Source organism: Schumannella sp. GW821-FHT10F01 (assembly GCF_058809295.1).
In genome coordinates this window covers 388,186-498,149 of the sequence record NZ_JBXASM010000001.1, presented here as the reverse complement: position 1 = coordinate 498,149, position 109,964 = coordinate 388,186, and the positions used below count along the sequence as shown (strand labels likewise).

Annotated in this window: 109 protein-coding genes and 1 tRNA gene (1 of these 110 running past the window's edge); 60 read left to right on the top strand and 50 right to left on the bottom strand. The window is 72.8% G+C overall.

Features of this window, described 5'->3' with window-relative positions; all coding sequences use genetic code 11:
* Positions 1–157: 157 nt before the first annotated feature.
* Positions 158–619 carry a winged helix-turn-helix transcriptional regulator gene (locus AC1RSJ_RS02495; RefSeq protein ID WP_493116743.1) on the bottom strand — a complete coding sequence of 154 codons (462 nt, stop codon included), beginning with the start codon at positions 617–619 and terminating at the stop codon, positions 158–160.
* Positions 620–675: 56 nt separating this feature from the next.
* Here AC1RSJ_RS02495 and AC1RSJ_RS02490 point away from each other — a divergent pair, with 56 nt between their 5' ends.
* A complete protein-coding gene (locus AC1RSJ_RS02490; RefSeq protein WP_493116742.1) occupies positions 676–1,878 on the top strand; it encodes an MFS transporter in 1,203 nt (400 codons plus the stop codon).
* A gap of 56 nt (positions 1,879–1,934) precedes the next feature.
* Positions 1,935–2,651: an SDR family oxidoreductase gene (locus AC1RSJ_RS02485; protein ID WP_493116741.1), complete on the top strand. Its 717-nt coding sequence runs from the start codon at positions 1,935–1,937 to the stop codon at positions 2,649–2,651.
* A 6-nt stretch (positions 2,652–2,657) separates the two neighbouring features.
* Here AC1RSJ_RS02485 and AC1RSJ_RS02480 read toward each other — a convergent pair whose 3' ends face one another.
* Positions 2,658–3,530: an NAD-dependent epimerase/dehydratase family protein gene (locus tag AC1RSJ_RS02480; RefSeq protein WP_493116740.1), complete on the bottom strand. Its 873-nt coding sequence runs from the start codon at positions 3,528–3,530 to the stop codon at positions 2,658–2,660.
* Between the two features lie 157 nt (positions 3,531–3,687).
* Here AC1RSJ_RS02480 and AC1RSJ_RS02475 point away from each other — a divergent pair, with 157 nt between their 5' ends.
* The 10 genes from AC1RSJ_RS02475 (at position 3,688) to AC1RSJ_RS02430 (ending at position 12,246) form a co-directional block, all read left to right on the top strand.
* Positions 3,688–4,404, top strand: a complete 717-nt coding sequence (locus AC1RSJ_RS02475; protein ID WP_493116739.1) for a response regulator transcription factor — start codon at positions 3,688–3,690, stop codon at positions 4,402–4,404.
* Between the two features lie 221 nt (positions 4,405–4,625).
* Positions 4,626–5,168: a hypothetical protein gene (locus AC1RSJ_RS02470; protein WP_493116738.1), complete on the top strand. Its 543-nt coding sequence runs from the start codon at positions 4,626–4,628 to the stop codon at positions 5,166–5,168.
* Between the two features lie 78 nt (positions 5,169–5,246).
* Positions 5,247–5,420, top strand: coding sequence for a hypothetical protein (locus AC1RSJ_RS02465; RefSeq protein ID WP_493116737.1), 174 nt, complete (start codon positions 5,247–5,249; stop codon positions 5,418–5,420).
* Positions 5,421–5,542: 122 nt separating this feature from the next.
* Complete coding sequence (locus tag AC1RSJ_RS02460) at positions 5,543–6,229, top strand: GAF and ANTAR domain-containing protein (protein ID WP_493116736.1); 687 nt, start codon at positions 5,543–5,545, stop codon at positions 6,227–6,229.
* 29 nt (positions 6,230–6,258) lie between these two features.
* Positions 6,259–6,996 (top strand): ANTAR domain-containing protein, encoded by a 738-nt coding sequence (locus AC1RSJ_RS02455; RefSeq protein ID WP_493116735.1) that lies wholly within the window; start codon positions 6,259–6,261, stop codon positions 6,994–6,996.
* A gap of 39 nt (positions 6,997–7,035) precedes the next feature.
* Positions 7,036–7,674 carry a Pr6Pr family membrane protein gene (locus AC1RSJ_RS02450; RefSeq protein ID WP_493116734.1) on the top strand — a complete coding sequence of 213 codons (639 nt, stop codon included), beginning with the start codon at positions 7,036–7,038 and terminating at the stop codon, positions 7,672–7,674.
* 338 nt (positions 7,675–8,012) lie between these two features.
* Positions 8,013–9,332 (top strand): LuxR C-terminal-related transcriptional regulator, encoded by a 1,320-nt coding sequence (locus AC1RSJ_RS02445; protein ID WP_493116733.1) that lies wholly within the window; start codon positions 8,013–8,015, stop codon positions 9,330–9,332.
* Between the two features lie 80 nt (positions 9,333–9,412).
* Complete coding sequence (locus AC1RSJ_RS02440) at positions 9,413–10,138, top strand: hypothetical protein (protein ID WP_493116732.1); 726 nt, start codon at positions 9,413–9,415, stop codon at positions 10,136–10,138.
* Entirely contained in the window at positions 10,135–10,647 is a 513-nt protein-coding gene (locus AC1RSJ_RS02435; protein ID WP_493116731.1) for a GNAT family N-acetyltransferase, read from the top strand. The genes AC1RSJ_RS02440 and AC1RSJ_RS02435 overlap by 4 nt, the downstream gene beginning before the upstream one ends.
* A gap of 15 nt (positions 10,648–10,662) precedes the next feature.
* The gene (locus tag AC1RSJ_RS02430) at positions 10,663–12,246 is read left to right on the top strand and encodes a sulfatase-like hydrolase/transferase (protein WP_493116730.1); all 1,584 of its coding nucleotides are present in this window, start codon (positions 10,663–10,665) and stop codon (positions 12,244–12,246) included.
* On the opposite strand, the gene AC1RSJ_RS02425 is transcribed toward AC1RSJ_RS02430, so the two are convergent.
* Positions 12,243–13,214 (bottom strand): DUF6807 domain-containing protein, encoded by a 972-nt coding sequence (locus AC1RSJ_RS02425; protein ID WP_493116729.1) that lies wholly within the window; start codon positions 13,212–13,214, stop codon positions 12,243–12,245. The genes AC1RSJ_RS02430 and AC1RSJ_RS02425 overlap by 4 nt on opposite strands.
* 81 nt (positions 13,215–13,295) lie before the next feature.
* Between AC1RSJ_RS02425 and AC1RSJ_RS02420 the strand changes: the two genes are divergently transcribed.
* The 3 genes from AC1RSJ_RS02420 (at position 13,296) to AC1RSJ_RS02410 (ending at position 15,959) form a co-directional block, all read left to right on the top strand.
* Complete coding sequence (locus AC1RSJ_RS02420; protein ID WP_493116728.1) at positions 13,296–13,616, top strand: DUF7882 family protein; 321 nt, start codon at positions 13,296–13,298, stop codon at positions 13,614–13,616.
* Between the two features lie 205 nt (positions 13,617–13,821).
* The gene (locus AC1RSJ_RS02415) at positions 13,822–14,772 is read left to right on the top strand and encodes a manganese catalase family protein (protein WP_493116727.1); all 951 of its coding nucleotides are present in this window, start codon (positions 13,822–13,824) and stop codon (positions 14,770–14,772) included.
* 23 nt (positions 14,773–14,795) lie between these two features.
* A complete protein-coding gene (locus AC1RSJ_RS02410) occupies positions 14,796–15,959 on the top strand; it encodes an AI-2E family transporter (protein WP_493116726.1) in 1,164 nt (387 codons plus the stop codon).
* Between the two features lie 124 nt (positions 15,960–16,083).
* Here AC1RSJ_RS02410 and AC1RSJ_RS02405 read toward each other — a convergent pair whose 3' ends face one another.
* From AC1RSJ_RS02405 to AC1RSJ_RS02370, 8 genes are all read right to left on the bottom strand, one after another.
* A complete protein-coding gene (locus AC1RSJ_RS02405) occupies positions 16,084–18,030 on the bottom strand; it encodes a cation:proton antiporter (RefSeq protein ID WP_493116725.1) in 1,947 nt (648 codons plus the stop codon).
* Between the two features lie 23 nt (positions 18,031–18,053).
* Complete coding sequence (locus AC1RSJ_RS02400) at positions 18,054–19,223, bottom strand: sialate O-acetylesterase (RefSeq protein WP_493116724.1); 1,170 nt, start codon at positions 19,221–19,223, stop codon at positions 18,054–18,056.
* 3 nt (positions 19,224–19,226) lie between these two features.
* On the bottom strand, positions 19,227–20,216 hold the full coding sequence (locus tag AC1RSJ_RS02395; protein ID WP_493116723.1) for a family 43 glycosylhydrolase: 990 nt from the start codon (positions 20,214–20,216) through the stop codon (positions 19,227–19,229).
* Positions 20,203–21,810 carry a type 2 periplasmic-binding domain-containing protein gene (locus AC1RSJ_RS02390; RefSeq protein ID WP_493116722.1) on the bottom strand — a complete coding sequence of 536 codons (1,608 nt, stop codon included), beginning with the start codon at positions 21,808–21,810 and terminating at the stop codon, positions 20,203–20,205. Before AC1RSJ_RS02390 ends, AC1RSJ_RS02395 begins: the two co-directional genes overlap by 14 nt.
* 48 nt (positions 21,811–21,858) lie before the next feature.
* A complete protein-coding gene (locus AC1RSJ_RS02385; RefSeq protein ID WP_493116721.1) occupies positions 21,859–22,800 on the bottom strand; it encodes a carbohydrate ABC transporter permease in 942 nt (313 codons plus the stop codon).
* Positions 22,801–22,822: 22 nt separating this feature from the next.
* On the bottom strand, positions 22,823–23,842 hold the full coding sequence (locus AC1RSJ_RS02380) for an ABC transporter permease (RefSeq protein ID WP_493116720.1): 1,020 nt from the start codon (positions 23,840–23,842) through the stop codon (positions 22,823–22,825).
* A 151-nt stretch (positions 23,843–23,993) separates the two neighbouring features.
* Positions 23,994–24,989 carry a LacI family DNA-binding transcriptional regulator gene (locus AC1RSJ_RS02375; protein ID WP_493116719.1) on the bottom strand — a complete coding sequence of 332 codons (996 nt, stop codon included), beginning with the start codon at positions 24,987–24,989 and terminating at the stop codon, positions 23,994–23,996.
* A gap of 170 nt (positions 24,990–25,159) precedes the next feature.
* The gene (locus AC1RSJ_RS02370) at positions 25,160–26,290 is read right to left on the bottom strand and encodes an ROK family protein (protein WP_493116718.1); all 1,131 of its coding nucleotides are present in this window, start codon (positions 26,288–26,290) and stop codon (positions 25,160–25,162) included.
* A gap of 143 nt (positions 26,291–26,433) precedes the next feature.
* On the opposite strand from AC1RSJ_RS02370, the gene AC1RSJ_RS02365 reads away from it, so the two are divergent.
* The 5 genes from AC1RSJ_RS02365 (at position 26,434) to AC1RSJ_RS02345 (ending at position 32,819) form a co-directional block, all read left to right on the top strand.
* Complete coding sequence (locus AC1RSJ_RS02365; RefSeq protein ID WP_493116717.1) at positions 26,434–27,375, top strand: carbohydrate ABC transporter permease; 942 nt, start codon at positions 26,434–26,436, stop codon at positions 27,373–27,375.
* 11 nt (positions 27,376–27,386) lie between these two features.
* Entirely contained in the window at positions 27,387–28,268 is an 882-nt protein-coding gene (locus AC1RSJ_RS02360) for a carbohydrate ABC transporter permease (RefSeq protein WP_493116716.1), read from the top strand.
* 58 nt (positions 28,269–28,326) lie between these two features.
* Positions 28,327–29,661, top strand: a complete 1,335-nt coding sequence (locus AC1RSJ_RS02355) for an ABC transporter substrate-binding protein (RefSeq protein WP_493116715.1) — start codon at positions 28,327–28,329, stop codon at positions 29,659–29,661.
* 90 nt (positions 29,662–29,751) lie between these two features.
* Positions 29,752–31,248 (top strand): glycoside hydrolase family 36 protein, encoded by a 1,497-nt coding sequence (locus AC1RSJ_RS02350; protein ID WP_493116714.1) that lies wholly within the window; start codon positions 29,752–29,754, stop codon positions 31,246–31,248.
* 68 nt (positions 31,249–31,316) lie between these two features.
* Entirely contained in the window at positions 31,317–32,819 is a 1,503-nt protein-coding gene (locus AC1RSJ_RS02345; RefSeq protein ID WP_493116713.1) for a DUF4832 domain-containing protein, read from the top strand.
* A gap of 42 nt (positions 32,820–32,861) precedes the next feature.
* On the opposite strand, the gene AC1RSJ_RS02340 is transcribed toward AC1RSJ_RS02345, so the two are convergent.
* The 4 genes from AC1RSJ_RS02340 to AC1RSJ_RS02325 all read right to left on the bottom strand — a co-directional run bounded on the left by AC1RSJ_RS02340 (position 32,862) and on the right by AC1RSJ_RS02325 (position 36,168).
* On the bottom strand, positions 32,862–34,025 hold the full coding sequence (locus tag AC1RSJ_RS02340; RefSeq protein ID WP_493116712.1) for a glycoside hydrolase family 99-like domain-containing protein: 1,164 nt from the start codon (positions 34,023–34,025) through the stop codon (positions 32,862–32,864).
* 2 nt (positions 34,026–34,027) lie between these two features.
* Positions 34,028–34,531 carry an SRPBCC family protein gene (locus AC1RSJ_RS02335; RefSeq protein ID WP_493116711.1) on the bottom strand — a complete coding sequence of 168 codons (504 nt, stop codon included), beginning with the start codon at positions 34,529–34,531 and terminating at the stop codon, positions 34,028–34,030.
* Positions 34,528–34,896: an ArsR/SmtB family transcription factor gene (locus tag AC1RSJ_RS02330; protein WP_493116710.1), complete on the bottom strand. Its 369-nt coding sequence runs from the start codon at positions 34,894–34,896 to the stop codon at positions 34,528–34,530. Before AC1RSJ_RS02330 ends, AC1RSJ_RS02335 begins: the two co-directional genes overlap by 4 nt.
* Before the next feature lie 108 nt (positions 34,897–35,004).
* Positions 35,005–36,168: an MFS transporter gene (locus tag AC1RSJ_RS02325; RefSeq protein WP_493116709.1), complete on the bottom strand. Its 1,164-nt coding sequence runs from the start codon at positions 36,166–36,168 to the stop codon at positions 35,005–35,007.
* Between the two features lie 175 nt (positions 36,169–36,343).
* On the opposite strand from AC1RSJ_RS02325, the gene AC1RSJ_RS02320 reads away from it, so the two are divergent.
* From AC1RSJ_RS02320 to AC1RSJ_RS02305, 4 genes are all read left to right on the top strand, one after another.
* Positions 36,344–38,011, top strand: coding sequence for an ABC transporter transmembrane domain-containing protein (locus AC1RSJ_RS02320; protein WP_493116708.1), 1,668 nt, complete (start codon positions 36,344–36,346; stop codon positions 38,009–38,011).
* Positions 38,008–39,816, top strand: a complete 1,809-nt coding sequence (locus AC1RSJ_RS02315; protein WP_493116707.1) for an ABC transporter ATP-binding protein — start codon at positions 38,008–38,010, stop codon at positions 39,814–39,816. The genes AC1RSJ_RS02320 and AC1RSJ_RS02315 overlap by 4 nt, the downstream gene beginning before the upstream one ends.
* Before the next feature lie 21 nt (positions 39,817–39,837).
* Positions 39,838–41,190 carry an alpha-L-fucosidase gene (locus AC1RSJ_RS02310; protein ID WP_493116706.1) on the top strand — a complete coding sequence of 451 codons (1,353 nt, stop codon included), beginning with the start codon at positions 39,838–39,840 and terminating at the stop codon, positions 41,188–41,190.
* 70 nt (positions 41,191–41,260) lie between these two features.
* Positions 41,261–42,127 carry a serine hydrolase domain-containing protein gene (locus AC1RSJ_RS02305; protein ID WP_493116705.1) on the top strand — a complete coding sequence of 289 codons (867 nt, stop codon included), beginning with the start codon at positions 41,261–41,263 and terminating at the stop codon, positions 42,125–42,127.
* 19 nt (positions 42,128–42,146) lie between these two features.
* Here AC1RSJ_RS02305 and AC1RSJ_RS02300 read toward each other — a convergent pair whose 3' ends face one another.
* Together AC1RSJ_RS02300 and AC1RSJ_RS02295 are read right to left on the bottom strand one after the other, a co-directional pair.
* A complete protein-coding gene (locus AC1RSJ_RS02300; RefSeq protein ID WP_493116704.1) occupies positions 42,147–44,279 on the bottom strand; it encodes an alpha-galactosidase in 2,133 nt (710 codons plus the stop codon).
* Between the two features lie 150 nt (positions 44,280–44,429).
* The gene (locus AC1RSJ_RS02295; RefSeq protein ID WP_493116703.1) at positions 44,430–45,002 is read right to left on the bottom strand and encodes a CGNR zinc finger domain-containing protein; all 573 of its coding nucleotides are present in this window, start codon (positions 45,000–45,002) and stop codon (positions 44,430–44,432) included.
* 126 nt (positions 45,003–45,128) lie between these two features.
* On the opposite strand from AC1RSJ_RS02295, the gene AC1RSJ_RS02290 reads away from it, so the two are divergent.
* The 3 genes from AC1RSJ_RS02290 to AC1RSJ_RS02280 all read left to right on the top strand — a co-directional run bounded on the left by AC1RSJ_RS02290 (position 45,129) and on the right by AC1RSJ_RS02280 (position 46,885).
* Positions 45,129–45,959 carry an alpha/beta fold hydrolase gene (locus AC1RSJ_RS02290; protein ID WP_493116702.1) on the top strand — a complete coding sequence of 277 codons (831 nt, stop codon included), beginning with the start codon at positions 45,129–45,131 and terminating at the stop codon, positions 45,957–45,959.
* Positions 45,960–46,034: 75 nt separating this feature from the next.
* Complete coding sequence (locus AC1RSJ_RS02285; protein WP_493116701.1) at positions 46,035–46,454, top strand: tautomerase family protein; 420 nt, start codon at positions 46,035–46,037, stop codon at positions 46,452–46,454.
* Between the two features lie 59 nt (positions 46,455–46,513).
* Positions 46,514–46,885: a YdeI/OmpD-associated family protein gene (locus AC1RSJ_RS02280; RefSeq protein WP_493116700.1), complete on the top strand. Its 372-nt coding sequence runs from the start codon at positions 46,514–46,516 to the stop codon at positions 46,883–46,885.
* A gap of 5 nt (positions 46,886–46,890) precedes the next feature.
* On the opposite strand, the gene AC1RSJ_RS02275 is transcribed toward AC1RSJ_RS02280, so the two are convergent.
* The gene (locus AC1RSJ_RS02275; protein WP_493116699.1) at positions 46,891–47,256 is read right to left on the bottom strand and encodes a VOC family protein; all 366 of its coding nucleotides are present in this window, start codon (positions 47,254–47,256) and stop codon (positions 46,891–46,893) included.
* Positions 47,257–47,317: 61 nt separating this feature from the next.
* On the opposite strand from AC1RSJ_RS02275, the gene AC1RSJ_RS02270 reads away from it, so the two are divergent.
* The 4 genes from AC1RSJ_RS02270 (at position 47,318) to AC1RSJ_RS02255 (ending at position 49,573) form a co-directional block, all read left to right on the top strand.
* A complete protein-coding gene (locus tag AC1RSJ_RS02270) occupies positions 47,318–47,788 on the top strand; it encodes a MarR family winged helix-turn-helix transcriptional regulator (protein WP_493116698.1) in 471 nt (156 codons plus the stop codon).
* 20 nt (positions 47,789–47,808) lie between these two features.
* Positions 47,809–48,105, top strand: coding sequence for a DUF2277 domain-containing protein (locus AC1RSJ_RS02265; RefSeq protein WP_493116697.1), 297 nt, complete (start codon positions 47,809–47,811; stop codon positions 48,103–48,105).
* Positions 48,106–48,182: 77 nt separating this feature from the next.
* Positions 48,183–48,413, top strand: coding sequence for a hypothetical protein (locus tag AC1RSJ_RS02260; protein WP_493116696.1), 231 nt, complete (start codon positions 48,183–48,185; stop codon positions 48,411–48,413).
* Positions 48,410–49,573: a N(5)-(carboxyethyl)ornithine synthase gene (locus AC1RSJ_RS02255; protein ID WP_493116695.1), complete on the top strand. Its 1,164-nt coding sequence runs from the start codon at positions 48,410–48,412 to the stop codon at positions 49,571–49,573. The genes AC1RSJ_RS02260 and AC1RSJ_RS02255 overlap by 4 nt, the downstream gene beginning before the upstream one ends.
* On the opposite strand, the gene AC1RSJ_RS02250 is transcribed toward AC1RSJ_RS02255, so the two are convergent.
* Both AC1RSJ_RS02250 and AC1RSJ_RS02245 read right to left on the bottom strand, forming a co-directional pair.
* Positions 49,555–49,992 carry a RidA family protein gene (locus AC1RSJ_RS02250; protein WP_493116694.1) on the bottom strand — a complete coding sequence of 146 codons (438 nt, stop codon included), beginning with the start codon at positions 49,990–49,992 and terminating at the stop codon, positions 49,555–49,557. The genes AC1RSJ_RS02255 and AC1RSJ_RS02250 overlap by 19 nt on opposite strands.
* A gap of 38 nt (positions 49,993–50,030) precedes the next feature.
* Positions 50,031–50,543: a MarR family winged helix-turn-helix transcriptional regulator gene (locus tag AC1RSJ_RS02245; RefSeq protein WP_493116693.1), complete on the bottom strand. Its 513-nt coding sequence runs from the start codon at positions 50,541–50,543 to the stop codon at positions 50,031–50,033.
* A gap of 112 nt (positions 50,544–50,655) precedes the next feature.
* Between AC1RSJ_RS02245 and AC1RSJ_RS02240 the strand changes: the two genes are divergently transcribed.
* Positions 50,656–51,594, top strand: a complete 939-nt coding sequence (locus AC1RSJ_RS02240) for an NADP-dependent oxidoreductase (protein ID WP_493116692.1) — start codon at positions 50,656–50,658, stop codon at positions 51,592–51,594.
* Positions 51,595–51,648: 54 nt separating this feature from the next.
* Here AC1RSJ_RS02240 and AC1RSJ_RS02235 read toward each other — a convergent pair whose 3' ends face one another.
* Entirely contained in the window at positions 51,649–52,296 is a 648-nt protein-coding gene (locus tag AC1RSJ_RS02235; protein WP_493116691.1) for a GNAT family N-acetyltransferase, read from the bottom strand.
* A 156-nt stretch (positions 52,297–52,452) separates the two neighbouring features.
* On the opposite strand from AC1RSJ_RS02235, the gene AC1RSJ_RS02230 reads away from it, so the two are divergent.
* Together AC1RSJ_RS02230 and AC1RSJ_RS02225 are read left to right on the top strand one after the other, a co-directional pair.
* Entirely contained in the window at positions 52,453–52,938 is a 486-nt protein-coding gene (locus AC1RSJ_RS02230; RefSeq protein WP_493116690.1) for a pyridoxamine 5'-phosphate oxidase family protein, read from the top strand.
* 199 nt (positions 52,939–53,137) lie between these two features.
* Positions 53,138–53,362 carry a hypothetical protein gene (locus tag AC1RSJ_RS02225; RefSeq protein ID WP_493116689.1) on the top strand — a complete coding sequence of 75 codons (225 nt, stop codon included), beginning with the start codon at positions 53,138–53,140 and terminating at the stop codon, positions 53,360–53,362.
* On the opposite strand, the gene AC1RSJ_RS02220 is transcribed toward AC1RSJ_RS02225, so the two are convergent.
* A complete protein-coding gene (locus AC1RSJ_RS02220; RefSeq protein WP_493116688.1) occupies positions 53,359–53,985 on the bottom strand; it encodes a hypothetical protein in 627 nt (208 codons plus the stop codon). The genes AC1RSJ_RS02225 and AC1RSJ_RS02220 overlap by 4 nt on opposite strands.
* Positions 53,986–55,152: 1,167 nt before the next feature.
* Between AC1RSJ_RS02220 and AC1RSJ_RS02215 the strand changes: the two genes are divergently transcribed.
* The 3 genes from AC1RSJ_RS02215 to AC1RSJ_RS02205 are packed head-to-tail and all read left to right on the top strand — an operon-like array spanning position 55,153 to position 58,647.
* Positions 55,153–56,223: an ABC-three component system protein gene (locus tag AC1RSJ_RS02215; RefSeq protein WP_493116687.1), complete on the top strand. Its 1,071-nt coding sequence runs from the start codon at positions 55,153–55,155 to the stop codon at positions 56,221–56,223.
* Entirely contained in the window at positions 56,220–56,711 is a 492-nt protein-coding gene (locus AC1RSJ_RS02210) for a three component ABC system middle component (protein ID WP_493116686.1), read from the top strand. Before AC1RSJ_RS02215 ends, AC1RSJ_RS02210 begins: the two co-directional genes overlap by 4 nt.
* Positions 56,712–56,715: 4 nt before the next feature.
* Entirely contained in the window at positions 56,716–58,647 is a 1,932-nt protein-coding gene (locus AC1RSJ_RS02205) for a DUF3732 domain-containing protein (RefSeq protein ID WP_493116685.1), read from the top strand.
* 78 nt (positions 58,648–58,725) lie between these two features.
* Here the strand turns inward: AC1RSJ_RS02205 and AC1RSJ_RS02200 are convergent.
* A tRNA-Arg gene (locus AC1RSJ_RS02200) sits at positions 58,726–58,798 on the bottom strand.
* Between the two features lie 95 nt (positions 58,799–58,893).
* Between AC1RSJ_RS02200 and AC1RSJ_RS02195 the strand changes: the two genes are divergently transcribed.
* Positions 58,894–59,307 carry an ACT domain-containing protein gene (locus AC1RSJ_RS02195; protein ID WP_493116684.1) on the top strand — a complete coding sequence of 138 codons (414 nt, stop codon included), beginning with the start codon at positions 58,894–58,896 and terminating at the stop codon, positions 59,305–59,307.
* Positions 59,308–59,714: 407 nt separating this feature from the next.
* A complete protein-coding gene (treS, locus tag AC1RSJ_RS02190) occupies positions 59,715–61,964 on the top strand; it encodes a maltose alpha-D-glucosyltransferase (RefSeq protein ID WP_493116842.1) in 2,250 nt (749 codons plus the stop codon).
* 263 nt (positions 61,965–62,227) lie between these two features.
* Here the strand turns inward: treS and AC1RSJ_RS02185 are convergent, their stop codons facing one another.
* Positions 62,228–62,848 carry a TetR/AcrR family transcriptional regulator gene (locus AC1RSJ_RS02185; RefSeq protein ID WP_493116683.1) on the bottom strand — a complete coding sequence of 207 codons (621 nt, stop codon included), beginning with the start codon at positions 62,846–62,848 and terminating at the stop codon, positions 62,228–62,230.
* Between the two features lie 102 nt (positions 62,849–62,950).
* Between AC1RSJ_RS02185 and AC1RSJ_RS02180 the strand changes: the two genes are divergently transcribed.
* Both AC1RSJ_RS02180 and AC1RSJ_RS02175 read left to right on the top strand, forming a co-directional pair.
* Positions 62,951–63,622: a DUF998 domain-containing protein gene (locus AC1RSJ_RS02180; protein WP_493116682.1), complete on the top strand. Its 672-nt coding sequence runs from the start codon at positions 62,951–62,953 to the stop codon at positions 63,620–63,622.
* Positions 63,623–63,719: 97 nt separating this feature from the next.
* Positions 63,720–63,968, top strand: coding sequence for a hypothetical protein (locus AC1RSJ_RS02175; RefSeq protein ID WP_493116681.1), 249 nt, complete (start codon positions 63,720–63,722; stop codon positions 63,966–63,968).
* 82 nt (positions 63,969–64,050) lie between these two features.
* Here the strand turns inward: AC1RSJ_RS02175 and AC1RSJ_RS02170 are convergent, their stop codons facing one another.
* Positions 64,051–64,443: a four-helix bundle copper-binding protein gene (locus AC1RSJ_RS02170; protein WP_493116680.1), complete on the bottom strand. Its 393-nt coding sequence runs from the start codon at positions 64,441–64,443 to the stop codon at positions 64,051–64,053.
* A gap of 183 nt (positions 64,444–64,626) precedes the next feature.
* Here AC1RSJ_RS02170 and AC1RSJ_RS02165 point away from each other — a divergent pair, with 183 nt between their 5' ends.
* The 3 genes from AC1RSJ_RS02165 to AC1RSJ_RS02155 all read left to right on the top strand — a co-directional run bounded on the left by AC1RSJ_RS02165 (position 64,627) and on the right by AC1RSJ_RS02155 (position 68,107).
* Positions 64,627–65,475: a sulfurtransferase gene (locus AC1RSJ_RS02165; RefSeq protein WP_493116679.1), complete on the top strand. Its 849-nt coding sequence runs from the start codon at positions 64,627–64,629 to the stop codon at positions 65,473–65,475.
* A gap of 99 nt (positions 65,476–65,574) precedes the next feature.
* Entirely contained in the window at positions 65,575–66,864 is a 1,290-nt protein-coding gene (locus AC1RSJ_RS02160; protein WP_493116678.1) for a HupE/UreJ family protein, read from the top strand.
* Between the two features lie 31 nt (positions 66,865–66,895).
* Positions 66,896–68,107 (top strand): NAD(P)/FAD-dependent oxidoreductase, encoded by a 1,212-nt coding sequence (locus tag AC1RSJ_RS02155; protein WP_493116677.1) that lies wholly within the window; start codon positions 66,896–66,898, stop codon positions 68,105–68,107.
* Position 68,108: 1 nt separating this feature from the next.
* Here the strand turns inward: AC1RSJ_RS02155 and AC1RSJ_RS02150 are convergent, their stop codons facing one another.
* Together AC1RSJ_RS02150 and AC1RSJ_RS02145 are read right to left on the bottom strand one after the other, a co-directional pair.
* Positions 68,109–68,864 carry a phosphotransferase gene (locus AC1RSJ_RS02150; protein ID WP_493116676.1) on the bottom strand — a complete coding sequence of 252 codons (756 nt, stop codon included), beginning with the start codon at positions 68,862–68,864 and terminating at the stop codon, positions 68,109–68,111.
* Positions 68,861–69,277 carry a VOC family protein gene (locus AC1RSJ_RS02145; protein ID WP_493116675.1) on the bottom strand — a complete coding sequence of 139 codons (417 nt, stop codon included), beginning with the start codon at positions 69,275–69,277 and terminating at the stop codon, positions 68,861–68,863. The genes AC1RSJ_RS02150 and AC1RSJ_RS02145 overlap by 4 nt, the downstream gene beginning before the upstream one ends.
* A 240-nt stretch (positions 69,278–69,517) precedes the next feature.
* Here AC1RSJ_RS02145 and AC1RSJ_RS02140 point away from each other — a divergent pair, with 240 nt between their 5' ends.
* From AC1RSJ_RS02140 to AC1RSJ_RS02130, 3 genes are all read left to right on the top strand, one after another.
* Positions 69,518–71,428 (top strand): MDR family MFS transporter, encoded by a 1,911-nt coding sequence (locus AC1RSJ_RS02140; protein WP_493116674.1) that lies wholly within the window; start codon positions 69,518–69,520, stop codon positions 71,426–71,428.
* Positions 71,429–71,495: 67 nt separating this feature from the next.
* Positions 71,496–72,095, top strand: coding sequence for a TetR/AcrR family transcriptional regulator (locus AC1RSJ_RS02135; protein ID WP_493116673.1), 600 nt, complete (start codon positions 71,496–71,498; stop codon positions 72,093–72,095).
* An 84-nt stretch (positions 72,096–72,179) separates the two neighbouring features.
* Complete coding sequence (locus AC1RSJ_RS02130; RefSeq protein WP_493116672.1) at positions 72,180–73,652, top strand: NAD-dependent succinate-semialdehyde dehydrogenase; 1,473 nt, start codon at positions 72,180–72,182, stop codon at positions 73,650–73,652.
* 12 nt (positions 73,653–73,664) lie between these two features.
* On the opposite strand, the gene AC1RSJ_RS02125 is transcribed toward AC1RSJ_RS02130, so the two are convergent.
* Positions 73,665–74,891, bottom strand: coding sequence for an FAD-binding protein (locus tag AC1RSJ_RS02125; protein ID WP_493116671.1), 1,227 nt, complete (start codon positions 74,889–74,891; stop codon positions 73,665–73,667).
* 47 nt (positions 74,892–74,938) lie between these two features.
* Here AC1RSJ_RS02125 and AC1RSJ_RS02120 point away from each other — a divergent pair, with 47 nt between their 5' ends.
* On the top strand, positions 74,939–76,579 hold the full coding sequence (locus AC1RSJ_RS02120) for an alpha-L-arabinofuranosidase family protein (protein WP_493116670.1): 1,641 nt from the start codon (positions 74,939–74,941) through the stop codon (positions 76,577–76,579).
* Between the two features lie 119 nt (positions 76,580–76,698).
* On the opposite strand, the gene AC1RSJ_RS02115 is transcribed toward AC1RSJ_RS02120, so the two are convergent.
* From AC1RSJ_RS02115 to AC1RSJ_RS02105, 3 genes are read right to left on the bottom strand one after another with little or no spacing between them, the layout of a single operon-like run.
* Entirely contained in the window at positions 76,699–78,204 is a 1,506-nt protein-coding gene (locus tag AC1RSJ_RS02115) for a sulfatase-like hydrolase/transferase (protein ID WP_493116669.1), read from the bottom strand.
* On the bottom strand, positions 78,201–79,694 hold the full coding sequence (locus AC1RSJ_RS02110; protein ID WP_493116668.1) for a sulfatase family protein: 1,494 nt from the start codon (positions 79,692–79,694) through the stop codon (positions 78,201–78,203). The genes AC1RSJ_RS02115 and AC1RSJ_RS02110 overlap by 4 nt, the downstream gene beginning before the upstream one ends.
* 19 nt (positions 79,695–79,713) lie before the next feature.
* Complete coding sequence (locus AC1RSJ_RS02105; protein ID WP_493116667.1) at positions 79,714–81,315, bottom strand: arylsulfatase; 1,602 nt, start codon at positions 81,313–81,315, stop codon at positions 79,714–79,716.
* 71 nt (positions 81,316–81,386) lie between these two features.
* Here AC1RSJ_RS02105 and AC1RSJ_RS02100 point away from each other — a divergent pair, with 71 nt between their 5' ends.
* Together AC1RSJ_RS02100 and AC1RSJ_RS02095 are read left to right on the top strand one after the other, a co-directional pair.
* Positions 81,387–81,986, top strand: a complete 600-nt coding sequence (locus AC1RSJ_RS02100; protein WP_493116666.1) for a PadR family transcriptional regulator — start codon at positions 81,387–81,389, stop codon at positions 81,984–81,986.
* A 165-nt stretch (positions 81,987–82,151) separates the two neighbouring features.
* Positions 82,152–82,433 carry a hypothetical protein gene (locus AC1RSJ_RS02095; protein WP_493116665.1) on the top strand — a complete coding sequence of 94 codons (282 nt, stop codon included), beginning with the start codon at positions 82,152–82,154 and terminating at the stop codon, positions 82,431–82,433.
* 23 nt (positions 82,434–82,456) lie between these two features.
* On the opposite strand, the gene AC1RSJ_RS02090 is transcribed toward AC1RSJ_RS02095, so the two are convergent.
* From AC1RSJ_RS02090 to AC1RSJ_RS02015, 16 genes are all read right to left on the bottom strand, one after another.
* On the bottom strand, positions 82,457–83,173 hold the full coding sequence (locus tag AC1RSJ_RS02090; protein ID WP_493116664.1) for an SDR family NAD(P)-dependent oxidoreductase: 717 nt from the start codon (positions 83,171–83,173) through the stop codon (positions 82,457–82,459).
* A gap of 16 nt (positions 83,174–83,189) precedes the next feature.
* Complete coding sequence (locus tag AC1RSJ_RS02085) at positions 83,190–84,599, bottom strand: NtaA/DmoA family FMN-dependent monooxygenase (protein ID WP_493116663.1); 1,410 nt, start codon at positions 84,597–84,599, stop codon at positions 83,190–83,192.
* Entirely contained in the window at positions 84,596–85,846 is a 1,251-nt protein-coding gene (locus AC1RSJ_RS02080; protein WP_493116662.1) for an acyl-CoA dehydrogenase family protein, read from the bottom strand. Before AC1RSJ_RS02080 ends, AC1RSJ_RS02085 begins: the two co-directional genes overlap by 4 nt.
* Positions 85,847–85,856: 10 nt before the next feature.
* On the bottom strand, positions 85,857–87,518 hold the full coding sequence (locus AC1RSJ_RS02075; protein WP_493116661.1) for a dipeptide ABC transporter ATP-binding protein: 1,662 nt from the start codon (positions 87,516–87,518) through the stop codon (positions 85,857–85,859).
* Complete coding sequence (locus AC1RSJ_RS02070; RefSeq protein WP_493116660.1) at positions 87,515–88,396, bottom strand: ABC transporter permease; 882 nt, start codon at positions 88,394–88,396, stop codon at positions 87,515–87,517. Before AC1RSJ_RS02070 ends, AC1RSJ_RS02075 begins: the two co-directional genes overlap by 4 nt.
* Entirely contained in the window at positions 88,393–89,334 is a 942-nt protein-coding gene (locus AC1RSJ_RS02065) for an ABC transporter permease (RefSeq protein WP_493116659.1), read from the bottom strand. Before AC1RSJ_RS02065 ends, AC1RSJ_RS02070 begins: the two co-directional genes overlap by 4 nt.
* A gap of 64 nt (positions 89,335–89,398) precedes the next feature.
* A complete protein-coding gene (locus AC1RSJ_RS02060; protein ID WP_493116658.1) occupies positions 89,399–91,048 on the bottom strand; it encodes an ABC transporter substrate-binding protein in 1,650 nt (549 codons plus the stop codon).
* A gap of 170 nt (positions 91,049–91,218) precedes the next feature.
* Positions 91,219–92,001: a TIM barrel protein gene (locus AC1RSJ_RS02055; protein WP_493116657.1), complete on the bottom strand. Its 783-nt coding sequence runs from the start codon at positions 91,999–92,001 to the stop codon at positions 91,219–91,221.
* Positions 91,998–93,233, bottom strand: coding sequence for an MFS transporter (locus tag AC1RSJ_RS02050; RefSeq protein ID WP_493116656.1), 1,236 nt, complete (start codon positions 93,231–93,233; stop codon positions 91,998–92,000). Before AC1RSJ_RS02050 ends, AC1RSJ_RS02055 begins: the two co-directional genes overlap by 4 nt.
* A gap of 90 nt (positions 93,234–93,323) precedes the next feature.
* Positions 93,324–93,671, bottom strand: coding sequence for a gamma-glutamylcyclotransferase (locus AC1RSJ_RS02045; protein ID WP_493116655.1), 348 nt, complete (start codon positions 93,669–93,671; stop codon positions 93,324–93,326).
* Positions 93,672–93,890: 219 nt separating this feature from the next.
* Positions 93,891–94,067, bottom strand: a complete 177-nt coding sequence (locus AC1RSJ_RS02040; protein WP_493116654.1) for a CsbD family protein — start codon at positions 94,065–94,067, stop codon at positions 93,891–93,893.
* A 23-nt stretch (positions 94,068–94,090) separates the two neighbouring features.
* Positions 94,091–94,672: a hypothetical protein gene (locus AC1RSJ_RS02035; RefSeq protein WP_493116653.1), complete on the bottom strand. Its 582-nt coding sequence runs from the start codon at positions 94,670–94,672 to the stop codon at positions 94,091–94,093.
* Positions 94,669–95,232 (bottom strand): hypothetical protein, encoded by a 564-nt coding sequence (locus tag AC1RSJ_RS02030; protein WP_493116652.1) that lies wholly within the window; start codon positions 95,230–95,232, stop codon positions 94,669–94,671. The genes AC1RSJ_RS02035 and AC1RSJ_RS02030 overlap by 4 nt, the downstream gene beginning before the upstream one ends.
* Entirely contained in the window at positions 95,229–95,519 is a 291-nt protein-coding gene (locus AC1RSJ_RS02025; protein ID WP_493116651.1) for a hypothetical protein, read from the bottom strand. The genes AC1RSJ_RS02030 and AC1RSJ_RS02025 overlap by 4 nt, the downstream gene beginning before the upstream one ends.
* 14 nt (positions 95,520–95,533) lie before the next feature.
* On the bottom strand, positions 95,534–95,722 hold the full coding sequence (locus AC1RSJ_RS02020; RefSeq protein WP_493116650.1) for a DUF2273 domain-containing protein: 189 nt from the start codon (positions 95,720–95,722) through the stop codon (positions 95,534–95,536).
* Positions 95,719–96,132 (bottom strand): Asp23/Gls24 family envelope stress response protein, encoded by a 414-nt coding sequence (locus tag AC1RSJ_RS02015; protein ID WP_493116649.1) that lies wholly within the window; start codon positions 96,130–96,132, stop codon positions 95,719–95,721. The genes AC1RSJ_RS02020 and AC1RSJ_RS02015 overlap by 4 nt, the downstream gene beginning before the upstream one ends.
* 125 nt (positions 96,133–96,257) lie before the next feature.
* On the opposite strand from AC1RSJ_RS02015, the gene AC1RSJ_RS02010 reads away from it, so the two are divergent.
* From AC1RSJ_RS02010 to AC1RSJ_RS01980, 7 genes are read left to right on the top strand one after another with little or no spacing between them, the layout of a single operon-like run.
* Entirely contained in the window at positions 96,258–96,809 is a 552-nt protein-coding gene (locus tag AC1RSJ_RS02010; protein ID WP_493116648.1) for an RNA polymerase sigma factor, read from the top strand.
* Positions 96,806–97,381, top strand: coding sequence for an Asp23/Gls24 family envelope stress response protein (locus AC1RSJ_RS02005; protein WP_493116647.1), 576 nt, complete (start codon positions 96,806–96,808; stop codon positions 97,379–97,381). Before AC1RSJ_RS02010 ends, AC1RSJ_RS02005 begins: the two co-directional genes overlap by 4 nt.
* Complete coding sequence (locus AC1RSJ_RS02000) at positions 97,378–97,683, top strand: hypothetical protein (RefSeq protein WP_493116646.1); 306 nt, start codon at positions 97,378–97,380, stop codon at positions 97,681–97,683. Before AC1RSJ_RS02005 ends, AC1RSJ_RS02000 begins: the two co-directional genes overlap by 4 nt.
* A 55-nt stretch (positions 97,684–97,738) precedes the next feature.
* Positions 97,739–98,821: a LacI family DNA-binding transcriptional regulator gene (locus tag AC1RSJ_RS01995; RefSeq protein ID WP_493116645.1), complete on the top strand. Its 1,083-nt coding sequence runs from the start codon at positions 97,739–97,741 to the stop codon at positions 98,819–98,821.
* 57 nt (positions 98,822–98,878) lie between these two features.
* A complete protein-coding gene (locus AC1RSJ_RS01990; RefSeq protein WP_493116644.1) occupies positions 98,879–99,856 on the top strand; it encodes an ROK family protein in 978 nt (325 codons plus the stop codon).
* Positions 99,853–101,664 (top strand): class I mannose-6-phosphate isomerase, encoded by a 1,812-nt coding sequence (locus AC1RSJ_RS01985; RefSeq protein ID WP_493116643.1) that lies wholly within the window; start codon positions 99,853–99,855, stop codon positions 101,662–101,664. The genes AC1RSJ_RS01990 and AC1RSJ_RS01985 overlap by 4 nt, the downstream gene beginning before the upstream one ends.
* A 41-nt stretch (positions 101,665–101,705) precedes the next feature.
* Positions 101,706–104,873: a glycoside hydrolase family 38 N-terminal domain-containing protein gene (locus AC1RSJ_RS01980; RefSeq protein WP_493116642.1), complete on the top strand. Its 3,168-nt coding sequence runs from the start codon at positions 101,706–101,708 to the stop codon at positions 104,871–104,873.
* A gap of 9 nt (positions 104,874–104,882) precedes the next feature.
* Here the strand turns inward: AC1RSJ_RS01980 and AC1RSJ_RS01975 are convergent, their stop codons facing one another.
* Together AC1RSJ_RS01975 and AC1RSJ_RS01970 are read right to left on the bottom strand one after the other, a co-directional pair.
* Positions 104,883–106,025, bottom strand: a complete 1,143-nt coding sequence (locus AC1RSJ_RS01975; protein WP_493116641.1) for an epoxide hydrolase family protein — start codon at positions 106,023–106,025, stop codon at positions 104,883–104,885.
* The gene (locus tag AC1RSJ_RS01970; protein WP_493116640.1) at positions 106,012–107,778 is read right to left on the bottom strand and encodes a GH39 family glycosyl hydrolase; all 1,767 of its coding nucleotides are present in this window, start codon (positions 107,776–107,778) and stop codon (positions 106,012–106,014) included. Before AC1RSJ_RS01970 ends, AC1RSJ_RS01975 begins: the two co-directional genes overlap by 14 nt.
* A gap of 102 nt (positions 107,779–107,880) precedes the next feature.
* Between AC1RSJ_RS01970 and AC1RSJ_RS01965 the strand changes: the two genes are divergently transcribed.
* Complete coding sequence (locus tag AC1RSJ_RS01965; RefSeq protein WP_493116639.1) at positions 107,881–108,177, top strand: hypothetical protein; 297 nt, start codon at positions 107,881–107,883, stop codon at positions 108,175–108,177.
* 41 nt (positions 108,178–108,218) lie between these two features.
* On the opposite strand, the gene AC1RSJ_RS01960 is transcribed toward AC1RSJ_RS01965, so the two are convergent.
* The gene (locus tag AC1RSJ_RS01960) at positions 108,219–109,016 is read right to left on the bottom strand and encodes a hypothetical protein (protein ID WP_493116638.1); all 798 of its coding nucleotides are present in this window, start codon (positions 109,014–109,016) and stop codon (positions 108,219–108,221) included.
* A gap of 118 nt (positions 109,017–109,134) precedes the next feature.
* On the opposite strand from AC1RSJ_RS01960, the gene AC1RSJ_RS01955 reads away from it, so the two are divergent.
* Positions 109,135–109,761: a nitroreductase family protein gene (locus tag AC1RSJ_RS01955; protein WP_493116637.1), complete on the top strand. Its 627-nt coding sequence runs from the start codon at positions 109,135–109,137 to the stop codon at positions 109,759–109,761.
* 96 nt (positions 109,762–109,857) lie between these two features.
* A protein-coding gene (locus AC1RSJ_RS01950; RefSeq protein WP_493116636.1) for a hypothetical protein crosses the window boundary here: on the top strand, positions 109,858–109,964 show its 5' portion. Its footprint extends 883 nt past the window's final position; 107 of the gene's 990 nt are visible here — the first part of the coding sequence; it begins with the start codon at positions 109,858–109,860; the stop codon falls past the right edge of the window.

Below are 109,964 nucleotides of genomic sequence, written 5' to 3'. Positions count from 1 at the left end.
ATCGCCCGGGCGCCGCGCTCGCGGCCGACGCCCGGTCCGGCGTCAGCGTAGCGACGCGCAGACCCGCCGCGCGGGGTCCACCCGGCGGCTCGCGGACCGCTGGCCGAAGCCGACCGGATGCTGGCCGGAACGCGCCGATCAGGCCGGTGCCCGCCGATCAGGCGCGGGGCAGCGCCCCGGGTCCGCGCGTCGTGGTGACGCCGTCGATCCCGACCGGCGCCCCCTGCTCGTCGACGAACGCGAGATGCACCGGGCGCCCGTCGGCCGCGACGTAGCGCGTGGCCGGGCCGTGCTCGCTCGGCACGTGCCGGTCGCCCCACTCGGTCAGGGCGGCGAGCACCGGCAGCAGCTCCTCCCCCGCGACCGTCAGCACGTACTCCTCGCGCTCGCGCGCGCCCTGCTCGCGGTACGCCCGCCGCTCGAGCACGCCGAGCTCGACGAGCTTCGCGAGCCGGTCGGCGAGCACGTCGGGCGCGACGCCGAGCCGCGCGCGAAGGTCGCTGAAGCGGCCGATGCCGAAGCGCACATCGCGCACGATCAGCAGCGCCCACTTCTCGCCGAGCACCGTGAGCGAGCGGGCGATCGAGCAGCGCTGGTTGACGGGCGTCGGCGTCTTCATGCCCTCATCCTATCCTGAATCTGTTTTTCCTACTCAGTTGCGCTACTGTCCTCTGCATGCCCGCTCTCAGCCCTCGCGCCTCGTTCTGGACCGCCGCCGCGGTCGCCGGACTCGCCCTCTGGGCGAGCGGCGCCCCGTCGATCGTCTACCCGCTGTACGAGTCGAGGTGGCACCTCACGCACGCCGCCTCGACGCTGATCTTCGCGATGTACCCGATCGCGCTCGTGCCGACCCTGCTGCTGCTCGGCAACCTGTCGGATCACCTCGGGCGCCGCGCCGCGATCCTGCTCGGACTCGCCGCCCTCGCCGCCGGCACCCTCGCCTTCGGGCTCGCCGCCGGGCTGCCGCAGGTGCTCGTGGGCCGCGCGCTGATGGGCGTCGGCGTCGGCCTCTCGCTGAGTCCTGCGACCGCCGCGATGATCGAGTTCGGGGGCGCCGAGCGGGCACCGAGGGCCAGCTCGACGACGACCGCCGCGACCGCCGGCGGCCTCGCCCTGGCCACCCTCGTCGGCGGCGCGCTCGTGCAGCACGCGCCGGATCCGCTCCACCTCACGTTCTGGGTGCTCCTCGGGGTGATCGCGATAGTGGCCGCGGTCGCCGCGCTCCTCCCCCGCACGCGCGATCCGCTCGCCGGGCGGTGGCGTCCGCGGGCGCCGCGGGTGCCGGCCGGCCTCCGCCTCCCGTTCGCCGCCGGCGCGCTCGGCATCGCGGGCGCGTACGCGGTCGGATCGGTGTTCCTCGCGCTCGGGGCGCAGGTCGCGCGCGACCTCGTCCGCTCCTCCGACGCCCTGGTCGACGGCGCCGTGCTGTCCGTCTCGGCGGTCGCCATCGGCGTCACCGCGGTGCTCGCGCGGCGGCTCGCACCGCCGCGGGCGCTGACCGCCGGCCCGGCTGCGCTGCTGGTCGGCCTCGGCGCGCTCATCGCGGCCGGGTCGCTGCACTCGCTGCCGCTGTTCCTCGCCGCCTCGATCGCGACCGGCGCCGGCTACAGCCTCCTGTTCTCCGGCGGCCTCGGGATGATCACGTCCACGGCGCCGGCGCACCACCGCGGCGCCGTCATCTCCGCCGCGTACACGGTCGGCTACCTCGTGCAGGCCGCGGCCGCGCTCGGCCTCGGCGGCATCGCCACGTCCGCCGGGCTCCTCACCGCCATCGAGCTCGGCGCCGTCGCCCTGCTCGCGATCGCCCTGGCCGCGGCCGTGCTCGCCGTCATCGGGCGCCGGGCGCGCACCGCCACCGGACCCGTCGCCGTCCGCTGACCGGCGGACCGACCGCGTCCGCCGGCCGGCGGACGACCCCACGAGAGGACATCACCATGACCGCCATCGCCGACTCCGTCGTGCTCGTCACCGGCGCGAACGGCGGACTCGGGCTCGAGTTCGTGCGCCAGTCGCTCGCCCGCGGCGCCCGCCGCGTCTACGCCACCGCCCGAACGCCGCGCGGCTGGGACGACGAGCGGATCGTGCCCCTCGCGCTCGACGTGACCTCGCCCGACTCGATCGCCGCAGCAGTCCGCACCGCAGACGGCGCCTCGATCGTGATCAACAACGCCGGCATCGGCGGCGCCCGCGGTCCGCTGCTCGCGCAGACACCCGACGATGTGCAGCGGCTGTTCGCGACGAACGTGTTCGGCGCGCTCCAGGTGGCGCAGGCGTTCGCGCCGGTGCTCGCCGCGAACGGCGGCGGCGCGCTCGTCGACATCCACTCCGTGCTGAGCTGGCTCGCGACCGGCGGCGTCTACTCGGCCACGAAGGCGGCGCTGTGGTCGCTGACGAACACGCTGCGCCTCGAGCTGCGGCCGCAGGGCACCCAGGTGCTCGGCGCGCACCTCGGCTACACCGACACCCCGCTCACCGCGTGGCTGCCGCCGGAGGTGCCGAAGGCCGATCCCGCCGACATCGTCGCGGCGATCCTCGACGCGCTCGAGGCCGGCGAGCACGAGGTGCTCGCCGACCAGGTCAGCGCCGACGTGCGCGCCGCCTTGTCCGCGCCGCTGACCGCGCTCTACCCGGAGCTCGCGGCCGGCTCCTGACGCGGTCTACTCCGGGATGCGCCCCGGCGCCCGGAGCGATGCCACGTCCTCGCCGGCGGCGTCGCGCCGCTGCAGGTCGCGCACGAACTCGACGAAGTCGTGCTCGGGCCGCCACCCGAGCACGTCGGCGGCCTCGGACAGGTCGTGGTGCTCGACCTCGTCGGGGAACGCGACGCCGTGCTTCTCGAGCAGCGCGGTCGCCCCGGGCACCTGCGCCTCGACCCACGCTGCGCCGCGGGTGCCGAACGCGCTGCGCACGTCCTCCGGCATCCCGTGGTCGCTGTGCACGATCGTGCGGAAGACGCCGAGGCGCCGCGCGAGTACGGCCTCCGTCGCGGCGGCGGTCGCGGTGGCGATGTCGCGCACGTCGACCCCGTTCCGGAGCAGCCGCTCGCCCCAGCGCAGATACGGCTCGGGCACGAAGCCGTGGTAGCGGAGCAGGGCCACCGAGCCGCCGGTCACCTCGTGCCACATCTTCCAGAGGTCCTCGCCGAGCACCTTCGTGACGCTGTAGACGCTGCCCCAGCCGTACGCCATCGAGGAGGCCCAGACGACGCTCTGCACGCCGGCGTCGCGGCAGGCCTGCGTCACGTTGAAGGTGCCGTCGACGTTGACCGCGAAGATCGTCGCGTCGCTGACGGTCGGCCGATGGGCGTTGTGCCACGCGGCCAGGTGCACGACGGCGTCGACGCCCTCGACGGCCTCGCGCACGTCCGAGTAGGTGCGGGTGTCGACCCGCAGGAACTCGCCGACGTCGTCGAGCGGATCCGGCGACGGCGCCACGTCCGCGCGGCGGACGGTGTGCCCCGCTGCGGCGAGCAGGCGCGAGGTCGCGCGGCCGGCGACGCCGGACGCACCGGTCACGAGGATGGTGCTCACGATGCTTCTCCCGCTCCGCCCCGCGTCGTCGCCGGGCACACGCGTCCGACGCTAGCGGAGCGCGTGCGGCCGGCGCCGGGCGATCTCCCACCCCCGTCCCAGCCGACTACTCCCGCGGGATGACGCGGAGCGCTCGCGCCCGGCGGAGCGTTGGAACATGGACACCGACCGACCGATCAGCACCGCCCGCCCGCGCGAGACGGACCGCCCCCTGCGGGTCCTCGTCGTCGACGAGGAGGAGCCCATCACGCACATCCTCACGCTGGCGCTCGAGATGGAGGACTGGGAGGTGTCGGTCGCGCACTCCGCGGCCGAGGCGATCACCAGCGACTTCGACCCCGACATCGTGCTGCTCGACATGATGCTGCCGGACCGCCTCGGCACCGAGGTCGTCGCCGAGCTCCGCCGCAGCGGCTCGCGAGCGCACATCATCTTCCTGACCGGGCGCGACGACCGCGACGACCGGATCGCCGCCTACACCGCCGGCGGGGACGGGTATCTGACGAAGCCGTTCGGCGTCGAGGAGGTCGTCGACCACCTTGAGGTGCACCGCCGCCAGCTCGGGCTCGCGCCATCCAGCCGCCGCGTCGACGACCTCGTGCTCGACGTGCAGGAGGGCGCGGCCTGGCGCGGCGCCGATCGGCTGCCGCTGTCGTCGCTCGAGATCGCGCTGCTCCGCGAGCTGGCGGAGCGCCGCGGCGAGCGCCTCAGCTCGGGTGAGCTCGTGCGCGCCGCGGCCGCGCACGACGTGCCGGTGCCGCTCGGCATGGCCGGCCGGCTGCTCGAGCGCCTGCGCGCGGTCGTCAACGACTTCGGCACGACGTTGATCACCGTGGAGGACGGGCGCTGGGCGATCGGCGCCGCGGCGGACTGACCGGGGCGCGGACGCTGGGCACCGCCTGGGCATGACCGGCAGCCGGGGAACGGCGTGGACTCCGGTGTTAGCTTTCGAGCATCGCCCCAGGACCCCGGTCGATGATCCGGATGCGTCCCGTCGGAGTGCGCACGGATCGTCAGCACCGCCTCCCGGTGGCCCGCCGCCATCCGCCTCTCCCTGGCATCGGCGGCTCCCCATCTCGAACGGAACGAGTTCCCGTGTCCCCCCGCAACACCGTCATCCGCAGTCTCCACGACCTCGGGCTCGCCGCCTGGTTCGGCGGCACCCTCATGGGCGTCGTCGGCCTCAACGGCGCCGCCACTCACGCGCTCGAGCCGTCCGAGCGTCTTCGGATCAGCTCGATCGGCTGGGCGCGATGGGCCCCGGTGCAGCTCGCCGCGCTCGCCGTGCACGGTGTCGGCGGACTGGGCCTCATCGGCGCCAACACGGCCCGCCTCGCCGCCCAGCCCGAAGGACGCGCCAACACGGTCGTGAAGATCGCCGTGACCGTCGCGGCCGGCGGGGCGACGCTCTACTCGGCGCTCCTCGGGCGCCGCATCAGCGCGCGCTCCGACGAGGGCGCCGACGGCGTGACGGAGCCCGGCGCCGACTCGTCCGTCGAGCTGGCCTCCGCCCAGCGCCAGCAGCGGGTCGTGCAGTGGATCGCCCCGGCGCTCACGGCCGTGCTGATCGTGCTCGGCGCGCAGCAGGGCGAGCAGCAGCGGCCCCTCGCGGGACTGCTCCACCGTCTCCGCGGCTGAGGGAGCACGTCAGCGGCTCGCCGAGCCGCTGCGACCACGCCGCCGGGATCGGCGGCACAGCACGAGAAGGAGCACCCCATGAGCGACCCCACCACCGCACCGGCCGACCCGGACACCGACCAGCCGGTGACCACGGACCCCGACGGCAGCCCGTCGACGCCCGACGACTCGCCGGCGGGCAACCCGTCCGGCGCAGCGGACCCGGAGACGGGCGCGGACACCGCGTCCGGCGGAGCACCCGAGCCGGCCTGACCGGTCACGATCCCGTCGACGGCGGCCGGCGCCCCAGATCGCCGGACGCCGTCGGCGCCCACTAGGCTCGTGCCGATGTCCTGGACTCAGGCCACCACGCATCAGCGGGAATGAGGCCGGACATGCCGACGTCCGAGCGCGTCATCGCCGTCACCGCGGAGCTCGCGTCCGCCGCGGAGGACCCGGCCGGGCTGAGCGCCCCCCTCGCGGCCGCGCTGGCGGTGCGGTCGGTCACGATCTCGACGCTCGCCGGCCCGTTCGACGTCGAGGTGATCGGCGCGACGGACGAGTCGGCGGCTGAGCTCGCGAGGCTCCAGATCGATCTCGGCGAGGGGCCGTCGTGGCGCGCGCTCGACCGGAGGACGCCCGTGCTGCTGCCGGATCTCGCGGACGTCGCCGAGTGGCCGCTGCTCATGCCCTCGATCGCGGCGGCGGGGATCCGCGCCGTCTACGCGTTCCCGCTCGCCGTCGGCGCGCTCGGCATCGGGGCCGTCGACCTGCACTCCGACGAGCCCGGCTCGATGGGACGGGCGGACCTCGCCGACGCCGTCGAGCTCGCCGGCGTCCTGTCGGTCCTCATCCTGCACCGCGAGCTCGCCCGCATCGTCGACGCCGACGCGGACGATCCCGCCCCGGGCAGCACCGGCCGCCGCCGCGTGCACCAGGCGACCGGGATGCTCGTCGCGCGCTTCGGCGTCCCGGCGGACGAGGCGCTGCTCATCCTCCGAGCGCACGCCTTCGGACTCGGCCGCCCCGTCGAGGAGGTCGCGGCCGACCTCGTCGCCCGCCGGATCGAGTTTCCCGCGTGACCGGCGACGCCGGTCCGTATGCTGAGGGCATGACGGGGTCGAACCGTGAGAGCGAGCTCGCCGCCACGTTCGTCCAGCTGGCGGACACGCTGGTCGGCGGCTACGACGTCGTCGACCTGCTGCATGTGCTCGTCGAGCGCTGCGCGTACTTCCTCGACGCGACCGACGCGGGCATCCTGCTGCCTGACGTCGACGGCGCGCTCGAGGTGGTGGCATCGACCAGCGAGCGCGGCCGGCTCATCGGGCTCCTCCAGCTGGCCGCCGACGAGGGCCCCTGCGTCGAGGCGTTCCGCACCGGACAACTGGTCACGGTGGAGACCATCGAATCGACCCGCGACCGCTGGCCCCGCTTCGCGGCGCGCGCCGCCGACCTCGGGTACTCGTCGACCCACGCGATCCCGCTCCGACTGCGGTCGGAGATCATCGGATCGCTGAACCTGTACCGCGATCGGCCGGGCACCCTCGACGAGACCGACGCCGCGACCGCCCAGGCGCTCGCCGACGTCGCGACGATCGGCATCATCCACGCCCGACTGCTGACCGCGAGCGACACCGCGCGAGCGCAGCTGCAGGGCGCGCTCGACAGCCGGGTGCTGATCGAGCAGGCGAAGGGCGTGCTCGCCTACGGCCAGAGCCTCAGCATGGACGAGGCCTTCGCCGCCCTCCGCACCGAGGCGCGGGCCACGGGGACCCTGCTGACGGACGTGGCGAGACGCGTCGTCGATGCCGCGACGGATCGCTCCGGCGCCACGCCGTCCGGCGACTGACGCGCTCGCGCGGAGACCCGTGCGGTCTACCGTGTGGCCATGACCTCACGCGCGGCCGCCATCGTCTTCCGCCTCGTCATGGCGGCGCTCTCGATCATCGCCATGTCGGTCCAGCTGTTCGCGGTCCACATCCCGCTCGGCTACAGCGTCGTCAACTTCTTCGTCTACTTCACGAACCTCTCGAACATCCTCATCTCCGCGGTGTTCATCGTCAGCGCCGTGCGCCTGATCCGGCGCCGCTCCGACCCGTCGGAGACCGACGTCGCGATCCGCGGCGCGGCCGTGGTCTACATCGCCTTCGTCGGACTGGTGTTCAACACGCTCCTGCGCGACGTCGACCTCGGCGACCTGCTGCCGTGGGTGAACGCGATCGTGCACTTCCTGCTGCCGATCGCCGGGGTGCTCGACTGGGTGATCTGGCCGCCGCGACGCCGGCTCCCGTTCCGCATCACCCTGGTCTGGCTGATCTGGCCGGCGGTCTACTCGGTGTTCTCGCTCGTCCGCGGCGCCGTGGACGGCTTCTACCCGTATCCCTTCTACAACCCGGCCGCGTCCGGTGGCTACGGCGGCGTCGCGCTGCTGTGCCTCGTGCTGCTCGTCGGGTTCTTCGCACTGGCCGCCGGCGTCTGGGCGCTCGGCAACGCCCTGGGGGCCCGCCGGTCGCGCACCCGCTCGTGATCTCCTTCCCGACGGGGTCGCGGAGGGCCTAGGCTCACGACGAGCCCCGGACCCCGGCTCGCTCGCCATCGGCGAGCACGGATGCGTCCGCCGAGGCTCCTCGTGCCGCGAGTCGTCCCGGATCCCCGGGCGCATCGGACAGGTTTCCGGCGGCGCCACGACGTCGTCGGAGACGCACCGTCTCGAGGCGTCCTGATCCGGCTCGAACCCGCGGTCGGTTGCCGCGGTGCGGACGGTGCGGGCCGGCGGTGTCCCGACGCCGCCGGCCACCCCCTTCCTCCGACCCCGTCGGCGCAGACCCGGATGCCGCGACCTCGGGCCGTCGCTAGGGTGACGCCATGTCGACGCTGGCGGTGCCGCGACGGCCGGCCGTCTCCACGGTGCTGGTCGGGTCGATCGGCGCCGCCTCGGTCGCCGCGCTGCTCGCCCAGCGGCTCGGCGGAGCGGACGGATTCCCGACGGATCCGCTGGCGACCGGGTCGTGGGCCGCCGCCGCCGTGCTGGCCGACGTCGCCAGGACGCACCTCTCCGCCGCCGGACGTCTCCGCGCCGCGCGGTCGGCCGCCGCCCTCACGATCGCCCTGCTCGCCGGACTGCTGCTCTCGGCGGCGGCCGTCGCGGCCGCCGGCGCCGGTGGAGCGGGCGCGGTGGTCGTCGCGCTCTGGAGCGTCAGCTGGATCCCGCCCCTCGTGCTGTCGCAGCTGCTGGCGTCGTCCGCCGTCCGGGCCGACGACGGCCGCCTCCCCGCGCACGCGATCGTGCTCGCGACCGGCGCGGCCGGTGTGGTCTGCGGCGCGCTGCTCTGGCGCCCGGCCGCGCCGTTCACCGGGGTCGCGACGATGGCCCCCGACGGCTGGCCGACCCGCGTCGCGGTGGTGGGCGACGTCGTCAGCGGGGTCGGGATGCTCGGCCTGCTGGTGCTCCCCGCGGTGCTGCTGCGCGCCGCGCTCGGGTCGCGCGACCGCAGCCGCACCCGGCTCGCGATCGCGGCCGCCGGCACCGCGGCGGCGCCGCTCGCGGTCGCGTTCTGCCTGCTGCTGGCCGTCGCCCGCGATCCCGGCGACGTGGATCCGGCGGTCGGCTCCGTCGCGTTCCAGGTCGCGGTCGCCGCCGGCGCGGCGGCGGGGTCCGTCTGCGCACTGCTCGCCGCCAGGGGGCCCGTCGAGCCGGCGCGGCTCGCCGCGGCCTTCCGCGCCGCCGCCCTCGGGGTGGCGGCGCTCGTCACGGCAGGGGTCGGCACCGTCGTCGCGGCCGCGGAGCTGCCGCCCACCGCGGTCGCGCTGCTCGTCGCGGCGCTCGCCGTCGCGCTGGCCGCCGGTGCGTGGTGGGGCGGCGGCCGGCTGGCGGACGCCATGGGCGAGCCGAACGCCCTGCCGGCAGCCGCACCGGTCTCCCCTGACTCCGCTCCCGCGCGCCTGGTCGAGCTCACGGCCCGCGAGTCGGAGGTGCTGGCCCTCCTCGCCGACGGATCGAGCAACGCGGGCATCGCGGCGCAGCTCGTGGTGTCCGAGCGCACCGTCGACGCCCACCTGCGATCGGTGTTCACGAAGCTCGACCTGCGGCCGGATGCGGGCGCGAACCGTCGCGTCCAGGCCGCCCGCCGGTGGCTCGATGCGTCCGCCGGATCCGCGTCGTCGGGGTCGGCCGCACGGGATTAGGCCTCAGCACCGATGCCCGGGCGCGGCCCGTCCGGGCACCGTGGTGGCACGCCGCTCGGCGTCCGACCCGGAAGGTGACCATGTCCGCCCACGCTCCGTCCCCCGTCCGCACTCCCGCCCGCCCCGCCGCCCGTCCCGCGCCCGATCCCGCGGGGGCGCGGCGCGGCGCCGCGACCGCCCTGTTCGCGGTCCTGCTCGCCGCCCTCGCCGGACGCTTCGCGTTCCTGGCCTGGGAGCCGCCGTTCGACGGCGCGATCCACTTCGACGACATCCGCCCCCTGGGCGACGTCTACTGGACGGCGCACCTCGCCGTCGCCGGACCGTGCTTCGCCCTCACCTGGATCGCGACCGCCGTCTTCATCGCGTCGCTCGCCCGGGGCCGCACGGCGGCGGTCACCGTCGCGACGGCCTTCGTCGCGGGGATCGCCGGGCTCGTGTTCGCGCTCGTCATCACGGCGGAGGCGCTCCCGTTCGCCTTCGCCGCGGATCCCTCGATCGCCGACGACGCCTCCCGGGCGCTCTTCGACGACTTCAACCGGATGCTGCCGATGCTCGCGCCGGCGATCCTCGGCACCCAGGCGGCGATCGCCCTCGCGATGCTCGTGTTCCTCGTCGTCGCGCTCGTCACGCGGGCGATGCCGCGCTGGTTCTCGATCGCCGGCATCGCCTACCTCGTCGCGTTCATCGCGCTGCCGCTCGAGCTGCTCGGGCGCCCCGCGATGATCGCGAGCGAGGTCGTGCAGACGCTGCTCGTCGCCGGGATCGGCTGGTTCGGGCTCCGGGCGGTGCGACACTCGTCCCGATGAGCGACGGCCCCGCGATCCGCTTCGTCCGCCTGCCGGCGGCGCCCCTCGACGAGCTCGCCGCCCTGCTCAACGAGCCGCGCAACGCCCGGCACATGCCGCTCGCCGGGCCGATGGACGCGGCGGCCGTCGCGGACTGGGTGCGCGCGAAGGACGCCCAGTGGGCGGTGCACGGCTACGGGCCGGAGGCGATCCTGCTCGACGGCGTGCTCGCCGGCTGGGGCGGCTTCCAGCGCGAGGACGCGGGCGCCGACCTCGCGCTCGTGCTGCTCCCGTCGTTCTGGGGCGAGGGCGCGGCGATCGCGGCGGCGCTGCTCGATCGCGGCTTCGGCGAGCTCGGCCTCGACGCGGTCGTCGCCGAGCTGCCGTTCTCGCGGCGTCCCGACCGCGTGATGGAGCGCCTCGGCTTCCTGCCCGACGGCGAGGCGGTCTTCGACGGCATCCGGTTCCGGCAGTACCGGCTGACGCGGTCCGGCTGGCGGACGCGGCGCAGCCTCCCCGGAATCGCCTGACCTACCCTCGAGGGCATGGACGACGACGTCACGAGAGCCGCTGCCGGGCCGACCGATCGCGACGTGATCATCGTCATGACCGACCAGCACCGGGCGGATGCCAGCGCCCGCGAGGGCTTCCCGCTCGACACGACGCCGTACCTCGACTCGCTGGCCCGCGGCGGCGTGTGGTTCGACCGCGCGTACACGACCTCACCGCTCTGCTGTCCCGCGCGCACGAGCCTGCTGACCGGACGCTGGCCGAGCGCCCACCGGGTGACGCAGAATCCCGCCGTCGACCTGGCCGTCTTCTCCAGCGACCTGTACGGGGCCGCCCGCGCCGCGGGGCGGGCGACCGCGATGGTCGGGAAGAACCACACCTACCTCCGCCCCGACGATGTCGACCGGTTCGTCGACTTCACCCATGACGGCAGCGTCGAGCGCCCGGCGTCGGAGGGGGCCGCCGCGTTCGACGACTGGCTCGCCGGGCTCCGTCACCGCACGGTCGACGAGCCGACGCCGTTCCCGCTCGAGGTGCAGAACCCGCACCGGATCGTCGACGCCGCGCTCGAGTGGGCCGCCGAGGTGCCGGCCGACCAGTCGCTGACGCTGATCGTCTCGTTCCCCGAGCCGCACAACCCGTACCAGGTGCCCGCGCCGTACTTCGACCTGTTCCCGCCCGCCTCGCTGCCCCCGGTCGGCGCGGGAGCCGAGGCGCTCGACGTCCTGCCGTTCGCCTGGCGCCACCTGCAGCGCATCGGGCGGGAGGCCTTCCCCGACTACGACGAGGTCGTCGGTCGCGCCCGCTCCAACTACTACGGCATGCTCCGGCTGATCGACGACGAGGTGCGCCGCCTCGACGCCGGGCTCCGCGACCGTCGCGGCGCACGGCGGCGGGTCCTCGTGATGACGGCGGACCACGGCGACTACGTCGGCGACTACGGCCTCGTGCGCAAGGGGGCCGGCATCCCGGACGTGCTCGCGCGCATCCCGCTGCTCGTCTCGGGCGACGGCATCGGGCCGCGCCCCGAGCCGCATCCGGCGCACGTGTCGATCGCCGACCTGCTGCCGACGCTGTGCGAGGCGATGGGTGCCGCGACGCCGCCCGGGGTGCAGGGCCGCAGCCTGTGGCCGCTGCTGGTCGACGGCGGTGCCGACGGCGACACGACCGGCGGCGACCCGCACGGCGAGTTCGCGAGCGCCTACACCGAGCAGGGCATGGGCGGCCTGCCGTACACGGCGGAGGACGCCGAGGCCGCCGGCGCCCCGGGGCTGATCCACGACGGGCCGGAGGGCGCGCCGCGCTTCGACGAGCTCAACGCGGTGACGCTGAGCGGGCGGCGCCGGAAGATCCGGGCGGGAGACTGGTCGCTGCAGGTCGACGTGCTCGGGGACGCGCGCCTGCACCACCTGCCGAGCGACCCGCTCGAGCTCGTCGACCGCTGGGCGGACCCGGACCTCGGCGACGTGCGCGCCGACCTGCTGCGGCGGCTCGCGGTCTGGCAGATGCGCGCCGAGGATCCGCTCCCGGTGGTGCCGGGCGGCTACCCGCCGAAGACCGACCCGCGCAACTGGCTCGCGCCGTACGCCGACGGCTCCCGCGCCGCACCGCTCGGCTAGCCTCCGGTGTCCGGTGTGCTGCGCCCTCCGACCGCGTGCCGTGCGGCGATCGTCGCGAGGGCGGCCGCGTCCGGCCTCCCGTCGATGACGAGCACCCGGTGCCGGAGTGCGAGCACGGCGCCGTCCGCCAGCTCGAGCTCCTCGTCGTAGGCCGGGTTCGACGCCGCGCCCACGTAGTCCGCGGTCCGCACGAACCAGCGCGGCTGCCGCCGCTCCAACCCGCCGACCGCCGAGAGCAGCACGGTCGCGCCCGCGTCCGCGCCGCCTCCCGTCCCCGCCGGGCTCCGCACCGCGATCCACTCGCGCGCGCTGCCGCGCACGACGGACTCGGCGAGCACGTCCACCCCGCCGCGGCCGTCCGGCGCGAGCACGTCCGCGCCGCGCCAGGAGACCGGGCCGCGCCAGAAGAGCCCGCCGTAGCCGGCGTCCGGACGGCCGCGCGTGGTCGGGCTGCCGACGCGGAGCGGCTCGCCGGCGACCGCGACGAGCCGGGTGTCGACGTCGAGCGACCAGACGCCGTCGTCCGTCTCGGACAGGGCGAACCGCGTCGTGCGCTCCTCGGCGATCATCCGCCGACCGGAGGGACCGACCCAGTCGAGGCGCTCGCGCAGGTCGACCCCGCCGTCCGCCGGATCCTCCACCTCGAGTGCCGTGCGCACCTGACGGCCGACGTCGTCGAGCTCGACGTAGCCGCCGGCACCGCCGTCCGCGTCGCGCACGAAGGTCGGCCCGCCCCAGAAGTTGACGTCCGAGACGTCGGTCAGCGTCAGGGCAAGACCCGTGTGCCAGGGATGGTCGTCGGGCCGGAAGTCCGTGACGACCGTGTCGTTCACGGCGTGGAGCGGGTGCACGAACGGCTTCGGCGACTCGCGGGGCGGCAGGTCGGCGCCGTCGGCGTACCGGGCGAGCAGTCGGCCGTCGAGCAGCACCGAGACGGCGCCGTCCGTCATCGTGTGGCTGATCCGCATCGCGTGGCAGGCTAGCGCGCTATCGTGACGGCAGGCCCCGGACCCGGCCCTCTCTCCGAGTGAGCGAAGGCGGATGGCGACATGGGACGACTGCACTACGGGACACGAGGCGACGCGGCGGAGCTCGACGATCGGCTGCTGCGGCATCTCGAGCTGCTCACCGTGTCGAAGCTGCGTCGGAACGAGGGCTTTCTGCTCAGCTGGACCGCCGACGGCCGCAGGACGGCCGTCTGGATCTCACCGGCCTCGGAGCTCAGATTCGAGAGCTCGTCCGAGGACGCAGTCGCGATCGACCGGCGGATCCTCGACGAGGCGCTCTCCGCGGCATCGCGAGCCGGCAGCTTCCGGATCGAGGACCTCGCCGATGCGCTCGCCGGCACGGCGCATCCGGCACGGACCTGAGTGGTCGGCCGCACCGACGGGTTCGGTGTCGGCCGGACGGGCGGCGCGATGCGACCTGGGCGCTGACTGGCGATGCGACGACTCCGGCGGCCGATCGCCGGACGCGGCGTACCGTCGCTGCAGTCGCCCCTAGACCTCGGTCGACACCGATCCCGCCGGATCGCCGCTCCCCGCGGCGTCGCGGGCCCGAGGCTGAGGAGGCCCCATGTTCTTCCACGTGCAGCGACTGATCAACGACATCGTGCCCGGCGACCCCGATCCGGCCGCCGCCAACGCCCTCCAGGAGGGGCTCGGCGGCCAGTTCGGCGAGATGCGCACCATGATGCAGTACCTGTTCCAGGCCATGAACTTCCGCGGCCCAGCCGCCAAGCCCTACCGCGATCTGATCCAGGGCGTCGGCACCGAGGAGATCAGCCACGTCGAGCTCATCGGCACCACCATCTCCCGCCTGCTCGACGGAGCGCCGGAGTACGCCGGCAAGAAGACCGATCCGGTCGACAAGCCCGGTGCGGCCGGAGCGACGCCGCTCTCGATCGCGCTCGACACCGGCAACATCCACCACTACCTGGTCGGCGCGCAGGGCGCCCTCCCGGTCGACGCGGCCGGCAATCCGTGGAGCGGCAGCTACGTCTACAACTCGGGCAACCTCGTGCTCGACCTGCTCTACAACCTCATGCTCGAGTCGACCGGACGGCTGCAGAAGTGCCGCATCTACGAGATGACCGACAACCCGACCGCGCGCGCCACGCTCGCCTACCTCATCGTGCGGGACCAGGCGCACGAGAACGCCTTCGCGAAGGCGCTCGAGACGCTCGGCGTCGACTGGAGCACGACCCTGCCGATCCCGAAGACGAACGCCGAGCGGTTCCCCGAGGTCAAGAAGCTCGTGGACGCGGGGCTGCAGAGCAAGCAGTACACGTTCGATCTCGCCGGGCAGTCGGAGGCCGGCCGCATCTTCCAGGGCGCTTCGCCGTCGAACGACGGCACCGAGCTCTCCGCCACCGAGCAGGCGCCCGAGGGCGTGCCGTCGACCATCGCCCGCGAGCGCTTCGAGGAGTTCGCTCCGGGCGCCGACGCCTCGCTGCTGAAGCTCATCCAGGCGACCGCCGAGATGGAGCTCGCCGACGTGGAGTCGTTCTACGGACCGGTCGCATGACCCGCGTCGTCTAGCGTCGGAGCATGGGACTCTTCCGCGCGCGCTCCGATCGGCCCCCGCACTCGGCGTCGGCGGGCTCCGGCAAGCCCGCGCTGACCTCCCCCGGTCCGCTCTGGGCCGACGGCTTCGGGCGCCTCGCCACCCGCGCGCTGCAGGCGCTCATCGTGGTGGCGGTGGCCGCCGGCATCATCTTCGTCATCCAGTACCTGACGCTGGTCACGATCCCGCTCGTGCTCGCGCTCATCTTCGCGAGCGCGCTGTCGCCGATCGTCCGCTGGCTGCGCGACCGCGGCCTCCCGTCCGTGATCGCGACCCTCCTCGCGCTGCTCGCCGTGGTGGTCGTGCTCGGCGGGATCGGCTGGCTCGTCGTGATCGCGGTGCGCGACCAGTGGGGCGACCTCTACGACCAGGCGGAGGACGGCGTGAAGTCGTTCGCGGACTGGGCGCAGCACCTTCCGTTCTTCCCCTCCGACCAGCAGATCGACGACCTCCTCGACCAGGTCACCGGGTTCCTCACGAGCGCCCAGTTCGGCTCCGGCGCGATCGCGGGCGTCGGCGTGGTCGCGAACGTGGTCACCGGCTTCGTGCTGATGGTCGTCATCCTGTTCTTCTTCCTCAAGGACGGCCGCCGGATGTGGGAGTTCCTGCTCCGCCCGTTCCGCGGCGAGGGCTACGAGCGCGGCCGCCGGATCGGCGACAAGACGGTCACCGTGTTCGGCTCGTACGTGCGCGGCACGGCCGCGGTCGCGCTCGTCGACGCGCTCGGCATCCTCATCGGGCTGCTGATCCTGCAGGTGCCGCTGGCGGTGCCGCTTGCGGTGCTCGTCTTCCTGCTCGCGTTCATCCCGATCGTCGGCGCGACGCTCGCCGGGGCGGTCGCCGCCCTCGTCGCGCTCGTGTCGAACGGCTGGGTCAACGCGCTGTTCGTCGTCGGGGTGGTCGTGCTGGTGAACCAGCTCGAGGGCAACTTCCTGCAGCCGGTGCTCATGGGCCGGTCGATGAAGCTGCACGCCTTCGTCATCCTGGTCGCCCTGACCGTCGGCACCGCGGTCGGCGGCATCGTCGGCGCCGTGCTCGCCGTGCCGATCACGGCGGTGGTCTGGGGCGTCACCCAGGTCTGGGACGGCCCCGACACCCCGGCCCGCTGGGCGAGGGCGAAACCCCGGGAGGCGCAGGTCGCGGGCTAGCCGCGACCCCGCCGGCCGAACCGAACCAACCCCATCGATTCGTGCCATCGGGGCGCTTCGAGCGGCTCAGACCGCCCCGATGGCACGAATCGATGGGGTTGGTTCGACTGGGCGGGGACCGGGCTCAGGCCTCGCCGAGCCGGCCGTCGATGTTGTCGAGCGAGATCTCCTCGGAGTCGAGCGCCGTGCGCATGACCTCGATCGTCTCGGACGAGTAGGCGCCGCGCTCGTACGCGTCGCGGAGCGCGGCGCGCTCGGCCACGATCTGCACCCGCCGGAGCTGCTGGAACTGCACCACCGGGTTCGTCGGATCGTCGAGGTCGGCGCTCGCCCACAGCTCGATCCGGCCGAGCCAGGTCTCGGTGTTCGCGTTGACCTCCTCGACGACCCGGTCGCCGACGGGCACGCCGGCGCTCACGCTCGCCTCGACCGCGCCGGACACCGCCGCATCGCCCGCCGCGGAGAGCTCCTTCCGCAGCGCGTAGACCTCGGCCCGCTCGCCGCCCGCCGTGTCGCCGACGGGACGGAGGCGCCGCACCACCGGCGGCAGCAGCAGCCCCTGCACCACGAGCGTCACGATGGCGACCGCGAACGCGACGAGCACGAGCGACTCGCGCATCTCCAGGTCGTCGGGGATGGTCTGCACGGCCGCGACGGTGACCACGCCGCGCATCCCCGACAGCCCGAGGATCACGCCGTCGCGCCAGCTCAGCGCCTGGTCGCGCTCGGCCGTGAGGTCGTTGTTCTGCTGCTCGAGCCGTCGTCGGAAGTTCTGGAACGACTGCGTGAACCGGCTGCGCGTCCGCTCGTCGATCTCGATCGGCGCGGTCGGCGGATTCGCCTCCAGCTCGGCGATGCGGGCGGCGATGCGGTCCCGCTGGGCTCGGTCGCCCTTCGTCACGATGCCGAGACTGGCCCGGAGTCCGCGGGTGAAGCTCTTCAGCGGGGACTGCCGGATGCCGAGCTGCTGGAAGTTCGCCGCCCGCCGCTGGAAGTCCTCCTCTGTGACGTTCTCGAACCGCTGGTTCACCCGGTCCGCCTGCGCCGAGCGCTTGCGGTAGCGGCGGCGGATCGTCCAGAGCAGCGGCGGCATCGCGGCGAACCGCACCCCGACCAGCAGCACGATCACGAGCCCGGCGACCCCGAGCGTGCCGGGCAGCTCGTGCTCGGCGGCGACCGTCGCGACGATCGGCCAGAGCTGGAAGCCCATGAACAGGAACACGGCGTTCTCGACCAGCAGCGTGACCGCGCGCCAGGTGCCCGCCTCCGCCAGCCGGAACGAGGCGCGGATGCGGTACGGGCCCTGGTTGCCGACGATGATGCCCGCCACGACGACGGCGACGACGCCGGACGAATGCACGAGCTCGCCGAGCAGGTAGGCGACGAACGGCACCACGAGCGAGACGGCCATGTCGAGCACGCTGTCGGTGATGAACTTCCGCAGCTGCACGCTCAGCGCGCCGAGCACCACGCCGATGACGAGCGCGCCGACGACGGCCCAGAGGAACGTGAGCACGATCATGCCGCCGCTCGGGGTCGCGGACGTGACGTCGGCGATGGTGAGCATGGTCGACAGCAGCACGAGCGCGGTCGCGTCGTTGACCAGGCCCTCGCCCTCGAGGATCGTCACGATGCGCGGCGGCAGCCCGAGCCGCTTGCCGATGCTCGTCGCGGCGACGGCATCCGGCGGCGCGACGACCGCGCCGAGGGCGATCGCGAGCGCCAGCGGCACGGTCGCGATCCAGATCAGGTGCACGGCGACGCCGACGAGCACCGCCGACACGACCACGAGCACGATCGCGAGGAAGCCGATCACCCGCAGGTTGCGGCGGAAGTCGACGAACGGCACCTGCCGGGCGGCCGCGTAGAGCAGCGGCGGCAGGATCACCGTGAGCACGAGATCCGGCTCGATCTCGAGGTGGGGCACGCCCGGGATCGCGCCCACCACGATTCCGACGAGCGTCAGCGCGAGCGGCGCGGCCACGCCGATCCGCCCGGCGAAGAACGAGACGAGGCCGATGACGAGCACCACCCCGACGACGACGAGCATGGTGAGCTGGGTGTGCTCCATGCCGCCAGGCTATCGAGTCGCTGTCAGGCGATCGGCAGCGCCGTGAACCTCGGCAGCGGCAGGTCGCGGCCGTCGACCGCGAGGCACACCGGGTCGTAGCCCCGGCCGTGCGAGATCGCGAGGCCGGCCAGCTCGGCCGGGATCACGGTGCCCGTGACGACCACGATGGCGGTCTCGTCGTCCGGATCCGGATGGGCGTCGACGACGCGCACCCGCGGCACGGGCACCCCGTCGCGGTCGACCAGCTCGAAGCCGGGCAGCCGGCTCGCGGGGCTCCAGCCGCCGGCGACGCCGGTGCAGCTGATCCGCACGCGCTGGAGGCCGTTCGGGCTCGGCGAGATCAGCTCCGCAGCGACGGCGTCGGGGCCGGGCTCCCCCGACGCCGCGACGGCCGCGAGCCGCCGCCCGAGACGCCGCAGCCCGACCGTGCTCACGTGGATCGGATCGGAGAGCTCGAGGTCGACGGCGCCGACGACGCTCGTGCCCGGGACGCGCGACGGCAGCGTCCGCAGCGCCTCGCAGACGCGGTCCCACGATCGCTCGTCCATCTCGCCGCCCCCGCCGATCGGGGTCGCGAACCGCGCGAGCTGCACGAGGTGCACCGGCAGGTCCGGTCGATCGAGGTCCTGGCGCACGGCGGCGATCCAGGCCTCCAGCCGCGCGCCGTAGTCCGCCGACCGCACGGCCGTGGAGTCGGACTCGCCCTGGTACCAGAGCACGCCGGCCAGCCGGGTGCCCGGCCGCTCGAGCGCACGGCGCACCCGGTCGAGCATCGAGCCGTACAGGGTCGAGGTGGAGGCGCGCGAGTGCCCCCCGGCGCCCGGCGACCACTGCTCGAGCGACGTGCCGCCGTGCGCGGCCGGGATCAGCCCGATCTCCTCGCCCGTCGCATCCGCCATGGCGGAGCCGAAGGCCGGTCCGAGCCCGGCGCCGGTGCGCCGCGACCGGGCGAGCATCGCGAGCTCCTCGTCGGCGAGCGACGCCTGCTCGGCGGGGACGTTCGGCCGCAGCAGCGCGGCGTGCACCGGGGTGTAGCTCTCCCAGAGCGGATGCAGCGGCTCCGTCGCGTCGGCCCAGTCGCCCGCCATCGTGAGCACCGAGAGCCGCGGATCGACCGCCCAGCCGGCGCGCGGGTCGTCGAGCAGCCCGACGCCCTCCATGTTCGACTGCCCGGCGAGCACCCAGAGGTCCATGGCCTAGACCGTATCGAGGTGCGGGATGCCGTCCACGAAGGCGACCCGGGTGCCGGCGATGCGCCAGGTGCGCCCGTGGTCGTCGTTGCCCTGGAAGAACAGGTAGCCCTGCCCGTCGTCGTCCTCGAAGTAGCCGGGATGCCCGCTCTCGGAGCTGTTCCACTCCCCCGGATCGCCGTTCGGCAGCAGCGGCCGCGACGATCCGCGCGTCCAGCGGACGCCGTCCGTGCTCGTCGCCCAGCCGATCTGCTGCGGGTCGTTGTTGTAGCCGCCCGCGTAGAACATCGTCAGCGTCTCGCCGTCGAACCGGAGCGCGGGCGCCTCGATGCAGTCCGTCTCCCACGCCAGCTCCGGCTCGAGTGCCGGGCCGTCGTCGTGGTGGTGGGTCCAGGCATCCGGTCCGAAGCCGCTGTCCAGCGCCGCCGACGCCGTCCCCACCATCTGCCGCCGCATCTTCGGGTCGCGGGTGGCGTACGCCAGCAGCAGCCGGTCGCCGAAGACGACGGCGTCGGCGTCGATCGCGCGCCCGATCGTCCAGTCGCCGGTCGGGCCGAACACCGGGTTCTGCGGATTCGGCGTGAACTCGATCCCGTCGGTGCTCGTCGCGTGGCAGATGCGGTCGCCCTCCCACTGCCCGTAGGTCTGGTAGAAGAGGTGCACCGTGTCGCCGATCACCACCGCGCCGGCCGCGGCGATCCCGCGATCGTCGTACCCGCCGGCGGACCCTACGGCGCCCACGGTCTCCCACGAGACGAGGTCGTCGCTCGCCGCGACGCCGACGGTCCAGCCGCGCAGCGCCTCCCGCGACGCCGGCGGACGCGAGAAGTAGAGCAGGTAGCGGCCGCCGAACCGGATGACGGACGGGTCCTTGGAGAACGGCACCCCGCGCGTCGACGGCTCCTGAGCCCAGGGCTCGCCGAGCAGCCGCGGCGTGCCCGGGTCGTTCCACGTCCCGGTGGCGGGCACGGTGCCGCCGGTGTCACTTGTCAGCAAGGGCCTTCTCGAACTCTCCTCGGATGACGTCGCCGCCGGAGCTGCGCCAGGTCTTCACGGTCGCGGTCCAGCTGGACACGGGCTCGCGACCGGCGAGGATCGCGTTGATCGCATCGGCCATCCTCGTCGCGATCGTCGCGCCCTGCCGGGAGGCGGTGTCGGAGTAGTACCCGTAGGTCGGGTCGGCAACGGCGTCGTCGACGATCGCGTCCATGTGGTCGCGGAGGCGCTGCGAGACGCCGCCGAATCCAGGCAGGTAGAGCGGCCGCGGCCCGGCGCCGAGGTACTCGATCGGGAACACGCCGCCCATCTGCGCGTTGCCGGTCGGCGTCAGCACCGGCTCCCCGTTCTTCTTCTCGAACTGCTGCCCCTCCGTGCCGTAGTGCTGGAACTCGTACTCCTCGGTGCCGAACGGCGCCGCGAGCCAGTTCGCCAGCTCGAGGAGGGCGGTCACGCGCTTCTCGTCGCCCTTCTTGATGGCCGCGATCGAGTTGTTCGGCGAGCCGAGCCACATCCGGCCTGGCAGCGTCGCGACCCCGATCGTCGACGGGTCGCCGGCGGTGAGGTTGAGGCAGTAGCCGTACGAGGCCGTGTAGCTGTCCTGGATCATCGCGGCCGAGCCGCCGTAGTACCAGACCTTCTGGTTCGCGGGGGCGGTGGCGATGCTGTCCGGGTGCACGTAGCCCTTCTTGATGAGCTCGGCGCCGGTCGCGAGCATGTCCTGGAAGGCATCGGACTCGTAGTTCGAGACGAGCTTCTTCCCGTCCTTCCCCCAGTTGTTCGGGATCTCGTACATGCCCTGGAGGATGCCGAGCGGCACGGACGCGAGACCCCAGCGTCCGCGGGCCGCGTCGGTGAGCTCCTTCGCCAGCTCGACGAACGCGTCCACGTCCTTCGGGGTGCTGCTGAGCCCCTGCTCCTCGATGAGGTCGCCGCGCACGTAGAGCACGTTCGAGCTCTGCACGCCGCGCGAGATCGGCAGAGCGTAGATGCCGTCGTTGTAGACCGTGCCCTTCCACGAGGTGGTCGGCAGGTTCGCGAGGAACGGGTAGTCCTTCACCGCCGACCCGGACAGGTAGGGCGTGAGGTCGGCGGCCTGCGACTTCAGGAACTGCGGCAGGCCGTTGAATCCCGGCGGCACGTTGAACATGTCGCCGAGCTCGCCGCCGGCGGCCGCGGTGGCGAAGCGCGCCGGGTAGTCGGCGGCCGAGGTGATGGCGAGGGTCAGGTCGACGCCGAGGCGCTTGTTCAGCTCGACCCAGAACGCGTTGCCGTCGTTCATGGCCGGGATCGTGTTGCCGAACGGCACCGATCCGGCCACCTTCGACCCGTCGCCCGGTACGCCCTTGACCGCCCGCACCACCTCGTCGGGGTATTTGAGGAACACGTTCGGGATGCCGGCGTCGGTGCCGGCGATGTCGGCGCTGACGCCCTTGTAGGGGACGTAGTCGGGCAGCTTCACGCCGCCCGGGCCGGTCGGGTTCGAGCCGCCGCCGCTGCTCGGCGTGCAGCCGGCGAGCAGACCGAGGGTGCCGAGCGCCCCGATCGAGCCGGCGCCGATCAGCAGCGATCGGCGACTGAGTTCGTGCGACATGGTGTGTGCCTCCGTGAGGGTGGATGTGGGAGATGGGGTGGAGCGCGGTCAGCCCTTGACCGCGCCGGTGAGCACGCCCTTGGCGAAGTGGCGCTGCAGGAACGGGTAGACGAGCAGGATCGGCACGATCGAGATGATGAGCGTCGCCATCTGGATCGAGTTCTGCGGCGGGAGCGCCTCGCCGAGCGCCCCGAGGTCGGCACCGCCGAGGGTGGTGCCGTTGACGACGTAGGTGCGCAGCACGAGCTGCAGCGGCCACTTGCCGGAGTCGTAGATGTAGAGCAGGGCCGTGAAGAACGAGTTCCAGTACCCGACGGCGTAGAACAGCCCGACCACTGCGAGCACCGCCTTCGACAGCGGCATCACGATGCGGCCGAAGATGGCGAGCTGGCCGGCGCCGTCGATGCGCGCGCTCTCGATGAGCTCGCGCGGGATGCCCATGAAGAACGCGCGGAGCACGATCACGTTGAAGCCGCTCACCGCCGTCGGCAGGATGAGCGCCCAGTACGAGTCGAGCAGCCCGAGCTCCTTCACGAGCAGGTAGCTCGGGATGATGCCCGGCACGAAGAACAGCGTGAACAGCACCGTGAACAGGATCGGCTTGTGCCCGAACGAGCCGGGGAAGCTCAGCGCGTAGGCGAGCAGCGTCGAGCAGAGCAGGCTGATGCCCGTGCCGGCCGCGGTGACGCCGGCGCTGACGAGCAGCGCCTGCGTGACGACGCCGCCGGAGAAGATGGCGACGTAGGCGTCGGGCGAGAAGCTCGTCGGTAGGAACACGAACCCACCCGCGGCGTTGAGCGTGTCCGGCGAGGCGATGCTCGTGGAGATGACGCCGAGGAACGGCGCGATCACCAGCACGACCGCGATGCCGAGCACGACGAACTTGAGCGCCTTCACGACGATCGCGCCCGGTGTGAGCCGCTTCCGCCGGCGCGGCACCCTGACGGGCGCCGGCGTGCGGCTCCCGGTGTCGACGGCGGTCGCGCTCATCGCGCCTCCCTCTGGACCCTGCTCATCGGGCCTCCCTCTGGTAGATCCCCGCCTCGCCGAAGAGGTGGGCGACGCGGTTGGCGACGAGCACGAGCACGACGCTGACGAGCCCCTTCACCAGCCCGACGGCCGCCGCGACGCCCCATTGGCCGCTGACGACGCCGTTGTTGTAGACGTAGGTGTCGAGCACCTCGGCCGCCTTCAGCCCGACCGCGGGCTGCTGCAGCAGGAACTGCTCGAAGCCGACGCTGAGCGAGTCGCCGAGGCGGAGGATGAGCAGGAGCACGATGATGCCGCGGATGCCGGGCAGGGTCACGTGCCAGAGCTGGCGGGCCGGCGAGGCGCCGTCGACGCTCGCCGCCTCGTAGAGCGACTGGTCGATCTGGGCGAGCGCGGCGAGGAACAGGATGGTCGCCCATCCGGTGTCCTTCCACAGCACCTGGCTCGTGAGCAGGGCCAGGAACACGTCCGGGTTGCCGATGATGTCGAGCGTCTGCAGGTCGTTGGTGCGGAGCGCGGTGTTGATGAGCCCGGCGCCGCCGAGCACTTGCTGGAAGATCGCGACGACGATCACCCACGACAGGAAGTGCGGCATGTAGAGGATGCTCTGCACCCACCGCTTGAGCCGCTCGGAGACCATCGAGTTGAGCACGAGCGCCAGCGCGATCGGCACCGGGAAGATCAGCACGACCTGCACCAGCGTCATGACGAGCGTGTTCTTCAGGGCGTTGAGGAACTGCGGGTCGCCGTTGAACAGCACCTCGAAGTTGCGCAGCCCGGCCCAGCTCTGCTCGCTCAGCGGCAGGTAGGGCAGGTAGTCCTGGAACGCGATCACGTTGCCGAGCAACGGCACGTAATGGAACAGGATCACGAGCGCGAGCCCCGGCAGGGCGATGAGCAGCAGCGACCGGTCGCGGCGGAACCGCTGACGGGCGGATGCGCGCGGCCGGGACGTCGGCGTCGGCGTCGGAGCCGAGCCGCCGGCCGTGCGCGTCGGGGTCGTCGACGCCGAGGCCTCCGCCTCGACCCGGGGTGAAGTCACGCTCGTCTCCTCCTCGAAACGATGCGGCGTCCGCCGCTGGAGCACGACCATACGTCTATTTCATCGATGAAACAAGACGTTGCATCGATGAAATACTGGAGTGCGCCGTCGCGGTACCGATGCAACCGGTCTCAGCGACGGGGTCGCGCGATCAGACCGAGCTCTCCCGGACCACGAGCTCGTAGGGCGCCCACAGCGTCTCGACCGGGGGCGCCCCCCCGTCCAGCCGCCGGACGATCCGGTCGAGGGCGGTGCGCGCGATCCAGCGCTTGTCGGGGCTGACCGTCGACAGGCTCGGCGTCGAGAACCGCCCGTCCTCGATGTCGTCGAAGCCGATCACGGCGAGGTCGTCCGGCATCCGGACACCCCGCTCGTGGGCGGTGCGGATGGCGCCCAGCGCGAGCGGGTCCGTGAACGCGAACACGGCATCCGGCGGCTCCGGCAGGTCCAGAAGCGACGACATCGCCGACGCCCCCGCCGAGCGCGTGAAGTCGACGACCCGCGGCACGAGCACGTCGTCGTGCGCGATGCCGCGCTCCTCGAGCGCGGCGAGATACCCGCCGAGCCGCTGGGCGGCCGTGCCGTGCGTCGCGCCGTTGCCGCCCAGCACCGCGATGCGCCGCCGGCCGCCGTCGAGCAGGTGCCGCACGGCGTCGCGTGCCGCGGCGAAGTTGTCGATCATCACCTTGTCGAAGCCCGGGAACTCCTCCTCGCCGATGATGATCACCGGGCCGGCCCCGGCGAGGTCGCCGACATCGGCCGCCGTGATCGCGAGCGGGTTGAGGATGAGGGCGTCGAACAGGCCGCCGCGGGCGGTGCGCTCGATGATCGCGAGCTCGCGATCCCGGTCGCCGTCGGTCTGGTCGATGACGACGGTGAGGCCGCGGCTCGCACCCTCCTCGATGACGGCCTGCGTCAGCTCGGCGAAGTACGGGTTGTCGATGTTGTGCAGCATGAGGCCGACGAGCCCGGAGCGACCGGCCTTGAGGCTCCGGGCGAGCTCGCTCGGCCGGTAGCCGAGCCGCTCGATCGCGTCGAGCACGCGCTGCCGGGTCTCCGGCGCGACGCGCTCGAACCCGCTGACCACGTACGACACCGTCCGCGTGGACACCCCGGCGGCCTCGGCCACCTCGCGGCGTGTGGACATGCGCGGTCCCCCTGGGTTCGAGATCCGAGTATCGCACCCACCCGCCGGCCGAGGAGGGCCGCCAGGCCCACGCCGGCTTCGCGCGGCTTCGAAGCCTCAGGTCTGCAAGCGCGAGGCTTCGAGACAGGCCGGAGACGGCCTTCCTCAGCCAGCGGGATCTCGGAGCGGATTCAGGCGACGAGCATCCGTCGCGCATCAGCCGGCGTCGGGAAGGCCTCGCCGCCGCCGACCGTCGCCGTCAGCACCGAGCGCAGCTGGCGCCCGGCGAGGCTCAGCGCGCCGAGCGCGACGGCCTCCGATCCGAGGGTCGACGCGACGACCTCGGGCGCGATCGGGCAGAGCCGCGCGATCGTCTCGCGCATCCGCGGCAGGAACACATCGGCCGACGGCGAGCTGCCACCGCCGACCACGACGAGCTCCGGATCGAGGGCGAGGATGAGCGCGGAGGCCCCGGTCGCGAGCGCGTCGGCGAACTCGTCGGTGGCCGCGATCGCGGCCGGGTCGCCGCGGCGCGCGAGCGCGAAGACGTCCTCGCGGCTCGGCAGCTCGTCGCCGAAGCGGCCGCGGCTCCAGGCCGACTCGAGCTCGGCCCAGCGCAGCTGCGGCAGCTCGCCGATGATGCCCGCCGCGCCGTGCACGCCGCGGTGCACCCGCCCGCCGACGATCGCCGCGCCGCTCGTGCGCACGCCGCAGAGCACGTAGACGACGTCCTGGCGGCCCCGCGCTGCGCCGACCGCGAGCTCCGCCTCCGCGCCGAGCGCGACGTCGCCCTCGACGAGCACGGCGGTGCCGAGGCGCTCCGAGAACCACGAGCGCAGGTCGAGCCCGGTCCAGCCGGGCATGCCCTCGCCGCCGAAGTAGCCGACGACGCCCGCGTCGATGGTGCCCGGCGAGCCGATGCCGACGATCCAGAGGTCGTCGCGACCGAGCCGGGCGTCGGCGAGCAGTGAGTCGAGCAGCCCGGTCGCGGCCTCGAGCCGGGCCTGGGCCGAGTCCGTCTCCTCGACGCGGATGCTCGCCGAGCGGAGCTCCGAGCCCGCGAGGTCCGCGAGCACCGCGTAGATGTGGTGACCGCCGATGTCGATGGAGGCCTGAGCGCCGAGCCCGCGCTGCAGCCCGAAGGTCGCCGCGGGCCGGCCCGGACGTCCGCTCGCGCTCTCGCCCGCCTCGATCCAGCCGAGCCCCACGAGATCGCCGATCACGCCGTCGACCGCGGTGCGCGACAGCCCGCTCGCGGCCACCAGCTCGGCCATCGACTTCGGCGCATCCATGATCTGCCCGAGGATCCCGAGCGTGTTCATCCGGCGCAGGAGCGACCGGCCGCCGGTGGCCGAACCGATCACTTCGACCAGTCCTTCTCTTGACATCGCGCACCTCCACCGCTTTTATATCGCCAAGTTGCAGAAATAATCCACTCCGACCCGCGGAACCGAGGCACGAGACGATGACGTCGATCCAAGCGCTCCCCGGCGCGATTGCAAAAACGGAGGCGGTGAGCGCGAAGCGCCCGCCCCGTCGCCGCCGAGACGACCGCCGCATCGCCTGGCTGTTCCTCGCCCCTGTGCTCGTCGGCTTCGGCACCTTCTACCTCGTGCCGACCGTGCTCGGTGTCTCCTGGTCGTTCACCGACTTCAGCCTCGTCGGCCAGCCGACGTTCGTGGGCCTGAAGAACTACCAGGCGGTGCTCGCCGACCCCGACTTCTGGAGCTCGATGGGCGTGACGCTCTACTACGTCGCGCTCAACGTCGTCGTGCAGACCGGGCTCGCGCTGCTGCTCGCCGCGCTCATGCACCGGCTCACCCGCTCGGTCGTGCTGCGCACGACGCTGCTGCTGCCCTGGCTCGTGCCGAACGTCACGGTCGGCCTGGTCTGGCTCTGGCTGCTCGACACGAACCTCGGCTTCGTCAACCAGCTGATCCAGTCGATGGGCTTCCCGGCGGTCGGGTTCTTCACGAATCCGCTGCTCGGCATCCCGACCGTCGCCGGCGTCAACGTCTGGGCCTACACCGGCTACACCGCGCTGCTGTTCTACGCCGGCATGCTGCAGGTGCCGAGCGACCTCTACGAGAGCGCCTCCCTCGACGGCGCCGGCGAGCTGCGGATGTTCGCCCGCATCACCCTGCCGCTGCTGCGGCCGATCCTCGCCCTCGTGCTCGTGGTGTCGCTGATCGGCTCGTTCCAGGTCTTCGACACGGTCGCGATCACCACGAAGGGCGGGCCTGTCGGCGCGACCCGGGTGATCTACTACGCGATCTACCAGCAGGCCTTCAACTTCTTCCACATGGGCTACGCCGCGACCATGGCGATCCTGCTCGCGCTCGTGCTCGGCGTGCTCACGTTCGTACAGCTGCGGCTGCTGCGCGCCTCCGAATCGCAGCTGGCCTAGGAGCGGACGACATGACCAGGCGAATCACCCCGGGCCGCGTCGTCGGCTGGACCATCCTCATCGTCGCGCTCGTGCTGACGCTGTTCCCGTTCTACTGGATGGTGCGGTCCGCGCTCACGCCGGCGGCCGACATCGTGCACGACTCCGGCGCGCTGTTCCCCTCGCATCCCACCCTCATCAACTTCGCCCGGGTGCTCGGACTCGTGTCGCCGGAGGAGAACGCGGCGGCGGGCGGCTCCGGCGCGACGATCAACTTCGCGCTCTACCTCTGGAACTCGGTCGTCTACTGCGCGCTCATCGGGGCCTTCCAGACCTTCTTCTGCGCCATGGCCGGCTACGCGTTCGCGCGGCTGCGCTTCCCGGGTCGCAACCTGCTCTTCAGCATCCTCATCAGCGCGCTCATGGTGCCCGGCATCTTCACGCTGCTGCCGAACTTCGTGATCGTGCGCAACCTCGGCGTGCTCGGCACGATGGCCGGGATGGTGGCGCCGACGCTGCTCATGACGCCGTTCGCGATCTTCTTCCTGCGCCAGTTCTTCCTCAACATCCCTGCCGACGTCGAGGAGGCGGCGCGGATCGACGGCGCCGGCGCGGCCCGCGTCTTCTTCCAGGTCGCGCTGCCGATGAGCCGCGGCCCGCTCATCACCATCGGCCTCATCACGGTCGTGTGGGCCTGGAAGGACTACCTCTGGCCGCTGCTCGTCGGCCGGGACGACAGCGTGCGCACCCTCACGGTCGCGCTCGGCGTCTACCTGCAGCAGTCGCCGAACACCCAGCCCGACTGGACCGGCCTCATGGCGGGCTCGACGCTCTCCGTCATCCCGGTCGTGGTCATCCTGCTCTTCCTCGGCCGCCGCATCGTCGAGTCCCTGAACTTCTCCGGCATCAAGTAGCCCGGCACCACCCACCACCCACCACCCCGAACACCACCACCAAGAGAAGGCACGACCCATGAGAAGAATCCGCAGCATCGTCGCCGCGACCTCGGCCGCAGCCCTGGTCGCCGCCCTGTCCGCCTGCTCCGCCGGCTCCGGCTCGAGCGGCGCCGTCACCCTGCAGTACTGGCTGTGGGACGACACCCAGAAGCCCGCCTACGAGCAGTGCGCCGCCGACTTCCACAAGGCCAACCCCGACATCACGGTCAAGATCAGCCAGTCCGCCTGGGGCGACTACTGGACGAACCTCACCACGCAGATCGCGGCCGGCACCGCGCCGGACGTCTGGACCGACCAGGTCTCGTACTACCCGCAGTTCGTGAAGGACGAGCAGATCGTCGACATCCAGCCCTACGTCGACAAGTCCGACATCGACTTCAGTCAGTACGTCGACGGGCTCGCCGACCTCTGGAAGGTCGGCGACAAGCGCTACGGCCTGCCGAAGGACTGGGACACGATCGGGCTGGTCTACAACAAGGCCGACCTCGCGGCCGCCGGCATCGACGAGGCCGCGCTCTCCGACCTGACCTGGAACCCGGACGACGGCGGCACCTTCGAGGAGACCATCGCGAAGCTCACCGTGGACGACGCCGGGCACAACGGGCTCGACCCCGCCTTCGACAAGGACCACGTGAAGACCTACGGCTTCCTGCCGGAGTGGGCGGACGGCTCGCAGGGCCAGAACGGCTGGGGCAACCTCGCCGCCTCGACCGGCTGGACCTACGCCGACAAGAACCCGTTCGGCGAGAAGTTCAACTACTCCGACCCGAAGCTGGTCGAGACGATCGAGTGGATGGCCGGCCTCTCCGGCAAGGGCTACGCGCCGAAGTTCGACGCCCAGTCGACGCTGGCGCGCTCCGAGGTTCTGAAGAACAACGGCGGCGCGATCACGACCCTCGGCTCGTTCAACATGGGCGAGTACAAGGACGTCGTCGACCAGTACGGCTTCGCGCCGCTGCCGATCGGACCCGAGGGCCGCAAGTCGGCCATCAACGGCCTGTCCGACGCGATCTACAGCGGGTCGAAGCATAAGGACGAGGCCTGGAAGTGGGTCGAGTACCTCGCCTCCGCCGACTGCCAGAACACCGTCGCCGCGACCGGCGTCGTCTTCCCCGCCATCAAGACCGCGGGCGAGAAGGCGGCACAGGTGCGCACCGAGCAGGGCCTCGACGCACAGGTCTTCCTCGACGAGCAGCAGGCGGAGGACGGCACCTTCATCATCCCGATCAGCTACCACGGCACCGAGATCAGCCAGATCGTGCAGGACGCGATCCAGAGCGTCGCGCTCGGCGGCGATGCGAAGGACGCGCTGACGAAGGCGAACGACAAGGTCAACGGCCTCTTCAAGTGAGGCCCGGCGGAGGGGCCGGACACCCGGCCCCTCCGCCCGTCCGCCCTGCTCCGGCACCCCATCCACTTCCTCCGAGAGGACCGCTCCGCCATGCCCGATGTGCTCACCTTCGACCGGCTCGCGGTCGCCGTCAGCTCCGCCGGAGCCCCGCGGCGCACCGACGACGGCTGGCTGCTGCCGGCCGGCCCGGTCGCGATGCTCCACCCCTTCGGCGACACCGAGTTCTACCGGCACGGCTGGAACTCCTGGAGCCCGAGCGGGTGGGCGCGGCTCACGGGACGCACCATCGGCATTAAGGACTCCCCCGACCGGCTGCTCACCGCCGACGACGCCCGCAACGACACGCCCTGGGCGCACAGCGGCGCCGGGGTCGGCGCGCTGCAGGGGCCGGACGGGCAGGTGCTGCTGCTCGGCTCGCTCGGCGTCGGCACCCCGCGCGTCGGCGCGGACGTCGCGACGCTCTGGGGCCGCTCGGAGGCCGACCAGGCCGAGTGGTTCGTCGCCTACGGCGATGAGGAGACGGTGTTCGCCGCCTACGTGCGGCACCTCGGCGAGCGCCTCGGCTCGCGCTCCACCCGCGCGGGCAAGGTCTGGAGCAGCTGGTACTGCTTCTACGAGGACATCGACGAGCGTCTCATCGCGCGCACGGTCGACGACCTCCGCGGCTACCCGTTCGACGTCGTGCAGCTCGACGACGGCTGGGAGCCGCGGGTCGGCGACTGGATGGCGGGACCGGGCTTCCCGTCCGGCATGGCCGCCACGGCCTCCCGCATCCGCGACGCCGGCTTCCGCGCCGGGCTCTGGCTCGCGCCGCTCATCGCGCTGCCCGACTCCGAGCTCGCCCGCACCCGGCCCGACCTGCTCGTGCAGGACGGCGAGGGGCGTCCGCTCGTCACCGGGCACAACTGGGGCTCGGGCTACTTCTCGCTCGACACGACGCTGCCGGAGGCCCGCGACCACCTCGCGGGCACCCTCCGCCGTGCGGTCGAGTGGGGCTTCGACTACCTCAAGCTCGACTTCCTCTACGCGGGGGCGGTCGCCGGCGTCCGCTCGGTCGACCTGCCGCGGGAGCAGGTGTACCGCGAGGCGGCGCAGCTCATCCGCGAGGCGGTCGGCGAGACCACCTACCTGCTTGGCAGCGGGGTGCCCATGCTCCCCTCGATCGGCGTCTTCGACGGCGTCCGCGTCGGCCCGGACGTCGGCCCGCACTGGGACGGCGTCGACGGGCCCGACGACCCGTCCGGCGTCGGGGCCCGCAACTCGATCGACGCGAGCATCAACCGCGCCTGGCTGCGCGGGCTGTACGAGCTCGACCCGGACGCGGTGTACTTCCGCAGCGAGCGGAACCTGCTCGACCCCGATCAGCGGCAGCAGCTTCGCGACGTGGCGGCGATCCTCGGGTTCCGATCGACGTCCGACCCGATCGCCTGGCTGCGTCCGGACGAGCGGGACGAGCTGCGCCGATGGCTCGACGAGACCTCCGTCGTGGAGCGGCTCGACCGGTTCGTCTACCGCGTCGACGGCCGCCTGGTGGATCTCCGCGCCGCCGTCGGCGCGCCCGCGCCCGCCGCCATCCCCCAGCACTGAGATCCGGGGCACCGAGCGCCGGGGGCACCGAGACCTTCCGCACCACCCACCACACGGAAAGGCGAAGCATGCAACGCGCACTCGCGGCCACGGTCGCAGCCCTCGCGATGATCGCGACGGCCGTCAGCCCGGCCATCGCATCCCCCCGGTCGACGCCGACCGGCTCCCACCACACCACCACGGCCGCCGCGGGATGGACGGCCCTCGCCCCCGGCGACGAGCCCGACTCCAACCCGCTCAAGGGCTTCATCCCATTCACGGGCGCCTACACCGCGTTCCCGTACACGATGGAGTGGTCGTACTTCCCGCTGAACTCGGTGATGACCGGCCCGTCGAGCTTCGACTGGACGGGCTTCGACGCCGCGCTCGACGAGGTCGCCGCCCGCGGTCACCAGACCGCGCTGCGGTTCTACCTCGACTACCCCGGCGAGCCCACCGGCGTGCCGCAGTACCTGCTCGACGGCGGGCTCGCCACGCACGCCTACGACGACTACGGCAACGCCGGCATCAGCGTCTCGCCCGACTACGACGATCCGGCGCTCCGCGCCGCGCTCGATTCCTTCATCGCCGCGCTCGGCGCCCGCTACGACGGCGATCCGCGCATCGGCTTCCTCCAGGCCGGCCTCATCGGGTTCTGGGGCGAGTGGCACACCTACCCCTACAACGGCGACGCGCAGCCGGAGAACTGGATGCCCTCCGACGCGACCCAGGCCGAGGTGCTCGACGATTTCGTCGCCGCGTTCCCCACCACTCAGCTCGAGGTGCGCAACCCGACGACGGCGAACGCGGCCCTGCCGATCGGCTACCACGACGACTCGTTCGCGCTCGAGACGAAGGCGAGCTCGCTGGGCTGGCACTTCATGGACAACATGGCCTCGGCCGGCGCGCTCGACAAGTGGAGGACCCGGTCGATCGGCGGCGAGCTGCGGCCCGAGCTGCAGCCCTGCATCTTCAGCACCGCCGGCTGCCCGGTGCTCGAGGACGGCGGCGACAACGACTTCCCGGGCAGCGTCGCCGAGACCCACGTCAGCTGGATGATGAACCACTACGCGTTCGCGACCGGCTACTCCGCGGCCGACAAGCCGGCGGCGCTGGCCGGCTCGAGGTCGCTCGGCTACTCCTTCCGCGCGACGCAGGTGCAGCTGCCCGCGTCGACGACGGCCTCCGCGGTCGGCGTCGGGCTCACGGTGCAGAATCTCGGCGTCGCCCCGTTCTACTACGACTGGCCGATCGCGCTCGCGGTCGTGGACGCGAGCGGCACCGCCGTGAGGACCGCGACCACGTCGTGGCACGTGGCCGACGTCGCGAGCGGAGCCGCGGTCACGTTCACGGGCTCGCTCGACCTGTCCGGACTCGCGGTCGGCTCGTACCGCGTGCTCGCGCAGGGCGTGAACCCGCTCCCCGGCGGCGCGCCGATCCGCTTCGCGAACGCGGCGCAGGACAGCGTCCGCGCGGGCTGGCTCACGCTCGGGCCGGTGCAGGTCACGGCCGCGCGGCCCGCACACGGATCCGGCTCGGGGCACCACCAGCCCGGGCACGGCGGAGGCTGCCGCCCGCGCGCCCACGCGTAGCTGGGCGCAGACCCGCCGGCTGAGGAGGCGCGCCAGCCCTCCTCAGCCGGCGGGCTCCGCGTCGCCCGCCATCCCGAGCACGTCCCGGATGGCCTCGAGGTACGCCGTGCCGTCGACCGTGTCGGGCAGCAGGTACGAGCCCTCCGTCCACTCGTTCCAGGCGTTGATCGTGATCTCCGGATGCGGCGTCGGATGCCGGGCGCAGAAGTCGAGCGCCTGCCGCAGACCGGCGGCGAACACCTCGACCGACGGCGCCCACGACGGACCCCACGGGTAGGTGCCGCGCTGGTACGGCCGGTCCTGATCGGTCCGCGGGCTCGAGTCCCAGCCGACCGACACGTTCGGGGAGAACGGCACGTCGAGCTCGTCGGCGTAGCGTTCGTACGCCGCGAACGCGCTCGCCCGTGCGGAGTCCCAGGTGGCCGCGAGCGGGAAGTCCTCGACCCCGACATCCGTGTGGTGGATCCAGACGTACGAGCTCGCCGAGCGGATGCCGAGCTCGGCGATGAGCGCGTTCGGATCCTGCACCGCGACCTCCGTCGGCAGCACCGCGAAGCCCCAGATCACCGCCTCGACGTGCACCCCGCCGAGGCCGAGCTCGTGGGAGCGCCGGTCGAACCAGGCGAGCGCGTCGCGGGCCGCGTCGACGCCGCCGAGGCCCTCGACGAACCGGCCGATCTCGTAGATCGAGAACCTCGGGCGGCCGTCGATCCGCGTGTAGTTCCGCCGGGGGAAGTACTCGGCGAGCACGTGCTCGGCGAACCGCTCGAACGCGGCCCGGTCGATCGCCCCGTGCTGCAGCGTCCGCGGCGGTGCGTGCGGATCGGCGGACGGGAAGATGTCGACGAGGTCGTGGTTCGCCCACATGATCGAGAACTCGACGTCGCCGCAGTTCGGCGCCGCGAGGAAGCCCCGCTCGAGCGCGCCCTCGAGGTAAGGCCCGTCGTCGTACCAGTAGGTGTCGAAGACGAACCCGTCGATGCCGTGCTCGGCGGCCAGTCGGATGTGCTCGGCCGCGACCTCCGGCAGCGACTCGTCCTGGTAGCCGAGCGCGGGGACGCGCGGCTGCCGGTGGCCGGGGAACCTCGCCCGCGCACCGCGGACGAGGTCCCACTCGGTCCAGCCCTCGCCGAACCAGGCCGCATTGCGCGGATCCGGGTGGTAGTCGGGGAACCAGTAGGCGGAGACGCGCGGCCGCTGCGGCACGGTCAGACCCGCCCGCCGCCGAGCTCGGACGCGAGGCGGTCGACGGTCTGGATCCAGCCGGCGCGCATCGCGGCGAGCAGGTCGCGCACGGAGGCCGGATCGATGCGCTCGGGCAGGTCGACGTCGAGGCGGAGGCCGGTGCCGCCGTCCGACTCGTCGAGCGCGACCCGCACGATCGCCGCGTCGTCGAGCCCGCCGTCCGCCAGCTCCGGCCAGCCGCCCACGGCGCCGAACGCGAACTCCAGCAGCGACTCGGGCTCGATGCGGCGGTAGATGCCGCCCGCGTACTTCCGCTCGTCGGCGTTGTAGACCATCATCTGGCGCCACGCCCCGCCGACCCGGAGGTCGAGCTCGATCGGCTCGGGCGGCGCCGGGAACTCGTCGTTGTAGAACCAGCCGAGGTGCGCGGGGTCGGTCCAGGCGCGCCACACCCGCGTGCGCGGGGCGTCGAAGCGCCAGTTCAGGGTGAAACCGCTGCGCGCGGTCGTCGTCGTCTCGTCGGTCATCGTTCTTCCTCCTCGGTCGGGGTGGTGTCGTGCTCGGCGGCCGCCTCCGCGGCGGCCTCGTCCCGCAGCTGGCGGTCCAGTCGGGCGAGCCGCGTCGTGAAGAAGCGGCGGTAGGGCTCCAGCCACGCGTCGGCGCTCTCCAGCGGCTCCGACTCCAGCCGGCAGAGCCGCCACTGGGCGTCGCGGCTCTTCGAGACGAGTCCGGCGGTCTCGAGCACCTTGAGGTGCTTCGAGATCGACGGCAGGCTCATCGCGTGCGGTGCGGCGAGCTCGCCGACCGTCGCATCGCCGTCCGCGAGCCGCGCGAGCATCGCCCGCCGGGTCGGATCGGCGAGAGCCGAGAAGGTCGCACTCAGCGCGTCCATCCCATCTCCTTAGTTTCTTTACCGGCTAATTAGCCGGTAAGGCAAGTATGCATGAGGCCGCCGGGTTCGCGCAACGGCGGGATCTCGGATCGCCGGGCAGCGGGACGGTCAGGCGCCGGGAGCGCGCCGGAACCCGCGGCGCACCAGGAGCGTCAGCACCGCGCCGGCCGCCGCGATCCCGCCGCCGACGAACGGCAGGGCCGGCAGCGCGTCCGCGGCGATCACGCCGCCGCCGAGCAGCGACCCGATCGTGATGCCCGCATTGCCCGTCGCGTTGATGACCGCACCCGCCATCGACGTCGACACCGCGCCCGTGCGGATCGCCGCGGTCGCGACCATCGGCGAGATGCCGCCGAACGCGAGCGACCAGACCGCCGCGGCGACCAGCGTCGCGGGCACGCTCTCGACGATCACCGGCAGCAGGAGCAGCGCCGCCGCGATGCCGGCGGCGCTGGCCGCGAACGCCGCCCGCAGGTGCCGGTCGCCGAACGCGCCGGCCACGAGCACGCCGCCGAAGCCGGCGATGCCGAAGACGAGCAGCGCGCCGCTGAGGCCGCCGCCCGCGATGCCGGCGAGCCCGAGCAGCGGGGCGATGTAGGTGTAGCCGGCGAAGTGCCCGATGAAGACGAGGATGTCGGCCGCGAGCACGCCGGCGAGCCCGCGCCCCCGCCGGTAGCGCGTCGCTCCCGTCTCGTGCGGCGGGCTCGCGACGCGGGGCACCGCCACCAGCACGAGCACGGCGAGCGCCCCGGCCGCGACCGCGACGACGGCGAAAGCGGCGCGCCATCCGGCCTGCTGGCCGATGAGCGCCGTGAGCGGCACGCCGAGCACGATGCCGAGCGAGGCGCCCGTGAACGCGACCGACATCGCACGCCCGACCCGCTCGGGGCTGACCAGGGCGCTCGCGTAGGCGGTCACCACCGAGTAGAAGACGGCGTGCGACAGGCCGCCGATCGCCCGGCCGATGCAGAGCACCGCGAAGTCCGGTGCGACCGCGGCGAGGGTGTTCGCGACGGCGTATCCGGCGAGCGCCGCGACGAGCAGCGTCGTGCGCGGCACGCGCTCGGTGAGCGCGGTCATCGGCACGGCGAGGATCGCGACGATCGTCGCGAACACCGACACCGAGAGCCCGGCGACCGCCGTCGAGACCTCGAGGCCCGACGACAGCTGCGGCAGCACGCCGACCGGCAGGAACTCGCTCGTGACGGCGACGAAGGTGGCGACGGCGATCGCGCCGAGGCCGACGACGGTCCTCCGGGCGCTCGCGGTCATCATCCGACGCTAGCGGGACGGTCGGAACGTGACGCCCGCATCCGACGGCGGCGGTCCCGCGCGCACCAGCGGCCCCGCCGAGCGATTAGCGTTGCCGTATCTGCTGAGCGCTCGGCTCGGTCGCAGGTGTCGAGTTCGAAGACGAGGGCGTGGTGCGACCGTGACTGCCGGTGCGGTGATCCGCGGACTGTTCCGGGCGCGGTGGCGGATGCTCGCCGCCGGCTACCTGTTCCGGATCGTCCACCAGATCTGCGAGGCGCTCGTGCCCGTGGCGGCCGGGCTCGTGATCGGCCAGGCGGTCGCGACCGGCGACGGCGCCGCGGCGATCCTCGGCATCGTCGGCATCCTCGCGCTGTTCGCGGTGCTCGCCCTCGGCGGCGGCCTCGGCGGCTACCTGACCGGACGCGCCGCGCTGCTCGAGGCGCACCGGCTCCGCATCGAGGCCGTGCGCCGCATCCTCGGCGGCGAGGCCGGCACCTCGGGTCGGCACGCGGGCGAGCTGCTGTCGATCACGAGCTCCGACACGCGCGCGACCACCTCCGTCATGGAGACCGCGGGCGCCCTCGTCGCCTCGACGGTCGGACTCGGCGTCGCGACGACCGTGCTCCTCCGCATCGACCTGACGCTCGGGTTCGGGCTGCTCGGCGCACTCGTGGTGCTCGTCGTCATCGTGCAGCTGCTCGGCCCGTACCTCGAGCGCCGCCTCACCGCACGTCAGCAGGCGGTCGGACTCGCCGCCTCCGTCGCCACCGATCTGCTCGCGGGCCTCCGCTCGCTGCGCGGCTTCGGCGGCGTGCCGGTCGCCGTGGAGCGGTACCGGGACGCCAGCCGCGTCAGCCTGGCCGCGACGATCCGCGCCGCGTCGTCCACCGCGGTCGTGACCGGCGTCAGCGGCGCGGCCACCGGCATCCTCGTCGTGCTGACCGCGGCCGTCGCCGCGCAGTACGCGGTCGCCGGCACGATCACGCTCGCCGAGCTCGTCACGGTGATCGGCATGGCGGCCTTCCTCATGGACCCGCTCACCCACATCACCTGGTCGGTGCGCGACCTCGCGATCTCGCGGGCGAGCAGCCGCCGCGTCGCCGAGCTGCTCTCCGCCGGCGCCGAGCCGCCTCGCGACGACGCGGCCGGCACGCGCCTCGACGGCGACCTCGTGCTCGACGGGGTCGCGGATGCCGACGCGGCGCCGCTCTCGCTCACCGTCGGCGCGGGCGAGCTGCTCGGTGTCGTGACGGCCGACCGCCGCGCGGCCGACGAGCTCGCCGACGTGCTCGCCGGCACCCGCGCGCCCGAGCGCGGCACCGCGCAGCTGGGCGGCCGTCCCGTGTCCGAGCTGGGCGCGGCCGACCGGCGCACGTCAGTGCTGGCCGAGCCGCACGCCGTCCATCTGCTCGGCGGCTCGCTCGCGGACGCCCTCGACACCGGCAGGACCTCGGAGGTCGGCGCCGACCGCGCCCTTCGCGCCGCCGCCGTCGATCTCGCCGACCTCGGCGCGGGCGAGGGCGAGGCACTCGCCGCGATCGAGCTGCTCGATCGCGGCGTCAACCTCTCCGGCGGGCAGCGGCAGCGGGTCGCGCTCGCCCGCGCGCTGCACGCCGACCCGGCCGTGCTGATCCTGCGCGATCCGACGTCGGCCGTCGACGCCGTCACCGAGGACGAGATCGCCGCGGGCCTGCACGAGCTGCGCGCGGGCATCCGCCGCACGGTCGTGTTCACCAGCTCGCCGCTGCTCCTCGACCGCTGCGACCGCGTGCTGTTCGTCGACGCCGACGGCAGCTCGACGATCGCCCCGCACGCCGAGCTGCTCGAGCTCGAGCCGTATCGGGAGGTGGTGGTGCGATGACCGCCGACGCGCTCCCGATCGCCTCCGGGCGGGCCACCGCCGCCGCGGTCGCGCAGTCCGCCCGCCGGCACCGCGGGCTGCTGGCGACCAGCGTCGCGGCCTCCATCGTGGCGGCCCTCGCCACCGTCGCCACGCCGATCCTGCTCGGCCGGGTCGTCGACGAGGTCGTCGCGGCGGTCTCCCGCGACGGCTCGCTCGGCGGGCTGCCGCTGCTGCTCGTCGCGCTGAGCGCCTCCGTGCTCGTCACCGCCGTCTCGACCGGCTGGGCGTTCCAGCAGACCGAGCGGCTCGGCGCGGCCATCGCCGCCGACCTCCGGGAGCTCGTCGTCGAGCGGTCGCTCAGGATGGACTCCCGCCTGCTCGAGCGCGCCGGCACCGGCGACGTCGCCACCCGCGTCACCGAGGACATCGAGCTGTTCACGCTCTCCATCCCGGTGATCTCGGGCGTCGTCACCTCGCTCGTGACCGTGCTCGTCTCGCTCGCCGGCTTCGTCTCCCTCGACTGGCGCATCGGACTCGCGTTCCTCGCCGTGCTGCCGGTCTACGCGATCGGCGTGCGCTACTACCTGCCGAAGGCGGGACCGCTCTACTCGACCGAGCGCGCCCGCGCATCGCGCCGCTCGCGCACGCTGCTCGAGTCGGTGCACGGGCGGCGGACCGTCTACGCGTACGGCATGGGCGCGCTGCAGTCGCGGCGCGTCGAGGAGTCGTCCGCCTCCGCGCTCGAGACCGGGCTCCGCACGCAGCGGCTCGGCGCCACGTTCGGCCTGTTCATGAACGCCGCGGAGGGGGTCGGCCTGTCGGCCGTCATCGGCTGCGGCTTCCTGCTCGTCTCGGGCGGCGAGACCACCGTCGGCGCGGTCACGGCGTCCGCGCTGCTGTTCCACCGGCTGTTCGGCCCGCTCGGCTGGCTGCTCATGTCGGTGGACGAGATCCAGCGCGCCGCTGCCGCGCTCGCCCGCATCGTCGGGGTCGCCACCCTGCCCGCCACGCCGTCGGTCGAGCCGGATGCCGCGCCGCGCTCGGTCGGCATCCGCGTGCGGGGCGTCGAGCACGCCTACGACGACGGCCGGCCGGTGCTGCACGGGCTCGACCTCGACATCCCGGCCGGCACCTCGCTCGCCGTCGTGGGCGAGAGCGGCGCCGGCAAGACGACGCTCGCCGCGATCATCGCCGGCGTGTTCCCGGCGACGTCCGGCGACGTGGAGCTGACCTCCGGCGCGGATGCCGGCGGCGGGTCCGGATCACCCGCCCCCGTCCGCCGGGTGACCGACCTCGATCCGGACGAGCTGCGTGAGAGCGTCACGCTCGTGTCGCAGGAGAGCCACGTGTTCGCCGGGCCGCTGCGCGATGATCTGCTGCTCGCGCGCCCGTCCGCGGACGACGCGCGACTCTGGGGCGCGCTCGAGACCGTCGATGCGGACGTCTGGGTGCGCGCGCTCCCGCAGGGGCTCGACACGGTGGTCGGGGCCGGCGGCCACGCGCTCACCCCCGCGCACGAGCAGCACCTCGCGCTCGCCCGCATCGCCCTGCGCGACTCCCCCGTCGTCGTGCTCGACGAGGCGACGGCGGAGGCGAACAGCGCCGGATCGCGGGAGCTCGAGCGCGCCGCGGTGCAGCTGCTCGAGGGCCGGACCGCCCTCGTCGTGGCCCACCGGCTGACCCAGGCCCGCGCCTGCGACCGCATCGCCGTCATGTCGCACGGCCGGATCGTCGAGCTCGGCGACCACGACTCCCTGCTGGCGGAGGGCGGCCTGTACGCCCGCCTCTGGTCTGCGTGGTCGGGCGCCCCCGGGGCGCGATGAGCCGCCTCTAGGCTGAGCCGCGTGGACGCGATCCGACCCCGCACCGATTCGTTCGTGCGGCCCCGGGACTTCGACCTGCCGGGCGGCGAGTGGTTCCTCGGGGCCGGGCTCGGCCTGTTCGTGCACTGGGATCAGGCCAGCCAGCAGGGCATCGAGATCTCCTGGCCGCTCGTGGGGCGGTCGATCATCCCGGGCACCGACGGCGTCGAGGATCCGGTGACGGTCGAGGGGTACCAGGCCACCGCGCCGACCTTCGATCCGGTCGAGTGGGACGCGGTCGCGCTCGCAAGGCTGGCGAAGCGCGCCGGCGCGCGGTACGTCGTCTTCACCGCACGGCACCATGCCGGGTACGCGATGTTCCACACCGCGTATTCCGACTTCGGCATCGAGCACTCGCCGTTCGGCCGCGATGTCACCCGCGAGTTCGTCGAGGCCGTGCGCGCCGAGGGCATCCGCGTCGGCATCTACTTCAGCCTCTCCGACTGGAACCATCAGGACTACCCGGCCTTCACGATGGAGGACCGCCCGTACGCGGAGGAGCACTGGCCGTGGGCGGGGCAGCCCGAGTACGCCGGCACCGAGTTCGCCGACGACCGGCACCGCCGTGCGACGCCGGAGCAGTGGCAGCGGTATCTAGCGTATCTCCGCGGGCAGCTGACCGAGATCCTCACCGGGTACGGCACGATCGACCTGCTCTGGTTCGACGGCGACTGGGAGCGATCCGAGGAGGAGTGGGACACCGCCGGCCTCCGCGCGATGATCAAGTCGCTGCAGCCGGACGTCGTCATCAACGACCGGCTCACCGGCCAGGGCGACTACTCGACGCCAGAGCAGGGCTTCCCGCTCACCGCGCCGTCGGGTCCGTGGGAGCTGTGCCTCACGATCGGGCAGATGTGGGCCTGGCGCCCCGACGACACCATCAGCAAGAGCTCGCGCTCGCTCGTGTCCACGCTCATCGAGGTCGCGAGCCGGGGCGGCAACCTGCTGCTGAACATCGGGCCGAAGGGCGACGGCAGTCTGAACGAGTCGCAGGTCGAGACCCTCGGCGAGATCGGCGGCTGGATGGACGCGCACGCGGAGAGCGTCATCGGCGTCGCCCCGACGGTCGGCGTCGACTACTACGGTCCGAGCACGGCGAGGCCTGGCACGCTCTACCTCCACCTGCTCGCCCGACCGGTCGAGTCGGTGATCGTGCGCGGCCTCCCGGTGCGCCGGATCACGGGTGTCCGGCTGCTCGCGACCGGCGCCGCGCTCGAGTACACGCCGTCGAACGGCGGAGGCATGCCGGGCGCGGAGCCGCTCGGCGAGCTCGTCATCCCGGCCCCGGCGCCGTCCGGCGCGCTGGTGGATGTGATCGCCGTCGACTTCGAATGAGCGCACCCGCCGTCTCCGAGGATGCCGGGAGCCCGTGTCGCCGAGCACCCGGCGTCGAGAGGATCGGATCATGACGACCGCGTCCGCCGCTCTCGAGTCGTTCATCGCCGCCGTGGACCGCGAGCGGCTCGGCGTCTACGGCGTCGAGATCCGGATCGGCGGCGAGCGCGCCGTGCACCGCTGGCGCAGCGACGACCGCGAGAACCTCTACTCCGTCTCGAAGGGCGTGTGCGCGATCGCGACCGGCATCGCCGTCGACGAGGGGCTGCTCACCCTCGACCGGACCGTGGGCGAGACGTTTCCGCGGTTCGAGCTCGGCGACGGCGTCGAGTCCGTCACCCTCCGCCACCTGCTGACGATGACGAGCGGCATCGACTTCGCGTGGTTCGGCCACGAGCCGGTGCCGTGGCCCGACCTCGCCGCCGAGATGCTGTCGCGGCCGTCGGCCGGGCGCGTCACCCAGTACTCGGATGCGAGCACCTACGTCGCGATGCGGATGCTCGGCGCGATCGTGGGCGACGTGCGCGACTGGCTGCTGCCGCGGCTGTTCGATCCGCTCGGCATCGACAACCCGCAGTGGCACCGCTGCCCGCTCGGCTGGATCATCGGCGGCACCGGGCTCGAGCTCCGCACCGGCGAGCTGGCCCGCATCGCCGACGTGCTGGTCGATCGCGGCCGCGCCGGCGACCGGCAGCTCGTCAGCGCGGACTGGATCGACGGGATGCACGCGGACTGGGTCGAGACGGGCAGGCCCGTGCCGATGGACCGCTACGGCCTCGCGACCTGGGGCGGCCCGGCCGGCAGCTGGCGCTTCGAGGGCCGCTACGGCCAGTTCGTGATCGTTGACGGCGACACGGCGGTGACCATCACCGGCCACGAGGAGGAGCTCGAGGACCGCATCTCGGAGCTCGCGCTCGAGGTCGTCCGCGGCCGCTGACGCCGCCGGAGACGCGCCCTCACACCGCCAGCACGTCGAGGATGACGGACGTCGACGGCCGCAGCGACGGCGCCTCCAGCCCCACCTCGTCGAGCACGCGGCCTGACAGGGTGGCACCGCCGTCTCGGAGCCACGGCGGCAGCTGCCCGGCATCGGGGTGCCCGGCGCCCTCGAGCAGCCCCACCCGGTAGCGGCGCTCCGCGGCCAGTCCGGGCAGCCGGAGGCGCTGCGGCGGCCACACCGCGGGCCGCCCGAGCACCGCGAAGTGGAACAGGGCGCGGGAGCCGTCCTGCGCGACCACCCCGTCGAGCCGGAGCTCGTCGTCGAGGTCGCCGTGCACGAGCCGCCCGGTGTGCAGCAGCGGGCGCAGCTCCTTGTGCAGCGCGACCCAGCGCGCCAGCTCGGCCTTGAGACCGTCGTCGGCGCGCGTCAGGTCGGTCTCGATGCCGAGGCTGCCCCAGATCGCGACGGCGGCGCGGAAGTCGAGGGAGGCGACGCGTCCGGTGGTGTGCGATCGCTCCGCGCCGATGTGCGTGCCCTGCAGCTCCGGCGGCAGCAGCAGGCCGGTCCAGCGCTGCACGTCGATCCGGTCCTCCGGGTCGTTGCAGTCCGAGGGCCACACCCGGTCGGTGCGCTCGAGCACGCCGAGGTCGATGCGGCCGCCGCCCGACGCGCACGACTCGATCTCCAGGCGCGGGTGCCGAGCGCGCAGCTCATCCATCAGCGCGTAGGCCCGCAGGGTCTGGCGCCGCACCCCCGGCGTGCCGTCCGGGGTGTGGCCGGCATCCGTGAGGAAGCGGTTGTGGTCCCACTTGATGTAGTCGATGCCGAGCTCGGTCACGAGGCCGTCGATGCGCGCGAGCACGAGGTCGTATGCGGCGTCGTGACCGAGGTCGAGCACGTGCTGATAGCGCGACGGGAGGCCAGGGCCGTGTCCGCCGTCGAAGACCCAGTCCGGATGCTCGCGAGCGAGCTCGGAGTCGAGGTTCACCATCTCGGGCTCGAACCAGAGCCCGAACTCCATCCCGAGTTCGTGCACCAGCCGGGCGAGCGGGCCGAGTCCGTCCGGCAGCACGGCCGGATCGACGATCCAGTCGCCGAGCGAGGTGCGGTCGTCCCGGCGGCCGAGGAACCAGCCGTCGTCGACGACGAAGCGCTCGGCGCCGACGGCCGCGCTCTCCTCGGCCAGCTGCAGCAGCCGCGCGGGGTCGAGGTCGAAGTAGACGGCCTCCCAGGTGTTCACGAGCACCGGACGCGCACGGCGCGGATGCCCCGGCCGGGCACGCAGCTCGTCGTGGAACCGGCCGGCCAGCGCGTCGAGCCCGTCGCCCCACGATCCGTGCAGCCACGGCGTCGTCACCGCGTCGCCCGGGGCGAGCTCCAGCTCGCCGGAGAGCAGCAGCTCCCCGCCGCGCAGCAGCCGGGTGCCGGCCGGCGTCCGCTCCGCCGCGACCGACTGGCTGCCGCTCCAGCCGAGGTGCACGCCCCACACCCGGCCGTGCCGGAAGCCGAACCCCGGCTCGCCTGCCACGAGCACGGTCGGCGCGTCGAGTCCCGGCTTGCCGCCACGGCTCTCGCGCACCCACGCGCCGACGGGGAAGGGATGCCGCTGCGGCACCCGCTCGAGCGACCAGCGCCCGGTGAGGTCGAGCAGCTCGCCCGCGGTGTCGGGAACGGGCAGTGTCAGCTCGAGCGAGTCGACGCGATACGGCTCGGACCCGGCGTTCGTCAGCGTCGCGGCCACCCGCAGCAGGCCGGCATCCGAGAGCTCGACGGTCAGCACCAGCCCCAGCGCGGAGGCGTCGTCGACGGCCTCGACCCGCAGCACCGCGCGGTCCGCCCGGTCCTCCACGTCGCCCGCGTCGACGAGGAACAGCGGCGCGAAGGCCCGACCCGCGCGGCTGCCGACGAGGCCCGGACGCCCGAGCCACCCCTCCGCCAGCTGCGGCAGGATCGGCACCGGCTGCGGATACGTCACGGCGCTGTCGCCGACGAGCGGCTTCGACGCGGCCCGCAGCGCGGCGAGCTCGTCGGCCGTCAGGTCGCCGAGGTCGGCGCCCCAGTGCAGGATGCGCGGCAGCCGGGCGTCGGACAGGTCGAGCACGGCGCTCGTGCCGCCGCGCCGGAGGTGGACGAGATCGGGTGCGGTCATTCCGGGTCCTGTCGGCGTCGTCGGCGGAGGTCGCGGCGGCCGCCGGTGCTCCGGGCCGCCGTGCTCGACGCTAGCGAACGGGTCAGACCGCCGACATGGCGGATCGTGGGGAGTGCCTGGAGGATCTGCCGACCGGGCGGGCGGGGACGGTCACTCGGAGTCCGGGCGATGCCGCGCTCGCGACGCGCGCACGTGCACGTAGTTCGCGCAGCGCTCGGTGTGGAAGCGCCCGGCGCCGTTCTTCGTGCGGTCGTAGAACGCGACGCTGCAGGGAGCCAGTGCGCAGAGCTTGAGCCGCGACCAGTCGCCGCGCTCCTCGGCGAGCAGCACCTCGCCGAGGATCAGGCCGACGAGCGGATCCCCGTCGCCACCCGGCGCGACCCGCACCGAGCCCGATGCGTCGAGGGCGATGGTGACGGTGCCGGCCACCCCGGCCACGTCGGTGGCACCCTCGGGCCGGCCGTCGCGGAGTCGGATCGCGGCGCGGAGGCTGTCGCGGAGGTCGCGCAGCCGCCCCGCACCCGCCTCGTCGAGGCGGAGCCGGGGCACGGCGCGGAGCTCGGCGCGCCCCGCCATCCAGTCGGCACCGGACACCGCGTCGGCGAGCAGGTCGGGCGTCGGCGCGGACGCTCCGGACGGCGCCGTGTTGAGCAGCTCCTGCACGAGCTCGAGGCCGTCGGGCGCGGGCAGCGCCAGCGATCGCTCGTTCGCGCTGGTCGGCATCCGCTCAGGGTACGGCCGATCGGGCGGCCGGATCTTGACCCGGCGGCTGCGTTCGCACTAGACAGGCTCTAACAACTTTCACCCCTGACAGTCGAACCTGCCTGACCGTTGAACCTGGAGGACGCGATGCCGTTCGTCACGACCGGATCCGAGAACGAGAGCCCGATCGAGCTGTACTACGAGGACCACGGGTCCGGACGTCCGGTCGTGCTGCTGCAGGGCTACCCGCTCGACGGCGCCGCCTGGGAGCCGCAGACGCTCGCGCTGCTCGATGCGGGCTACCGTGTCGTCGCCCTCGACCGGCGCGGCTTCGGCGGCTCCAGCCGCGTCGGCGCGCCGTTCGGCTACGACGAGCTCGCCGACGACGTCGCGGCACTGCTCGACCACCTCGACCTGCGCGACGTCACGATCGTCGGCTTCTCGATGGGGACGGCCGAGGTGGCCCGGTACATCGGGCGCCACGGCACCGGCCGCCTCCGCTCGGCCGTGACCATCGCGACCTTCGGCCCGGGCCTGCTCGCCGGCGACGACGGCGTCGGCTTCCCGGAGGCGGTGTTCAGCGGCATCCAGGACGCCATCCGCGCCGACCGGCACCGGTACGTCGAGAACTACTTCCTGCAGCACTACCGGGCGGAGCAGAACCTCGGCACGCGGGTCAGCGCCGCGACGCTGCGCGCGAACACGGCCACCGGCGCGGCCGCAGGCGCCCTCGCGATGCTGTCCTGCGTCGCCGCCTGGAAGGAGGACTTCCGGGCGGACCTGGCGAAGATCGACGTGCCGCTGCTGGTGCTGCACGGCACCGAGGACAGCAACATCCCGATCGACGTCGGCGCCCGCCGCGTCGCCGAGCATGTGCCCGGCGCCACCATCCTCGAGGTCGAGGGAGGCCCGCACGGCATCGGGGTCACCCACCCCGAGGTCGTGAACCCCGCCCTGCTCGAGTTCCTCGGGCGCTGAATCCCGAGACCGACACGACCTGACCAGTCCGGACCGGACCGGACAGGACAGGACCACCGAGGAGGATCCATGCCCATGATCGATGTCTACGCCCCGGCCGGCACCTTCGCCGACCCCCACGACCTCGCCACCCGCGCCGCCGCCACGGTGATGCGCGTCGAGCAGGTGCCCGACATCCCGATGTTCCGCCGGAACACCGCGGCGTTCGTGCACGAGCTGCCCGCGGCCGCCATCTCGGACGTCGACGGCGACGGCCGCCACGTGCGGGTGCAGGTGCTCACGAACGCCGGCGCGCTGGACCGCGACAAGCAGCTCGCCGTCGTCGAGCAGCTCACTGCGCTGATCGCCGACGCGGCCGGCGACCCCGACCTGGCCGACCGAACCTGGGTGCTCCTGACGGAGGCGCCCGCCGGCGGCTGGGGGCTCTGGGGTCACGCGCACACGAACGAGGAGCTGGTGGCGGCCGCGAGGAGGGAGATCGCCGAGCTGTCGTGACACCCCACGTGACCGGCCGAGTCGGAGCCGAATCGGCAGCGTCCGGCTACCGTGTCGCCATGAGCGAGCTCGTCGAGCCCCCGATCGTGGAGTTCGCGACGGCAGACGAGCTGTGGGCGTGGCTCGCCGCCAGGACCGACGCGCGGCCGGTCGACCACGCATCGGCTTCCGGCGATCCGGGCGTCTGGGTCCGCGTGTTCCGCGCCGGCGCCGCTCGGCAGTCGATCCGCTTCGAGGACCTCCTCGAGGCCGGCCTCGCCTACGGCTGGAGCGAGAGCTCGCGCCGCGGGTTCGATGCCGAGTCGTACCTGCAGCGCTTCTCGCCGCGCCGGAGGCCCGGCACCGTCTCCGAGCGCAACCGCGCCATCGCGGCCCGTCTCGAGGCCGAGGGGCGGATGACGGACGCGGGGCGCCGCGCGCTCGGAGGCTGAGCGGCCTACTGCCGGTCGTGCACCGTGAGGGCGTAGCCATCGAGGTCGCGGAAGACGAACGTCGTGCCGAACGGCCCGTCGAACGGCTCCTGCAGGATCGTGCCGCCGGCCGCGACGATCGCCGCGTGCAGCGCGACGGCGTCCGGGTCGTGCAGCCAGACGACGACGCCGAGCCCGGGCTGGGCGATCGAGTCGAGGTCCACACCCGGCAGCGGGTCGCGCAGCGCGAACGTCGGCGTGGTGTCGAAGACGACGGCGTGCGGCGGCGCGACGGCGGCGCGGGTCAGGCCGACGACGCCCTCGTAGAACGCGGCGGCGGCCTCGAGGTCGCGCACCTGCAGGGCGATGAAGTCGGGTCCGGTGACGGTCATGATCTGCTCCTTCGTGGCATGTCAGGTTTCTGACATGCACACACTATGTCAGGCTTCTGACATGGCAGACACTCCCGCCGTCGGCTACCTCGTGAAGACCGTGCAGTCGCTGCTGCGCCTGCGGATGGAGGAGGCGCTGAGGCCGCAGGCGCTCACCGTGTCGCACTACTCGTGCCTGTTCCGCCTGCGGCAGGAGCCGGGCATCTCCGCCTCCGAGCTGGCGCGCGCGACGTTCATGACGCGCCAGTCGATGAACGAGCTGCTGCAGACCCTCCGCGACCGAGGGCTCGTGGAGCGCGCCGAGGCCGCCCCGAGCGGCCGCGCCCTCCCGGTATCCCTCACCGCCGCCGGCGTCGCCGAGCTCGTGCGCGCGCAGGTCGCCATCGACGCGGTGGAGCAGCGGATGCTCGCGGGGCTCGGCGCCGACGAGCGGCTGGCGCTGTCGTCAGGGCTCGCGGCCTGCGCGACGGCGCTCGGCGGACCGGCCCCCGGCGCAGAGCCCGCGCCCGAAGGGGCTCCCGCAGCCGGCTGACCCGGGGTTATCGTCGCGGCATGTGCCGCAACATCCGCTGCCTCCACAACTTCGAGCCCGCCACCACCGACGACGAGGTGCGCGAGGCCGCGCTGCAGTTCGTGCGCAAGGTCAGTGGCTCGACGCACCCGTCGCGCGCGAACACGCCCGCGTTCGAGCAGGCGATCGACGAGATCGCCGAGGCGACCCGGCGGATGCTCGATCAGCTGGTCACCGCGGCGCCGCCGAAGACCCGTGAGGCGGAGGCGATCAAGGGCCGGGCGCGTCACGAGAAGCGGATGGAGCGCGAGGTCCGGATCCGGACGGCCGCGATCTGACTCATGGAGCCCGGCCGCCTGTGAACGGGAACATGTTCGCGGCATACGGTCGGACGCCTACAGGGACGAGGCTCATCATGAGCGACGCAGAGCAGAACATCACCGATCATCTCGCCAAGCACCCGGAGCATCAGGACCCGGCATCGCCGACGGTCCACGAGCACGACGAGCACGACGAGCACGTCGAGCACCACGACGAGCACGTGGAGCAGCACGACGAGCACGTGGAGCAGCACGAATCGGCGCCCGGCCCGAACCGCGTCGACGACGATCCGCTCACGGACGGGGTGACCGCGTTCCGGGAGTGACCGCTGCACCGCGGTCGACGCCGCCGCTGCTGCGGCTCGGCGTGCTCGCGGCCTCACGCAAGCCGGACGAGCGGCGGCTGCCGATCCATCCGGCGCACCTCGAGCGCATCGACCCCGACCTGCGTGCCGCGATGCTGCTCGAGCACGGCTACGGGGCGCGTTTCGGCGTCGGCGACTCGGAGCTCGAGCCGATCGTCAAGATGGCGCACCGAGCGGAGATCCTCGAGCGCGCCGATGTCGTGGTGCTGCCCAAGCCCCAGCCGTCCGACCTCGCGGACCTGCGCGACGGGCAGGTGCTGTGGGGCTGGCCGCACTGCGTTCAGGATCGCGAGATCACCCAGCTCGCGATCGACAAGCGGCTGACGCTGATCGCCTGGGAGGCCATGAACCACTGGCAGTCGGACGGCGGCTTCGGCCTGCACGTGTTCCACAAGAACAACGAGCTGGCGGGCTACTGCTCGGTGCTCCACGCGCTGCAGCTCTGCGGGTCGACGGGCGACTACGGTCGCCGGCTCACCGCCGCCGTGATCGGATTCGGCGCCACGGCGCGCGGAGCGGTCACGGCGCTCAACGCCCACGGCATCCACGACGTGCGGGTGCTGACGAATCGCGGCACCGCGGCGGTGGGCTCGCCCATCCCCTCCGTCGACATCCACCACTTCCAGCACAACGGGGACCCGTCCGAGAGCACGGTGGACACCCCGGATGGGCCGGTCGCGCTCGCGCCGTACCTGGCGGCGAACGACATCGTCGTGAACTGCACCCTGCAGGATCCGAACTCACCGCTCACCTACCTGCGCACCTCGGATCTCGACGCGTTCCGCCCGGGCAGCCTCATCGTCGACGTCTCCGTCGACGATGGGATGGGGTTCGAGTGGGCGCGCGCGACGACATTCGCGGAGCCGATGATCACCGTCGGCGCCTCGACCAACTACTACGCGGTCGACCACAGCCCGTCGCTGCTCTGGAACTCGACCACCTGGGAGATCAGCGAGGCGCTCATGCCATTCCTCCGGACCGTGATGGAGGGACCGGACTCCTGGCAGACCTCGGAGACGATCCGCCGCGCGATCGAGATCGCGGACGGCGAGATCCGCAACGAGGCGATCCTCGAGTTCCAAGGGCGGACGGCCGAGTACCCCTACCCGGTCTCTGGCTGAGTCCGCGCGTCCGACGGATCGACGGTCCGACGGGGCGGGCGTCGGGCGACGACGGCGATCATCGAGATCGAGACGAGCACGCCGGGCAGGTCGGGGCCGAGCCGCGTGACCGCGCGGGTCGGCGGCTCGACGGCGAACAGCTCCGCATACGCCTCGTTCATGCCCCCGAAGTCCTCGGGTCGGGCAAGCAGCACCGTCACCTGCACGATGTCGGCCGCCGACCCGCCGGCCGCCTCCACGACCGCGATCCCGTTGCGGATCGCCTGGCGCGTCTGCTCCTGGATCGTGTCGCCCGCCTGCCGCCCGCGTGCCGGGTCCAGGCCCGTCATCCCCGAGACGAAGACGAACGGGCCCGCCGCGACGCCCTGGCTGAACAGCGGCGATGCGGGCGCTCCCGCGGTCGAGACGATCTGCTTCATGCGCACACCCTAGGACCGGGCCGGAGCGCGGAGAGAGATCAGGAGCGACCGGGCACCGCGCCCGTCCGACGCGTCCGCGGGGCGGCCGACCGCGGCGGCGACTGCCGCATGTGGTCCCGCGCCCGGCCCAGCACGTCGGCGAGCGACTCGATGTCGGCGCGGCTCAGCGGGCTCAACAGCATGCCGCGGAGCAGCTCGAGGTGCCCGGGGAAGACCCGCGCCAGCACCGCGCGGCCCTCGTCCGTGATCGTGACGGTGATGCCGCGCTCGTCGTCGACCGAGGGACCGCGCTCGACCAGCCCCCGGGTCTCGAGCACCTGCGCCTGGTAGGTGAGGCCGCTCCGGCTGTAGACGACGCCGTCGGCCAGGTCGGTCATCCGCCGGCTGCCCGTCGGCGAATCGCCGAGCGTCGCGAGCAGCTGGAACTGCACGTAGCTGAGGTCGCCCGCCTCCCGGAGCTGCTGCTCGATCGCGTGGCGGAGCAGGCTGCTCGCCTCGATGAGCGCGAAGTAGGCGCCGAGCTCGACCGGATCCGGGGGCGTGGCGTTCATCCGCTCACTCTAGCGGGCACTTCGAACTCGAAGCACTTGCTTCGAGTTCGCAGCAGTGTTAGCGTCGTCGCAATTGCTTCGCATTCGAAGCACATTGACGAAGGAGATCACCATGAAGGCAGTGCGATTCCACGAGACGGGCGACGCGGGCGTCCTGCGGTACGAGGACGCCGAGGTGCCCGCGCCCGGCGCCGGCGAGGTGCGGGTGCGGGTCGCCGGCTCGGCGTTCAACCCCGCCGACGGCGGCATCCGCGGCGGCTTCCTGCCGATCCCGATCACGCTGCCCCACACGCCCGGCTACGACGCGTCCGGCACCGTGGACGCCGTCGGCGGCGGTGTGACCGGGCTGGCAGCGGGCGACCGCGTGATCGGCTTCCTCCCCATGGCCGCCGACGGCGCCGCGGCCGAGTTCGTGGTCGCCCCGGCCGACGCGCTCGTGACCGCGCCGACGAGCATCCCGCTGGCGGATGCCGCCGGCCTCCCCTCGGTCGGACTCACCGCCTGGCAGGCGCTGTTCGACGCGGGCGACCTCCGGTCCGGTCAGCGGATCGTGATCAACGGCGCCGGCGGCCCGGTCGGCGGCTACGCCGTGCAGCTCGCGAAGCAGGTGGGCGCGTACGTCATCGCCACGGCGAGCCCGCGCAGTGCGGCCTCGGTAGCCGCAGCCGGTGCAGACGAGGTCGTCGACCACACCGCCGTCCCGCTGCTCGACGCGGTGACCGAGCCGGTCGACGTGCTGCTCAACCTCGCGCCGATCAGCCCGGAGGGCTTCGCGGCGCTCGTGCCGCTCGTGCGCGACGGCGGCGTGGTGGTCTCGACGACGCCGATGGTGCCGACCCCGGGCGACGAGTCACGCGGGGTGCGGGCGATCACGATCTATGTGGAGCCCTCGCGCGAGGTGCTCGCCGAGCTGGTGCGCCGGGTGGACGCCGGAGCGCTGCGCGTCGAGATCGCGGACCGCGTGCCGCTGAGCGAGCTGCCGGACCTGCACCGTCGTGCCGACGCCGGCGAGGTGCACGGCAAGGTCGTCGTCGTGCCGTCGGCGGAGTGAGCGCGTCCGCGCCGCGAGGCTGCGGCGGGCCGGGCGCCCGCCGCAGCCTCGCCGTCACGGACGGAGACGGCACCACCAGGTGATGCCCTCGCCCACGTGGTCGAAGCCTCTGGCGGCGTACAGGCGCTCGCCATCGGGCGTGGCATTGAGCACCACCCGCTCGGCTCCGGCGCGAGCCGCTGCGGCGCAGACTGCTGCGAGCAGCGCCGTGCCGATGCCCCGCCGGCGGTGCGCGGGCTCGACGCCCATGTCGAAGACGCCGGCGGTCTCCCCCTCGCGGAACGACCACGCACCCCCGATCGGGTCGCCGTCGTCATCGTGGGCCACCGCGTGCCACGCCGCGCCGTGGTCGACGACGACGACACCGCGGTCCGCCCGTACCGCCGCATCCCGCGGGCACAGGTCGCGCGCCATCCATGTCGGCGACCATCCCGGCTCGAATCCCGCCGCCGCGAGCGGTGCGGCATCCGTCTCGAGCCCCAGCCAGGCTCCGACCAGCGGCAGCCCGAGCTCACGCGCCATCGTCGGGCCGCGCGCCGCCTCGGCGGCGGTGAGCCGGTCGGGGAACATGAGGTGCAGCGCGTCGGGCTGCGGCACCCAGATCAGCGGGCCGTCGTGCAGCACCGCGGCGCCGGCGGCATCGGCGCGGAAGCGGAACCATGCCGTCTGCGTCCGCTCGCAGTCCCGGACCGTCGCCACCATGCGACCAGTCTGAGGCCGGAGTCCGTCAGCACGAGCGACGCGCCGTCAGGGGCAGCTCGGGCGCCGAACCCGGCGTCGGCTGGGAGCCCTTCGGAACGGAGGCTCTCCTCCGCCTGCCGACGTACTGTCGCCGGAGGCCGACGACAGGAGAGTCCGATGACGGATGCACGTGACCACGACAAGCTCGCCCAGGTGCTCGAGGGATTCCCGATCGCCATGGTGGTGACCATCGATGCCGACGGCCGGCCGCTCGCCCAGCCCCTGGCGATGCAGCAGCAGCACCACGCGTTCGACGGCGACCTCTGGTTCCTCACCACCGTCGACTCCTCGACAGCGCGGCGCATCGCTGAGCAGCCGCTGGTGAATCTGGCGCTCAGCTCGCGTGACTCCTGGGCGTCGATCACCGGCCATGCCGAGCTCGCCGCCGAGCGGCACTACGTCGACGCGATGTGGGATCCGAGCGTCGAGGCCTGGTTCCCCGACGGCCGCGACGACCCGCGGCTCCGTGCCCTCATCGTCCACGCCGACAGCGCCGAGTACTGGGACACGCCCGGCGCGGCCGTCGCCTCGGTGATCAGTTTCGTGAAGTCAAAGGTCACGGGCGAGCCGATGGAGATCGACACCGGCAAGGTGGATCTCTGACGCTGGGCTCCACGCGCTGCCCGGCGACGTCGGGGCGGCGATGGGCCGGACGGTGACGGGGCGTCGGAAGCGGTGAAGCCGCCGGGTTCCTCGGGCGGGGCATTCGTGACCGCACCGATGCCTTCACACCCCCGCCGCCTCCGCGGCATGATCAACCAAGAGAAACCGTCAGGAATTGCCGGGACAGGTCGAATGCGGCATGCGACTCCTCGACGTCGAGTACTCGGCGCTCGTCGTCTTCTACATCGCGAGCACCGGCGTCTCAATCGAAAGCCCGCTAGAGCCCATCGCCACCAACCGAGCTCACCTGGTCGCGGCACGCGATTCCCGCGTCGAACCGGATGACTACGCGCGGGAAGTCATCCGCACCCGGATCCGCAACGGATTCTTCGAGCGAACGCTCGAGATCCGCGTCAAGGACTAGTTGAGGTCGAATAGCGTCGGATGAGCCGGGCGGGCCCTGCGACGCCGACGAGGGCCATCCGGGCTCGACGCGAGCTGGGGCCGGTTGTCACAGTCCTTCTGAAGCGTGAGCTCGTTCTCGAAACCGCTCGATAATGCGAACTTCACCGCTCGGGTCGCGACCGCGGTCGGACTTTCGGTGTCCCACGCCACTGTCTCGCTGAACCCCCATTGGGGCATGTGCTCGTGTGAGTAGTACGGCGATGCGGTGAGGACGTCTCTCCACCATCGAAGTACTTCCTGCTCGATGGCGTATGCAGCGTCGCCCGTTTTCACGCGGATCCGCCAGCACTCGACCCACCTTCGTCGGGTGTGTGTTGGTACCCGATCGCTCCCGCAAGCCGCGACACCGATCTTCATCGCGTTGCGGTCGGCAACGAGGTACACGTCGGCCGGGCCGTCGAACGGAAACGCTGAGTTGCAGTACCGGCAGATGCCGCGCCCGACGGTGACGTTGGAGAGCGTGGGGGCGACGATGTGTCCGCATTCGTGCCGGCTGCGCCACGGCGTTGCACTGCCAGGGTAGGAGTCAAGGGGATCGAGACCCTTCGAGATCATGATCGCTCGGGCCTGGTCCTCGGGCATCCGGAGTCGGATCGAAGCGGCCTCGTCTGCACATGGCCCGCAGCCACCCTGGCCGCGCCTCAGGTTAGTGATCGTGGGCGCCGTCTCGCGGCCACAGCGTCGGTGACGACTCCGCCAGGGGCGGTCGACTCCGGGATACGCCGCGATCGCTTCGAGGTCGGCTGACTCGAGGACCTGCCGAGCCTCGACGGGATCAAGCATCAGCTTCTGTTTCCCAGCTTCGAGACCGCACTTCTGGCAGGGGCCCTGCCCTGCGGCGATGTTCCCGAGCCGCGGAGCGACGACCGCTCCGCACGCGTGACGTGCACGCCACGGTTTCGTCGATGATCCTGGCCACGCAGCCAACGGCTCCAAGCCGACCGATCGGAAGTGCGCCTCTGCCGTCTCCGCTGTCCAGGTGTGGTGGCCTCGCGCCGCCCGGAAGCAAGTGCGGCAGGTGCTCTTCCCGCGGACCTGATTGAGCGTGACTTCACGCTTGGTCCCACACGGGGTGTGGACGGCCAACCATGGCTTGTCGCTACCCGGGTATGGTCCCTCCGGTTCCCACCCTTTCAAGCGCAGGTCAGCTGCAGCTCTATCCGCGATGCCGGCCCGACGGGCTGCGCCGCGCGCGATAGTTGCGCAGGGTCGGCAGCCGCCTCCGCCGCGCTTCCGGACGTTTGCAAGACTCGGCGAGACCGAGCGGCCGCAAGCGAGGTGGACAGCTGGCCACGGCTTGTTCGTGCCCGGAAACGGTCGAGAGGGCTCAAGACCGAACGCGCGAAACTCGTCAACCGCTTGGTCGGGATCAGTTCGAAGCATGCTCACCTCCGCGATCCAAGCTAGGTGCCGATGGATCAACCCGCTCGGACCAGAACTGGGGACAGCGTTGGGCCGACCGTGGGCGACACGCATCTCCGCGCAAGTAGTACATCCCGTCGATGCGCCAAATCGAGCTGGAGCAGGCAAACCCACCGCGCCCGAACTCTCCGATCTATCGGTTATGACAGCGAGTCCTGCGTATCGAATCTCAGTGGCTAGCTCTACTTTGATCGGAAGCGAGGAAGGACCACGTTGAGTAATCTCCACGATGCTTCGGCCAGCGCGGTGGGCTATCTGTATCAGGTGGAGTGGGCGCTCGTGCTACTCCTTCGCGCGCTTCGAGAGCGGCCCGACCAGAGGATGACGATGGAATCCATCGACGATCTTGCTTTCGACTCCACAGGATCACCGACAGAGCTACTCCAACTGAAGCACCACGGAGAGGGCTCTGGCTCTCTAACGGACGCGAGTGTCGACGTATGGAGGACCCTCGCCGTCTGGATGGATGGTGAGGCCGCGATCGTGGGTGCCGCCCTCACCTTGATCACTACGTCGGCGGCGCCGGAGTCTTCAGCAGCTTCTCTACTACGTCCGTTCGCTCGAGACCCTCAGGGCGCGACAAATCTCTTGAATGAGGCAGCCCTTGCGTCGAACAACGCGAAAACGGAGTCGGCACGACGCCGTTGGCTGAGGATGACTGACCCCGAGCGTCTTGAGTTGGCTAACCGGATTTGGGTGCTAGACGGAGCGCCGGAGATCTCGGGGGTACGCGCAATCCTGACCCGGGAGCTTGCGTCTGGCGCGCCTTGGCGGCACGGAAATCAGTACACCGATTTAGTCACGGGCTGGTGGTACGCGGTCGCGATCGAGATGCTTACAACTCAACGCGACGGAATCACCGCGCTGGAACTCCATTCGAAACTTAGTGAGATACGCGACTGGTTCAGTCCCGATAACCTCCCAACCACCATCGCGATAGACGACCTAGACGAAGAGCAGCTGCGTGCGGACTACGCGGGCCACGTCTTCGCGCACCAATTGCGATGGGTCAACGTAAACGAAACCAACCTCGGAAAGGCCGTGATCGACTACTACCGAGCGGTCACGCAGTCGGTTCGCTGGCTGGACGAGTCTCTGATCGGGATCGACGAGATTCGCCGTTTCGAGACGAAGCTCACCGACGAGTGGGAGCGCGCGTTCGCGGACATGGTCGAAGACCTGGGCGAAGGGTCATCCGAGGAGGAACGCACAAGGGCCGGCCGGACCCTTTTCCGCGCCTTGAACGATTCGACGACAGTGACGATTCGGGCCCTGTACAACGAACCGTTCTTCGCTCGCGGGAAGCGGCACGAACTTGCGAACCGAGGCCGGCACGGGTGGCACCCTGACTTCGAGGCCATGCTTGCCCGCCTAACAATCGAGCGGGTCGACTCGTGACCGACTCCGCAAGAGCGGCGGGTGAGTCGCCAGTCGTATCCGCGATGCTCAACCCTCCGCTGGTATCGCTAATCATCGCCGATTGCGCCCACGCCTATCGAGCGGCGAGAGGCAAAGACCTGCCGTTTGAATTAGCGTTCATCGTTGTCCCGCTCGTTTTACACCGGCCGACGCGCGATGCGTTGCCAAGGAATACGAATGCACTCCTTACGAAATGGATTGCAGAGCAGCCGGTTTTGCACGCGGCATTCCCCCGCCGCGCACTAGAGCTCAAGCCCTTCGTGCAGGCGGGGCTGCGCTATGGCCTCCGAAGCGGCGTTCTCAAGGTCTCGGAGGGTGGGATAGCAGGTCGGGTTGCTGGTCAGGCCAACATCCGCGACTTCCAGCAGTTGGAACCCATCGTGTCCCGGTCGAGTCTCCTCGGGCGATGGTTCGCGAAAACGGAGCGAGCCGCTCTCATCTATGCGCTTCTCGGCGTGGCACCATAGGCCCGTGCAACTCCTCAGCATCACGCTCTATCACCCTGATGGGCGAACGCGAGTTGTCGAGTTCCGTCCTGGCCAATTGAACATTGTCTCCGGCGAGTCACAGACTGGCAAGTCGGCAATGCTGACCATCGTTGATTACTGCTTGGGGCGAGACTCAGCTCGAGTGCCGGCTGGCATCATCTCTTCCTCGGTGGCCTGGTATGGAACGTTGTGGAGCCTGCCTCGCGGCGGGCGCGTGTTCATGGCGAGGCCTGCGTTCAAGCCGGGCGCGGACGAGAACAGCACGGCCATGGTCGAGTTCGGCAGCGACGACTTCGGGGCGCCCGAATTGGACTCGTTGCGAGCGAATACTAACTCAAAAGCGATGCGCGAACTCGTGGGGGCTCGCATCGGTCTCGGTGACGTACGCCTACAACCCGAGTCGATTTCTGCACTACCTTTTTCGGTCGGCCTCGGCACGGCCGCCCTATTTTGTTTCCAGGATCAGGATGAGGTAGCAAGCCGCCAACACCTCTTCCACCGACAAGGCGAGGGCGGAATATCCGGCAACCTGCGCGACTCTTTCCCGTTCTTTCTCGGTGCCACTGCGGGCGACGAGGCCGACCTTCGAGCTCGCCTGCGCGAGGCCAGACGCGTAGCGACTCGGCTCCGGCGCCAACTAGCGGAAGCCGAGGATGCCGAGGCGAACCTGGGGGACACCCTTCAGTCATTGCTGGGCGAGGCGTATGCAGCAGGCATGACCGGTGTACGGAACGCGAGCCCGCCGGAGGCGTTCTTAATCCTTCACCGCCTTAGGACGTCCGGCGGCGACGAAGCGACAGAGTCCGCTGATGTCCAGTCGCTTGAGCGCCAGCGAGAGCTTGAGCGGACAGCGAGCGAAGCCCGTTCGCGCCTCCGTGAGCTTGTCGCGCAGCGCGACCTGCTAACTCAGGAGCGAGACGAGGAGGGCGACTACTCAGGTGCGCTCTCCGAGCAGATCGGGCGTCTTTCCAGCCTCGAGCTATTGCCGCCCATATCGTCCGACACCCGCGTCGACGAATGTCCGCTGTGCGGCTGCAGAACCGGACGGCACGATCCGACGATCGAGGCCCTCAGCTCACGCTTGATGGCACTCCGATCGGAGCTCGAGGGGCTTACCACCGGCTTGCCGGCGCGACGGCGGGCCCTGGAAGCGATCGACGAAGACATCGTGCGCACCCGGCGGGAGATCCGTCAGTTAGACGGGAGCGCAGATGGGTTACGCGGCGACCAAGGGTCGATGTCTGCAGCTGAGAGCCGAGATTTCGTTCGCGGTCGCATCGACGCCACGTTGGCGAGGTTCGGATCTGTCGAGGCCGCCCCATCTCGCGATCTCCGTGCCGCACTCGACGCTGCGGAGGGCCAGGTCTCGTCGCTCGAGAGGGAAGTCGACGACGAGACGACTCGGGCTCGCCTCGTTTCTCGCCTCGCCGCCATCAGTGAACTCATGACTGCGCACGCCCGAAGACTGCAGCTAGAGCACTCGGAAACCTCCGTCCGCCTCGACGTAGAGCGCCTGACCGTGTACGCAGACTCACTCGACGCTCCGGTGCCGCTGTCGGCTGTCGGGAGCGCGTCGAACCTCGTTGGATACCATCTCGCAACGTTCCTCGCGCTGCACGAGTTCTTCGTCACGCGCGACCGCCCGGTGCCTCATTTCCTCATGATCGACCAGCCGTCGCAGGCGTACTACCCCTCAGAGGAAGCCACGGACGATGGAGAGCCGCGCAACGATGCGGACCGAGAGGCGGTGGACCGCATGTTCCGCCTAATCGAGGAGGTCGCGAACCGCATGGCGCCTCATTTTCAGATCATCGTCGTGGATCACGCCAACCTTCACGATGAGTGGTTCCAGGATCGCGTCGTGCACAACTGGCGAGGCGAGAAGCTCGTGCCCGAAGACTGGGCCAACGCATGATCTACAGAAGCGCCGTGCAACTCCGGAGATAAAACGGAGCGGGCCGCCTCAGGCGACCCGCTCCGTCTAGTGTTTCAGTGCGCCCGGAGGGATTCGAACCCCCAACCTTCTGATCCGTAGTCAGATGCTCTATCCGTTGAGCTACGGGCGCATGTCCTCCCGTGCGGAACACGGAGGCAACCGGACGACTATATCAGCGCGACCCGTGTCCCTCCGAATCGGCCTCCTCAGTGGGATGATCGACGCGTGTCGATCGCGAACCTCGAGGTGCTCATCCGCTCCATGCGGCCCGAGTTCCGCGCGGGCGAGTTCGTGTTCGTCGACGGATCGCACCTGCCGGACGACGTCGCGGTCGAGGCGAGCGTCCGCGAGTCGGAGGGGATGTCGGCCGTCGTCGCCCGCCGCGATGCGGACCGCCTCGGGCTGTCGTACGACTTCGTCGGGTCGTGGATCACGCTGACCGTGCACTCGTCGCTGGAGACCGTCGGACTGACCGCGACCGTCGCCGCGGAGCTCGCCGAGCACGGCATCGGCTGCAACGTCATCGCCGGGCTGCACCACGACCACCTGCTCGTGCCCTCGTCCCGGGCGGACGACGCGATCACCGTGCTCCGCCGCCTCGCCGGCCGCCCGTCGCCCCGTCGCCTCCTCCCGTTCTGATCCGCCGGCGGGCACCCGGGCGGAGAATCCCGCACCTCGGCAGCCTGGCGACGCCGAGCTTCCGGATCCTCCGCCGTCCTGGTCGACGCGGTACCGCTCACGACCGTCGTGATGCGCGCCGAGCGTGCACGACCCCGACCGAGACCGGCCGGCGAGGGAGTGCTTCCCTCGCCGGGTCGGATGAGTTGGCGAGGTGTCCGGCCCGTCCCGAGCCCCGCACCGACCCACCCGTCCCACCCGCCCCTCGCCTCCGAGCCGGGTGTGCGCCCGGTGTGCGCTCCTGACGGATCGGCCCGGCCGTCACTAGCGTTGATCCCGTGACCGAGGACGACGCCACCCCCACCGGAATCGACGCCGAGACCACCGCGGCGGATGCGGCCGCCGCGAGCCTCGCCGACGACCCCACCATCGCGGGCACCGATCCGGCCGAGGTGCTCGAGCCGGCGCCGGAGATCACGTACGACGAGCAGCTCTACCCGGCCCGCCCGCGACGCCTCCGCCCGCGCGACCAGCTGCGCCGCGGCACGCTGCGCCGCATCACGACCGATCCCCGCACCGCCCAGGGCACGAACCCGTCGTACGTGGAGTGGCTCGTGCGCCAGTCGATGCTCAAGGACGCGGACGTGCTGAGCCGCCAGCTGTCCGGGCAGCCGAGCATGTGGCGCAACCCCTACGCCCGACCGGATGCCCGCCGCGCGATCGCGACCGCCGACGTCTGGTTCACCGCCTATCCGATCTCGTTCATCACGCGTCCCGGCGAGTCGTTCCTCGGCGCACTCGGCGACGAGGAGCTCTGGCAGGCGTTCGAGCGCATCGGCATCGACGGCCTCCACACCGGCCCGGTGAAGCGCGCCGGCGGCATCAGCGGATGGCAGGAGACCCCGAGCGTCGACGGGCACTTCGACCGCATCAGCACCCAGATCGACCCGATCTTCGGCGACGAGGAGGCGTTCCGGCGCCTCGCGGATGTCGCCGACGCCCACGGCGGCAGCGTGATCGACGACATCGTGCCGGGTCACACCGGCAAGGGCGCCGACTTCCGGCTGGCCGAGATGGCGTTCAAGGACTACCCCGGCGTCTACCACATGATCGAGATCCCGCCGGAGGACTGGCACCTGCTGCCGGACGTGCCGGAGGGCCGCGACGCGGTCAACCTCGACCCGGTCACCGAGCGGAGCCTCGCGGACGCCGGTTACATCATCGGCGAGCTGCAGCGCGTCATCTTCTACATGCCGGGCGTGAAGGAGACGAACTGGAGCGCCACGAACGCCGTCACCGGCGTCGACGGCGTGCAGCGCCGCTGGGTCTACCTGCACTACTTCAAGGAGGGGCAGCCCTCCATCAACTGGCTCGACCCGACCTTCGCCGGCATGCGGCTCGTCATCGGCGACGCGCTCCACTCGCTCGGCGACCTCGGCTCGAGCGCGCTGCGACTCGATGCGAACGGCTTCCTCGGCGTCGAGAAGAGCGCCGAGGGCCTGCCGGCCTGGTCGGAGGGGCATCCGCTCTCGCACGCGGCGAACCACATCATCGCGGGCACGGTGCGCAAGGTCGGCGGCTTCACGTTCCAGGAGCTGAACCTCGCCATCGAGGACATCCGCGACACCGGCGCGGTCGGCGCCGACCTGTCGTACGACTTCGTGAGCCGTCCCGGCTACCAGCACGCGCTCGCCACCGGGCAGACCGAGTTCCTCCGGCTCACCCTGAAGGAGTCGCTGCGCATCGGCGTCGAGCCGGTCGGTCTGGTGCACGGCATGCAGAACCACGACGAGCTGACCTACGAGCTCGTGCACTGGGCGACCGTGCACCGCGACGACCTGTTCCCGTTCCGGCACCGCGAGATCACCGGCGGGCAGCTGGCGGAGGAGATCCGGGCCGATCTCACGGCGGCGCTCGTCGACAGCGCGGACTACAACCGCGTGTTCACGACGAACGGCATCGCCTGCACGACGGCGTCCGTGATCGCGGCATCCCGCGGGCACGCGACGCTCGACGACATCGGCGAGGACGACATCACGGCGATCCGCGACGCCCACCTGCTGCTCGCCCGCTACAACGCCTGGCAGCCGGGCGTGTTCGCGCTCTCCGGCTGGGACCTCGTCGGCATGCTCACCCTGCCCGGCGACGAGGTCGCGGAGCTCATCGCCACCGGCGACACCCGCTGGATCGAGCGCGGCGCCCACGACCTGCTCGGCGCGGATCCGGATGCCTCCCGCTCGGCCGCCGGCATGCCCCGCGGCCGTGCCCTCTACGGCCCGCTGCCCGACCAGCTGCAGGACCCGGACTCGTTCGCGTCGCGACTCGGCGACGTGATCGCCCTGCGCCGCACGCACGGGATCGCGTCGGCGACGCAGGTCGACATCCCGGACGTCGCGCACCCCGGCATGCTCGTGCTCGTGCACCGCCTCGACGACGGCGACCCCCGCATCGCGGACGCCCCGATCCAGATCACGGTGCTGAACTTCAGCGACGAGGTCGTCGACGGCACGGTGCGCTCGGAGGCCCTCCCCGTGCAGCGCGACGTGATCGACGCGGCCACCGGCGACACCATCGGCCGGGTCGACGACCTGCAGAGCTTCCCGGTGCACCTGGAGCCCTACGCGGGCGCCTTCCTGCTGCTCGGGCCCGCCGAGGAGGATCCCGCCGTTCAGGGGTGACCCTGCCCCGATCAGGCTCAACCCGGAGACCGCGGGGTCCGGCCAGGAGTATCCCTGTATCTGGAAGCTCCCGGACCCCCGGCCGGAACCCGAACCCTCCGCGACCCTGAGCGGAGGAGCACGGCCGGGACCGCGGCGGACGACCGAGACCGCACCCCCCAGCGCTCCCGCTCGTCCGCCGCACCTGGACCGGCACGCAGGCCCGCGGATCACGTCCCGGATCCACGGGCCTGCGGCCGTGTCCGGTCGGGTGGTGCGGCGTCTCAGGCGCGGTAGGCCCGCAGGAACGCCTCGGCGCCGGCGCGGGCACGGGCACGCACCCGGCGGCGGCTCGGCACGTCCGGCCGGAACATGCCGCGGTCGAGGTCGGCGCCCATGACGAGGAACGCGAAGTGCTCGGCCGCGATCTCCGCGTCGGGCACGCGCAGTGAGCCGGAGGCCGCGAGCCCGGTGAACAGGTCGGCGAGCGCCCGCATGACCGCCTCGGGCGCGCCGTCCCGGTAGTCGGTGGCCAGGTCGGGGAAGCGCCGCGACTCGGTGGCGAGCAGGCGGCGCAGCGGCAGGACCGGTCCGCAGAGCACGGACTCGGCCAGCCGCTCCCCCACGCCCGGCAGCTCCGCGACCGGATCCTCGACCGCGCGCACCTCGTCCGCGAGGAACGCGCTGAACCGCTCGGCGGTGGCGATCGAGCTCATCACGGTCGCCCGGAACAGGGCCTCCTTCTCGCCGTAGAGGTTGTAGACGGTGCGCTTCGCGACGCCCGCGGCCTCCGCGACGTGGTCGACGGTGGCGAGCTCGTACCCGCGTTCGAGGAAGACCGCCGCCGCGGCGTCGAGGATCAACGCCCGCGAGCGCGTGGCCCGCGGATCCTCCGCTGCCGGCATCGACGCCTCCCGGGCTGATCGCGGCGCGGCTTGTGTCCTGCGCGCCGTCGCACATAGTGTACCCGCGAGTGCACTACTGCACTCTCAAGTGCAGGAGAGAGCATGGCGGACGACGAGCTCGACCGAAGCGCGGCGGTCACCAGGAGCCTGCTCGGCTGGGGCGTCGTGGCCGGGCCGTTCTACGTCGTGGTCGGCCTCGTGCTCGCCCTGACCCGCCCGGGCTTCGACCTCACCAGGCACGCGCTCTCGCTGCTGACGCTCGGCGACCTCGGCTGGCTGCAGCGCGGCAACCTCATCCTCACCGGCCTCATGGTGATCGTCGCCGGCGTCGGCGTGCTGCGGGCGATCCGCGACGGCAGCGGACTCGTGATCGGCGCGCTCGCCATCGTCGACGGCGCCGCGCTGATCGCCGCGTCGTTCTTCCCGCCGGATGCCGTGGCGGGGTTCCCGCCCGGCTCGACCGGCGGCGCGTTCAGCACGAGCGGCATCCTGCATCTGCTCGCCGGCGCGATCGGGTTCGTCGCGATCGCCGCCGCCGCGTTCGCGCACTCGGGCTGGAGCCGGCGGATCGGCGACCGGCGGATGGGGCTCGTCTCGCTCCTGCTCGGGCTGGTCGTGCTCGTCGGCTTCGTCGCCGGCGCGGCCCTCGGCCAGACGCCGGCGGGCACGCCGCTGCTCTGGCTCGCGGTGCTGGCGCAGTGGCTCTGGCTCGCGCTCGCCTGCGTGCAGATCTCCCGCTGGTCGCCGCATCCGCTGCGGTCCCGTCGAGCCTGAGAGCGGCCGCCCCCTGTCCGTGACGCCGTGTGACGGCACCCCTCGCGGGGTCCTCCCGACGCGCCTATCGTCGCTGGAACCCCGGGAGGAGGCCCCCATGAACCACGATCAGACCACGAGTGCGCTGCCGATGCAGCTGGCGATCGCGGCGGCCTCCCCGACCGGATGGCGCGACGGCATCGTGCTCGCCGAAGCCGCGGGCCGCCTCACCATCGCACTGCTCGACGGATCGCTCGTCACCGTGCGCGCACGGGCGATCGCCCTCGGCGAGCCGGTCGCCTGGCACCGCGCCGCCGAGCTCCTCGCGGCACAGGGCGCCCGCATCCCGGCGCGTCCGATCGCCTGACGGCCTCACGGCCGGAACCGACGGCCTCCCGGCCGGAACCGACCGCCTCGGCGGCCGGCGTGCAGTGCTCCGAGCGGACGGCTCAGGCGGCCATCGCGGACATCATGCGGCCGCAGGCCTCCATCATCGCGTCGCACGCGGAGGCGCAGATGCGGCAGTGGTCGGTGTCGTGCATGCGGCACTCGGCGGCGCAGGCGGCGCACATGTCCATGGACGCCTGCAACATCGAGCGCATCACCGTCATGTCCATGCCGGCGGGGCGCATCATCATGCGCATCATCGTCGTGGCCACGTCGGCCATGTCCATGCACATCGAGGCGCAGCGGCCCATGCCGTCGCCCGCGTCGGCATCCGCGCACATCGTCGCGGCCATCGCCGCGGCGGAGCACGACTCCAGACACTCCTGCATCATCATCGCGTCCATGCCCATGTCCTGCATCGGCATGGACTTCATCATCTCGGCCATCGTCATCATGGCGAGCCGCCTTCCGTCGGGGGTGGATGGTGCTGTTGCACGGAGGCTACGCCGACCTCCCCGACCCGGGCGAGGGCCGTCCAGCATCCGTCCGGCGGATCCGTGGGGCGCTCCATGACGCCCCGCGACGACGCCGGCGCACGCGGGCGGGATGATGGAGGCCGACCCCACGGAGGTGCCGCCATGCCGGACACGGAGACCACCAGCCCGCTGATCGACGCCGCTGCGCTCGCGCGGCTGCTGCGGGAGGATCCCGCCCTCGTGCTGCTCGACGTGCAGTGGACGCTCGGCCGCACCGACGGACACGACCGGTACCTCGAAGCGCACCTCCCGGGCGCCCGCTTCATCGACCTCGACACCGAGCTCGCGGCGCCGCCGTCGGAGGCCGGACGGCATCCGCTGCCCGACCCGGCCGTGCTGCAGGAGGCGCTCCGGCGCGCCGGCCTGCGCACCGGATCGACGGTGGTCGCCTACGACCAGCGCCACGGCTTCGCGGCCTCCCGGCTCTGGTGGCTGCTGCGCGATGCCGGCATCGCCGCGCAGGTGCTCGACGGCGGCCTCGCGGCGTGGGTCGCAGCCGGCGAGCCCGCCGAGTCCGGGGAGCCGTCGCCGGCGGCGCCCGGGGACGCCGTGGTCGCCCCCGGCTCGGCGCCCGCGCTGACCATCGACGAGGCCGCCGCACTGCCCGCGCGCGGCGTGTTGCTCGACGCCCGCGCCGGCGAGCGCTACCGCGGCGAGACGGAGCCGATCGATCCGCGGGCCGGCCACATCCCCGGCGCGCTGTCCGCCCCGACGGCCGACAACCTCGACGCCGAGGGACGCTTCCTCGCACCCGAGGCCCTGCGGGCTCGGTTCTCGGCGCTCGGCGCGGACGACGCCGAGGTCGGGGTGTACTGCGGGTCCGGTATCACCGCGGCGCACGAGGTGCTCGCACTCGAGCTGGCCGGCATCCGGGCGTCGCTGTTCCCGGGCTCCTGGTCGCAGTGGTCGCAGGACGACTCGCGGCCGGTCGCGGTCGGCGCGGAGGCGTGACGCCGGACTGAGGTGCGGTGCGGCGCGAAGCGGCCGCGTTCAGACGCCGGACGCCTTCCGTTCTCCGGCGCGCCGCCTGGACCGGACACGGTGGCGCCGATGTCCGAGCACTCCGCCCTCCTGCCCCGCACCGCCCGGGCGATCCTGACCGCGGTCCTGCTGCTGACGGCGGTCGCGGCGAGCGTGCTCTCGAGCGCGGCGACGGCGCAGGCGCACGGCTTCACCTCGGTCGTGCGGGCCGACGCGAGGTCCGCCGGCGACGACGGCGTGCGCGTGACGCTCGGGCTCGAGTACGACCTGCTGGTCGTGTCGGTCGCCTCGAGCCAGCAGGACGACCCGTTCTACCGAGAGGGCCAGCCGGCGTGGGACGACGGCGATCTCGCGGGGATGCGCACCGCGGCGGAGGACCATCTCGACTCGATCCGCGACTACGTGGCCGACCGCTTCACCGTCGAGGCGTACGGCGGCGCCGCCTGCACGCCGACGCTCGAGACGACGGTGACGGTGGCGGTCGACGACGCCCAGCAGGTGCCGTACGCGACCGTCGTGGCCGACTACGACTGCCCGCCGATGGGCGCCACCGAGCACGGGCACCGCATCACCTCGACGCTGTTCCCCGCCTCGGAGGACTTCGTGACGGGCGGCACCACGACGATCGTCGTCTACGACCTCGACGGCCGGTCCGGCTCGGCCACGCTCGACGCCGACCAGACCGGCTTCTCGACCGAGCAGGCCTGGTACGAGCGGTTCCTCGAGTTCTTCAAGCTCGGCGCCGAGCACCTGCTCACCGGTCCGGACCACATCCTGTTCCTGCTCGCGCTCATCGCCGGATCTCGGCGTCTGCGCGAGGTGGTGCTCGTCGCGACCTCGTTCACGATCGCGCACTCGATCACGTTCATCCTCGCCGCGCTGGGGGTCGTGAGCCCGCCCGGCATCATCGTCGAGCCGACCATCGCCTTCTCGATCGCCGCCGTCGCCGGCTGGTACGTGTTCCGCCTGATCCGCGACCGCGCGACCGCCGACCGGATGGAGGTCGAGTCGCGCAGCCACTTCGCGCTCGACCGCGCCGGCTGGCTGCGCCTCGCGATCGTGTTCGCGTTCGGCCTCATCCACGGTCTCGGGTTCGCGGGCGCCCTCGGCATCCGCGAGTCGTTCTCCTGGCAGCTGCTGTGGTCGCTGCTCGTGTTCAACGTCGGCATCGAGGCGGTGCAGATCGGACTCATCCTGATCCTGTTCCCGCCGCTCATGCTGCTCCGCCGCCGCAACCACCGTGCCGCGCTCTGGGTCACCGGCATCGTCGCGGGGCTCGTCGTCGTGATCGGGCTCATCTGGTTCGTGGAGCGGCTCGCGGGCGTGGAGGACTGGCCGGCCATCCCCGGTCTCTCCTAGCGGTCGCGGGCCGTCGGGCTAGCCTCGGACGGTGGGCGAGCGCGAGGACGTCATCGTGGTCGGCGCGGGGCTCGCGGGGCTGTCCGCCGCGCTGCGGCTCCGCGAGGCCGGCCGCGCCGTAAGAGTGCTGGAGGCGTCGGACGCCCCCGGCGGCCGGATGCGCTCGGACGTCGTCGACGGCTTCATGATCGACCGCGGCTTCCAGGTGCTCAACACCGCCTACCCCGAGGTGCGACGGCTCGGTGCGCTGCGGGGTGTGCCGGTGGGCGCGTTCGTCTCCGGGGCGCTGCTGCGCCATGGCGACGCGCTCATCCCGGTCGGCGATCCGCGCCGGATGCCGGGCGCTGCGGCCGGACTGCTCCGGGCGCCGCTCGGCTCGGTCGGCGACCGCATCCGCCTCGGCGCGTTCCTGGCCGGTCTCGCCGCCGAGCCCGCCGGCCGCATCCGGGCCCGCCGCGACGAGCCGTTCTCCCGGACGCTGCGGCGCCGCCGGATCGCGGGCGGCCCGACCGCGTCGTTCCTCCGTCCGTTCCTGTCGGGCGTGCTGCTCGACGGCGAGCTCGAGACGTCGAGCCGGTTCGCCGAGTTCGTGCTGCGCTCGTTCGTGCGCGGCGCGGTCGTCGTGCCGCGCGAGGGCATGGGCGCCGTGCCGCGGGCGCTGGCGGGCCGGCTCGGCGACGCGGTCTCCTACGGCGCGGCCGTGGATGCCGTCCGGCCCGGCGAGGTCGACGTCGCCGGCACGACGCTCGCCGCGCGCGAGGTGATCGTGGCGGCCGATCCGGCCACGGCCGCGCGGCTGCTCGGCATGCCGGCCCCGCGGATGCGCGCCGCGACCACCGTCTGGCACACGACGTCCGAGCCGCCGGTGCGCCGCCCGGTGCTCGCGCTCGACGCGGACGGCGGCCCGATCACGTCGAGCGTCGTGCTGTCCGCCGCGGCGCCGTCGTACGCGCCGCCCGGCCGGTCGCTCGTGGCGACCTCGACGCTCGGCGCCGACCCGCTGCCCGAGCCGGTGCTCCGCCGCGAGCTCGCACGACTGTGGGGACGCGCGGTCGACGACTGGGAGGTCGTCGCGGTGTCGCGCATCCCGGCCGCGCTGCCCGCGCTCCCGGGCGGCAGTCCGCTGCGGCGGCCGGTGCGACTGGCTCCCGGTCTGCTCGTCGCCGGCGACTGGCGCGACACCCCGTCGATCCAGGGGGCGCTCGTCTCCGGGCGTCGCGCCGCCGACGCCGCGCTCGGCTGAGTCAGACGCAGAGCGCGGCGGCCCACGCCGAGCGGTTCGCTGCGAGGTGCTCGGCCACCGAGGCCCAGTACGGGCCGTGCCCGTCGAGGAACATCGAGCCCCACGGCTCGACGCCGGCGTCGTGCGCGTCCCGGAGCATCGCGTGCATCGCCGCCGCCCGCGCCGCGAGCGTCTCGACGAGGGCCGACCGCAGCGCGGCATCCGCGTCGTAGCCGTCGACGACCGCGGCGAGCCGACGCGCGCCGACGGGGACGGGCTGCCCGGGCCGGAGCCCCGCGAACGCCTGGGCGGAGTAGGCGAGGTCCCAGCGGCGCGTGCTCGGGGCGGCGCCGTCCCAGTCGATGAAGACCTCGCGATCGCCGAGCACGAGGTTCCACGGGGTGAGGTCGCCGTGGCAGACGAGGTCCGCCGCGCCCGACGGATCCGGGATCAGCGCCGCCGGCCCGCCGGCCGGCCACGGGAGGCCCTCGCTCGCATCGTGGATCGCGCGGATCGCGCGTCCGACGCGGACGAGCGTGCGATCGGCGAGCGCGTCGACATCGTCCGCCAGGACGCCGGGGACGAACTCGATCACCTGGCGGCCCCGCTCGTCGCGCCCGAGATGCCGCGGGGCGTCGACGCCGCGAGTGCGGATCGCCTCCACGAACCCGGCGACTGCGGGCGTGCCGGGCAGCCAGGGCTTGCGGACGGTGTCGCCGACCCGCACGACCCCGGCCGTGGCGTTGCCGCCGGTGAGCGGGGTCTCCGCCGCGCTCACTCCTCCTCGTGGAACGACGGCATGTACGACAGCCCGACGAGGATGCCCTCTGGGCTGAGGAACCGGGCGGTCTCCTGACCCCACGGCTCCGTCGCCGGCCCGGCGAGGATCCGCTGGCCGGCGGCCGCGAGCTCCGCGGCGCCCTCGGCCACGGCCTCCCGCGACGGCAGCTCGAACTCGAGCCACGACTGCGGCACCGGCAGCTCCGCCGGCCAGTCGCTCGTGCCGAACGTGGCCTCCGCGGCCTGACTCAGCGGCCAGAGCCCGAACACCTTCGCGCCGCCGAGGTGCTTGGCGTGGAAGTAGTCGGGCGCGATCTCCTCGAGCTCGAGGCCGAGCACGCCGGACCAGAAGTCCGGCATCTCGCCCGCGCGGCCGATCGGGCCGTAGCCCGCCACGTACTGGATATCCATGCCGACACCCTACGGACGGCCTCCGTCGGGATCACCCCCGAAGAGGGACCGCTGGGTGCACTTGACGCAGGAATGCAGAAGTGTATTGTTGCAGTCCTGCAAGATCCGCCATCGCCGGCGCCTCAGCGCCGTCGATGCACGCGCGCGCGGCGCCGACCCGACACCGAATCGTAGGTCTTCGTGTCCACCGCCACCGCACCGGCTCAGGTGCCCTCGACCGCCCCCGGGGGCGCGCCGATCATGTCTCACCGGCAGATCCTGCTGGTCATCTACGGCCTCATGGCCGGCATGTTCCTCTCCGCCCTCGACCAGACCATCGTCGGCACCGCGATCCGCACCATCGGCGACGACCTCCACGGGCTCGACCAGCAGGCCTGGGTCACCACGGCCTACCTGATCACCTCGACCATCGCGACGCCGATCTACGGCAAGCTCTCCGACCTGTTCGGACGCCGTCCGCTCTTCATCTTCGGCATCGCGGTGTTCCTGCTCGGCTCGCTCCTCGCGACCTTCTCGACCTCGATGCTCATGCTGGCCGGCTTCCGTGCCGTGCAGGGCATCGGCGCCGGCGCGCTCATGTCGCTGCCGCTCGCGATCATGGGCGACATCCTCGCCCCCCGCGAGCGCGCGAAGTACCAGGGCTACTTCTTCGCGGTCTTCGGCATCTCGTCGGTCATCGGCCCGCTCGTCGGCGGCCTGTTCGCCGGGGCCTCCCAGATCCTCTTCGTCGACGGCTGGCGCTGGGTGTTCCTGATCAACCTCCCGATCGGCGTCGTCGCGCTGTTCATGGTCATCACGTTCCTGCACCTCCCGAAGTTCGAGCGCAACACGGCCCCCCGCATCGACTGGTGGGGCGCCACCGCGGTCATCGTGACCCTCGTGCCGCTGCTGCTGGTGGCCGAGCAGGGCCGCGTCTGGGGCTGGGCCTCCGCCGGCTCGATCGCCTGCTACGTGATCGGCGCCCTGGGTCTCGTGGCGTTCATCGTCATCGAGACGTGGATGAAGGACGACGCGATCATCCCGTTGCGCCTCTTCCGCTCGCGCGTCTTCTCGATGTCGACCATCCTCGGCGTGCTCGTCGGCTTCGGCATGTTCGGCGCGATGCTGACCATCCCGCTCTACCTGCAGATCGTCACGGGGCTGAATCCGACCGAGTCGGGCTTCGCGATGATCCCGATGGTCGCCGGCCTCATGACGGCCTCGATCGCGTCCGGTCAGATCCTGTCGAAGACCGGGCACTACCGGATCTTCCCGATCACCGGCACCGCGCTCATGGCGGTCGGCTTCCTGCTGCTGACGTTCATGACGATCGACACGCCGCTCTGGTACATGATGATCGGGATGTTCGTGATCGGCCTCGGGCTCGGTCAGCTGATGCAGACCCTCACGATCGCCGCCCAGGGCTCGGTCGAGCCGCGGCAGATGGGCGTCGCGACCAGCGCCGCCACCTTCTTCCGCCAGATCGGCGGCACGCTCGGCACCGCGATCCTGCTGTCCGTGCTGTTCACGCTGCTGCCGACGAACATCTCGACCGCCACGGCCGACCAGTCGCTGCTGAAGCCGGCGCTCAACGCCGCGCTGAACCCGGCCGTCGCCGAGAAGCGCGAGAACGCCGCGATCATGAAGCAGATCTGGACCCCGATCGTCACCCCGATCGAGGAGCAGATCCAGACCACGCTCGACGGCGTCACGAAGCAGGTCACGGCGGCGACCGCCGGCGCCCCGGCGCAGGTCGTCGACCAGGCCCTGGCGGGCGCCGCCGAGAAGGCGCACGCCTCCGTGATCGACGGCAAGCTCGCCGTGGACTGGACGGATGCGAGCCAGCGCTCGTACTGGACCGACCAGCTCGCGCCGAAGATCGCCGACAAGATCGCGGACGCCGACACCTCGTCGTCGAGCAGCTCCACCGAGTCGACGAGCGACACCTCGTTCCTCAACGGGGCCGACCGCCGACTGGCCGCGCCGTTCCTGACAGGGTTCAACGCGTCCACGATCGTCATCTACTGGGTGGCGCTCGGCGTGGTGCTCCTCGCCTTCGTGCTGAGCCTGTTCTTCAAGGTGCCGCCGCTGCGGCAGCGCTCGGCGCTGCAGGAGCAGGCCGACGCCGCCGGCATGACCGACACGGGCACGATCCGCACGCAGAGCGTGTGAGGTCAGAGCCGGGCGGCGCCTTCGGGCGCCGCCCGGCTCGCCCATCCGCAGGAGAAGCGAACCCGACATGACCATCACCGACGCGGACGCCCCGTCGCTCCGCGAGCGCAAGAAGCTGCAGACCCGGCGCGCCCTGCACGAGGCCGCCTTCCGCCTCATCGACGAGCAGGGCCTCGACGCCACCACCGTGGAGCAGATCTGCGCCGCGGCGGACGTCTCGCCGCGCACCTTCTTCAACTACTTCCCGTCGAAGACGGCCGCCGCGCTCGACCTGCCGGAGTCGGCCGTCGAGGCGGAGCAGGCCGAGCGCTTCCGCACGGCCGAGGGCTCCCTCGTCGACGCCCTCTGCGACGTGATCGCCGGCGGCAGCGGCGGCGCCGCGCGGCACGCGCAGCTCAAGGGGCTCGTCACGCGGCGCCCGGAGCTGCTGCCGACGCTGACCCAGGGCATGATCGCGCTGCGCGGCTCGTTCATCGATCTCGCGGCGACCCGCGCCGCCACCCGTGAGGACGCCGAGCTCGCCGTCGCGCTCGTCATGACCGCACTCGGCAGCCTCGCGCACCGCGAGGCGGGCGGCGAGGTGCCGGATATCGATGCGGCCGCGCTCCGCACCCGCGCGGACGCGCTCGCCCGCGTGCGCGACGAGCCGCTCGCCGACCCGGTCTGAGTCCGGCGCCGGGGCGGATCGCGACCGCGACGGCGCACGCCGACCGGCTCGGCGCACCCGACCCGATCGTGTCAGGATCGTGCCATGAGCGCCGCCGCCGAATCCGATCTCCTCGCCCGGACCCCGAACCGGCTCCTGATCGGGGGCGACTGGGTCGACGCCGCGGACGGCCGGGAGTTCGACGTGCAGGATCCGTCGACCGGCGCCGTGATCGCGCGGGTGGCGAGCGCCTCCGCCGCGGACGGGATGCGCGCGCTCGACGCGTCCGTCGACGCCGCCGCCGAGTGGGCCGCCACCGCGCCGCGGAAGCGCGGCGAGCTGCTCCGCGGGGCGTGGGAGCTGCTGCAGGAGCGCCGTGCCGACTTCGCGCTGCTCATGACGCTCGAGATGGGCAAGCCGCTGGCCGAGGCCGACGGCGAGGTCACCTACGGCGGCGAGTTCCTGCGCTGGTTCTCCGAGGAGGCCGTCCGCATCTCCGGCCGCTACGGACCGAATCCGGAGGGCACCGGCCAGATCGTCGTGAGCCACCGCCCGGTCGGGCCGTCGTTCCTCATCACGCCGTGGAACTTCCCGCTCGCGATGGCGACCCGCAAGATCGCCCCGGCCCTCGCTGCCGGGTGCACGGCCGTGGTGAAGCCCGCGGCGCTGACCCCCCTGACGACGCTCGCGTTCGCGCAGCTGCTCATCGACGCCGGCCTGCCCGCCGGCGTCGTGAACGTCATCCCGACCGACCGCACCAGCGAGGTGTCCGAGCCGATCATCGCCGACCCGCGGCTGCGCAAGCTGTCGTTCACCGGGTCGACGCCGGTCGGCCGCGCCCTGCTCAAGCAGGCCTCGGAGGGCGTGCTGCGCACCTCGATGGAGCTCGGCGGCAACGCCCCGTTCCTCGTCTTCGAGGACGCGGACCTCGAGAAGGCCGTCGACGGCGCGATGCTCGCCAAGTTCCGCAACATCGGCCAGGCGTGCACCGCCGCGAACCGGTTCCTCGTGCACGAGTCGGTGGCGGACGCCTTCGGCGCGAAGATCGCGGAGCGCGTCGCCGCTCTGAAGGTCGGCCGCGGCACCGACGACGGCGTGACCATCGGCCCGCTCATCGACGGCAAGGCCGTGAAGAACACCGCCGAGCTGGTGGCCGACGCCCGCGACCGCGGCGCGAGCGTGCTGACCGGCGGCGACGCCATCGAGGGCGACGGCACGTTCTTCCAGCCGACCGTCATCAGCGGGCTGTCGTCCGAGGCCCGCATGGTGCGCGAGGAGATCTTCGCGCCGGTCGTCGGCATCGTGCCGTTCCGCGACGAGGCGGAGGCCGTGCGGCTTGCGAACGCGACCGAGTACGGGCTCGTCGGCTATGCGTACACGAAGGACCTCGCCCGCACGCACCGGCTCATCGAGTCGATCGAGACCGGCATGCTCGGCATCAACGTCGGCGTCGTGTCGAATGCGGCCGCGCCGTTCGGCGGGGTGAAGCAGTCCGGCATGGGCCGCGAGGGCGGCGCCGAGGGCATCTTCGAGTACCTCGAGACGAAGTACACGCTGATCCCGGCGACGACCGCCTAGGGCGAGGAAGTCCTAGAGGTACCGCTCGAGGAACGGCCCGCGGAACTTCCGCTGCGGGTCGAGCCGCGCGACCAGCGCGCGGAACTCGTCCGCCTTCCCGTAGGCGGCGAGCGGATCGGGGGTGGCGAACAGCTTGCCCCAGTGCGGCCGGGCGCCGAGCGGCAGCAGCACGTCCTCGAGCCGGGCGCAGACCGCGAGCACCTCGGGCACCCGCCGCTGCCAGGTGAAGTGCAGTCCCACCGTGTCGCGGCCCTGCGCCGGGCTCAGCCAGAGGTCGTCGCCCGCCATCGTGCGCACCTCGGAGATCATCAGCAGCGGCGCGATCGTCTCGCGCAGGCCGTACAGCGCGCGGATCGCCTCGCCGGCGCGCTCGCGCGGCAGCAGGTACTCGCTCTGCACCTCCTCGCCGGCGCTCGGCGTGAACTCGAACCGGAAATGCGGCAGCCGCTCGTGCCACGGACCGGGCACCCCGCCCTGCTGCGTCGTGGAGGCGGCGTCGATCTCCATGATCATGTGGCGCTGCGTGGTGCGCGCCGGGCTGCCCAGCACGGCGGCCGGCGCCGCGCCGTCCTCCACGCGGCGCTTCACCCAGAGCGAGTCGATCACCCCGGGCTCGAACGCCGTGAAGGCGCTGACGCTGTAGCCGAGCGCGGTGATGTCGTCGAAGCCGTCGAGCCACGCGTCGAGCGGCAGCCGGTCGTAGACGGTCTGCGCGAGCTCGAAGCCCGGCACCACGTCGAGCTCGACACGCGTCACGATGCCGAGCGCGCCGAGCGACACGACCGCGCCGTCGAAGTCGGGGTCGCCACGGCGGATCCAGCGCAGCCCGCCGTCCGCGGTCATCAGCTCGAGACCCGCGACCGCCGCGCTCAGCGTGCGGTTGCGGTCGCCGGAGCCGTGCGTGCCGGTCGCGATCGTGCCGGCGACGGAGATGTGCGGCAGGGAGGCGAGGTTCCCCAGTGCCAGCCCGTGGCGGTGCAGCTCGGGCGCGAGCCGGCCGTACGGCACCCCGCCGCCGACGCGCACGATCCGGGCCTCCGCGTCGACCTCGATCGCCGCCGGCAGCGACGCCGTCGACACGAGCACACCCGAGCTCTCCGCGATGTCGTGGAACGAGTGCCCCGAGCCGACCGCGTGCACCCGGTCGTGGGCGACGACCACGTCCCGCAGCGCGTCGATGCTGTCGGGCGCCGCGATCTCCGGTGCCGTGAACTCGTAGCTGCCAGACCAGTTGCGCATGGGCTCATCCTTCCCTGTCCCGTCGCCGCCGCGCGAGGATGGACGGGATGAGCAGCGACGCCCGCATCCGCATCCGCCCCCTGCCGACGCCCGCCCGGATCGACGACCGCATCTACGGCCACTTCCTCGAGTCCGCGTTCTTCCGCAACATCGAGGGCGGGGTGGTCGACGCGGGCTCGCGGTTCGCGGTGGGCGGCGACGGTCCGCTGGCGGAGGCGCGACGCGACGTGATCGACGCCTGCCTCGAGCTCGGGCTGCCGGTCGTGCGCTGGCCCGGCGGCAACTTCACCTCCGGCTACCGCTGGCAGGACGGCACCGGGCCGCGCGACGACCGGCCGCGCCGGCTCGAGCTCGCCTGGGGCAGCGTCGAGTCGAACCGGTTCGGCACGCCGGAGTTCCTCGCCTGGTGCGAGGAGGTCGGCACGACCCCGTACCTCGCGCACCGCGGCGACGATGTGGAGGACGCGGTGCGGTGGGCGGAGTACGTGCTCTTCCCGGGTGACACGGAGCTCACCCGGCGACGTGCCGCCGACGGCCGCGACCGGCCCTGGGACGTGCCGCTCTGGGGGCTCGGCAACGAGGTCTACGGCGAGTGGCAGCACGGGCACCGCCCCGTCGAGCGCTACGTCGCCGACACCCGCGAGCATGCGCGGTTCCTCGACCAGGTCGCGGGGCCCCGTGAGATCGTCGCGGTCGGGCACACCGATCAGGCGTGGCTGAAGCCGGTGGTCGCCGGACTCGGCGACGTGGTCGACTTCGTCTCGATCCACCTCTACGGCGCCGCCCTGCACCGGATGCTCGGCACCGGGCCGGAGGCCGCCGACGCGCGGGCGGACGAGTTCGCGGCCATCGCCGCGCAGCCCGCGTACGTCGAGGCGGAACTGGCGGCGGCATCCGATCTCATCGCGGCGACGCCGACGGTGCACGGGGCGAAGCGGGCGCTGGCGATCGCGCTCGACGAGTGGAACATCCGGCACCTGGAGCCGGCCGCGGGCGCCGAGCCGGAGCCCGCGGACGACGGCGGCTCCACCCCGACGACGGGCCCGGCATCCGCGTTCGACGTGCCGCGCTGGCGGGTGAACCGATACAGCTCCCGCACGCTCGCGGACGCGCTCTTCTCCGCCGGGGTGTTCCACGCGCTGCATCGCGCCGCCGGCCGCGCCGTGCCCGTGCGGATGGCGAACACCGTCAACCTCGTCAACGCGAACGGGCTGCTCGAGGTGCGGCCGGACGGGGTCGTGCGCTCGGCGACCTACGCGGTGTGGGACCTGTATCAGAACCACCTCGGCCGGGTGCCGCTGTCGGCCGAGGTCGAGGGGCCGTCGCGCTCGATCGACCTGCGGCTCGGCGCGGTGGATGCGCCGGCCGACCTGCGCACGATGCCCGACACCTCGGCGATGCTCGACGTGTCGGCGACGACGGCGGATGACGGATCGCTGCGCCTCGCCGTCATCAACCGCTCGCCCTCCGACGCGATCACGGCGCGGCTCGAGCTGCCCGACGGCCCGCTGTCCGGCGCGGTGACGCGGCGCACGCTCGGCGCCGGGGTCGACGACCTGTTCGCGGTGAACCGGCTCTCGGACCCGGCGCGCGTGGTGCTCTCGGCCGAGGAGCGGATCGACGTGCGGAACGGCGACGTGGAGTTCCCGGCGCACTCGGTGACGCTCCTCATCGCGTCGGATGGCTGAGCCCCCTTCGGATGGCTGAGCCCCCTTCGGATGGCTGAGCCTGTCGAAGCCTCGACGCCGAATCCGCTGGCTGAGGAGCGCCGTCGACGGCGCGTCTCGAAGCCTCACGAAGGGCGGCCTCAGAAGTCGGCGAGCCTCGGCTGCGTCCGGTCCTCCGTCGCCACCAGCACGTCGAGCAGCTGCTCCTGCATCGCGAGCCGGCGCGCGGCACCCTCCGGCCGGGCCCAGAGGTTCACGTGCTCCCCGGGATCCGCGGCCAGGTCGTACAGCTCGCCGTCGCGCTCCCGCCCGGTCGCGGGCGGACCGTGGTGCACGACCACCTTCCAGTCCTCGGTGCGCAGCATCGTCGTGAACACCGGCTCCGGATAGGGGATGCACGCGTTGCGGTACTCGCTGAGCACCCAGCCGCGCTCCTCCGCCCACTCCCCCGTGCGCGCGAGCCCGAGCAGGCTCGTGCCCTGGGCCCGCGGCAGCAGGTCAACCCCGACGGCCTCGAGCAGCGTCGGGGCCAGATCGATCCACTGCACGAGCTCGTCGCGCACTGCGCCGGCCGGCAGCTCGCCCGGCCACCGGACGATGAGCGGCACGCCCACCGAGCAGTCGAACATCATCGGGCCCTTGAGCAGCATCCGGTGGTCGCCGAGCAGCTCGCCGTGGTCGCTCGTGAACACGACGATCGTGTCGTCGGCGAGCCCGAGGTCGTCGAGCGCGGTGAGGATGCGGCCCACCTCGTCGTCGACGAGCGTCACCATCGCGTAGTACTCGGCGACGATGCCCTGGATCTCGTCCGCCGTGTACTCCTCGAAGCCCGGCAGATGGCCCGCGTACGACCGCGCCGACGCCTCCCGGTAGATCGCGGGCTTGTCGTCGAGGTCGTGCTCGTCGCCGCTCGGCCGCGGCAGCGTCGCCGGGTCGTAGCGCTCCAGGTACTCGGGCGGGGCGCCGAAGCCGTGGTGCGGATCGAAGAAGTTCGCGACGAAGCAGAACGGCGCATCCGGCTCGCGCGTCTCGCGGAGGAAGCGGATGGCCTCCTCGCCCACCCAGTGGCTGTAGTGCGACTCGGTCGGCAGCCGGTCCATCGCATCGTTGCCGCCGAGCTCGAGCGTCGCGTCGAGCAGCCCCGGGAACTCGCGCTCGAGCCACGAGTGGTACGCGTTGTCGGGGCTGCGCACGTAGGGGTCGTGCGCCCACTCGAACACCCGGAAGCCGTCGTCGACGCGCGGCTCGGTGCGGCCGCCCCAGGCGGCGCCGAGGTGCAGCTTGCCGGCGAGTCCGCAGTCGTAGCCGGCGTCGCGGAGGGCCGCGGTGAACAGCCGCTCGGTCGGCGGCAGGTCGACGCCGTTCGCCCAGAGGCCGTGGCTGCGCGGGTAGCGGCTCGTCATGAGGCTCGCGCGCGACGGCGCGCACACCGGCGACTGCACGAAGCAGTGCGAGAACCGCACCCCCTCCGCGGCGAGGCGGTCGAGGTTCGGCGTCGAGATGTGCGGGTTGCCGGACGCGCCGAGCGCATCCCAGCGCTGCTGATCGGTGCAGATGAGGAGGATGTTCGGGCGGCGGGCTTCGGACGGCGTGGCTTCGAGACGGCGCTGGCGCGCCTCCTCAGCCATCGGATCTTCGCCGCTCACGCGTAGCTCCCGTCGTCCAGGCCGCTCATGCTCGGGTCGTAGTCGACGCCGCCGACGTCGTACATCGACGTCATCCAGTGATGGAAGTTGTCGCCGCGGTCGCGGAGCGCGGTGTACAGCCGCCGCATCATCCGGTCCCGCACCTCGCGCAGCTCCGGGTGCGCGTACCGGTTGTGCAGCTCGTCCGGGTCGAGCTCGAGGTCGTAGAGCTCGTTGACCGAGTCGGGGTTGACGACCAGCTTGTAGCGGCGGTCGCGGAGCATCCGCTGCGGGTACGGGAAGTGGTGGCCGTGGAACTCGCAGAGCACGTCGTCGGACCACTCCGGCTGCTCCCCCGCGACGAGCGGCAGCAGGCTGCGGGAGTCGACGGCGGGCGACGGATCGAGTCCGGCGAGCGCAAGGATCGTGGCCGTCGAGTCGGTGAGGGTGACGAACTCGTCGCGCACCTGGCCCTCCGGCATCCCGGGCACGCGGATGATCCCGGCCGTGCGGTAGATGTCCTCGTACATCGCCGGGCCCTTGTCGTGCAGCCGATGGGCGCCGGTGAACTCGCCGTGGTCGCTCGAGAAGAACACGGCCGTGTCCTCGAGTCCGAGCTCGTCGAGCGCGTCGAACACCCGGCCGAGCTGGCGATCGATCATCGTGACGTAGCCGTGGTAGACGGCGATGAGCTTGCGGCTGACGTCCTCGGGGATGGTGTCGAACGTCCAGTGCGCCGAGTAGTTGCGCTGCACCGGCGGTTTGCCGACGAAGGTCTCCTGCACCGAGGCGGGCAGCTCGATCTCGTCCGGGTCGTACAGGTCGAAGAACTCGTCGGGCAGCAGGTAGGGCAGGTGCGGCCCGAAGTAGTGCAGGGCGAGGAAGAACGGACGGCCGTCCTCCCGCCTGCCGGCCGCGTACTCGCGCAGCTGCGCGATCGCCCGGTCGGCGAGGAAGCGCTCGAAGGTCGCCTCCTCCGGCTGCTGCAGCCGCGCGGCGAGCAGGTTGCCCGGCCCGCCGTTCGGGAACGTGCCGCGGATCAGGTCGGTGATCGCGTACGGCGGATGCCCGTGCTCCTCGAGCCAGGCGAGGTACTCGGGCGCGTCGACGGGGTTGTGCCAGCCGGGCAGGTCGGGCCCGTCGAAGCCGAAGTCGGCGGCCGCCTTGTGCGTGCCGGCGTGCCACTTGCCGATGAGCCCGAGGCGGTAGCCGGCATCCTGGAGCGCACCAGCGAAGGTGAACTGGTCGTCCGCCAGGTCTTCGAGGTAGCCGACGTTGCGCTCGGCGTTCGCCAGCAGCCGGTGCCGGAACGGGGCCGCACCGGTCAGCAGGCTCGCGCGAGCGGGCGTGCAGATCGCGGTCGGGGTGTACCAGCGGTCGAAGCGGGTGCCGGAAGCGGCGAGCCGGTCGAGCGCGGACGTGCTGACCGAGCTGCCGTAGGCGCCGAGCGTGTCCACGCGGTGCTGGTCGGTCAGGACGTAGAGGATGCTGCGAGGCGTCGTCGTCGACATGGTGGGATCCTTCCCGATCTCAGAGCAGCTGGGTGGCGGCGCGGGCGCGGGCCGCGAGCACGTCGGGATACGGGATGACGCCGACCGCGTCGGCCTGCCGCTGCCACGCCGCCGCGAGCTCCGCCACGAGCTCCGGATGCTCGGCCGCGCGGTCGTGCGACTCGCTGCGGTCGACCGCGAGGTCGTAGAGCTCCCACGCCGAACCGTCCTCGCGCACGAGCTTCCAGTCGCCGCGACGGAAGGCCGCGTTGCCGATGTGCTCCCAGAACAGGTCGCGGGTGGGCTCGGCCGCCGCACCGCGCAGCAGCGTGAGCATGCTGCGCCCGGGCGGCGCGGGCAGCGGCGTACCCGCGCGCTCGACGGGGGCGGCGACGCCGGCCGCCTCGAGCAGGGTGGGCACGACATCCGTCAGCTGGTTCGGGCCGGCGGCGAGCCGCCCGGCTGGGAGGCCGCCGGCCGGCCACGACACGATGAGCGGCGTCGAGATGCCGCCCTCGTGCACCCAGCGCTTGTAGAGCCGGAATGGCGTGTTCGACAGGTTCGCCCAGGCGATGCCGTAGCTGGAGTAGGTGTCCTCGGTGCCGGGATGGATGTGCGGAGCGTTGCCGACCTTGATCGGCGAGCCGTCCTCCGCGTGTGGCGGGATGATCAGGCGGTGCCCGCGGAACTCCTCCTGGTGCGCCGGCTCGGCCGACAGCTCCTCGGCGCAGCCGCCGTTGTCGGAGAGGAACAGCACGAGGGTGTCGTCCTCGGCGCCCGCGTCGCGGAGCGCGTCGAGCACCCGGCCGACGGCTCGGTCCATCGCATGCACCTGCGCGGCGTATGCCTCCATCCGCTCGAGCTGCCAGGCCTGCTCCGGCTCGTCGGACCACGCCGGCACGGTCGGGTCGCGGCGGTCGAGGGTCGCGTCGCCGTCCAGCAGCCCGTCCGCCACCTGGCGCTCGCGGCGCTGGCTCCGCAGCGCGTCCCAGCCCTCGTCGAAGCGGCCTCGCACGGCCTCGACATCCTCCGGCAGCGCGTGCAGCGGCCAGTGCGGCGCCGTGAACGCGACGTAGGCGAGGAACGGCTCGTCGCCGGCCGCGGCCTCGGTCACGAAGTCCGCCGCGCGGCGCCCGATCTCGTCCGTGTAGTAGAAGTCGGCGGGGAGGTCCGCCGCGTCGATCGGCGTCTCCTGATCGTGGAGCGTCGTCGGCCGGAAGTAGCTGGCCGCGCCGCCGATCGTGCCCCAGAAGGACTGGAAGCCGCGGCGGGTGGGCCACGACGCGGACGGCGTCTCGCGCTCCGCCGACATGTGCCACTTGCCGACCATGCCGGTGCGGTAGCCGGCATCCCCGAGCGTCTCGGCGATGGTCGCGCAGCGCTCGTTGAGACTCCCCCGGTAGCCGCCCTCGCCGTCGTCGTTCACGAGCTCGCCGATGCCGGTCTGGTGCGGATGCAGCCCGGTCAGCAGCGACGCGCGCGACGGGCTGCAGCGTGCCGTGTTGTAGAACTCGCTGAGCCGCACGCCCCGCGCCGCGAGCCGGTCGACGTTCGGCGTCGGGATCTCGCCGCCGTAGCAGCCGACGTCGGAGAACCCCATGTCGTCGACGAGCAGGATCACGATGTTCGGGCGGGCGCTCATGCGGCGGTCCTCTCGGGGGCGGTGCCGTGGTGTCGACGGCGGGGATGGCGCGGTTCGCTAGTCTCGGCCCGATGATCAACCGCCTCGAGGTCGTGACGCTGAGCCTCCTGCGCGCGCGGCCGCGCACCGGCTACGACGTGGCGAAGTGGCTCGAGACGGCCGGGCCGTTCGTCGGGTACTCGGCGCAGACCTCGCAGGTCTACCGGCAGATGCGCGCGATGGAGGACGGCGGGCTCACCCGCTCCGCCGTCGAGCAGCGCGATGCCGGGCCGGACGCGCGCGTCTACTCGGCCACCGAGGAGGGCATCGCCCGGCTCGAGGAGTGGATCGACTCCCCCTACGTGCCCTCGCCGCGGCCGCTCGACCCGGACTTCCAGGTGCGGCTGCGCTTCAGCGCGGTGCGCGGACCCGGCAAGCTGCTCGAGCTCGTGCGCATCGAGCTGGCCGAGCGGCGCCGGTCGGAGGCCGCGGCCCGCGTCCACGAGTCGGACGCGATCGACCGCGGCGTCGCGGAGCTGCTGCCCGACGACGCCCCCGACGCGCAGCGGGCGTGGATGCGGGAGGCCGGTCTCCTGCAGCAGGACCGCGGCCATCTCATGGTCGGCAGCCTCGTCACCTGGCTGGAGATCGCGGAGCTGCGGCTGGCCGGGATGGTGGCCGAGCGCGGCTGAGCCGGACGCAGGCGGATCGCCCATGGTCTCCGCATCCTCATCGATCGGGTCACCACTAATCTACAAGTGGAATATGGCGCTCGGCAATGCGTCGGACGCTCGACACCGGCTGGGAAGCGGGGCACGGTCGGACGCGGCCGTTGCGGCAGCCGCTACCGTCGCGATGTGGCCGAGACCTACACCGCAGTGCTGAGCGATCCCGACGACCCGGAAGCGCGCGCGGTGTACCCGGGCGTCTTCTTCCAGCAGGACGGCTCGCCCGTGGCGCGCGTGCGCCTCCGCTACGAGGACGAGAGCGGCGAGTCGCGCGTCACCGACTACCGCCTGGTCGGGCCCGTCGAGGAAGGCCACATCGAGTACGCCCGCGGGGACGACCGCCCCTACGAGCCCGGCCCCCCGGACGACGCGGACTGGCTCGTCGACGCTCCCGGCCCCGCGCGGAGCTGATCACCGCCGGGTCGGCGCAGCCGCTAGGCGCGCACCTCGAGCAGCTTCTCGTCGCCGGTGATGATGCGCCAGACGAGCTCGGCGAGCTGCTCCGGCGCGACCCGGCGGATGGAGGCGCGCTGGGCCTCGGTGAGCGGCGTCGTCTCGAGCAGCTCGGCTGCGGCGCTGCGGTCGATCACGCCGTCGATCTGCAGGCTCGCCACGCGCACCCGGCTGCCCTCGCAGCGCAGGCTCGCGTCGAGGTCGATGAGGTGGCGCAGCAGCGCGGCCTGGGCGTCGGCGTCGCGGGAGGCGGCATCCGAGGGCGTCCGCACCGGGCCGCGCTGGGCGACGATGATCGAGCCGGAACCGCGGGCGCGCATGCCCGGCAGCACCTCGTGGATGATCGACACCGGGGTCACGAACGGCACGGAGAGCTCGGACTCCAGCTCGTCGCCGTCGAGCTGTACGGCGGGCACCTGCTGCGGATGCGCGTCCGCCGGCGCGTAGACGACAGCGTCGATGCCGGGTAGCCAGCGCTGCAGATCCGCGGTCTCGCGGGCCGCGGCGCGGTGGTCGGCGAGGTCGACGACGTGCTCGGTCACCCCGGCGCCGGCCTCGCGGAGCACGGTCGCCGTCGCGGCGACGCGGGACGGCGTCCGGCCGACCAGGTGGATGGTGAAGCGCTCGGCCGCGAGACGACGCCCGACCTCCAACCCGAACGCCGGACCGGCTCCGAACAGCAGCGCATGGCGGCGCATCCCGTCGATCCGCCCGTCAGGGTGCGACCGCGGCGCCGCGTGCGGCGGCCCGCAGCTGCGCGGGGTCGAGGTAGCGGCTGGACGGATGGGTCGCGTGCGGCAGCGGACCGTGGCCGAGCAGCCGCTCGCGCAGCGTCTCGCCGTCGCGGTACGACTCGCGGACCAGACCACGGCGGCGCAGCTCGGGCACGACGAGCTCCACGAAGTCGCGCACCGACTCGAACGAGACGCGCTGGCCGACGTTGAAGCCGTCGGCGCCGGTGATCTCCGCCCAGCTCTCCAGCGCGTCCGCGACCTCCTTGGGCGAGCCGACGACGGAGAACGGCCGTCGACGCCCCTCGGCCTGCGCGGCCCGGAGGTCGCCGACCGTCTGCCCCGGGCGCCAGCCGCGGATGAGCATCCGGAAGCCCTCGTCCTCCCGCGCGATGATGTGCTCCACCAGCTCCCCGGGCTCGTAGCGAGCGAGGTCCGGACCGCGCTTCGCGTGGTCGATGACGCCCGGCGGAGTGGCGTAGCGGCGGTATTCGCGCTCGCGGTCCTCCGCCTCCTCGGTCGTGCGACCGACGATCACGTCGATGCCGAACATGAACGCGATGCTCTGCGGGTCGCGTCCGGTCTCGGCGACCTGGCGGCGGATCGCGGCGATGTTGTCGCGGATCTCCTCCGGGCTGCCGCCGCCGACGAACACCAGCTCGGCGTGCCGCGCGGCGAACGCGAGACCGGTCAGCGAGCTGCCCGCCTGCGCGATGACGGGCAGCCGCTGCAGCGACGGCGAGACGAGGCTCGGGCCCTGCACGGCGAAGCGGTCGCCGACGTGGTCGATGTAGTGCACGCGATCCGGGTCGGCGTAGACCCGGTGCTCGGCGTCGTCCACGACCGCCCCCGGCTCCCACGACCCGAGTAGCAGCTTGTAGACAACATCGAGGAACTCGTCGGCGATCCGGTAGCGGTCGTCGTGGTCGAGCTGCTCCGGCAGCCCGAAGTTGCGGGCGGCGTTGCTGAGGTACGAGGTGACGACGTTCCAGGCGATCCGGCCCCTCGACAGGTGATCGAGGGTCGCGAGTCGGCGGGCGAACGGGAACGGATGCTCGTACGTCGTCGAGAAGGTCGCGGCGAGCCCGAGGTGGTCCGTGGCGTCCGCAAGAGCGCCGAGCACGATGAGCGGATCGTGCGCGGGGATCTGGAACGCCTCGCGCACCGGTGTCGCGAGCCCGTCGCCGAAGGTGTCGTACGCTCCGACGACGTCGGCGAGGAACACCTGGTCGAACGTGCCGTGCTCGAGCAGCCCGCCGAGCTCGCGCCAGAAGTCGAGGTCGTGGATGCGGGTGCGCTGATCGCGCGGATGCCGCCACATCCCGTGGGCGAGGTGGCCGACGGAGGCCATCTCGAAGAGGCTGAGGATCAGGGGCCGGTCGCGTCCGCTCATCGCGTGCGCTCCTCTCCCGCCGCCGCGGCGGCGTCCGTGCTGGCCGGCTTCGCGGGATCCCGCCAGCCGGCGGGTCGAGTGCCGTTGAGCTCCCAGTCGCCGATCGCCCGCTCGCGCTGGATCAGCGGGTTGTGCGACGAGACCGTGCGGGCGTTGCGCCAGTGCCGGTCGAGCCGCAGCGACTCGCTCGTCGCGGAGGCGCCGCCGACCTCGAACACCCGCGTGACCGTGTCGAGCACGAGCGGGATGACGACCTGCTGCGCTTGGAATGCGGCGATCTCGACCGCCGTGAAGTCGTCGGGCCGCGCCCGACCGTCCTCGCGCTTCGCGTGCAGCGTATCGAGGGCGTCGGCGACGCCGAGGACGATCGTGCGCACGGCGGCGACCTGGCTCGAGATCCGGCCGACGACGCTCTGCACGAGTGGATCGGCGCGCGGGCTCGACTCGCCCGGCACGCCGAACGTCCGGGTGCGGGGGCGCACGAACTCGACCGCGTCGCGGAGCGCGCGCTGGCCGATGCCGGCCAGCGTCGCGAGCAGCACGATCTGGTAGAACGCGGTCACCGCCTCGTGGGCGCTCCCGCCGTCGCCGTCGCGGTCGAAGCGGATGACGGCGTCGTCGCCGACCGGCACCGACCGGAAATGCGTGGTGCCGCTCCCGGTCAGGCGCTGGCCGAAGCCGTCCCAGTCGTCGAGCCGCTCCACGCCGGGCAGGTCGGCCGCGAGCGCGACGCCGACGTGGTCGTCGTCGAGCTTCGCGGTGGACCAGATCCAGTCCGCGAAGAGGGTGCCGGTGCTGTAGTACTTGGTGCCGTTCAGCGCGAAGCCGTCGCCGGCCTCCTCGAGCGTCGTGCCGGACGCGGTCGCGGGTCCGCGCTCCGCCTGCGCGTTGCCGAACAGGAGCCCCTCGGCCGCGAGCCGCAGCCAGCGCTCCTGCGCATCGCGATCCGGCTCGGCGAGGCGCCCCTCCACGAAGGCGAGATGGCCGCGGAGCAGCTGCGGCAGGTTGGAGTCGGCGGCGCCGAGCTCGATGAGCAGCTCGACGAGCTCGTGTACCGAGGCGCCGAGTCCGCCGAGCTCGACCGGCACCCGGAGGGCGCCGAACCGCGCCTCGCGGAGCTGCGCGACCTGCTCGAACGGCAGGATCCGCTCGCGCTCGCGCTCCACGGCGCCGGCTGCGATCTCGTCGAAGACGGGCGCGAACCGCGCCAGCAGGTCGCCCTCGGTGCGGACGTCGGTGATGGTCATGCTGGTCTCCTCAGCTGGGGACGGACGCGGTCGGATGATGCGGATGCTCGGCATCGCGGAGCCGTGGCAGCGCGTCGACGAGAGCGCGGGTGGCGGCGTGCGCGGGGTGCTGGAACACCTGCTCGGCGTCGCCGGTCTCGACCGCACGGCCGTCGGCCATCACCAGCACGCGATCGCTGAGGTGGCGGATGACGCCGAGGTCGTGCGATACGAACAGGTACGCGACGCCGGTTCGGGCCTGCACGTCGGCGAGGAGGTCGAGCACCTGCGCCTGCACCGACACGTCGAGCGCCGACACCGGCTCGTCGAGCAGGATGAGCGCCGGCTCGGGCGCGAGGGCGCGTGCGATGGCGACGCGCTGACGCTGGCCGCCCGAGAGCTCGAGCGGGCGGCGGCGCAGGTGCTCGGCCCCGAGGCCGACGCTGTCGAGCAGCTCGATCGAGCGGGCGCGGCGCCGCGCGCGGGGCACCCCGGCGACGCCGAGCGCCTCCCCGAGCAGCCGTCCGACCGGATAGCGCGGGTCGAAAGAGCTCAGCGGATCCTGCGAGATGATCTGGGCACGCCGGTGCAGCGAGCGCCGCGCGGCGCCGCGCGCGGCCAGCAGGTCGGCGCCGAGCAGCTGCACCGCGCCCGCATCCGGCTCGGTCAGCCCGAGCAGTAGTCGCCCCGTGGTGGTCTTGCCGGAGCCGGACTCGCCGACGATGCCGAGCGTCTCCCCCGCGCGCACCTCGAGACTCACGTCGTCGACGACGAGGCGCGCGTCGCCGTCGGGCGAGCGATAGGACTTCGAGAGACCGGCGGCCGAGAGCACGAGCTCGCCGCGCTCGGGGCGAGGCGCGGCGGGTCCGCCGTCGACGAGCCGGGTGCCGCGGGCGTGCTCGGCGGGCACCGCGGCGAGCAGCGCCCGCGTGTACTCGTGCTCCGGCGAAGCGAAGACCTCGCGGGTCCCGCCCGTCTCGACGATCTCACCGCGCTGCATCACGGCGACGCGATCGGCGACGCGCGACACCACGGCGAGGTCGTGGCTGATGAGCAGCAGGCCGGTGCCGCCGCCGGTCAGCCGTCCGAGCAGCTCGAGGATCTGGGCCTGCACCGTCACGTCGAGGGCGGTCGTCGGCTCGTCGGCGATGATCAGCTCGGGGCCGGCCGCGATCGCGGACGCGATGAGCGCGCGCTGACGGAGGCCGCCGGACAGCTCGCTCGGCAGCTGCCGCGCCCGCAGCTCGGGCAGCGGCACGCCGACTGATCCGAGCAGCTCGATCACGCGACGATCCCGCTCGTCGGCGGTCAGCGCGGTGTGCAGCCGCAGCGTCTCGGCGATCTCACGTCCGACCGGGCGGAGCGGGTCGAGGGAGACGAGCGCGTCCTGCAGCACGAGCCCGATCCGGCCGCCGCGGAGCGCCCGCCAGTCCGTCGGACGCAGTCGAAGCAGGTCGGTGCCGTCGAACTCGAGTCGCGCGGCCTCGATGCGCGCGCGGTCGCCTGCGAGCCCGAGCAGCGTGCGCGCGGTGACGCTCTTGCCGGAGCCGGACTCGCCGACGATGGCGAGCGTCTCGCCGCGGTCGAGGTGGAAGCCGACGCCGTCGACGACCGGCTCGCCGCCGAACGACACCCGCAGGTCGTCGACCCGGAGGAGCGGGCCGGGGTCCACGGTCTTCGGGTCTGCGCTCATCGGGTCCGCCCCTCGGAGCGGCGCTGCAGCGCGCGGCCGACCACGGTCGTGCAGACCACGAGCAGGGTCACGGCGAGCCCGGGGAACGCGCTGTACCAGGGAGCGATGTCGATGTAGTTGCGCGCGGTCGAGAGCATGGCGCCCCACTGCGGCGATGGCGGTGGGGTGCCGAGTCCGAGGAAGCTCAGCGCGGCGCCGGCGACCGTCGCGGTCCCGATGCCGATGGTCGCGAGCACGATGACCGGCCGCACCGCATTCGGCAGCACATGCCGCACGATCACGGCCGCCGGGTGCAGGCCGAGCGCGCGCGATGCCTCGATGTACTCGGAACGGCGGATGGCGAGGGTCTGCGCTCGAACGAGCCGCGCGTAGCCGGGCACCCCGGCGATGCCGATGGCGAGCAGCGCGTTGAGGGTGCCGCCGCCGAGCGTGGCGATGACGAGCAGGGCGAGCAGGATCTCCGGGAAGGCGAGGCCGACATCCGTCAGCCGCATCAGGATCGCGTCGAGCACGCGGTTGCCGACTCCGGCGGCCATGCCGATCGCGCTGCCGACGACGAGGGCGATCGCGACGGCGCCGAAGCCGAGCTGCAGCGACGCGCCCGCACCCCAGATGAGGCGGCTCAGCACGTCGCGGCCGTTCTCGTCGGTGCCGAGCGGATGCGCGGAGGTCGGTGCCGCGAGCGCGTTCACGGGGTCGACCGCGAGCGGGTCGTACGGTGCGAGCAGTGCCGGGGCGAGCGCCGCGATCGCGATGAGCGCGAGTCCCGCGGCGGCGAGGACCAGCCCGGGATCGAGCCGGCGGGTGCGCGCGCGCCGGCGCACCGGCGCCCTGGTGTCGAGACCGGCGAGCACGTCGGCGGCGGTCCCGCTGCTCATGCGGCAGCCCTCCTCAGTCGGGGGTCGATCACGGGCTGGATCAGGTCGACGACCAGGTTGACGACCACGTAGACGGCGGCCGCCAGCAGCACGACGCCGAGCACGACGGGCATGTCCTTGCCGTTCACCGCGGCGAGCAGGATGCGCCCGAGCCCCTGCCGCGAGAACAGCGTCTCGGCGATGACGGCGCCGCCGAGCAGTCCGCCGATCACGAAGCCGGACATCGTCGTGAACGGCACGAGCGCGTGGCGGAGCGCGTGCCCGACGCGAACGGACGCGTCGCCGAGGCCGCGTGCTCGTGCCGTCACGATGAACGGCTGCTCGAGCACGTCCTCGAGCGATGAGCGGAGCACCTGCGACAGCACTGCGGCGATCGGCAGGGCGAGGGTCAGCGTCGGCAGCACGAGGCTCGCCGGGCCGCGATTGCCGATCGCGGGGAACCAGTGCAGTCCGTACGAGAACACCGTCAGCAGCAGGATGCCGATCCAGAACCCCGGCGATGATGCGACGACCAGCTCGATGCCGGACACGGTCGACCGAAGCGCCGGCGTGCGCCGGGCGGTGGCGAGGGCGATGACGAGCGCCAGCACGATCGCGGTGACCGCGGCGGACGCGGCGAGCTGCACGGTGCCGCCGAGCTGGGCGCCGATGACCGAGCCCACGGGCGACTTGAGCTGGTACGACTGCCCGAGGTCGCCCGTGACGAGGCGGCCGAGGTAGTCGAGGTACTGCAGCCAGAGCGGCTTGTCGAAGCCGTACTCGCGGCGCACCTGGTCGATCACCGCGCGGGTGGGCGATGCCTCCGGTCCGCCGACGATCGCGTAGACGGGGTCTCCCGGCGTGAGCTGGATCGCGAGGAACGTCAGGGTCGCCGCGCCCCACAGCACCCCGACCGCGGTCGCGATGCGCAACGCGACGTGCCGCCCGATGCGTCTCATGTCAGTCTCCTCCGATGTCGCCGCTCCGGTGCGGCGCGCCACCACGCGCGCCGCACCGGAGGCCTCACTTGGCCGCGGCGTCGATCCAGGTGTCGTAGAACCACAGCGCCCCGTACGCGGACTCGAACGTGACGTCCTTGACGTAGCGGTGGGACGACACGAGGTCGGGTCGCACATAGAGCGGGATCGCCGGGGCGAGCGTCACGAGCCTGGCCTGCGCCTGCTCGTACAGGTCGGCGCGCTCGGCGCCGTCCGTGGTCTCGCGCGCCCGGTCGAGGAGGTCGTCGAGCTGCGCGTCGCTGAGGCGCGAGCTGTTCTGACCGCGACGCTCGGGCGTCGTGATGTTCTGCGACGAGTACTGGATCCACAGCACGTCCGCCGTGTTCGTCGTCCAGATGCCCGCCGACAGGTCGAAGTCGCCGGCCGCCGACAGATCGGACGACTGCTGCGCCGTCACCTTGTTGATCGTGATCTCGATGCCGACCTTCTTCGCCGCGGCCTGGATCAGCTCGGCGAACTGCGTCGTCTGCTGCACCACGCCGGCGTCGTTGTAGACGGCGGTGAGCCGCTTGCCGTCCTTCACGCGATAGCCGTCGGCGTCTTTCTGCTCCCAGCCGGCCTCGTCGAGCAGCTTCGCCGACTCGTCGACGTCGAACGGGATCTTCGTCGCGTTGGCCGCGTAGTCGGGCGTGACCGGCGTGATGTAGCCGTCGGCCGTCGTCCACTGGCCGAACGAGACCGTCTTCACGAGCTGGGCGCGATCGACCGCGGAGACGAGCGCCTGGCGGACCTTCTGGTCGTCGAACGGCGCCCGGGCGGTGTTGAACCAGAACGAGAACGGATGGCCGGGGCGGTCCGTCGACTGGAACGCCAGCTCGCTGGAGGCCTTGACCTGCTTCACCTGCTGGGGCGGCGTCCACTCGATGATGTCGAGGTCGCCGGCGGCGAGCCCGTTGTAGCGCACCGAGTCCTCGGCGACGAAGTTGAAGGTGATGCCCGCGAGGTAGGCGGCCCCGGTGTGCTTCGACCCCTTCGGGGCCCAGTCGTAGTCGTCGAACCGCTTCAGCTCGATCGACTGGCCCTTCGTCCACTTCACGAACTCGAACGGACCGGATCCGATCGGATGCGTCGCGATCGATTTCGGGTCCTCGGCGATCTGCTTCGGCGAGACGATCGACAGGTACGTCTGGGCGAGCACATTGAGGAACGACGAGTACGGCGTCTTCAGCTTCACGTCGAGGGTGTACTCGTCGACGACGGTCGAGCTCTCGTACGGCGCGATGTACGACGCGGCGAGCGGTGAGGCGGTGGCCGGGTCGAGGATGTGCTCGAAGTTGGCCTTGAGGCCCTCGGCGTTCCAGGCGGAGCCGTCGTGGAACGTGACGCCCTTGCGGAGGTGGAACGTGTACGTCAGGCCGTCGGAGCTGATGTCCCAGCTGTCGGCGAGCAGGCCCTCGAACGTCTTCTTCGGCGTCTCCCACACGAGGGTGTCGAAGATCGGCCGCAGGATCGTGGTCGTGTTGGTCGTCGACAGCTGGTGCGGGTCGAGCAGCGGCGGCTCGTCGCCGTTCTCGCCCACCTGCAGCACGCCGCCGGCGACGGGCTTCGCGCTGCCGCCGTCGTCGCCGGCCGCGGCACCCGCGCAGCCGCCGAGCAGCAGGGCACTGGCGGCTGCGGCCGCGATGGCGATGAGACGGATGCGTGGCGTGGGCATGACCTCTCCCGGGTGGGGGCGCGGACGTCCGGGAACCCGGACGGTGAACCGCCATCATCGGCACCGGCGGGCGCCCCTGTCTCAGGGGTGTCGAAATGTTGCCGTGTGAGAAGAAATGTGTAGCCGGGGGTGGTCGGGGCGGCCGGATGGGTGTAGCCGCGCGGGCGCCGTCAGGCCCCGTCGATCCGGTCGATGATCGCCGTGATCCGCTCGAGCGACGCGACGGTCTCCGCCGCCGGCGTGTACTCCATGCCGAACGTGCCGCGATAGCCGAGCGCCCGCAGCGAGCGCAGGATGCCGTCCCAGTCCGCGGTGCCGGTGCCGGGCTCGTGGCGGCCCTGGGTGTCGGCGACCTGCACGTGCCCGACGAGGGCGATGTCGTCGCCGATCTCGGTGGCCGGATCCTCGTCCATCATCACCGAGTGGTACGCGTCGAGCAGCAGCGCGAGGTGCGGCGAGCCGACCTCCCGGACGATGTCGAGCCCCTCGCGCGTGGACCACAGGAACGTGCCCGGGTGGTCGACGCGGGTGTTGAGGTTCTCGAGCAGCAGCGTCACCGAGCTGCCCTCGAGCTCCGCCGCCGCGCGCGCCAGCGTCGCGACCACGGCGGCACGCTGCTCCGCGCGCGGCACGCCGTCGCGCTCCTGCCCGGCCACGACGACGAGGTTCGGCGAGCCGAGCCGCTCGGCCACCACGAGCGACTCCCGCACCGCGACGAGGTAGTCGTCGACGACCGCGGGATCGGTGAGCTGCAGCTGCGGGTCGACCGTGAGCGAGCGCAGCCGGACGCCCGTCTCGCGCAGCGCGGACTCGAGCGCGTCGAGGTCCTCGTCGCGCCAGCCCCAGATCTCCACCTCGGTCAGGCCGGCGGCGGCCGCGGCACGCACCCGATCGGCCAGGGCAGGCCCCGCCTCCGAGAACATGAGGACGAGGTTGGCGGCGATGGCGGTCACGCGTCGACCTCCGTCGCGGTGCGCGGCGCGGTCGGCACCGACGTCCGGCGCGGGGCGCCGAGGGCGCCGAGGGCCGCGATGACGACCATCCCGAGCACGACGAGCAGCGCCATGCGGAGGCCGACCTGCTGCCCGAGCACGCCGAGCACGGGCGGCCCGACGAGGAAGGCGACGTAGGCGATCTGGGCCGCGATCGCGACGCGGAGCTGCGGGCGGTCGCCGCTCTGCCCGGCCGCGGACATCGCCACCGGGAAGCCGAGCGCCGCGCCGAGCCCCCACAGCACGGTGCCGACGGCGGCGACGATCTGGTCGTCGACGAGGCTCACGAGTGCGATGCCGACGGCGCTCACGAGCGCGCTGGCGCAGAGCGACGCGGCCGGTCCGATCCGGTCGACGACCCGGCCGCCGAGCAGCCGGCCGGTCGCCATGGCGGCGGCGAAGACGGCGAACACCGCGGAGCCGAGCGCCGGGTCGAAGCCGTGCCCGTCGACCATGACGAGCGGCAGCCAGTCGCCGGCGGCGCCCTCGGCGAGCGCGAGTCCGAGCACGACGGCGCCGATGAGCAGGAGCCGTGGGTCGCGCCAGAGCGGCCGCGCGGCCGTGTGCGCGGGTACCGGCGCGGCATCCGTCCGGGCCGCCGACGGCAGGCCCCGTCCGCGGAGGCCGACCTCGACCGGGATGCGGCGGACGACCCGCAGCATGGCGACCGCATCGATCGCCGCGACGACGAGCAGGTGGACGCCGACCGGGAAGGCGACGGCGGTCGCGGCGATGCCGACGACCGCACCCGCCACCGTGCCGAGGCTGTAGAAGCCGTGCATCGTCGGCAGCGTCGAGCGACCCAGACCGGCCTCCACCTCCGCCCCCTCGACGTTGATCGCGACCTCGGCGCCGCCCATGCCGAGCCCGATGAGCGCCAGCCCGATCGCGATGACGACGCCGTTCGACGCGAACGCGCCGATGCCGACCACTGCGGCGCCGGTCGCCGCGGACGACGAGCCGAGCAGCACCATCCGCCGGGCGCCGAGTCGGAGCAGCAGCGGACTGGAGGCGAGCACCCCCGTCATCGCGCCGGCCGACAGGCCGAACAGGATGAAGCCCATCTCGAGCGTCGAGGCGCCGAGCTGGTCGCGGATGTCCGGGGTGCGGGTCACCCACGACGCCATCGTGATGCCGAAGCAGAAGAAGATCGTGAAGCAGGCGGTGCGGCGCTGCAGCAGGGTCGCGGTCATGGGTGCTCTCGGGACGGTGCGGGCGGGATGCGACCACTCTCGCACCCGCGGGCCATGACCGGTGAAGCGATTCAGCGCGACCGGCCCGCGTCAGTCCTCGGCCGACTTCGGCACGTACACCCAGGCCCCGCGTCCGGACTCGAGCGTGACCGCCGCCCGGCGGTAGGCGGCCGCTTCGTAGCGGTCGGCGGCGGCGAGCTCTCGGTCGGCGACGGCGAGCACCGCGCCCTCCACGACATCCGCGTCGACGTCGGTGCGCAGCAGGCCGGGGTGCACGTCGCTGCCGCTCATCCGGATCACCTCGGGATCGGTGATGACCACCTCGCCGAGCACATGGCCGCGCAGCGAGTCGGGCTCGGTCGGCACGGCGCGGCCGAACAGCTCGCGCTGCACGCGGTCCTGCCGCAGGGTGCCGAACGAGAACAGCAGGTGCGTCATGGTCGTGAGGCTACGGATCGCGGCATGCAGCGTCGCGGGCCGATCGGGGGCCGGCGGACCGGGGCTCCGGATCCGGGCTCGGTGTCCCGCTCCGGACGACCCGGCTCCGGGCACACAGACGGCCCGGGCGCGAGCCCGGGCCGTCCGCGCGGAGCTTCCGGACGCGGATCAGGGATTGTCCGGAGGCCCCTCGGCGGGAACCACCCCGCCTGTCTGCGCTCACCTGCCGGTGAGCTTGTCCTTCGCGTCGGCGACCACGCCCTTCGCGGAGGCGGCGACCTGATCGGCCTTGCCCTCCGCCTCGAGCTTCGGGTTGTCGGTGGCCTTGCCGACCGCCTCCTTGGCCTTGCCGGCCAGGTTCTGGGCGCCGTTCTTGATGTCGTCGTCGAGTGCCATGGTGGGTCTCCTTCCGGTGGGGTTCACTCGGCCCGCTGGTCGCGGGCGAGGGTCGAGCGCCAGCCGGAGCGGATCCGGATGACGACGGGCGGTGCGACGCCGAGCGCGGCGTCGAGGGCGGCGACCGCCTCGCGGGCGCGCTCGAGGATGAGCGCGAGGTCGGCGCGGCGCCGGGTCGAGAGCGTCAGCGTGATGACGGTGCGGCCGCGCAGCCGGTGGGCGTCGGCGCGCGTCGCCAGCACAGCGGGCACCGGACGCAGCCGCGCCGCGACGATGTCGCGCACGGCGCCGATGGTGATGTCGACGTCGGCATCCGAGTCGGCGATCGGGGTGCCGCCGCGGCCGCGGGTCGCGATCATCAGGATCGCGATCACCGCGATGAGGACGCCTGCCGAACCGGCGATGGCCCCGTTCGCGGGCTCGTCGACCCACCGGCCGGCGTCACGGACGATCTTCGCGGCAGTGCCGCTCAGCGTGCGGAGCGCATCCGGCATCCAGGCGGCTTTCGCGAGCGAGACGGACGCGACCGCCGCCGAGGCGGCGAGCGCGAGCAGCCCGAGCACGGCGAGCACGACGCGGTTGAGGGTGCGGTTGGTGCGGGTCATGCGCCCACCACCCCCGACGACTCGACGTCGGCGCGCGTGTGCATCCGTCCGACCGGCCGGAGCCCGGCGGCGTAGCCGCGCACCTCGGCGGCGATCGTCTCCCGGTCGAGCGGGTGCCCGGAGGTCGGCCGCACGATCGTGCGGAGGGAGCGGATGGAGACGGCGGTCGTCACCTGGTCGTCCGCGACGCCGGCGATCCTCGCCGCGTGGTCGGACACGGCGCCGGCCAGCACGTCGTCATCGACCAGCACGACAGATCGGTCGTCGTCGAGTCGGTGCCGGGCCCGGCGCGCCGGTGACAGCGCGGAGATGATCGCGATCAGCCCGACGGCGGCCAGCACGCCGACGACGGTCCAGGCGATCGCGGCACCGGCGGCGAGCTCCTCGAGCACCGACTGCAGCGTCACCGGCAGCGTCAGACCCACCGCCGGCGCGATGCCGAGCGCGGCGACCGCCAGGCCGACGAGCGCCAGCAGCGCGAGCGCGATCGAGACCGCGACGGAGCGCGAGCGGTGCAGTCCGCGTCGCGCCAGCATGGCGGTGAAGCGTCGATCCGTCATCGTGTCCTCCGTTCGACGGTCTCGTGTCCGGTGATCCGGACGGTGACGCGGCTGATCTCCGCGCCGGTGATGCGCGCGCCGTCCGCGAGGACGGCCTCGCGCACGGTCGCGCCGAGCTCGCGCAGCGTCGGCGCAGGCTCGGCCACGCGGGCCGGCCCGGTGACGGCGACACCGAGCCGGCTCGCGTCATCGGCCAGCTCGACCCGCACGCGCGACGCGCGCACGCCGAGCTGCTTCGCCGCGACGGCGGCGAGCACCGTCGACATGGCGCGACTCGTGACGGTCACGCGGCCTGCGGCGGTCATCCGACGCGGCGGCCGCGCGCGGCGCCCAGCGCCGCACGCAGGTCGACGCGGCCGGTGACGACCGCCCCGATCAGGGCGCCGGCCGCGCCGAGCACGAGCACGAGGAGGAACCCCCAGAACCCGAACGCCAGCGCGGCGAGCGCGAGTACGACGCCCGCGGCGCCGCCGATCACGGCCGGGTTCACAGGACCCGCGCCTCCTCGGGCTCCGCGTCCTCGCCGGGCACGTGCACGTCGCTGACGATGACGTTGATCTCCGCGACCTCGAGGCCGATGAGACCGGTGATCGCGTCGGCCACGGCGGCGCGCACGCCGTCGGCGACGAGCTGCAGCGGCTGCGGGTACTCGACGACGATGGTCACGTCGGCGGCGACCTGGGTCTCGCCGACCTCGACCTTCACGCCCTGCGTGAGGTCGGTGTTGCCGATCGCGTCGCGCACGGTGCCGATGAGTCGCGCCGCACCGCCGCCGAGCGCGAAGACGCCGGGCACCTCGCGCGCCGCGATGCCGGCGATCTTCGCGACGACCGGGTCGACGATCGTGGTCTTGCCCTGCGGGGTGATCGGGGCGGAAATGGGGGTTCCTGCCTGCGCCATGTGCGTTCTCCTTCTGATGCGGGCCGGACCTCGTGTCCTGCCCTACGGTGTTCACGACGGAGACGCTGCGCGACGGGGTTTCGTCACGGATCATTTGCTGGCAGATCGCTGAGAGAGGCGGACGCGTGAGCGCTCTCGACGACGCCGCCGACGCCCTGCTCGCCCGCCGAGCCGGCGATGGCGACGAGCTCGCGTTCGCCGTGATCGTGCGTCGGCACGCGCCGTACCTCCGCGCCTTCGCCACCGGTCTGCTGCGATCGACGTCGGACGTCGACGACGTGGTGCAGGACGCGCTGATCACCGCGTGGGACAAGCTGCCGGAGCTGCGGGACGCGCAGCAGCTGCGCAGCTGGCTCACGACGATCACCGCGCGCAAGGCGACCGACCGGCTCCGGCGGCGACCGGCATCCGTCCCGCTCGACGATCACGACGCGGCGACGGAGAGCCCGGGGCCGGAGCGCTCGGCCGAGCTCTCATCGCAGATGACGGCCCTGAACGCCGCGCTCGCCGAGCTGCCCGACGACGTGCGGATCACGTGGACGCTGCGGGAGATCTCCGGGGCCAGCTACGAGGAGATCGCGGCCGATCTCGACGTGCCGGTCTCGACGGTGCGCGGCCGCCTCGCTCGAGCACGTGCGCACCTGCTCGAGCGGATGATGGAGTGGAGGACCCCGTGACCGACAGCTCCGGTATCGGCGGATCGGGGTACGACCTCGACGCCCTCTCCGCGTACGCCGATCGGGGACGCACGCCGGCGATCGCCGCCATCGACGACAACCCGGAGTGCCAGGCGCTGCTCGACTCGATCGAGCGGCTCGGCACCCTCCAGCGCGCCCTCGTCGACGAGCGCGCGGCCACCATGCCGGCGCCCGCGCAGTCGTGGTTCGACGAGCTGCTCGGCTCGATCAGCCGCGAGGTCCGGGCCGGACGCGACGTCGAGTTCCCCGCCGCCGACGAGTCCACCACGCTGGCGGTGACCGAGGGGGCGATCCGGGAGGCCGTTCGGGCGGCCGGGGACGCCGTCGAGGGCGTGCTCGTCGGGAGTGTGCGGCTCGAGATCGCCGACGACCGATCCGCTGTGGTCGACGTCGCGATCAGCGTGCTGTTCGACCGGCCGCTCAACGTCGTCGCCGACGAGGTGCGCCGGGCCATCAGCACCACCCTGCTGCGCTCGACGCCGCTCACGCCCTCAGCCATCGACGTGACGGTCGACGACATCCGCCTGCCGACCCGGAAGGACGAGCGATGAGCGACGCGGTGGACCTCGGAGCGCTCGCGCTCGCCGTCGACGATGCGGTGCGGGCCGTGCCCGGCGTGCACCGGCTCTACCCCGGCGACCCGGCGGTCGTCCGGTCGGCGCACCAGCTGCTCGCCGACCGTCCTCTGGCGCAGACGGCGCTCGACAGCGACGGCGCGGCCGCGCTGATCAACGTCGCCGTCGACAGCGATCGGCTCACCGGGGACGTGGCGGCAGAGGTCGCGGCGGCGGCGCGCACGGTGCTCGGCCCCGACCGCGTCATCCGCGTCCGCGTGAGCCGGTTCGCGGTCTGAGGTCGGCGGAGGCGAGCAGATGGGCGGCGCAGGCCGGGTCGGACGCGCACCGACCGTGAATGAGGTCGCCCGGCTCGCCGGGGTGAGCCCGATGACGGTGTCGCGCACGTTCGCCGGCGGGGCGTCGGTGCGGCCCGAGCTGCAGGAGCGGGTGCTCGAGGCGGCCCGCGAGCTCGGGTACCACCGCAACGAGAACGCGCGCAGCCTCCGGCCCGGGCAGGCGAGCGGGCTCATCGGCGTCGCGATCACGAACCTCGCGAACCCCTACTACGGCCAGTTCGCGCTCGGCGTGGAGGAGGTGGCCGCGCAGTCCGGCCGCCGCATCCTGCTCGGCAGCTCGAACGAGGAGCCGGAGCGCGAGCGCCAGCTGCTCGACGACTTCGTCGGCCGGCAGGTCGAGGGGCTCGTGGTCGTGCCGTCCGGATCGGCGGAGGCGCTCGCGCCCGCCGCCGTCCGCGGCCTCCCCGTCGTGCTCGCCTCGCGGCTGGTCGCGGGTGTCGCCGCGGATGCCGTCCTCGTCGACGACGTCGACGGCGCCCGGCACGGCACGCGCTCCGCGCTCGAGGCGGGGCACACGCGGATCGGCTACCTCGGCACCGAGGAGTCGGTCTTCACCGGCCGGCGCCGCTACGAGGGCTTCGTGCGCGCCCACCGGGAGCGCGGGCTCGAGATCGACCCCGCGCTCGTGCGGCGGAGCCAGCGGGATGTCGACTCCGCCGCCGCGGCGATGGCCGCGCTCCTCGACCGCGAGCGCCCGCCGACCGCCGTGTTCTGCGCGAACAACCGGAACGCGATCGGAGCACTGACCGAGATCGGACGGCGCATCGAGCACGGCACCCCGCCCGCCGCCCTGCCGGCGATCGTCAGCTTCGACCGGTTCGAGCTGGCGGAGCTCATGCCGGTGCCGGTCACGATCATCGATCACGATCCCCGCGCGCTCGGCGTCGCCGCGGGGCGGCTGCTGTTCGACCGACTCGCCGAGCAGGGCCCCGGCGGCGGAGCGGCGGACGACCCGGCGGGCGATGTCGCGGGGCGGCGCGCTCCCGACGGACCCCGGCTCATCACGATCCCCACGTCCGTGACGGCCGTCCGGCCGGGCTCGGTACGGGGTCCGGTGCGCGCACGGAGCGAAGGATGAGGCACGCCATCCCGCTCGCCGGTTGACGCCGGCCGCTGGCTTGGTATCGTTACCAGCGTGACGGTCGCCGACGACGCACCGGTGCTGTGCCTCGACATCGGAGGCACCGCCGTGAAGTCCGCCGTGCTCGCGGGCGGACTTCGGCTCGCGGACTCGACAGCCGCACTCGACGCGGCCGAACCGGTGCTCGACACGGTCGCGCGGGCGGCCGACGACGTGCTGGGCGCGGCCGGGCCCGCGGCGGCAGCGCTCCCGCCGCACGGCCGGGTCGGCATCGCGGTCGCGGGCATCGTCGACCCGGCGGGCCGGAGCCTCAGCGCCGTCTACGGCAAGCTCGAGACGCTGACCGGCGTCGACCTCGACGCCTGGAGCCGAGCGCGCTTCGGCGTCGGCGCCGTCGTCGAGAACGACGCCAGGGCCGCGCTGCTCGGCGAGACCCGGCGCGGCGCCGCCGTGGGAGCCTCCGACGCGGTGCTGCTGACCCTCGGCACCGGGATCGGCACCGCGGCCCTGGTCGGCGGCGAGCTGGTCCGCGGCGCGCACGGCCACGGCGGCGTGCTCGGCGGTCACGTCACGGTCGACCTCGACGGCCCGGAGTGCGTCTGCGGCAACGTCGGCTGCGCGGAGGCGATCGCGAGCACCTGGGCGCTCGCGCGGGCCGTGCGCGAGCATCCCGGTGCCGCCGGATCGGACTGGGCCGCCGGGCTCGCGAGCCGGGGAGCCGGGCGCGCCGGCATCGCCGACCTGGTGGCCGGGGCGCGAGGCGGGGACGCGGTCGCCCTCGACCTCCTCGCCCGCTTCACCCGGGTCTGGGGCAGCGTGATCGTGTCGCTCTGCCACGCCGTCGATCCGGAGGTCGTCGTCGTCACCGGCGGCGTGCTCGGCGCGGGCGAGACGGTGCTCGGGCCGATCCGCGAGCACGTCGAGCGGCACCTCTGGCGCTCGCTGCCGCGACCCCGGATCGTCGTGCCGGAGCGCCCCGACCTCTCCGTCGCGCTCGGGCTCGCCGTGCTCGCCGAAGGAGCCGCGCGATGACCGGCCGCCGCGGCAGCTCGTACGTGACCCGCCCGACCATCCCGTTGCCGGCGGGGTCGACGGTGCACGAGGGCGCCGGTGTCTGGGCTGCGATCGCGGAGGCCGCGGACCGCGCGGCCGGCACCGCGCCTCCCCTCGTCGTGATCGACGCCTACCCCGGCGTCGAGGTCGCCGAGCTCGTCGCAACGGCCGCCGCCGCGCTCCCCGGCTGGGACGTGCGCGATGCCGAGGAGGCCACCGCACGTCCGCTCGCCGAGATCGACGCGCGGATCGCGCCGGCGCTGACCGACGACCGGGTCTTCGGATGGCTCTCGCACCTCGACCTCGACGTCTTCCTCGACCCCGTGGCGGTGTCGCGCCTGCGCGCCGAGGCGGACGGCCGCGACCGCCCGACGCTGCTCGTCGGCTGGGGCGCGGCGCGGGTCGCACCCGACGCCGACCTGCTCGTGCTGGCGGATCTCGCCCGGTGGGAGATCCAGCGCCGGCAGCGCGCCGGCGGCACGAACTGGCGCGCCGCCAACCCGCACGAGGACCAGCTGCGCAAGTATAAGCGCGGCTTCTTCGTCGAGTGGCGCACCGCCGACGACCACAAGCGCGGGCTGCTCGACCGGGTGGATCTCGTGCTCGACTCGAACCGCGGCGTCGGCGACCTCACCGCCGTCGACGGCGACGCGTTCCGCGACGCGCTCGCGGCCGCCGCCCGCGCGCCGTTCCGGCTCGTGCCGTTCTTCGACCCCGGCGTCTGGGGCGGCCAGTGGATGAAGGAGCGCCTCGGCCTCGACCCGGAGCCGGCGAACTACGCCTGGTGCTTCGACTGCGTGCCGGAGGAGAACTCGCTGCTGCTCGCGCCCGCGGCGGGTCCGAGTCGCGACGCGGATGCGGACGACGTGCCCGTCGTCGAGATCCCCGCCATGGATCTCGTGCTCTCACGGCCGCGCGAGCTGCTCGGCGAGCTCACGCACGCGCGCTTCGGGGCCGAGTTCCCCATCCGCTTCGATTTCCTCGACACGATGGACGGCGGCAACCTGTCGCTGCAGGTGCACCCGCTGACCGACTACATCCAGCGCACCTTCGGCATGCCGTACACGCAGGACGAGAGCTACTACCTGCTCGACGCGGCGCCGGATGCGAGCGTCTACCTCGGGCTGCGCGAGGGCGTCGACCCGGACGAGATGGCGGCGGCCCTGCGCGAGGCCGCGGCCGGCGGCGCACCCTTCGACACGGAGCGCTTCGTGAACCGGTTCCCGGCCGCGAAGCACGACCACTTCGCGATCCCGGCCGGCACCGTGCACTGCAGCGGCTCCGACTCGATGGTGCTCGAGATCTCGGCGACCCCGTTCATCTTCACCTTCAAGCTCTGGGACTGGGGGCGCCTCGGCCTCGACGGCGTGCCCCGGCCGGTGCACCTCGACCACGGCCTGGCGAACATCCGGTGGGATCGCGACACCGGCTGGACGGAGCGGAACCTCGTCGGGCGGGTCGACGTGCTCGTCGACGACGGCGGGCAGCGCGAGGAGCGCACCGGCCTGCACGAGCTCGAGTTCATCGAGGTGCGCCGGCACTGGTTCGACCGCGCCTCGGCTCGCGACACCCACGGCACCGTCCACGTGCTCAACCTCGTCGAGGGCGACGCGGTCGAGGTCGTCAGCCCCGACGGCGCATTCGAGCCCTACGTCATCCACTACGCGGAGACGTTCGTCGTGCCGGCCGCGGTCGGCCGCTACGAGCTCCGCCCCGCGCCCGGCGCGCGCGCGACCCGGTTCGCGACCGTGCAGGCCTCGGTGCGCGGCACCGAGCGCGACGACTGACCAGCAGCCCCGACCGGAACATCCACGAACAGGAGCCTCCCGTGTCCACTCCCGCACTCATCTCCGCCCACCCGTGGCGCGACGACGACGCGCGTCGCGGCATGATCGACCGCGCGGTCGCCGTTCGCGGCACCCTGGGCGGCGCGAGCATCCGCGTCATCCCGGAGCCGCTGCTGCGCACGGAGGACGGCGTGCCGGTGCAGGCGGTGCGGGTCGTGATGGATGCCGGCGACCGGCCCGTCATCGACGGCGTGCGAGCCGACGGCTCGGGCGACGACCTGCTCGTCGCCGTGACGGACGGCCCCGCGGGCTCGATCCGCCTGCTGGTTCGCCGGGTCGAGGGGCCGACCCCGGTCGCGATCACGGCCGGCGACGACCGCCTCGAGCTGACCCTCCTGCCCCAGCGGGCCTGGTCGGTGCACCTCGTGCACCACTCCCATTTCGACTTCGGCTACACCGATCCGCAGACCGAGGTCTTCCAGGCGCAGCGCTCGTACCTCGACTCGGTGCTCGAGCTCGCCGAGTTGACCGACGACTGGCCCGACGACGCGCGCTTCCGCTGGAACGCGGAGGCGCTCTGGGCATTCACCGACTGGGCCGCGCACCGCTCCGAGGCCCGCGTCGAGGAGCTGCTGCGCCGCGTGCGCGAGGGCCGCGTCGACCTCAGCGCGCTGCCGTTCAACCTGCACACCGACGTCTGCTCGACGGAGGAGCTGCACGAGCTGCTGGCCGGTGCGCGACGGCTCCGCGACGAGCACGGCATCGCGTTCCCGACCGCGATGCAGACGGATGTGCCCGGCCAGGTCGTCGGCCTGCCCGACGCGCTGCAGGAGGTCGGTGTGCGCTACCTCTCCGTCGCGCACAACTGGGCGGGCCGCTCGCAGCCGCACACGAACGGCGGCTTCGACCTGCCGCGCCTGTTCCGCTGGCGCACCCCGGCCGGTGGCGAGGTCATCGTCTGGATGACGGACTCGCCCCACGGGCTCGCCTACATGGAGGGGCCGATGCTCGGCTTCCACGACGGCATCGAGTGGGTCGACGAGCACTTCCCCGCGTACCTCGAGGACCTGGCCACCCGCGGCTACCCGTTCCCGCCCGGCGCGTTCGGCGCGCACGGCGAGACCATCGAGCCGCCGACGGCGTACCCGTGGGACGTGCTGCACCTGCGCACGCACGGCTGGATCGCGGACAACGCACCGGCTCGCGCACGGGTCTCCGAGATCGTGCGCGAGTGGAACGAGACGTGGGAGTCGCCGCGGCTGCGGGTGTCGACGAACGCCGACTTCTTCGCCGAGGCGGAGGAGCGCTACGGCGACCAGCTGCAGACCTTCACCGGCGACTGGGGCGACTGGTGGGTCGAGGGCGTCGGCTCCGCCGCGCAGGCCATGTCGGTCGTGCGCCGCGCGCAGGACCGCGCCGCCGACGGCCGCGCGACCTCGCAGCTCGTGGCCTGGGCCGGCGGCGCGCCGGTGCGCGACGAGTCCGCGAAGGCGGAGGCCGCGTACGACTCGATCACGATGTTCGACGAGCACACCTGGGGCGCGAGCAACTCGTGGCTGCACGGCGATCGCGGCTACGACTCCGGCGAGCGCCAGTGGCAGTGGAAGTCCGCGCAGGCGCACATCGCGGGCGACCGCGCCGACGGCCTGGTCGACGCCGCACTGGCCGCGGTGTCGGATGCCGTGGTGCCCGCCGAGGGCGCCCTCGCCTCCCTCCTCGTCGTCGAGCAGGCGGCGCTGCGGCGCACCGCCGTCGTGCGGGCGTTCCTCAAGGAGTCGCTCGTGCCGTTCGACCAGCCGTTCGCCATCGTGGATGCCCGCACCGGCGCGACGACGCCGCACGCGGTGGCCGAGCAGGAGAACCGCTCGCACCGCGAGGCCGGCCGGTGGGTGTCGTTCCGGGTCGACGACACCGCCGCCTTCGGGCTGCTGCGGTTCGACGTGGTGGCGGCCGGGTCCGGCGATGCGGGCTCCTCCGCCGCCGAGCCCTCCGAGCTCGAGCCGCTCACCATCCGCAACGAGCACCTCGTCGTGCGGATCGATCCGTCGACGTCGACGATCGCGTCGATCGTCGAGGTGCGCACGGGCCGCGAGCTCGTGCAGTCCGGCGCCGTCGTCGGCTTCAACGGCTACGTCTACGACCGGTACGCGAGCGCGCCGCGCAACAACCACCTCGCCAACAAGCTCGCGACCTCCGAGCTGCTCGAGATGCTCGCCAGCCGCGAGCTCGCGCGCCCGTCGTTCGTGCTCGAGCACACCGCCGACGCGGTCGAGCAGCGCATCTCGTACGAGTCCGCCGCTCCCGGCACCGACGGCATCACGACCACGCTGCGGCTCCGCTCCGGCGAGCCGCAGCTCGTGATCGAGAACCGCATCCGCAAGCCGCTCACCGACGAGAAGGAGAGCGCGTACTTCGCGTTCCCGTTCGCCGTCACCGAGCCGACGGTGCGCTACGAGGTGTCGGGCGGCGTCGCCGGCGACGACCTCGAGCACGTGCCCGGCGCGCCGCGGCACATGCGGGCCGTGCGGCACTGGGTGACGGTCGACGGCGCGGACGGCGGGGTCGCCTGGGCCACCCAGGACGCCCCGCTCGTGCAGCCGTCGACGCTGGCCGTGCCCTACGCGCCGTTCCCGGCGAGCACCGCGCCGGAGCAGCCGGCGACGATCTGGTCGTGGGTGCACAACAACGTCTGGGACACGAACTTCCCGATCGAGCAGGCGTTCGAGATGACGTTCACGTACGCGGTGGGCGTGCCCGACGATGCGGAGCGCTCGCTCGAGGGCACCGCCATCCGCACCGCCGCCGCGCTCGCCCGTCCGCTCCGCGCGGTCGGGGCGCGCGGGCCGCGCGGCGCGGAGGCGACCGCCAGGTCGGCCTCGACGGATGCGGTGGCCGCCGCGCTCGGGCGCGCCATGCTCGAGCTCGACGACGACCGCGTCGCCGTGATCTCGGTGGTCGCGGGCGACGCGACCGGCGCGGGCTCCGGCTCGGGCTCGGCCGACGGCCGCGCGTCGAGCATCGTGCGGCTCCAGTCGTACGCGGACGAGGAGCTCGAGCTCGGCATCCGGTTCGGGGTCCCGCTCGCGTCCGCGCAGCTGACGACGCTGCTCGGCGACGTGCGCACGGAGCTCGCCGTCGACGGCGACGGCCTCGTGCGGATCACGCTGCGGCCGTTCGAGAAGGCCGGGGTGCGGGTGGTGCTCGGCTAGGCGCCCGGTTCAGCCCCACACCGCGCGGAGCTCGGCGGCGACGAGGTCCGGCTCCTCGAAGGCGAGGAAGTGGCCGCCGCGCTCCGGTTCGGACCAGTGCACGATCCGGGTGCAGGCGCGCGCGGCGATGCTCCTCGGGAATCCCGTCATCACCGGCTCGCGACTCAGCGTGAACGCGCTCGGCACCGTGATCGGCGGCCGGGCCGGCATGTGCGGGTAGTCGGAGTACTGCCGGAAGGACGTGCCCATCGATCCCGTCACCCAGTAGATCGTCGCGATCTCGAGCACGTCATCGAGCGAGAATCGCGCATCGAGGTCGCCGCCGCAGTCCGACCAGTCGCGCAGCTTGTCCGCGATCCACGCCGCGGTGCCGACGGGCGAATCGAGCAGCGCGGCCGCCGCGGTGTCCGGGCGCGTGATCATGATGGCGCTGTAGCCGCCGTCGGTCTCGTCGTAGCGCGCCTCGGCGTCGAGGAACGCCTGCTCCTCCGGAGTGGGCGCCGGCTCGAAGGACGAGGGGAACGGCGGGTGGATGAGATGCAGCCCGGCGACCTGCTCCGGATGGCGGGCCGCCATCCACGCGGCGACGCCGCCGCCGATGTCGCCGCCGAACACGACGTAGCGGTCATGGCCGAGCTCGGTCATCGCCGCGGACAGCAGCTCGGCGACGCGGTCGCGAGTCCACCGGCCCTCGATCATCGGCCCCCAGGCGAACCCGGGCAGCGACGCGACGACCACGTCCCGGGCCGAGGACGGATCGGCGCCGAACCGCGCCGGATCGGTGATCCGATCCGCGAGCGGCAGGTACTCGGCGACGGTGCTGGGCCAGCCGTGCAGCAGCAGGAGCGGCGGCAGCGTCGAGCCGCCGACCGACCGGGCGGTGATCGCGTGCACGGCACCGAGCGGCGTCGTGACGAGCACGTGGGGATGCCGCGCCAGGGCGTGCTCCCGCGCCCGCCAGTCGAAGCCGTCGGACCACCGTTCGGCGAGCCGCCGGAGATAGCCCGGATCGGCGCCCGCGGCCCACGGCTCGGTGCCGGAGGCCGTGCCGAACCGGGTGCGGCGCACCCGAGCGGTCAGGTCGTCCAGCGCCGACTGCGGCACCGCGATGTCGAACGGCTCGATCGGCACGACGCCCTCAGCTCGCGCCACCCGCCGCGGACGCGGGCCGCAGCACGAGCAGCGACACCGCCGGGAGCGGCAGGTCGACGGTCAGCTCGATGGCATCGCCGCCGGCCGCGACGGTGCGCGCCGGCTCGAGCTCCTCGAGTCCCATCCGCCGGTGGAGCTCGTCGAGCTGCTCGTCGGTCGGGTCCTGCGGGGAGCCGAGGCCGCGCCAGACGGAGTGCGCGTTGCTGTGCGTGTCGTCGATCCGGTGGTGCTCGAGGGTGTACTCCCCGGGCGCGAGCCCCGCGACTCGGAGCCGCACCGGCACCCGATCGCCGGTGCCGTGGTACTGGTCGTCGACGTGCCGGTAGACGAGCACCGACACCGTACCCGCGTCGTCGCGGGTCGCGAGCGCGTCGATCTCCTCGGGCACGCTGCCGGGCGCCGTCGCGTCGAGGCGATCGATCGCCCAGGCGGCATCCGAGTCGGCCGGGATCCGCGTCGAGCCGAGGCGCGCGAGCATCCGGTAGGCGTTGAGGAACGGCTTGTCGACGCGGCCGGCGGTCTGCAGGGCGCGCGTGCCCTCGAAGTAGCGCTCGCCCTCGAAGTAGAAGCTCCAGGTGGTCGCCTGGGTGACGGTCGCGATCTCCTGCGCATTGAGGTCGAGCAGCTTCTTCATCAGCGCGACCTGGAACACCGGGTAGTACTCGGTGTTCTGGAACACGAAGTTCGGGTTGTCGTAGACGCCCCAGTGCGCGGGCACGCCCGCGTCGCACTCGTCGACCACGGCCGGCAGCCCGGCGAAGCGCGGGAACTCGGCCATCACGCGCAGCAGGCTCCGGATCTCGAACAGCATCTTCGTGGTGGACGGCGACTGCCGCTCCGTGCGCGACTCCGCCGTCCCCGCCTCCGTGCCGATCGGGCCGTAGGTGCGCCAGGGCGCGAACGACGATCCCTTGGTGTGGAACGAGACGAAGTCGATCGGCAGGTCCTCTCGGTCCGCGTACGCGAGGAACTCGCGGAGGAACAGGGCACCGCCGGAGCCGCCCGTCACGGCCGGCCCGCCGACCTTCGCATCCGGCAGCACCGACCGGACGGCGCGTGCCGTGACGGCGTAGAGCTCGCAGAACTCCTGGACGGTGCCGCGCCAGTAGAAGATGTCGGGCTCGTTCCACAGCTCCCAGAGCCACTCGCGCACCTCGTCGGCCCCGTAGCGCTCGACGCTGTGGCGCACGAGCGCGGCGACGAGGTCGCCCCATCTGCCGTAGTCGCTCGGCGGATAGCTCCAGTGCCCGGCCTCGTAGGCCGAGTAGACGGTCGGGCTCTCGGTGACCGTGAGCTCGTCGTGCGCGCGCGCCGGCACGAGGTCGCGCGGCGTGAAGCCCAGCTCGACCAGCACGTGGTGCCCGGCGCCGACGATCGCGTCGTACGCCTGGTCGACGAGCGCGAAGTCGTAGAACGGGGTGCCGTCGGCGCGCTCGTGGTAGACGTTGCCGCTGCCCTGGTGCGGCAGCCCGAACCCCGTGCCGCTGATGAAGACGTAGTGCGGGCGGATGTGGAACGGGCGCCCCGCGAAGTCCCCGATGGTCGACAGCAGGCGGCGCCCGGTCGGGGTGTAGGTCCAGTTGAACTCGTCGTAGCCGACGCTCTCCCAGATCCGCTCGATCGGGGTGCCGGCCGCGGCGGCATCGACGTCGATCGTCGCGGCAGTGAGGTGCGGCGCGCTCGGATCGGAGCCGGCCGCCGACGGGAACTCCGGGGTCGTGCCGATGCCGGGATCGCGCTCCGCTGCAGCCATGCCTCAACCCTCTCGCGGATGGCGACCGCCGCGGAAGGGCGTTGCCGGTGCGTCCGCCGTGAGCCGCGGCCGCGCCCGGCGCTCCGGTGCGACAGTGGCCGGATGACCGAGCCGGAGGACCCGGACGCCCGCACGCCGCGTCGGAGCCGGACGTCGTTCCTGCATCGGCGATCGGAGAGCCTCGCCCGGTACAACGCCGTCCAGGCTGCCGTGCTCGGCCCGGCGCTGGCCCTGCTCGCGGCGATCTACCTCGTCGGCTGCCTGCTCGGCGGCACCGATCCGACGCTCGCGGTCGTGCTGCTCGTGCTCGGCGTCGCGGCGAGCGTGCTGGCGCTCGTGCAGGTGCGCGGGCTGCGCCGTCGCGCCGCGCAGCGCGCGTCCCGCTCGCGGCCGGAGTGACGTTCTCGGGGCGACCGTGCTCGGGGCCGACCGCGCTCGTGTCAGCGGTCGGCGAAGACCACGATCTGGTCGCTGGACGCGTCGACGACGAACTGCAGCGCCGTCGCGTCGGGATAGGCGCGCTGCACCGCCGTCGGCAGGGCCTCGTCGTCGGTCACGACGGTCGCCGTGGCGGGGAACCGGCCGCCCGCGCAGCCGTTCGCGACGACGGCCCACGATCCGACGGCGTCGGCCGTGCCGGTCGTCGGCGCGAAGACGATCGCGCAGTCCGGCGCGTCCGTGCGGCGGGAGGAGGGGAACGCGAACGTGACGACCCGCAGCCCGTGGAGCGCCTCGTACGTGCGTCGGCCCGGGGCGTCGCCCGCGAGCTGCGTCGGGACGTCGAAGCCGGCGTCGACGTCGAGGCGCGCGACCTCGTGGCCCCCGGCGACCCGCGGATCCGGGCGTCCGGCCACGATCATCGCCGCGGCCACGATCGCGACGGCCACGATCACGGCGGCCGCGACCAGCGCCGCCGCGAGGACCCTGCGCGGCCGAGGCGACCTGCGCGGGTCAGTCGCCGCCGCGGAGTCGAGGTCGTCGAGCGGGCCGACGGCGGAGGGCGCCGCGTCCGATTCCGCGGGCACCGTGTCGCGTGGCTCGGCTTCGACCTCAGCTCGGCCTTCCTCCGTCGCGACCGGTGCGACCCGCAGTCCCGGGTCAGTGACGGCACCGCCGGCGGCCGCGTCCTCGAGCGCGCGGAGCCGCCGCACGGCCTCCGGATCCCGCTGGATGTCGGCGCCCCGACCGTAGGCGCGCGCACGCAGTGCCTCCAGCTCGCCCTCATCGTCCGACGCCACGCGAGGATCCTCCCACCGCGGGTCGACGGCGCGCCGTGCGCTCGGGGCCCGCGCGGGCTCCTCGGACAGAATGGCCCGGACGACCCGGCGCCGCAGCCGGGCAGACGAGGAGCACGGCATGACCGACCCCGACCTCGGCATCCTCGAGGCGCTGCACAGCACGCCGGCGCGGCGGTACCTGTCGCCCGAGCCGATCGACGAGCAGGTCATCCGGGAGCTGCTCGACGCGGCCGTGCGGGGACCCTCCGGTGGCAACTCGCAGCAGTGGGCCTGGATCGTCGTGCGCGATCCGGAGATCAAACGGCAGATCGCGGCCTGGTACCTGGAGGGCTGGAACCGCGCCTACGGCTCGCGCCGCGAGCAGATCCTCACCGCGCCGGCCGGCACCGTGCCGATGTCGCCCCGCGCGTTCCTCGGCGCCGAGCACCTCGCCCAGCACCTCGCGGATGCGCCGGTCTGGGTGATCGCCGTCGCGCTCGGCGCGGCCGGGTCGACGAACCCGCGGCTCGGCGCGTCGATCTACGGCGCCGTGCAGCAGCTCATGCTCGCCGCGCGCGCCCACGGCATCGGCTCGAGCCTCACGACGCTGTACCAGGGGCACGAGGACGACGTCCGGCGGCTGCTCGGCCTCCCCGACGACGCGCTGACCATGTGCCTCGTGCCGCTCGGCTATCCGGAGCGCGGCTCGTGGGCGCAGCCGAAGCGCCGTCCGCTCGACGAGGTCGTGCACTGGGACCGCTGGTAGCCCTCAGGGACAGCCCGGTCTCCGGCGTCGGCGACTGACGGCAGGATGTCGCCACGGCCCGACGATGCGACGCGCCGCGACCGGAGGCGGATCGTCATGGGCACCAGGAGGGGCACGTCCGCACTCGCGGCAGCGGTGCTGCTCGCCCTCCTGGCCGGATGCACCCCGACCGCCGCGCCCGGCCCGTCGACGCCGTCCGACGG

Coding starts and splice junctions, on each gene's coding strand:
- AC1RSJ_RS02495 (WP_493116743.1), bottom strand. CDS start 619: ATGAAGACGCCGACGCCCGTCAACCAGCGCTGCTCGATCGCCCGCTCG.
- AC1RSJ_RS02490 (WP_493116742.1), top strand. CDS start 676: ATGCCCGCTCTCAGCCCTCGCGCCTCGTTCTGGACCGCCGCCGCGGTC.
- AC1RSJ_RS02485 (WP_493116741.1), top strand. CDS start 1,935: ATGACCGCCATCGCCGACTCCGTCGTGCTCGTCACCGGCGCGAACGGC.
- AC1RSJ_RS02475 (WP_493116739.1), top strand. CDS start 3,688: ATGGACACCGACCGACCGATCAGCACCGCCCGCCCGCGCGAGACGGAC.
- AC1RSJ_RS02465 (WP_493116737.1), top strand. CDS start 5,247: ATGAGCGACCCCACCACCGCACCGGCCGACCCGGACACCGACCAGCCG.
- AC1RSJ_RS02460 (WP_493116736.1), top strand. CDS start 5,543: ATGCCGACGTCCGAGCGCGTCATCGCCGTCACCGCGGAGCTCGCGTCC.
- AC1RSJ_RS02455 (WP_493116735.1), top strand. CDS start 6,259: ATGACGGGGTCGAACCGTGAGAGCGAGCTCGCCGCCACGTTCGTCCAG.
- AC1RSJ_RS02450 (WP_493116734.1), top strand. CDS start 7,036: ATGACCTCACGCGCGGCCGCCATCGTCTTCCGCCTCGTCATGGCGGCG.
- AC1RSJ_RS02445 (WP_493116733.1), top strand. CDS start 8,013: ATGTCGACGCTGGCGGTGCCGCGACGGCCGGCCGTCTCCACGGTGCTG.
- AC1RSJ_RS02440 (WP_493116732.1), top strand. CDS start 9,413: ATGTCCGCCCACGCTCCGTCCCCCGTCCGCACTCCCGCCCGCCCCGCC.
- AC1RSJ_RS02435 (WP_493116731.1), top strand. CDS start 10,135: ATGAGCGACGGCCCCGCGATCCGCTTCGTCCGCCTGCCGGCGGCGCCC.
- AC1RSJ_RS02430 (WP_493116730.1), top strand. CDS start 10,663: ATGGACGACGACGTCACGAGAGCCGCTGCCGGGCCGACCGATCGCGAC.
- AC1RSJ_RS02425 (WP_493116729.1), bottom strand. CDS start 13,214: ATGCGGATCAGCCACACGATGACGGACGGCGCCGTCTCGGTGCTGCTC.
- AC1RSJ_RS02420 (WP_493116728.1), top strand. CDS start 13,296: ATGGGACGACTGCACTACGGGACACGAGGCGACGCGGCGGAGCTCGAC.
- AC1RSJ_RS02415 (WP_493116727.1), top strand. CDS start 13,822: ATGTTCTTCCACGTGCAGCGACTGATCAACGACATCGTGCCCGGCGAC.
- AC1RSJ_RS02410 (WP_493116726.1), top strand. CDS start 14,796: ATGGGACTCTTCCGCGCGCGCTCCGATCGGCCCCCGCACTCGGCGTCG.
- AC1RSJ_RS02405 (WP_493116725.1), bottom strand. CDS start 18,030: ATGGAGCACACCCAGCTCACCATGCTCGTCGTCGTCGGGGTGGTGCTC.
- AC1RSJ_RS02400 (WP_493116724.1), bottom strand. CDS start 19,223: ATGGACCTCTGGGTGCTCGCCGGGCAGTCGAACATGGAGGGCGTCGGG.
- AC1RSJ_RS02390 (WP_493116722.1), bottom strand. CDS start 21,810: ATGTCGCACGAACTCAGTCGCCGATCGCTGCTGATCGGCGCCGGCTCG.
- AC1RSJ_RS02385 (WP_493116721.1), bottom strand. CDS start 22,800: ATGAGCGCGACCGCCGTCGACACCGGGAGCCGCACGCCGGCGCCCGTC.
- AC1RSJ_RS02375 (WP_493116719.1), bottom strand. CDS start 24,989: ATGTCCACACGCCGCGAGGTGGCCGAGGCCGCCGGGGTGTCCACGCGG.
- AC1RSJ_RS02370 (WP_493116718.1), bottom strand. CDS start 26,290: ATGAACACGCTCGGGATCCTCGGGCAGATCATGGATGCGCCGAAGTCG.
- AC1RSJ_RS02365 (WP_493116717.1), top strand. CDS start 26,434: ATGACGTCGATCCAAGCGCTCCCCGGCGCGATTGCAAAAACGGAGGCG.
- AC1RSJ_RS02360 (WP_493116716.1), top strand. CDS start 27,387: ATGACCAGGCGAATCACCCCGGGCCGCGTCGTCGGCTGGACCATCCTC.
- AC1RSJ_RS02355 (WP_493116715.1), top strand. CDS start 28,327: ATGAGAAGAATCCGCAGCATCGTCGCCGCGACCTCGGCCGCAGCCCTG.
- AC1RSJ_RS02350 (WP_493116714.1), top strand. CDS start 29,752: ATGCCCGATGTGCTCACCTTCGACCGGCTCGCGGTCGCCGTCAGCTCC.
- AC1RSJ_RS02345 (WP_493116713.1), top strand. CDS start 31,317: ATGCAACGCGCACTCGCGGCCACGGTCGCAGCCCTCGCGATGATCGCG.
- AC1RSJ_RS02335 (WP_493116711.1), bottom strand. CDS start 34,531: ATGACCGACGAGACGACGACGACCGCGCGCAGCGGTTTCACCCTGAAC.
- AC1RSJ_RS02330 (WP_493116710.1), bottom strand. CDS start 34,896: ATGGACGCGCTGAGTGCGACCTTCTCGGCTCTCGCCGATCCGACCCGG.
- AC1RSJ_RS02325 (WP_493116709.1), bottom strand. CDS start 36,168: ATGACCGCGAGCGCCCGGAGGACCGTCGTCGGCCTCGGCGCGATCGCC.
- AC1RSJ_RS02315 (WP_493116707.1), top strand. CDS start 38,008: ATGACCGCCGACGCGCTCCCGATCGCCTCCGGGCGGGCCACCGCCGCC.
- AC1RSJ_RS02305 (WP_493116705.1), top strand. CDS start 41,261: ATGACGACCGCGTCCGCCGCTCTCGAGTCGTTCATCGCCGCCGTGGAC.
- AC1RSJ_RS02300 (WP_493116704.1), bottom strand. CDS start 44,279: ATGACCGCACCCGATCTCGTCCACCTCCGGCGCGGCGGCACGAGCGCC.
- AC1RSJ_RS02295 (WP_493116703.1), bottom strand. CDS start 45,002: ATGCCGACCAGCGCGAACGAGCGATCGCTGGCGCTGCCCGCGCCCGAC.
- AC1RSJ_RS02290 (WP_493116702.1), top strand. CDS start 45,129: ATGCCGTTCGTCACGACCGGATCCGAGAACGAGAGCCCGATCGAGCTG.
- AC1RSJ_RS02285 (WP_493116701.1), top strand. CDS start 46,035: ATGATCGATGTCTACGCCCCGGCCGGCACCTTCGCCGACCCCCACGAC.
- AC1RSJ_RS02280 (WP_493116700.1), top strand. CDS start 46,514: ATGAGCGAGCTCGTCGAGCCCCCGATCGTGGAGTTCGCGACGGCAGAC.
- AC1RSJ_RS02275 (WP_493116699.1), bottom strand. CDS start 47,256: ATGACCGTCACCGGACCCGACTTCATCGCCCTGCAGGTGCGCGACCTC.
- AC1RSJ_RS02270 (WP_493116698.1), top strand. CDS start 47,318: ATGGCAGACACTCCCGCCGTCGGCTACCTCGTGAAGACCGTGCAGTCG.
- AC1RSJ_RS02265 (WP_493116697.1), top strand. CDS start 47,809: ATGTGCCGCAACATCCGCTGCCTCCACAACTTCGAGCCCGCCACCACC.
- AC1RSJ_RS02260 (WP_493116696.1), top strand. CDS start 48,183: ATGAGCGACGCAGAGCAGAACATCACCGATCATCTCGCCAAGCACCCG.
- AC1RSJ_RS02250 (WP_493116694.1), bottom strand. CDS start 49,992: ATGAAGCAGATCGTCTCGACCGCGGGAGCGCCCGCATCGCCGCTGTTC.
- AC1RSJ_RS02245 (WP_493116693.1), bottom strand. CDS start 50,543: ATGAACGCCACGCCCCCGGATCCGGTCGAGCTCGGCGCCTACTTCGCG.
- AC1RSJ_RS02240 (WP_493116692.1), top strand. CDS start 50,656: ATGAAGGCAGTGCGATTCCACGAGACGGGCGACGCGGGCGTCCTGCGG.
- AC1RSJ_RS02235 (WP_493116691.1), bottom strand. CDS start 52,296: ATGGTGGCGACGGTCCGGGACTGCGAGCGGACGCAGACGGCATGGTTC.
- AC1RSJ_RS02230 (WP_493116690.1), top strand. CDS start 52,453: ATGACGGATGCACGTGACCACGACAAGCTCGCCCAGGTGCTCGAGGGA.
- AC1RSJ_RS02225 (WP_493116689.1), top strand. CDS start 53,138: ATGCGACTCCTCGACGTCGAGTACTCGGCGCTCGTCGTCTTCTACATC.
- AC1RSJ_RS02220 (WP_493116688.1), bottom strand. CDS start 53,985: ATGCCCGAGGACCAGGCCCGAGCGATCATGATCTCGAAGGGTCTCGAT.
- AC1RSJ_RS02215 (WP_493116687.1), top strand. CDS start 55,153: ATGGAATCCATCGACGATCTTGCTTTCGACTCCACAGGATCACCGACA.
- AC1RSJ_RS02185 (WP_493116683.1), bottom strand. CDS start 62,848: ATGCCGGCAGCGGAGGATCCGCGGGCCACGCGCTCGCGGGCGTTGATC.
- AC1RSJ_RS02180 (WP_493116682.1), top strand. CDS start 62,951: ATGGCGGACGACGAGCTCGACCGAAGCGCGGCGGTCACCAGGAGCCTG.
- AC1RSJ_RS02175 (WP_493116681.1), top strand. CDS start 63,720: ATGAACCACGATCAGACCACGAGTGCGCTGCCGATGCAGCTGGCGATC.
- AC1RSJ_RS02170 (WP_493116680.1), bottom strand. CDS start 64,443: ATGATGACGATGGCCGAGATGATGAAGTCCATGCCGATGCAGGACATG.
- AC1RSJ_RS02165 (WP_493116679.1), top strand. CDS start 64,627: ATGCCGGACACGGAGACCACCAGCCCGCTGATCGACGCCGCTGCGCTC.
- AC1RSJ_RS02160 (WP_493116678.1), top strand. CDS start 65,575: ATGTCCGAGCACTCCGCCCTCCTGCCCCGCACCGCCCGGGCGATCCTG.
- AC1RSJ_RS02145 (WP_493116675.1), bottom strand. CDS start 69,277: ATGGATATCCAGTACGTGGCGGGCTACGGCCCGATCGGCCGCGCGGGC.
- AC1RSJ_RS02140 (WP_493116674.1), top strand. CDS start 69,518: ATGTCTCACCGGCAGATCCTGCTGGTCATCTACGGCCTCATGGCCGGC.
- AC1RSJ_RS02135 (WP_493116673.1), top strand. CDS start 71,496: ATGACCATCACCGACGCGGACGCCCCGTCGCTCCGCGAGCGCAAGAAG.
- AC1RSJ_RS02130 (WP_493116672.1), top strand. CDS start 72,180: ATGAGCGCCGCCGCCGAATCCGATCTCCTCGCCCGGACCCCGAACCGG.
- AC1RSJ_RS02125 (WP_493116671.1), bottom strand. CDS start 74,891: ATGCGCAACTGGTCTGGCAGCTACGAGTTCACGGCACCGGAGATCGCG.
- AC1RSJ_RS02120 (WP_493116670.1), top strand. CDS start 74,939: ATGAGCAGCGACGCCCGCATCCGCATCCGCCCCCTGCCGACGCCCGCC.
- AC1RSJ_RS02110 (WP_493116668.1), bottom strand. CDS start 79,694: ATGTCGACGACGACGCCTCGCAGCATCCTCTACGTCCTGACCGACCAG.
- AC1RSJ_RS02105 (WP_493116667.1), bottom strand. CDS start 81,315: ATGAGCGCCCGCCCGAACATCGTGATCCTGCTCGTCGACGACATGGGG.
- AC1RSJ_RS02100 (WP_493116666.1), top strand. CDS start 81,387: ATGATCAACCGCCTCGAGGTCGTGACGCTGAGCCTCCTGCGCGCGCGG.
- AC1RSJ_RS02090 (WP_493116664.1), bottom strand. CDS start 83,173: ATGCGCCGCCATGCGCTGCTGTTCGGAGCCGGTCCGGCGTTCGGGTTG.
- AC1RSJ_RS02085 (WP_493116663.1), bottom strand. CDS start 84,599: ATGAGCGGACGCGACCGGCCCCTGATCCTCAGCCTCTTCGAGATGGCC.
- AC1RSJ_RS02080 (WP_493116662.1), bottom strand. CDS start 85,846: ATGACCATCACCGACGTCCGCACCGAGGGCGACCTGCTGGCGCGGTTC.
- AC1RSJ_RS02075 (WP_493116661.1), bottom strand. CDS start 87,518: ATGAGCGCAGACCCGAAGACCGTGGACCCCGGCCCGCTCCTCCGGGTC.
- AC1RSJ_RS02070 (WP_493116660.1), bottom strand. CDS start 88,396: ATGAGCAGCGGGACCGCCGCCGACGTGCTCGCCGGTCTCGACACCAGG.
- AC1RSJ_RS02065 (WP_493116659.1), bottom strand. CDS start 89,334: ATGAGACGCATCGGGCGGCACGTCGCGTTGCGCATCGCGACCGCGGTC.
- AC1RSJ_RS02060 (WP_493116658.1), bottom strand. CDS start 91,048: ATGCCCACGCCACGCATCCGTCTCATCGCCATCGCGGCCGCAGCCGCC.
- AC1RSJ_RS02050 (WP_493116656.1), bottom strand. CDS start 93,233: ATGACCGCGACCCTGCTGCAGCGCCGCACCGCCTGCTTCACGATCTTC.
- AC1RSJ_RS02045 (WP_493116655.1), bottom strand. CDS start 93,671: ATGACGCACCTGCTGTTCTCGTTCGGCACCCTGCGGCAGGACCGCGTG.
- AC1RSJ_RS02040 (WP_493116654.1), bottom strand. CDS start 94,067: ATGGCACTCGACGACGACATCAAGAACGGCGCCCAGAACCTGGCCGGC.
- AC1RSJ_RS02035 (WP_493116653.1), bottom strand. CDS start 94,672: ATGACCCGCACCAACCGCACCCTCAACCGCGTCGTGCTCGCCGTGCTC.
- AC1RSJ_RS02030 (WP_493116652.1), bottom strand. CDS start 95,232: ATGACGGATCGACGCTTCACCGCCATGCTGGCGCGACGCGGACTGCAC.
- AC1RSJ_RS02015 (WP_493116649.1), bottom strand. CDS start 96,132: ATGGCGCAGGCAGGAACCCCCATTTCCGCCCCGATCACCCCGCAGGGC.
- AC1RSJ_RS02000 (WP_493116646.1), top strand. CDS start 97,378: ATGAGCGACGCGGTGGACCTCGGAGCGCTCGCGCTCGCCGTCGACGAT.
- AC1RSJ_RS01985 (WP_493116643.1), top strand. CDS start 99,853: ATGACCGGCCGCCGCGGCAGCTCGTACGTGACCCGCCCGACCATCCCG.
- AC1RSJ_RS01970 (WP_493116640.1), bottom strand. CDS start 107,778: ATGGCTGCAGCGGAGCGCGATCCCGGCATCGGCACGACCCCGGAGTTC.
- AC1RSJ_RS01965 (WP_493116639.1), top strand. CDS start 107,881: ATGACCGAGCCGGAGGACCCGGACGCCCGCACGCCGCGTCGGAGCCGG.
- AC1RSJ_RS01955 (WP_493116637.1), top strand. CDS start 109,135: ATGACCGACCCCGACCTCGGCATCCTCGAGGCGCTGCACAGCACGCCG.